This is a genomic window from Sandarakinorhabdus sp. DWP1-3-1 (genome assembly GCF_049896705.1).
Classification (GTDB): Bacteria; Pseudomonadota; Alphaproteobacteria; order Sphingomonadales; family Sphingomonadaceae; genus Sandarakinorhabdus.
This window is the reverse complement of sequence record NZ_JAFCUV010000001.1, coordinates 57,672-173,014: the sequence shown is the minus strand read 5'-3', so window position 1 is coordinate 173,014 and position 115,343 is coordinate 57,672. Positions and strand designations below refer to the sequence as shown.

Here is a 115,343-nt window from a genome sequence, read left to right as displayed (position 1 = left end):
GCCGCCGGCAAGGCGCTGTTCGCCGCCGATTGCCTCAGCTGCCACAAGAAGGACCCGGGCGAATTCCAGAAGGCGGCGATGATCCCGCTGAAACCCGGCGTCAACGCCACCGACCCCTGGATGGCCTGCAACGCCATCACCTACAAATCCGCCACCGGCAACCTGCAGGGCACCACCAAGGGTTATATCGGCAGCGGTGAAAAATTCGGCGCCGAGGCTCCCGTCGCCGAAATGCTCGAAACCACCGTCAAGGGCGCGCTGATCGGCAAGAAGGGCCAGATCATCGGCCAGACCGCCAAGGTGTTCTTCGGCGGCGGGGGCGCGCCGCGCGTCGTCACCGAGGAAGCGCCCGACATGCGGCCGCTGGTCCTCGACGCCTGCTACAAGTCGGGCAGCCCGCATATGGCGTACAAGGCGCGGCCATTGGACGGCATCTGGGCGACGGCGCCCTTCCTCCACAACGGCTCGGTGCCGACGCTGTACGACCTGCTGCTGCCGGCGGCGCAGCGGCCCAAGGCGTTCATGATGGGCACGCGCGAATATGACCCGGTCAAGGTCGGCTATCGGACCGAGGCGGCGTCACCGGGCAACAGTTTTCGCTATGCGACCGTCGCCGCCGACGGCTTCCCGATTCCCGGCAACGGCAGCGAAGGCCATGACTATGGCGTCGGCAAGCTGACCGAGCCGCAGCGCCAGGCGCTGCTCGAATATCTGAAATCGCTCTAGGCGCTGCGGGGGCAGGACATGACAGGCTATCTCGAACGGCTCGACGCGACGCCGGCCGCCCAGCGCTGGCCGCTGGTGCGCGGCTGGATGCAGCAGGAGGCGCACCCCTTCTTTGCCGAGGTGCGCGAGCAGCGGCCGGTGATCGTGCTGCCGGAGCTGACGCTTGTCTTCCGCCACGCCGACTGCGCGCTGGTGCTGCGCCGCCACGGCGATTTCGGCGTCGATCTCTACAAGCCCAAGCAGGGCGATTACTTCATGGCGCAGGACGATACCGCCGCCCATTGGCGCGAGAAGTCGATCATGAAGGCGGTGCTCGATTTCGAACAGATCCCCGAAATCCGCAGCTGGGTCGCCGACCGCGCCGCCAACCTGCTGATGGAGGCCAACGGCCGCATCGACCTGCCGGTGAAGCTGACCCGCCAGGTGCCGGTCGACATGGTCCAGCAGTTCTTCGGGCTGGATGGCCAGGACCCCGCCGACCTCATCGAATGGTCCTACTGGAACCAGCAGGACGCGTTCCACAACCAGCCGTTCGATGGCCAGAGCGCGGCGCGATCGGCGGAAATCACCGCCGGGCGCGAACGCAGCAGCATCCGGCTCGGCCTGTTCATCGGCCGGCTGGTGCTGCGGCGCTCGATCGCGGTGAAGCTCGGCCTGGGCGGCGACGACCCGATCACGCGACTGTTGCAGATCTCGTTTTCCGACGGCGTCAAGTTCGGCGTCAAGAAGGTGCTGTTCAACGCCGGCGGGCTGCTCATCGGCGCCGTCGAGACCACCAATCACTGCGTCAACAATGTCATGGCGGAGCTCTTCTCCCGGCCCGAAATGCTGGCCGAGGCGCAGCGCCTGGCGCGCAACAGCCCACCCGAAACCATCGACGGCGTCGCGCTGGAGGCGCTGCGCTTTCGCCCGGCCTTCCCCTATTTCTTCCGCACCTGCCACCGCGCCACCGAAATCGCCGGCGGCACACCGCATGCGCAGGTGATCCAGCCCGGCACCACCGTGCTGGCGATGACCCACAGCGCCATGTCGGACCCGGCGAGCTTTCCCGATCCGACCCGTTTCGACCCGCACCGCGCCCAGGGCGACAATTTCACCTTCGGCCAGGGCATCCACGAATGCCTCGGGCGTGCCATCGCCAAGCCGATGCTGGGCGAAATCGTCCGCCAGCTGCTGCTGCTGCCCGGGCTGCACGAGGTCGCGCCGGTCGAATTCCGCAGTGGCGTGCCGGAACATTACCAACTCGCCTGGAATGGCTGACGGGCGATGTGGGATGCCGCCGAAATCGCCGCGGCCATCGATGCCCACCCCGACATCGCCGCCGATGCGCTGGGTGCCGTCATGCTCGACGCGACCGGGCCCCGGCTGGAAGCGGCCGGGCTGACCGCGGCGGCGCAGATGTTCGGGCGCGCGCCGGGTGATTTCTGGGTCGAGCAGCTGGCGGCCCGCAGCCTCGCCGAATCCTTTGCCCGGGCGCTCAGCGTGCGCGGCGTCGCCATCGACTTCGGCACCGCCGAGTTCGAAGCCGTCGACATCACCGCATCGAATCTCGATCCCGCCAAGGCCGCCGCCTTCCTCGCCCGCGCCGCCGCCTTTCGCTGCCGCATCCTGCGCGACGGCGTCGTCATGGGCTCGGGCATCCTCGTCGGCCCGACGACGGTGCTCACCGCCTTCCACGTCCTCGCCGCAACGCCGACGTCGGTGGCGGAGCCCTGGTCGAAGGTCACCGTGCTGTTGTCCGACGGCCGCTCGATCGACGCGGTGATGCCGCCGGTGATCGCATCGCCGACCACCGCCGATGAAGCCGCCAGCCGGCTGCCGCGCGACGATACCGCGGTCAATGGCGACGATTATGCCATCATCCGGCTGGCCCGGCCGGCCGGCGCGCTGATGGGGTCGGCGCCGCTGCCGGCCCAGCCCGGCGCCTATAGCCGGCGCGCCGCGGTCATCGTCGTCCATTACCCCGAAGGCCAGGACAAGGGCATCGGCTTCGGCAGCCTCGGCAAAATCCCGCGCCTGACGAGCCGCTGGGGCCACAGTGTCGAAACCCGCGGCGGCTCGTCGGGCGGCGGCTGTTTCGATGCGACGCTGACGCTCGCCGGCATCCACCAGGGCAAGGGCTGGCGCGACGGCGGCCGGCTGGTGCCGACGGCGCGCTTCCTCGGCAAGATCCGCCCGCTCGTCGATGCCGACCAGGCGCCGTCGCGGATGTGGTCGCTCGACGGCACGCCCGACGGCGAATTCGTCATCGGCCGCCAGGCCTTTTTCGAAGCCTATGCGCTGGCCCGCGGCAACAGCCGGGTGCGCGGCATCCGCGTCAAGCGCGCCGATGCGGCGGGCGATCTCGCCGGCCTCGCCTTTTCCTTCGCCATGCTCGACCGCATGACGGCGCGCAGCCCCGACACGCGCCAGTGCCGCATCAGCTTCGAAACCTTGATCCCCGATCTCGCCAACGACATCCTTCGCCGCGCCGGCGCCGTCGGCTTTGCCTGCACACCGATCGAGGATCGCCAGGGCGTCGCCGCCGAACAAAGCGCCCCCGAAGCCGTCGGCGCCGATCGCGGCCGCCGCGCCGCCGCCGCGCTCGATGCGACGGCCGCGGCGCTCGGCCGCCAGCTCTGGCTCTTCATCGACCACCCGGCGATCGCCTTCGGCGACGCGATGCGCGCCGAACTGGAAGGCTTCATCGACCAGGCGCTGAAGCTGCCCCACCTCCGCCTCGTCGTCGCCGGCTTCGAGGCGGTCGCCGTCCCCGGCCTCGAATTCCAGGCGATGCCCAACCCGCCCGACATCGGCGCGCCGGGGCTGATGACCGACTACATCACCGGCTTCGGTGAAAGCGACGTGCGGCTGTTCCTTGCCGATGCGGCGGCAGCGGCCGGCACGACGCTGTCGGCGGAACGCGTTGCCGAACTGGTGCAGCAGGGCCTTGCCGGCCTCGCCGACGTCAACGGCATCTATGATCCCTGGCAGGCCCGCCAGGTCGCGGAGCGGTTGCGCCCCGCCGTCCGCGCGATGTTCGCGGCATGAGCGGGCCGCCCGACCCCGACGCCGCGCCCTTCGTCGCCCGCGCCAAGCGCTATGCGGCGCTGTCGGGCCCCTTCGAGCCGATCGCCGCGCTGCGCGCCGCCGCGGTCACCGATGCCGGGCTGACGACGCTCGTCGCCTCGGCGCTCGCCGCCGCCTGCGATACCGATCTCGAAAACGGCAGCCGCTGGCTGATCCGCAGCGGGGAGCGCCGCTTCATCCTCGACCGCACACTGAAGGACCGCGCCGACCTCCTCGCCGCCGTGGCGGAGCGCCGGGCCCAGGATCCCGACCAGGCCGCCGCAGACCTGCTCGCGGCGCTGGCCGGCGACGGTGCCTTCACCGACACCGCCGTCGCCGATGCGCTGTCAGCGCCGACGCCCGATCGCCCGCTGATCGAACGCATCGTCGCCGCGCTCGATCGCGCCGGCCTGGCGGCGCCGGCCGGCGGCCGCATCGTCGATGCCCGCCAGGCGCTGTCCCGCCATGACCGGCAGGCGCGGCGCAGCGGTTTCGAGGCGCGCGGCTTCTTCGGGCGCGAAAGCGAGACGGCGGCGCTGATCGCCTGGCTCGAAAAGCCGCTGGTCGCGCCGCCGGTGCGCGCGGCGTACATTGCCGGCAACCCCGGCATCGGCAAATCGGCGCTGCTGGAGGAAGTCACCGGCCGCGCCGGCGATGCCCGCGGCGGCATCGTCGTGCGCCTCGATTTCGATCGCGCCGGCCTCGACGTCAACGACCTGCTCGGGCTGACGATGGAGCTGGCGCGCCAGATCGCCGATCGACTCGGCGACGCCGGCAAGCCGATCCTCGAGGCCCGGCTGCGCGCCGCCAGCGTCACCCGCGGTGAAGAAAGCTATGGCAACAGCAGCCGCGGCAGCGTGCCGCCCGAGCTGGCGGCGGTGGTCGGCGCCGCGGTGCGCACCTCGGGCCGCCCGGTGCTGCTGGTCCTCGATACCGTGGAGGTGCTGCGCGCCCGCGGCGAGGAACACCCCGAGCGGCTGTTCCGCTGGCTCGACACGCTGCTTGCGGCGGGGCTGCGGCCGCTCGCCGTGCTGGCCGCCGGGCGCGGCAATGCCCTCGACAGCGCCCCCGGCCGCGTCGGGCTGGCGGTGCCGCTCGATGGCCTCGATGGCCCGGCAACCGATGCGCTGCTGGTCCGGCTCGCGGTGCCGCCCGAAGCCCGCGCGGCGATCACCGACCTGGCCAACGGCAACCCGCTGGTGCTGCGCCTCGCCGCCACCGTCGTCCGCGAGCATGGTGTCGGCGAACTGCCGCAGGGGATGCTCGACAAGGATGTGGCGGCGGCGTTCCTCTACCGCATCCTGCTGTCCCGCATCGACGATCCGGAGCTGCGCCGGCTGGCCCACCCCGGCCTGCTCGCGCGCCGGATCAGCGCCGCCTTCCTCGGCGAGGTGCTGGCGCCGGCGCTCGGGCTGCCGCCGCTGGCGCCGGGCCGCGCCGAAACGTTGTTCAACGCGCTCGCCGGCCAGCTGTGGCTTGTCCAGCGCGATCCCGTAGCGCGCGATTTCGTCATCCATCGCAGCGACATGCGCGCCATCCTGTTGCCCCTGCTCTACCGCGACCAGCCGAAATTGTGCGAAAAGGTCGATGCCGCCGCCGCCGCCTGGTTCGCGCGGCAAAACGATGCCCAGGCCGATGTCGACGCCGCCTATCATCGCCTGCAGCTGATGCGTTTTCGCGACCGCCGCCCGGCGATCACCACGGCCGTGGCGCAGCGCTTCGACCCGGCGACGCTCGCCGAGCTGCCGCCCGAAGCGCGCGATCTCGTCGCCGGTCTCGCCGGGCGCCGGTCGTCGCAGTTGCGAAAGGGCGGCGAAGCCCCGACCGCCGCGGCGCCCATCGTCGACGACGCCGCGCTCGCCGCCGAAGTCCTCAACCTCATCGACCGCGAGGACTGGGCCGAAGGCCAGTTCGTCGTCGACCAGATGGCCACCGCCGGCGGCCTTGATCCGCGCCGGCCGGCGGCGATGGCGATCCGCGCCTTCTACTGGCGCTCGGGCCGCTGGCAGCGCGCCCGCCGCATGTTCGCCGAACGTGACCGGATGGTCCGCGACGATACCGAGATCTTTGCCCTGCCGCTGCCGCTCGCCATCGCGCGGTTCGAAATCCGTGCCGAATTCACCCGGCCCCGGCTACGGCGGATGCTCGCCCTGCCCGGCATCGACGCGCTGATCGCACAGGCGATGCGCAGCGCCGGGCCGCTCGCCCGCCAGGGTGCGCTGGCCTTCGTCCTCGCCGCCAACGGCCATCGCCAGGAACCATTGTGGTCGTCGAAGGACGGCGACGCGGTGGCCGCCGCGCTCGACAGCTGGATTCCCGCCCCCGACGGCCGCCGCGGCCAGGCTCCGGCGACCGCCCATGCCTATGGCGTCGTCCGCGAGCGGCTGGGCGCCCGCGGCCTGGTGTCGGCGGCCGCGATCGAATGGAACGACCTGCAGATGCTGGTGGCGCTGTCGCCCTATCCGGTGGTCGCCGCCAATCTTGCGGTGATGCGCGGCAACGACCGGCTGATCGATGCCGCCCGCGCCGCCGATGCCCGGCTGTCCCAGGCCGGCGGGCTGTTGTCGGGCTCGCCGCTCGGCCTCGGCCCCGTCGCCGCCAATCCCATCGCCGGCATCGCGGGCCTGGGGCTGTTCGCCGAATGGGCGGGGGCGGAGGCCTGGCGCCGCCGCGACCCCGATCTCGGCACGCTCGCCGCCGCCGCCGAACGCTGGCGCCGCACCATCGCCGGCCGCTGGTCCTATGACACGCCGCCACCGGGCTGGCAGGGGGAGGCCGGCGCCGACATCATCATCCGCCGCCGCGTGCAGAAACTCGCGAATTTCGACGATCCTGCCGATTGGGCCCTGCGCCAGCTGGCGCTCTGGGACCCTGCCGATGACGGCCCCGGGCTGCTGGCGCGGCTGCGGCGGCGCCATGGCGGCGTCCTCGCCGCCGTCGCCGCGCTGCCCGATCCCGTCGCCCGCGCCGGGCTGCTGCTCGACCACGACATCCCCTCGGCCTTCGTGCCGCCGCTCGCCATCCTGACCGGAGACTTGCCTCATGACTGACACCGCCGAACGCCGCGAAACCCTGCGCGGCCTGCTGACGCCCAGGATGATCGAGGCGGTCAACGCCCGGCTCGCCGCCGGCAATTTGCCGCCCGCGATCGCCGCGGAGCTGCCCGCCGAGATCGACATCGCCACCGGGCGCGACGCCGCCCAGCTCGAAAGCCTGCTGCCGCTGCCGACGCTGGAAGCCATCGTGCGGCTGACCGGGCGGCCGCCGCTGCTGGTCCGCAACGACAAGGTGGTGCTGGAACCGCTGCCCGACCTGCCCGGCGCCGATGCGAAGATCATCGCCGTGCAGAAATACGTGCCCTCGGTCGGCCGGGTCGAATTCGTCAATTCGACCATGCGCTGGGGCGGCACCGGCTGGGTCATCGATCGCCGCGCCACCGGCGACATCATCATCACCAACCGCCATGTCGCCAAGCTGGTGGCGCAGCGCGCCGCCAACGGCAGCGGCGTGTTCCTGCGCAGCCCCGGCGGCGCCCGCCAGGGCATCAACGTCGATTTCCGCGAGGAAGACGGCAGCGGCGCCGGTGACGCCAGCCGCACCGTGCAGGTCGTCGCCGTCGAATATCTCGCCGACGACCTCGCCGCCGATTGCGCGCTGCTGCGCGTCGCGACGACGGCCCCCGTAAAGCCGTCGCCGCTGCCGCTGGCCGACAAGGAAGCCGCCATGGACGAGCTGGTGACGCTGATCGGTTATCCGGCGCGCGACGCCCGCAACGATGCCGACGCGCAGGAAAAATACTTCCGCGAGCTCTACGACGTGAAGCGGCTGGCGCCCGGCCGCGTCACCCAGGCGCTGACCGGCCAGACGCTGCTGATGCACGACTGCACCAGCCTCGGCGGCAATTCGGGTTCGCCGCTGATCAGCCTCGAATCGGGCAAGGTCGTCGGGCTGCATTTCGCCGGCGTCTTCGGCCAGGGCAACAGCGCCGTCGGCGTCGAGACGCTCAAAAGCCTGCTCAAGGGCAATCTCGTCGCCGTGCCGGGCGGCGGCGCCACCAGCGAAGCGACCTTCGGCGACGGTGTCCATGCCGCCGATTTCTTCAAGGGCCGCAAGGGGTTCTCGACGAAATTCCTCGGCAAGGGCAAGGTCGCGACGCCGTGGCCGAAACTGGCGCCGGCGGCGGCCGCGGGCCTCGCCAAGCCATCGGACAAGCCCAAGGAAGCGGGCGAACTGCGCTACACCCATTTCGGCGTCAAATATTCGGCCGCCGACAAGGTGCCGCTGATGACCGCAGTCAACATCGACGGCCAGAAGACCGTGCGCATCAAGCGCGGCCGCGACCAGTGGTTTGCCGACCTGCGCATCCCCGCCGCCGTCCAGCTCGGATCCGCCAACTATGCCGATGCCGAGATCGACCGCGGCCATCTGGTGCGGCGCGAAGACCCCAATTGGGGCGGCTCGGCGCAGCTCGCCAACGACGATACCTTCCACTACGTCAACGCGGCGCCGCAGCATTCGCAGCTCAACCAGGGCAAGCTGTTGTGGCAGGGGCTGGAAAACTACATTCTCGACAATGCCCGCACCGGCGGCTTCCTCGCCTCGGTCTTCACCGGCCCCATCATCGGCCCCGACGACCCGGTCATCGATGGCGCCCGCGTGCCGCTCGAATATTGGAAGCTGGTGGCGACGCTCGACGAGACCGGCACCAAATTGCGCGCCACCGCCTATCTGCTGAGCCAGGGACAGCTGATCCGCGACCTTCTCGAACGGCGCAGCCGCACCGAGGCGATGGAGGGCATCGTCCTCGGCGAATATCGCACCTTCCAGATCGCGGTCGCCGACCTCGCCGACGCCACCGGCCATGACTTTTCGGCCTATGTCGCCGCCGACCCGCTGTTCCGCCCCCAGGAAGGCGCCGAACCCGCGGCGCCGCGCTTCATCCCGCTCGACAGCCTGGAGGCGATGCAGCTGTAACACCCTGCCGCCCCGGCGCAGGCCGGGGCCCATGAACCACGATCGCCGCCGCAAAAGCCCGACGCGCGCCCCGCCCGACAATGTCGCCCGCGCCGGCACGCCGCCAGCCCCCGCCCGTCCCGGCGCTCCCGTCGCCGGACGGCATGGCGTGTCGCCGGGTCCGGCGAACCGTCAATAAAACACGCGCCTGTCGTTCGCCTCGACACGGCGCCACGATCAACCACAGCACAATGCCGGACGCGCCTTCGACAATAGCGACAGATGTCGTCGGTTCGTTTCTGAGCCGAATATGATCGTCACTAGCCACGATTTTTACACCGTAACAAACAGCACTATAATATTACGCATCCAACATCGGATGTCGTGGTTCGTTTCGCCGGAGCAATTGTTGCATTGCCGCCATGAATACTGTGACTTGTGCGCAACATGCCCCGTCATATTTCGCCGGAACTGAATCGGGACTTTACTTCGTGGCCGTTGCGCAGAATTTTGCGCCCAGCTTCATGGCCTGGTTCGACGCACCCGCGTCGGCCCTTTCGTCGCCTGCAGCGTCGCGTTTCGGTTTGCTTTGCAAAGGATATTGCCAGTGCTCGCGTACTCTTCCCCTCTCCGTTCGACGCTGAAGTGCAGCGCCGCGACGCTCGCGCTGGCGCTGCTCGCCGGCCCCGCCTTTGCCCAGGGCGCCCCGCAGGAAAACGTGCCGGCCAGCTCCGGTGCCCAGCCGACCACCGCCGCCGCCGTCGGCGCCACCGATGACGAAGGCACCATCGTCGTCACCGGCTCGCTGATCCGCAATCCCAACCTCGTGTCGTCGCAGCCGGTCACGGTCACGACCGCCGAAACCATCCAGCTGCGCGCGTCGAACGTCGCCGAAGAAGTCCTGCGCGACATCCCGGGCGTCGTCCCCAGCATCGGTTCGGCGGTCAACAACGGCAACGGCGGCGCCTCGTTCGTCGATCTTCGCGGCATCGGCACCAACCGCAACCTCGTGCTGCTCGACGGCAACCGCATCACCCCGGCCGGCCTCGGCGGCGTCGTCGATCTCAACAACATCCCGCTGGCGCTGATCCAGCGCGTCGACGCGCTGACCGGTGCCGCCGTGACGACCTATGGCGCCGACGCCATTTCGGGCGTCGTCAACTTCATCACCCGCCAGGATTTCACCGGCGCCGAGCTGCAGCTGTCGAACGGCCTCACCGAAGCCGGCGACGGCCAGAGCTTCCGCGCCGACCTGACGATCGGTGCCAATTTCGAGGACGGCAAGGGCAATGCCACGCTGTCGGTCGGCTATCAGAAGACCGACGCGGTCTTCCAGGGCGCCCGCAGCTTCAGCGCCGAAAACCTTGACAGCTATGCCGGCGTCACCGGCGGCTCGGGCACCGCGATCCCGTCGCGCTTCACCGGCACCCGCCCGATCGACCCGGCCACCGGCCTGCCGTCCACCGATCCCACCGTCGCCAACGGCAATCTGCAGATCGACCCGGCGACCGGCCTCGCCCGCGGCCTGTTCTCGCCGTTCAACTTCAACCCGTTCAACGTCTTCCAGACCCCGTTCGAACGCTTCAACATGTTCGGTCAGGCTCGCTATGAAATCAGCGACGCCGTCGAGGTCTACAGCCGCGGCCTGTTCTCCCGGAACACCGTGTCGACGATCATCGCCCCGTCGGGCGTCTTCGGCTCCGACGTGACGATCCCGCTGTCGAACCCGTTCCTGCCCGCCGGCCTGCGCAGCCAGCTGTGCGCCCGCAACGTCGGCGCCGCCGGCACTTACGCGCCGCTGTTCACCCCGGCCGAATGCACCGCCGCAGCCGGTGCCGTCGATCCGAACGATCCCAACTACCGCACCGTCACCACCGGCCTCGCCCGCCGCACCACCGAACTCGGTAATCGGCAGAGCGACTATCGCACCACCGTCTTCGATTTCCGCGCCGGCCTGCGTGGCAATATCACCGACACGATCAACTGGGATGTGTCGGGCAGCTATGGCCAGAGCGAGAATACCCAGACGATCAGCGGCTATGCGCTGACCTCGCGCGCCCGCCAGTCGCTGCTGTCGACCGATCCGACGACCTGCCTCGACCCCAGCAATGGCTGCGTGCCGATCGACTTCTTCGGCCCCGGCGGCTCGATCTCGCCCGAAGCGGCGAATTTCCTGACTGCACAGAGCACCTCGACGGTCCGCACCAGCCTCGCCCAGGTCCGCGCACTGGTCAGCGGCGACCTCGGCTTTGCGCTGCCGACCGCGTCCGACGCCATCGGCTTCGCGCTGGGCGGCGAGTATCGCAAGTACACCGCCGAACAGAGCTCCGACGTGCTTTCGCAAACGCCGGGCGAACTCGGCGGTGCCGGCGGCGCCGCGCCCAACATCACCGGCGCCTACAACGTCAAGGAAGTCTATGGCGAAATCATCGCGCCGCTGCTGCAGGACCGGCCGTTCTTCGAGAATTTGACCCTCGAAGCCGGCGCCCGTTACTCGCAGTACGATGTCGACGCGCCGGGCAACCCCAGCTTCGACGCCTTCACCTGGAAGGCCGGCGGCAGCTGGCAGATCGGCGCTGGCATCAAGGTGCGCGGCAACTACAGCCGGGCCGTGCGGGCGCCGAACATCGGTGAACTGTTCACGCCGGCCACCGTCGGCCTGACCAACCTCGGCATCGACCCCTGCGCCGGTGCCGGCCCGGCTTCGAACGCCGTCCTCGGCGCCGTCTGCGTGGCGCAAGGTGCGCCGGTGTCGAGCATCGGCGGCATCGAGAACCCGACCGCCGCCCAGGCCAATGCCGTGTTCAGCGGCAACACCAACCTGCGCCCGGAAAAGGCCGACACCTGGACCGCCGGCATCGTCTGGCAGCCCAGCTTCGTGCCCGGCCTCGCCATCACGGCCGATTACTACGACATCCGGGTCAACGACGCGATCACCTCGGCACTGCCGGGCGACGTCATCGGCGCCTGCTTCAACAACCTCAGCGCCGCCAGCGTCACCAATCCAGCGTGCCTTGCCATCCAGCGCAACCCGGCGACGGGCGGCCTCGACGGCCCGCCGGACACCACCCCGGGCCTGCCGCTGCCGACCACCAACGCCGGCCGCATCTTCACCCGCGGCATCGACGGCTCGATCGCCTATTCGACCAGCATCGGCTTTGCCAAGCTGTCGGTCATCGGCAACGCCAACCTGACCCTCGATTCGGCGTTCAAGGCATCGCCGACCGCGCTCAACCGCGACTGCGTCGGCTACTATTCGCCGAACTGCTCGTTCACCGGCTCGATCCAGCCCAAGTTCCAGTCGTCGCTGCGCACCACCTTCGGGTTCGACAGCTTCGATCTCTCGGTGCTGTGGCGCTACATCGATCCGGTGCGCTTCGAACCGACGCAGTTCAACGAGGACGTTGCCGCCGCCGTCGACGCCGGTTGCGGCGATCCGACGGGCGCCGATCCTGATGGTTGCGTGGTCGACTCGCGCTTCCGCCGCATCAAGGCCTATCACTATTTCGACCTGACGGGCCGGGTGAACGTTCTCGAGAACCTGACGCTGATCGCCACCGTCAACAACCTGTTCGACCGCAAGCCGCCGATCGTCGGCGCGTCGGTGGGCAGCACCACCTTCAACAGCGGCAACACCTTCCCGTCGACCTATGACGCGCTGGGTCGTCGCTACACGGTGCAGGCCATCATGCGCTTCTGATCCTGTTGCCCGGGCACGACCTGTCGTGCCCGGGTACCATGTCGGCCTGATGCCGGCTGCCCTTACCGGCAGCCGGCATTTGCGCGTTTGCGGGCACCGGCATCTGCCGCTAGTCGCTGGTGCAACAGACGGGAGACTGGCGAATGCTGCGACGTGATTTCCTGGGGGTGGCCGGCCTCCTCGGCGGCGGCCTTGTCGTCCCCGCCGCCTTCGGCAAGGTCATCGCCGCCGAGGCGCTGCAATCGACCATCGACGTCGCCGTCAAGAAACGCCTCGCCGACGCCGCGCTGACGGCAGCCACCGGCGCCGGCGCCAGCTATTGCGACGTCCGCATCGGGCGCTACCTGCGCCAGTTCGTCGTCACCCGCGAGGCCAATGTCGAAAACGTCGTCAACACCGAATCGACGGGCGTCGGCGTCCGCGTCATCGCCGATGGCGCCTGGGGTTTCGCCGCCACCAACGACATGAGCGTCGATGGCGTCGCCACCGCCGCGCGCCAGGCCACCGCCATCGCCCGCGCCAACGCCGGCAGCCAGACCGCGCCGGTGCAACTCGCCCCGCAAAAAGGCGTCGGCGAAGTCGCCTGGCAGACCCCGATCGTGAAGAACGGCATGGCGGTCCCGATCAAGGACAAGGTCGAGATGCTGCTGCAGGTCAACGCCGCGGCGATGGCCGCCGGCGCCGACTTCATCAACTCGACGCTGTTCCTCATCAACGAGCAGAAATATTTCGCCAGCACCGACGGCTCGTACATCGACCAGGACATCCACCGCATCTGGGCGCCGTTCACCGCCACCGCCGTCGACAAGGCCAGCGGCAAGTTCCGCACCAGGAACAGCCTCGGCGCGCCGATGGGCATGGGCTATGAATTTCTCGATGGCGCCGCCGCCGGCCGCCACGAAATGCCCAACGGCGTCGTCGCCTATGGCACCAGCTACGACATGAAGGCCGACGCCATCGCCGCGGCGAAACAGGCGCGCGCCAAGCTGACCGCGCCTTCCGTCAAGCCAGGGAAATACGACCTGGTGCTTGACCCGTCGCACACCTTCCTGACCATCCATGAATCGGTCGGCCACGCCCTCGAGCTCGATCGCGTGCTGGGTTACGAGGCCAATTACGCCGGCACCAGCTTTGCCACCATCGACAAGCGCGACGCCGGTTTCCAGTACGGCAGCGCCAGGGTCAATTTCACCGCCGACAAGACCGAAGCCCATAGCCTCGGCAATGTCGCCTATGACGACGAGGGCGTGAAGACCAAGAAGTGGGACCTCATCCGCAACGGCAAGCTGGTCGACTATCAGTCGGTCCGCGACCAGGCCCATATCCTCGGCAAGACCGCGTCCGACGGCTGCTGCTATGCCGACAGCTGGTCGAGCGTGCAGTTCCAGCGCATGGCCAACGTCAGCCTCGAACCCGGCACGGCGAAACTCGACGTCGCCGACATGATCGCCGGCGTCGACAACGGCATCTACATGCTCGGCCGCGGCTCCTATTCGATCGACCAGCAGCGCTACAATTCGCAGTTCGGCGGGCAGCTGTTCTACGAGATCAAGAACGGCAAATTGGGCGCCCAGATCGAGGATGTCGCCTACCAGATCCGCACGCCCGAATTCTGGAACGCCTGCAGCGCCATCTGCGACGCCAGCGACTATCGGCTCGGCGGCACCTTTTCCGACGGCAAGGGCCAGCCGTCGCAATCCTCGGCGGTCAGCCACGGCTCCGCCACGGCGCGCTTCGACGGCATCAACGTCATCAATACAGCACGTTCGCTCGGCTAGGCGTTGACGCGGTCGGATCGGTCGGCGATGACTGTCGCCAGCAACGAATGTCGACATCGGCCCGTGCCGCCGTTGGCTTCGCTTGCCTGCAATCATTGGGGAGCCGGGCCCGCCCAAGGGCTCGCGCTGGTGGAGAAATGCCTTGTTGAGACGTGATTTCCTGGCAATCACCGGCCTCGTCGGCGGCGGGCTTGTCGTTCCCGCCGCGTTCGGCAAGGTCATCGCCGCCGAGGCGCTGCAGTCGACGATGGATGTCGCCATCAAGAAGCGGCTGGCCGATGCCGCCCTTTCTGCCGCCACCGGCGCCGGCGCCAGCTATTGCGACGTCCGCATCGGGCGCTACCTGCGCCAGTTCGTCATCACCCGCGAAGCCAATGTGCAGAATGTGGTGAACACCGAATCGATGGGTGTCGGCGTCCGCGTCGTCGCCAATGGCGCCTGGGGCTTTGCCGCCACCAACGACATGAGCAACGACGGCGTTGCCGCCGCCGCCCGCCAGGCCACCGCCATCGCCAAGGCCAATGCCGGCAGCCAGACCGCGCCGGTGCAGCTCGCCCCGGTCAAGGGCGTCGGCGAAGTCTCGTGGAAGACGCCGATCGTCAAGAATTCGATGGATGTGCCGATCAAGGACAAGGTCGACATGCTGCTGCAGGTCAACGCCGCAGCGATGGCCGCCGGCGCCGACTTCATCAATTCGATCCTGTTCCTCGTCAACGAGCAGAAATATTTCGCCAGCACCGACGGCTCGTACATCGACCAGGATGTCCACCGCATCTGGACCCCGATGACGGTGACCGCGATCGACAAGGCCAGCGGCAAGTTCCGCACCCGCGCCGAGCTGTCGGCGCCGATGGGCCGCGGCTTCGAATATCTCGATGGCAAGCCCGCCGACCGCTTCGTGTCGCCGAACGGTGTCGTCAACTACGGCAACAGCTATGACATGAAGGCCGATGCCATCGCCGCCGCCAAGCAGGCGCGCGCCAAGCTGACGGCGCCGTCGGTCAAGCCCGGCAAGTACGACCTCGTCCTCGATCCCTCGCACACCTGGCTGACCATCCATGAATCGGTCGGCCACCCGCTCGAACTCGATCGCGTGCTGGGCTATGAAGCCAACTACGCCGGCACCAGCTTCGCGACGCTCGACAAGCGCACCGCGAATTTCCAGTACGGCAGCGACAAGGTCAACATCGTCGCCGACAAGACCCAGGTCGGCAGCCTCGGCTATGTCGGTTACGACGACGAAGGCGTGAAGACCAAGCGCTGGGACCTCATCAAGGACGGCAAGCTCGTCGACTACCAGTCGATCCGCGACCAGGCCCATATCCTCGGCAAGACCGAATCCGACGGCTGCTGCTATGCCGACAACTGGGCCGCGGTGCAGTTCCAGCGCATGGCCAATGTCTCGCTGCTGCCCGGCAAGGCCAAGCTGAGCGTCGCCGACATGATCGCCAATGTCGAAAACGGCATCTACATCGTCGGTGACGGCTCCTTCTCGATCGACCAGCAGCGCTACAATGCCCAGTTTGGCGGGCAGCTGTTCTACGAGATCAAGAACGGCAAATTGGGCGCCCAGATCGAGGATGTCGCCTACCAGATCCGCACCCCCGAATTCTGGAACGCCTGCAGCGCCGTCTGCGACGAAAGCGATTACCGCCTCGGCGGCTCGTTCTTCGACGGCAAGGGCCAGCCCGCGCAGTCGTCGGCGGTCAGCCACGGCTCGTCGACCGCCCGTTTCGACGGCATCAACGTCATCAACACCGCCCGCTCGCTCGGCTGATTGCGGCGCAGGAGAACACACCCATGAGCTTTCCCACCGAAGCCGAGCTGAAGGCGATCCTGCTGAAGGTCGTCGCCATGTCCAAGGCCGACGAATGCACGGCGACGATCACCGGCACCACCACCGGCAACATCCGCTTTGCCCTCAACAACGTGTCGACGAGCGGCATCGTCACCGATACCGAGCTTGCCGTGCAGGTCGCCTATGGCAAGCGCGTCGGCACGGCGACGATCAACGCCTTCGATGATGCCGCGCTGGAACGCGTCGTCCGCCGCGCCGAGGACCTGGCCAAGCTGGCCCCGGAAAACCCGGAATTCGTCCCCGCCGTCGGCAAGCAGACCTATCGGCCCAGCGCGACCTTCAGCGCCGCCACCGCCGCCATCACCCCCGAATATCGCGCCAGAATGGCCAGCGCCTCGATCGCGCCGTGCAAGGCGCAAAAGCTGGTCGCCGCCGGCTTCCTCAGCGATACCAACCGCTTCGTCGCCTTTGCCAACAGCCGCGGCAACTATGGCTACCAGACCGGCACCGCGCTCGATTACACCTGCACCGTCCGCACCGCCGATGGCCGCGGCTCGGGCTGGGTGGCGCGCAACCTGCAGGATGCCGCCAGTTTCAGCGCCGCCGATGAAATCCAGACCGCGATGCGCAAGGCCAGCGCCTCCGCCGACGCCCGCGCGCTCGAGCCCGGCAAATACACCGTCGTCCTCGAACCCGCCGCGGCCGCCGGGCTGATCTCGTTCATGATGCGCTTCTTCGATGCCCGCCAGGCCGATGAAGGCCGCAGCTTCCTGTCGAAAAAGGGCGGCGGCAACAAGATCGGTGAGCAGGTCTATGATCCGCGCGTCAGCTTCAGCACCGATCCCTGGGCTCCCGGCGCCGAAGTCATGCCCTGGGACGAGGACGGCCTGCCGCGCGAAAAGATGGCGCTGGTCGACGGCGGCAAGATCGCCAACCTCAACTATTCACGCTTCTGGGCCCAGAAACAGGGCAAGCGCGCCGTCGGCCAGCCGGGCAACCTGCTGATGGCGGGCGGCACCCGCTCCACCGCCGACCTGGTCCGCAGCACGCAGCGCGGCATCCTCGTCACCCGCACCTGGTACATCCGCATGGTCGATCCGCAGACCGTGCTGCTGACCGGGCTGACCCGCGATGGCACCTTCTTCATCGAAAACGGCCAGATCAAATATCCGCTGAAGAACTTCCGCTTCAACGAATCCCCGGTGATCATGCTCAACAACATCGATGAGCTCGGCAAGCCGGTCCGCGTCGGCGACGACGAGGAGGAAATGGTGATGATGATCCCGCCGATGAAGCTGCGCGACTTCACCTTCACGTCGCTGTCGGACGCGGTCTGAGGAACCCCGGGCGCGGTGATGATCTCCCGCGCCCGCTTCCTGCGTCTTGGTGCGGCCGCCGTCGCCGCGGCGCTGCTGCCCGCGGCGGCGCCGGCGCTGCCCTACGACTTCCGCTTCACCCGGCTGCGCTACAACAGCGGCGACTGGGATGTCGACCAGCGCATGCCGTCGAACGTCATGACCGCGCTGATCGACTATACCAATTTGCGCGTCGACCCGCGCGAGCATGTCGTGTCCCTGTCGGACCCGGCCGTGCTGACCGCGCCCTTCTGCTATCTCGCCGGCCACAAGCTCGTCGAATTCGACCCCGTCGAGCGCCGCAATTTCGAACGCTATGTCAGGAACGGCGGCTTCGTCCTCGTCGACGACTGCAACCACGACATCGACGGCCTGTTCGCCAAGTCGTTCGAGGCCGAGATGGCGCGCATCTTCGGCGCCGGCGCGCTGAAGAAACTGCCGCCGGCGCACCCGCTGCTGCGCAGCTTCTTCAAGTTCGACGCCCCGCCCGCCACCGGTTTTGAATTGAACGGCTGGGGCGACGACCTCGTCCATGATTACTTGAAGGGCATCACCATCGATGGCCGCCTGGGCGTGCTCTACAGCAACAAGGACTACGGCTGCGAATGGGATTACGACTGGCGCAACAAGCGCTTCCTCGCCGAAGACAATACGAAATTCGCCGTCAACATCGTCATGTACGCCCTGAATAGTTGAGCCTGGAGCCCCGATGCCCGACGCCGTCACCGAATCCCAGATCCAGGCCCGGCTTGCCCGGCTCGACGACCTGCGCGCCGCCATCGCACAGGCCATCGTCGGCCAGGAGGATGTCGTCGAACAATTGCTCATCGGCCTCCTCGCCGGCGGGCATTGTTTGCTCGAAGGCGTCCCCGGCCTCGGCAAGACGCTCCTCGTCCGCTCGCTCGGCCAGGCGCTGGAGCTGGAATTCCGCCGCGTCCAGTTCACCCCCGATCTGATGCCCAGCGACATCCTCGGCACCGAACTGCTGGAGGAGGACCATGGCACCGGCAAGCGCCATTTCCGCTTCCAGCCCGGCCCGGTGTTCACCAACCTGCTGCTCGCCGACGAGCTCAACCGCACCCCGCCCAAGACCCAGGCGGCGCTGCTCGAGGCCATGCAGGAAAAGACCGTCAGCTATGGCGGCGTCACCCATGTGCTGCCCAAGCCCTTCTTCGTGCTGGCGACGCAGAATCCGCTCGAACAGGCCGGCACCTATCCGCTGCCCGAGGCGCAGCTCGATCGTTTCCTGCTGCTGATCCGCGTCGAATATCCGACCGAAGCCGAGGAACACGACATCCTCGCGCAAACGACCGGCAACCGCGCCGCCGTGGTGCCGCAGGTCATGCATGCCGAGGATGTGCTGGCCCTGCAGGGCTGGGTCCGCGACGTGCATCTGGGGGAGGACCTGCTCGGCTGGATCACGCGCCTCGTCCGCGCCAGCCGGCCGGGCCCGGGTGCGCCCGAGGTCGTCAATTCCTATGTCCGCTGGGGCGCCGGGCCCCGCGCCGGCCAGTCGCTGGTGCTCGCCGCCAAGGCGCGGGCCCTGCTCCAGGGCCGCCTCGCCGCCACCCGCGACGACATCATGGCACTCGCCGCCCCGGTCATGCGCCACCGCCTGCTGCTGTCCTTCGCCGCCGAGGCCGAGAACAAGTCCGCCGACGACGTCATCGCCGCGCTGCTGCGCAGCGTACCGCACCCTGCGGCCTGACCGCCCGCCGCCCGGTGTCGCCCGACCTCATCCCCCCTGCCGTCCGCAACCGCCTCAAATCCCTCCGCATCACCGCGCGGCGGGCGGTCGACCTGCAGGGCATCGGCCTCCACCACAGTCGCAGCCGCGGTGCCGGCCTCGAATTCGCGCAATACCGCGCCTATGAACGCGGCGACGAACCGCGCGCCATCGACTGGAAACTCTACGCCCGCTCCGATCGCTTCTTCGTGCGCGAATCCGAACGCGAAAGCCCGCTGGCGCTGTGGCTGCTGGTCGATGCCAGCGCCTCCATGGCCCAGGCCGACCCCGGCCGCCCGGATTGGTCGCGCCTCGCCGCCGCGCGCGGCCTCGCCGCCGCGATCGCCGAACTCGCCATGCAGCAGGGCGACCGCTTCGGCCTCATCGGGCTCTCGCACGCCGGACTGTCGCTCCTCGCCGCCGGCACCGGCGTCCGCCAGCGCGACCGGCTGGCGCTGGAACTGCGCCGTCTCGACGCCGGCCGCGGCTTTCCGGCGCTCGGGCAACTCGCCCCGCTCTGGGATCGCGTCGGCGCCCATGATCTCGTCGTCATGATCAGCGATTTCTTCGATCCCGCCACGCTCGATCTCGCTGGCCGCCTCGCCGCCGCCCGCCGCGAAGTCCTCGCCATCGAGGTGCTGACCGTCACCGAACGCGACTTCCCCTATCGCGGTGGCTATCGCTTCAGGGATCCCGAAACCGGCGAGGAACTGCTCGGCGACGGCGTCGCGTTGCGCGACGACTTCCTCGCCCGCTTCGGCGCCGCGCGTGCGGAACGCCACGCCCGGCTCGACAGCCTCGGCATCCGCCACGCCGCGCTGTTCCTCGACGAAGAACTCGACGTGCCGCTGCGCCGCCTGTTCGGCAGCCAGGCCGCGGCGGAATATCGCTGATGCCGGCGCTGTTGCTGCCGGCGGCGCTCGCCGCCCTGCTGGCGCTGCTGATCCCGCTCGCCATCCACCTGGCGCGGCGCAGCGAAGCCCTGCCGACCGATTTCGCCGCGCTGCAATGGCTGCGGCAGAAGCCCCGGCCAAGGTCGCGCATCCGCTTCGACGAATGGCTGCTGCTGGCGGCGCGGCTGCTGCTGCTGGCGCTGGTCGCCCTCTGGCTGGCGCGACCGGTCCTGCCCGGCAGCGCCGACCGCACGCCCGTCGTGGCGGTCCTGCCCGGCCTGACCGCAACCACGGCTGAAGGCGCCCGTACCGTCTGGCTTGCCCCCGGCTTCCCCGCCGTGGCCGTCCCGGCGCCCGCCACCACCACCAGCGTCACCAGCCTCATCCGCCAGCTCGACGCCGAGCTCGCCCCCGGCGTGCCGCTGCGCGTCATCGTCCCCGCCGTGCTGCAAGGCGTCGACGCCGAGCGCCCCCGCCTGTCCCGCCCCGTCGACTGGCAGGTCGTCCCCGGCGCCATGCCGGCCCGCGCCGCCACCCCCGCCGCACCGCCCGCACTCAGCCTGCGCCAGCCCCCCGGCCCCGATCGCGGCCTGCGCTACCTCCGCGCCGCCGCCGCAGCCTGGACCCCGCCCGGCCAGCCCCCCGCCTACGACACCGCCGCCCCCGACGCGCCGCTGCCGACCCCGCCGCGCATTCTCGCCTGGCTCGCCCCCGGTCCGCTGCCCGCCGGCGTCCGCAGCTGGATCGAAGCCGGCGGCACGGCGCTCGTCAGCCACGACAGCGAAGCCGCCAGCGACGCCGACACCACGGCCTGGCGCGACGCCAACGGCGCCGCCGTCGCCACCGCCCGTCCGCTCGGCAAGGGCCGCCTCCTCCGCTTCACCCGCCCGCTCGACGCCGGTGCCCTGCCGCTGCTGCTCGAACCCGATTTCCCGCGCCAGCTCGCCGCCCTGCTCGACGACACCCCGCCGCTGCCATCCCGCGTCGCCGCCCGCGACCTCCGGCCCACCCCCGGCACTGACGCCTGGCCGCAGCCGGCGCGCGACCTGCAACCCTGGCTGGCCCTGCTCGTCGCCACGCTGTTCCTCGCCGAACGCTGGCTCGCGACGCGCCGTGCCCGGGCCCCCGCGCCATGAAAACGTTGCCATGACAACAGCGTTCGATATTGGCCAGCTCGCCGCCCCGGCCCGCCGACGCAGCCTTGCCAACACGCTCGCCATCGCCGCGCCGCTGGTCGCTGCCGCCGCTGCCCTTGCCTGGCGCTGGCAGGGCGTGCCCGCCGCGCTCGCCGTGCTCGCCCTCGGCCTCGCACTCGCCGTTGCCATCGCCCGCCACCGCGCCCGCCGCTTCGACGCCCGCTGGGTCGCACGCCGCCTCGATGCCGGCCGCACCGACATGGAGGACAGCACCGACCTGCTGCTCGCCGCCCCCGACGCGCTCGGCCCGTTGCAGCAGCTCCAGCGCGCGCGATTGCAGGCCCGCCTCGCCGACGAAACCGGCGCGGCGCTCGCCGCCGAATGGCACCGCGGCGCCATCGCCGTCGCCTGGGCCGCCGGCCTCGCCATCACCGCCGCCGCATTCCTGTGGCCGGTCTCGCGCCCCGGCGACACGACCCGGCCCGGCGCCGCCGCAGCGCCCGGCGGCCCGCCGCAGCTTGTGTCCCAGCAACTCCGTATCGTGCCCCCGGCGTACACCGGCCTGCCGGCGCGCACCGTCGACGGCCTCGATGCCCGCGCCCCGCAGGGCTCGCGACTTGAATGGTCGATCAAGTACAAACCCGCGCCAACCGCACTCGAATTGACGCTTCTCAATGGGCAAATGCGCCCCTTCACCCCCCGTGGCGACACCTTCACCCTCACCCAAACCCTCGATCGATCAATGCTTTACCGCATCGACGCAGGGGAAAAGGGTACCGCGCTGCCGCCGCTGCACCGCATCGACGCCATCCGCGACACGCCGCCGACGCTCCGCGTCCTCGATCCCGAACGAACCCTCACGCAAATGACCCGCGGCCAGCGCCGCTGGAACCTGAATTTCGAGGCCAGCGACGATCATGGCGTGTCGCAAACCGCGCGTTTGCGGATAATCGTGACCAAGGGGGAGGGCGAAAACATCACTTTTCAGGAGCGGACCACCACGCTCACCGGCAGCGGCCCCGCCCGCAAGCGCCGCTTTTCCGCCAGCCTCGACATCGCCGCGCTCGGCCTGACCACCGGCAACGACCTCGTCGCGCAGCTCACCATCACCGACAATCGCAGCCCCGGCCCGCAAAGCGCGCGCGGCCCCAGCCTGATCCTGCGCTGGCCGCCCGACCAGGGCGTACAGGGCAGCGGCCTCGACGGCATGGTCCGCACCGTGCTCCCCGCCTATTTCCGCAGCCAGCGCCAGATCATCATCGATGCCGAGGCCCTGCAAAAGGCTCGCCGCAGCCTGCCGCCGGCGCGCTTTTCCGAACGGTCCAACGCGCTGGGCATCGACCAGGCCATCCTGCGGCAGCGCTATGGCCGCTTTCTCGGCGACGAAGTCAGCGAGGAACCGGCGTTGCCGACCAACGACGCAGCCGAAAAACCCGCCACCCCCGCACCGAAACCCGATGCCGACACCCCGGCACCGCTGCCCAGCGGCCATGCTGCCGACGACGGCCACGACCATGCGCCGTCGAAGTCTGCAACTTTCGGCGACGCCAGCAACGTACTCGCCGAATACGGCCATGCCCATGAGGAGGGCGACGCCACGCTGATCGACCCCGAATCGCGCACGCTGCTGCGCCAGGCGCTCGACGCCATGTTCGAATCGGAACGCAACCTGCGCCAGAGCGCTCCCGACCAGGCGCTGCCCCCTGCCTATGTCGCGCTGCGCCTTATCAAGAAGGTGCAGGAGGCGACCCGCATCTACCTGTCGCGCACCGGCCCAGACCTGCCGCCGATCGACCCGGCCCGCCGCCTGACCGGCGATCGCAAGGCCCTCGCCGCCCCGCGCCTGGCCCCGCCGCCGCGCCTCGCCGGCGATGTCGATGCCGTGCCGGCCGCCGCCTGGCGGACGCTGGCGGGTCCGGATGACGTCGATCTCGGCGCGCTGCAGCGCTGGATCGATGGTGCCGGGTCCCGCGTCGGCGACCCGCTGGCCCTCGCCGCCGCCATCGACACCGTCGCCCGCGACCCCCGCTGCCGCCCCTGCCGCGACCGTTTGCGCGGGCTTTTGTGGCAGGCGCTGGCGGTGCCGCCCGCACAGGTGACCCGCCGCGCCACCGGCGATGCCGCCGGCCGCCGCTATCTCGATGCGCTGCGATGACGGCGACACCCCCGCCGCTGCTGCTCGCCGGGCTGCTGGCGCTCGCCGTCGTGCTGGCCTGGGTCCGCCTCGCCCTCTGGCAGGCCCGCGCGGCCGCCGCAGAGCGCGCGCCGGCATGGCGGCTGGTGCTGCTGGTGGCGCTGCAACCCCTCGCCGCGGCCCTGCTCTACCTCACGCTGCAGCCGCCGCGCCTGCCCGGCAGCGCCGGCACCCTTGTCATCGCCACCGCCGATGCCCCCCGCCTCGACGCGCTGGCCGCCGGCGATGCGCTGGTCGCCCTGCCCGAAGCTCCCGCCCTGCCCGGCGCCGAGCGCGTCCCCGACCTCGGCACCGCGCTGCGCCGCCACCCCGGCACCGCCCGGCTGCGCATCATCGGCCAGGGCCTGCGCCCGCGCGACCGCGACGCCGCCGCCGGCTTGCCGCTCGAATTCGTTCCCGCGCCGCTGCCGCCCGGCCTCCACGCGCTGGCGCTGCCCCCCGCCACGGCCCCCGGCGCGGCATTCCGGGTCGGCGGCAACGTCGGCGGCGTGCCGGGCGGCAGCGTGGCGCTCCACGATCCCGCCGGCGCCGTCGTCGCCACGGCAGTGCTGCCGGCATCGGGAGACTTCGATCTTGCCGGCATTGCCCGCGTCGCCGGCCCCGCGGACTTCACGCTGCGCATCAGCGATACCGCAAAGCGCCTCGTCGAAGCCACGACAATCCCCGTCGTCGCCGCCGTGGCGCCGCCGCCGCGCGTGCTCGTCGTCGCCGGCGCCGCCGGGCCCGACCTCAAATATCTGCGCCGCTGGGCCAGCGATGCCGGGCTGAACCTCACCGCCAGCATCGCCGCCGGCGCCGGGCTCGACATCGGCGACGCCCCGGCGCGGCTCGACGCCGGCACGCTGGCCCGCACCGACCTGCTGGTGCTCGACGAGCGCAGTTGGGGCACCCTGTCGGGCGGCCAGCGCGGCAGCGTGCTGGCGGCGGTGCGCGGCGGCATGGGCCTCGTGCTGCGCGTCACCGGGCCGGTGCCCGACGCCACGCGCCGGCAATGGGCGGCGCTCGGCCTGCCACTCGGCCAGGCCGTGGTGCCGGTCCGCCTGGCCGGCGGCGAGGCGACACCCGCCGCGGCGTTGCAGCTCGGCGCCCTGCCCCCCGACACGATCGCGCTCGGCCGCGACCCCGCCGGCGCACCCATGGGGGCCTGGCGCGGCAGCGGCCGCGGCCGCATCGGCCTGTGGCCGGTGACCGATCTCTACACCCTCGCCCTGTCCGGCGCCGCCGACCGCCATGCCGCGCTGTGGAGCCAGCTGTTCGCCACCCTCGCCCGCCCCGGCGCCGGCAGCCCGCCGCGGGTCATCGGCCCGCCCGGTGGGCGAATCGCGCTATGCGACCTCGGCTTTCCGGCGACAGTCACCGATCCCGCCGGCGCCACGACGACGCTGCTTGCCGACCCGGCCGCCCCCGGCTGCGCCGCCTATTGGCCTTCCGCAGCCGGCTGGCACAGCGTCACCAGCGCCGGCAAAGCCTGGCCTTTCCCCATCGTCCCTCCGAATGCGGCACGCGCCGCCGCCGAAACCCGCGCCGCCACGCTGCAACTGGCGTCCCGGCCGCCATCCCGCCGCATCGCAGTCCCCGACGACGGCGCGCGCGGGCCATCCTGGCCCTGGTTCGCCGCCTGGCTGCTGGTCTCGGCACTGCTCTGGTGGCTCGAACGCCGACGCGCCCTTGGGTCGGCCGCAGCGGACGGGCCCGCGGATATCTGAACGTCGTCGCGCGACCGGTGGAGCTGTGCCGAGCGGCATCGGCCCCTTGGCCGCCGCGCCCCTCCCCACCGTGCCGCCTGCGGCGGTGGGGGGAGGCAGGCGACGTCACGCGCGGCCCGCGGCCACCCGCCGATACGCGCCATAAACGAGGCCCGCGAACACGACTTCGACGGCTCCGACCCACAGCGCCGCGTTCAACGGCAACGCCAGCGGCCGCAGCAGAAACGCCGTGCCGACCAGCATGATCGCCCCACCCAGCGCCCAGTACCGCCGATCGCCGTACAGCGTCGCAAAGGCGAAATAGCGCCCGCCCATGACGACGGCAAATGCCGGCAGCGCCGCCGCCGGGGCGAGCCGCAGTAATAGCCAGGCGATCAATATGCCGGCGAACAGCAGCACCGTCGTTTCCAGTGCCAGCCGTTCCAGCGGGTTGCCGCGCGTCACCGGCCCGGCGCGGAACACCAGCCGCGACACGGCGACCGCCGCCGGCTGGATCAGCATGCCGCCGAAGAACAGCGCCAGGAACGCCCTGTCGACCGAGCTTGTGGCCAGCACCCCGCCGGCGACCAGCCACACCACTCCCGACGCCAGCACGCCGGGCGCGCCGCCGACATAGGCGCGGCCGAGGTCGCGCTGTGCCGCTTCGATGTCCATCGTCCGTTCCCCCCATCTGCCACGGCCCGGACGCCATCATGCAACGGCACGGCCCATCGGTAAATTGCCATGTCGCCAACGCCCCAGCCGCCGGCCGCCGGCCGCACCACCCGATCGCGCTGCGGAACCCGTTGACAAGGCTGCTGCAACATCGGCAAGTTGCGGACAGCGAACATTCGCGGGGGGTCGAACGTGAAGTCATTGTTGCCAGCGGTGATTGCCGTCGCCTTCGCCACCCCGGCGGCTGCCACGGTGATCGATTTCGAAAGCCAGCCGTCACCGATCGGCACGCTGTTTGTCGAGGGCGACTACCGCTTCGTGGCGAATGTGTCGGCGGGGATCCTGACCAGCAGCGGCAGCAAGGCGCTGTTTGCGCCCAACCCGTTCATGCCGCCTTTTGCCAATTCGATCGCGCTGAGCCGGATCGACGGCGGCAGCTTCAGCCTGACCGGGCTGGATGTCTTTGCCGCCGACAGCAACGGCCTGGGCGTGCCGCTGACCTTCATCGGCACATTGGCTGCCGGCGGCACGACGTCGTTCACGGTCAACCTGCCGGAATTCGGCCCCGGGGCAGCAATCCCGTCGACCCGTGTCGCCGTCGATTTCGGCAGCAGCTTTGCAGCCGTGACTGAGGTCCGCTGGTCGAACGGGGCGGAGTTTCACCAGGTCGACAACCTGGTCGTCGCCGTCGCCACGGCCGCCGTTCCCGAGCCGGCGAGCTGGGCGTTGCTCATCGCCGGTTTCGGCATGACCGGTGCCGCGCTGCGGCGACGCAGGCCGGTGCCGTCGCCGGGCTGACCAGCGCCGGATCGCTATTGCGCCGGCACGCCCTGCTCCGCCGGCACGCGGCGCAGCCACAGCATGACCGCCAGCACCAGGCCAACACCCGCCACCGCGGTCATCGCCAGATAGCCCGGCGCCCCCAGCCGGTCATACAGCGGCCCGGAAATCAGCACCGCCGCGGCATAGGTCGGCGCGTTCGCCAGCCCCATGTAGATCATCTGCGCGGTCGGCGCGCGATCGTCGCCGTGAATGGTCTGGATGAAGCGCATGCCACCGAGGAACGTCGCGGCAAAGCTCAGACTGTGCAGCAGCTGCAGCGGCACGATCACCCAGAACGGTGGCAGCGCGGCCAGCGCCGTCCAGCGGATGACGGCGCCGATGCCGCCGGCGACGATCAGCGTTTCGGGCTTGAAGCGCGCCGACCAGTTGCCAAGGAACATCAGAAAGCCGACTTCGGCCAGGGTGCCGACGTTCCACAGCATCGAGATTTCCTTCGACGACATGCCCTGCTGGTTGGCCCAGACCAGCGAGCCCGACGTATACAGGAAACCAGCGCTCGCCTGGATCAGCCCGGCGGCAAAGATGAACAGCGTGAAATTGGGATTGCGCAGCATGCCAAGGCCGGCCGACAGCCGCTCCCCGAACGGCTGGGCGATCTCCGCCCGGGCCAGCACCGGTTCCTTCGGCATCCAGGCGCTGCCGGCGATCATCAGTGCCGAAATCAGCAGCATGAAGCCCCAGATCGGCCAGAATGCCCCCGACCAGTCGTTGAGCACGCCGACAACGGTGGTGCCGACGACAAACGCCGCCGACGCCAGCCCGCGCGCCACGCCATAGGTCGGCTTGCCGGTGCGGGTCAGCCGCAGCAGCGCCGTCTCGACGACCGGCAGCAGCCCCCAATAGGCGATGTCGAGGATGAGGATGACGGCGAACACCGCGACGAAACTGTCGAGGAAATACAGCACCGCAAAGCCGACGGTCAGCAATATGGTGAACATGAACAGCGGCGCGCGCCGGTCGCTGCGGCCATCGGCCCAGGCGGCGGTCAGCGGCCCGGCCAGCGCCCGGCTGAACCCCGCGATCGCCAGCACCACGCCGATTTCGGCACCGGTGAAGCCATGCTCCTTTTCCAGCCACAACGGCAGGAACGGGATCAGGCATCCGAAGCCTGCAAAGAACAGGCAAGACAGGAACGTCGACCGGACGGCGGGTGAAAAATTCAAGTCGGGCCTTTCGGGGCCGCTGGCTTGCCCCCTCCCCTGCCCTTCGCCTACGAGGGCATTAAAATCAAGGGAGGTTACCGATGGCACTACCGGCACTGTTCGACCTGAGCGGCCAGACCGCGCTGATCACCGGATCGTCGAAGGGCATCGGCAAGGCCATCGCCCATCGCATGGCCGAACACGGCGCCAATGTCATCGTGTCGAGCCGCAAGGCCGATGTCTGCGATGCCGCGGTCGCCGAGATCAACGAAGCCGTTGGAAGGGAAGCGGCCTATGCCATCCCCGCCAACATCGCCGACAAGGCCAGCCTGCAGGCGCTGGTCGACAAGACCGTCGAACGCCATGGCAAGATCGACCATCTCGTCTGCAACGCCGCGTCCAACCCCTATTTCGGCCCCCAGGCCGGCATCAGCGACGACCAGTTCCTGAAGATCCTGCAGAACAACATCGTGTCGAACCACTGGCTGATCGCCATGGTCGCCCCGGCGATGCGGGCGCGGAAAGACGGCAACATCACCGTCATCTCGTCGGTCGGCGGCCTGAAGGCCTCCACCGTCATCGGCGCCTATTGCATCTCCAAGGCCGCCGACATGCAGCTGGCGCGCAACCTCGCCGCCGAATTCGGGCCCGACAATGTCCGCGTCAACTGCATCGCGCCGGGCCTCATCAAGACCGATTTCGCCAAGGCGCTGTGGGACAATCCCGAAATCCTGAAGGTGTCGACCAGCACCGCCCCGCTGCGCCGAATCGGCGTGCCCGACGAAATCGCCGGCATGGCGGTGCTGCTGGCGGGCAAGGCGGGCGGTTTCGCCACGGGGCAATGTTTCGTCATCGACGGCGGCGCGACGATCGCCTGAGCCGTCGCCGTCGGCGCCATGCCGCCGTCGGGGGCTTCGTCATCGACGGCGGCGCGACGATCGCCTGATCCTGCCGGCCGCCACGAAAAAGGGCCCGGGGTCGCCCCGGGCCCTTCGTCATTCCAGGCGCTGCGCTCAGGCGGCGACAGGCCGGCCGCGGCGGCGCTGGGCATAGCCGACCAGGCCGAGGCCGGCGATCAGCATCGCCCAGCTGGCAGGTTCCGGCACCGCGGTCAGCGTCGTGATCGCGACATTGTCGATCGCCGCGCCATACGCGGTGTCGACGCCGCTGGTGAAGGTCAGCGTCGTCGTCGCCGACGTGGCGGTGAAGTTGAAGGTGAACGGCGTCCATACGATGTCCGGCGAGCTGAACGTCGAGGCGTCGATGGTGAATTCCTCGCTGGCGGCGCCGGCCGACGCGACCAGCGTCTTCAGGCCCGGCGCGCCGTCGGGGTTGCCCGACATGAAGAAGGTGACGGCATAGCTGCTGCCGATGTCGGTCGCCAGGTCCTGCGAAATCGAGCCGGCGCCGAGCGCCGACAGGTCGAGGCTGCGCGTGCCGTCCTGGGCAATCCAGTAGGTGCCGATATAGTCGATACCGCCGCCCCCGATCGTCCAATTGTCGACATTACCGCTGCCCGCCGGCAGCGTGGCAAAGGCCCCCGGATCGGGCACACCGGCCTCGAAGCTGCCGTTGAGGATGGTCGCCGCCTGGGCGCTACCCGCCAGGGCAACCGCCGCGACCGCCGCAAGCATCGACCGCCTGAAAGTGAAACCCATTGTTAACTCCTTGTTTGCGAACCCGTTTATGAATGCTGCCATGCAACATTCGGGCCAGATGCAAAAAGCGAGGAATTGCAGCGTCGAAAGCTGATCAAAGGGTTTACGCTGTAAATCAGGCCGACACCGTCACTCGAGTTCGAACACCATCGTGACGTTGACGGTGAGTGCGACTTCGCCCGGCTCGACCGGCGGCGCCGCGTCGGCGGCCTTGGCACGCATCGTCGTCATCATCGGCCGCGGCTCGACGGGCTCGCCGGCGACTTCGGAAATGCGCGCGATCCGACCGATCTTGAGCCCGGCGGCGCGGGCATAGAGCTCGGCCCGCTTGCGCGCCGTCGCCACCGCCTGGACACGCGCCTCGTCGAGCGCCGCGCTGCTGTCGTCGACGCGGAACTCCGGGCCGTTCAGCTGGTTGGCGCCGACGCTGACCAGGGTATCGAGCAGACGCCCGGCATCGGCGATCTTGCGCAGCCGCAGCTTCACCGTGTTGCTGGCCTGGTAGCCGGTCAGGATCGGCGCCTGGTTGTTCTCGTAGCGGTATTGCGCCTGCAGGTTGAGGCCGCTGGTCTGGATGTCGCGATCGGCGACCCCGGCCCTGCGGACCGCGGCGACCACCGCCGTCATGCGGGTGGCGTTTTCCGACATCGCCGCCGCCGCCGTCGCCGCCGTGGTGACGACGCCGCCCGACACTTCGGCGACATCGGGGGCGCGGGTGACCCGGCCCTCCGCCACGACGGTCAGCGTCGTCGGCCCGGGCGCGGCGACAAGTGTCTGGGCGCCCGCCGGGGCGCCGGCGGCGATGCCGGCAGCGATGGCGGCGGTAAGGGCGGAACGGCTGATGGTCATCGAAAGGGCATCCCTGGTTGCGGATCGGCGATGGCGGCCGTTTCGGCCATGGCGTCTTTCCGAACCCTGAACGGCCTCAGCGCCGGTTGCGCACCAGGCGGTACAACCACAGCAGCAGGGCGGCACCCAGCACCGACATGATCCAGCCCGGCGTGTCGCCGTCGCGATACCAGCCGAAGACCTCGCTGCCGATGTATTTGGCGATGAAGGCGCCCGCGATGCCGATCAGGATGGTGACGATGCAGCCGTCGGGCTTGGGCCCCGGCGACAGCCATTTGGCGATGGCGCCGACGATGAGGCCGACGATTGCCGTGCCGATGATGCCGAACAGTCCCATGTCTCGCTCCCGTATCGCGGTCCCGCCGCACTTCGTGCTGCAAATTCCGCACAGGTCAATGTTTCCGATGCGATATGAATACGCGGTTCAGGAAATTGCCTTCGCATCGCCACAGTGATCGGCTAGAAGCGCTGCTTGCAGGCGGTGGGGTATTCAAGTAATACAGTCCTCGCCATAGGACTATCAGAGCATGAACATGCACAACAAGCTGCCCGACCCGCAAGCGGCAGACCTCTACAGCTTCCCCGCACCGGCCGCCACGACGCGCCGGCCGCGCTGGTTGGTACCGGTCGCGATCGCGCTGGTGATCGTTGCCGCCGTCTTTGCGTATCGCACCTTCTTCGCCCCCGCCCCGGCCGCGGCGCCGGCGCCGGTCGCCGCGCAGGTGACGGTCGTCGTCCCCGGCACGCGCAGCGTCACCGATGCCGTCACCGCCACCGGCTCGATCGCGGCGCGCCGCGACTCGGCGATCGGCGTGCAGGGTGAAGGCGGCCGCGTCATCGCGGTGCTGGTCGAACCGGGCCAGTCGGTCGCCGCCGGCCAGGTGCTGGCGCGCATCGATCGCGCCGTGCCGGTGCAGACCTCGGCGCAGCTGCGCGCCTCCATCCGCTCGGCCGAGGCCGATGCCCGCCTTGCCGATGCCGATCTGAAGCGCGCCCAGGCGCTGGTCGCCAAGGGCTTCATTTCCAAGGCCGACATCGACCGCCGCACCGCCACCCGCGACGGCGCCCTGGCGCGTACCGAACTGGCGCGCGCCCAGCTTGCCGCCAACGAGGCGCTGATCGCCCGGCTCGACGTCCGTGCCCCGGCCGCCGGCCTTGTCCTGTCGCGCGCGGTCGAAACCGGCCAGATCGTCAATTCGGGCTCGGCGATGTTCCGCATCGCCGAAGGCGGCATCCTCGAGATGCGCGCGCTCGTTGCCGAACAGGACATGGCGCGGCTGAAGCCCGGCATGCCGGCGCGGGTGACGCCGATCGGCTCGACGACATCGTACCCGGGCAAGATCTGGCTGCTCGACCCCGTCATCGACGCGGTCAGCCGCCAGGGCGTCGCGCGCATCGCCGTGCCCTATGCGCCCGGCCTGCGCGTCGGCGCCTTTGCCAAGACGGCGATCGACGCCGGTGAAGCGATGCGCCCGGTGCTGCCGCAATCGGCGATCCAGGCCGATGACAAGGGCAACTTCGTCATGGTCGTCGGCGCGGACAACAAGGTCCAGCGCCGCGCCGTCACCGTCGGCACGGTCAGCAACGACGGCGTCAGCATCAATGCCGGCATCACCGGCACCGAAAAGGTCGTCGCCAACGCCGGCGCCTTCCTGCGGCCGGGCGAAAAGGTCGCCCCCATCCTCGCCCGTACCCCCGGCTAAGGCCAGCACATGCGCAACATTTCCGCCTGGTCGATCAGAAATCCCATCCCGCCGCTGGTGCTGTTCGCGATGCTGGTGCTCGCCGGTATCGTCAGCTTCATCAAGATGGACATCAACAACAACCCGGACATCGATTTTCCGGCGGCCCAGGTCATCGTCAGCCAGCCCGGCGCTGCGCCGACCGAGCTCGAAACCCAGGTCACCCAGCGCGTCGAGGCGGCGGTGCGCGGCATCAACGGCGTCGACGAAATCACCTCCTATGTGTCCGAAGGCCAGTCGCGCACCAGCGTGCAGTTCGCCATCGGCACGCCCGTCGATCGCGGCGTCAACGACGTTCGCGACGCCATCGCCAACATCCGCAGCGACCTGCCGCAGGGCATCCTGCAGCCGCAGGTCCAGCGCATGGACGTGTCGGGCGGCCCCATCGCCTATGTCGCGGTCGAAGCGACCGACATGACGCTCGAACAGCTGAGCTGGTTCGTCGACGACACTGTCGCGAAAAAGCTGCTCGCCATCCCCGGCATGGCCCAGGTCCGCCGTTCGGGCGGAGTCAGCCGCGAAATCCGCGTCATCCTCGATCCGGCGCGCATGCAATCCTATGGGTTGACCGCGAGCCAGGTCAACGACCAGCTCCGTCTCGTCAACCTGAACGCTGCCGGCGGCCGCGCCGAAATCGCCGGTTCGGAACAGTCGGTGCGCGTCATCGGCAATGCCCAGAATGCCGTGGCGCTGGGCGAAACCCAGATTTCGGTGCCCGGCGGCCGCGTCGTCCGCCTGTCCGACATCGCCGAGGTCAAGGACAGCTATGCCGAACAGCGCAGCCTGTCCAAGAAGAACGGGCGCCAGGTGCTCAACTTTTCGGTCGCCAAGTCCAAGGGCTCGTCCGACGTAACCGTCTACGACGAGACGCAAAAGGTGCTGGCGCAGCTGAAGAAGGACAATCCCCAGGTCACCTTCACGGAACTGTACACCAGCGTCGATTTCACCAAGAAACAGTATGAATCGTCGATTTCGGCGATGATCGAGGGCGCGCTGCTCGCCATCGTCGTCGTCTTCGTCTTCCTGCGCGACTGGCGCGCCACCGTGATCGCCGCCCTCGCCATCCCGCTGTCGGCAATCCCGGCCTTCTGGTTCATGGACCTGCTCGGCTTCTCGCTGAACGTGCTCAGCCTGCTGGCGCTCAGCCTCGTTGCCGGCGTGCTCGTCGACGATGCCATCGTGGAGATCGAGAACATCGTCCGCCACATGCGCATGGGCAAATCCGCCTACCAGGCCTCGATGGACGCCGCCGACGAGATCGGGCTGGCGGTGGTCGCCACCACCTTCGCCATCGTCGCGGTGTTCCTGCCGGTCGGCCTGATGCCCGGCATCTCGGGGCAGTTCTTCAAGAACTTCGGCTTCACCGTCGTCGTCTCGGTGCTGCTCAGCCTGGCCGTCGCCCGCATGATCACGCCGATGCTCGCCGCATTCTTCCTGAAAAGCCATGGCGAGGCCGACCATGGCGATCGGCCCTGGGTGCGCGGCTATATCCGCATCCTGCGCTGGTGCCTGAACAACCGCTGGTGGACGATGGGCATCGGCCTCGTCGCGCTGGTGCTGACGGTGGTCAGCTTCGCGACGCTGCCGGTCACGTTCCAGCCCGCCGAGGACAGCGACTACAGCCAGATTTCGATCGCGCTGCCGCCGGGCGCCACGCTGGCGCAGACGGCCGCCGTCGCCGACGAGGTCAGCCGGATCGTCCAGGCCTCGCCGATCGTCGCCGAAGCGTTTTCGGATATCGAGGTCGGCTCGGCCAGCGTGTTCCTGACGCTGAACAAGGACCGCCCGGTCACCAGCGTCGAGTTCGAACGCGCGATGGCGCCCAAGCTGCAGGTCGTCCCCGATGCCCGCGTCGGCTTCCAGTCGCAGAATGGCGGCTTCAACGGCCGCGACCTCTCGGTGGTGCTGTCGGGCAGCGATCCGGCCCTGCTCGAGGCATCGGCCGCAAAGATCGTCGACGAGATGCGCAACCTGCCCGAGGTGCGCCTGCCGCGCGTCGAGGGTGAACTTCGCCGGCCCGAAATCACCATCCAGCCGCGCTTCGACGTCGCCGCCGACATGGGCGTGACGACCGCGGCGCTGTCGGAGACGATCCGCATCGCGACGCTGGGCGACATCGACCAGAATGTCGCCAAATTCTCGCTGTCCGATCGCCAGATTCCGATCCGGGTGGCGCTCGCCGAGGATTCGCGGCGCAGCATCGAAACGCTGGAAAACCTGCCGGTGCCGACGACACGCGGCGGCTCGGTGCCGCTGAAGGTCGTCGCCAACGTCAGCTTCGGCACCGGCCCCACCGAATTGCGGCGCTACAACCAGGCGCGCCGCGTGATGATCGGCGCCGATCTGGCGCCCGGCCTCGTCAGCGGCGATGCCATGCCCAAGATCCTGGCGCTGCCGGCCGTCAAGAACCTGCCGCAGGGCGTCGAGCGCGTCACGCTGGGCCAGGACAAGTGGCAGGCCGAACTGATGATCAACTTCGTCATCGCCGTCGTTGCCGGCGTGCTGCTGGTCTTTGCCGTCCTCGTCCTCCTCTACAAACGGGTGCTGCCGCCCTTCGTCAACATGGGTTCGCTGCTCCTCGCCCCGCTCGGCGGCGGGCTGGCGCTGCACCTGACCGGCACCGTCATCTCGATGCCGGTGTTCATCGGGCTGCTGATGCTGCTCGGCATCGTCGCCAAGAACTCGATCCTGCTCGTCGACATGGCGATCGAGGAAATGAAGCATGGCGCCGAACGCACCGCGGCCATCCTCGAGGCCGGCCACAAGCGCGTGCAGCCGATCATCATGACGACGGTCGCCATGGTCGCCGGCATGCTGCCCGTGTCGCTGTCGCTGGGCGGCGACGGCAGCTTCCGCGCGCCGATGGGCATCGTCGTCATCGGCGGGCTGATCGTGTCGACGGCGCTCACCCTCGTCATCGTGCCGGCGGCGTTCAGCCTCGCGGTCGGTGCCGAAGAATGGCTGGCACCGCGCATGAAGCGCTGGTTCACCAACAACGAAGCGGCTACAAACCGCGAAGGGCCGGCACCGCAACCGGCGGAGTGAAGAGTATCGCCACCTGAAACTGCTGCGGCCCTTCGAACTGCCGGTTACGCCGTTCCACCGGATGCGGCTGGCGGCGACGCTGCTGCTGTTCGCGATGGCGCTGGTCTTCGCCGCCTCGCTGTATTTCCGCGATGTCCATCCGGCGCTGCCCTGGATCCAGGCCTTTGCCGAGGCGGCGATGGTCGGCGGCCTCGCCGACTGGTTCGCCGTCACCGCGCTGTTCCGCCACCCGCTCGGCCTGCCGATCCCGCACACCGCGATCATCCCGGCCAACAAGGACCGCATCGGCGACAGCCTGGCGGTGTTCCTGCGCGACAATTTCCTCACCCCCGCCATCGTCGCCCGGCGGCTGGAGGAGGTCGACATCGCCGGCGCCGCGGCGCGCTGGCTGCTCGCCGACCGCACCCCCGCACCGGGCCGCAAGCGCGGCTGGGGGCCGCTGATCGCCCGGCTGATCGAGGCGCTCGACCAGCGCGTTATCGGCGACCTGGTGCGCGAGGCGGCGACCGAAAAACTGCGCGGCGTGCAGCTGTCGCCGATCGTCGCCGACGCCATCGACACGACGATCGACAAGCGCCGCCACGAACCGCTGATCGACAGCGCCATCGCCTGGGGCGCCGGCATGCTCGACGACCAGGAATCGACCATCCGCGGCATGGTCGCCGAGCGCACCAACTGGTTCCTGAAACTCGTCGCCGTCGATGAACAGGTGTCGTCATCGCTGATCAAGGGCGTGCGCAAGCTGCTGGTCGAAATGGCGTCCGATCCGCAACACCCGCTGCGCCTGCGCATCACCGAGGGCCTGCGCACCTATGCCTTCGACCTCAGGCATTTCCCCGACAGCCAGTCGCGCATCGAAGGCTTCAAGGAAGACCTGATCGGCAACCCGGCGATGGCGCACTGGCTGGAGGGGCTGTGGGACAGCGCCCGCACCGGCCTGGTCGCCAGCCTGACCAACCCCGACGCCATCGCGCCGGGCAAGCTCGCCGTCGCCATGAAGGCGCTGGGCACCAGGCTGGAGGCCGACGCACCGCTACGCGCCGCCATCAACCTCCACCTGCGCCGCGCCGCGGTCGGCCTCGTCAACGATTACGGCGACGAGATCGTGTCGCTGGTCAGCACCACGGTGCGCGGCTGGGACGCCTCGACCGTCACCGAAAAGCTCGAGACCGCCGTCGGCCGCGACCTGCAGTTCATCCGCATCAACGGCACCGTCATCGGCGGCCTTGTCGGCCTCGCCATCCACGCGGCGACCGTGCTGCTGTGACATTGCCGGAACGCTGCCGGTTCATTACCGTGGCGGCGTGACAGCAGTCCCGCCCCGTCGCAATGGCTTCCTCCGCATCGCCCTTGCGACACTGGCGGCCGGTCTTCTTGCCGTCGTCGCCGTCACCGCCTGGACCTGGCAGCGCAGCGAGGCGCACCTTGCGGGCTTCGCATTACCGCAGCCCTTCACCGCCGCCATCCCGACCGACGCCGCCAGCCTCGCCACCGGCCGCCGCCTGGCGCTGACCCGCGGCTGCATCGGCTGCCACGGCGAGCGCCTGCAGGGCGAGGTCTTCGGCGACGACTTCCAGACCGGCCGCGTCGTCGCCGCCAACCTGACGAAACACGTCCACGACCATCCACCGGCCGTCTTCGAACGCGCGCTGCGCCACGGCATCGGCCACGACGGCCGCGCGCTTTATTCGATGCCGTCGTACAATTTCATGCGGTTGCGCGATGGCGATGTCGCGGCGCTCTATGCCTATATCCGCAGCCTGCCGCGGGTCGAGACGCCGCTGCCGCAACCGCACCTCGGCCTGCCGGTACGCTGGGCCATCGCCCGTGGCGAGGATGCGGCGGTACCGGCGTTCCTGCCCCGCGTGCCGCCGCTGGCATGGCAGGCGCACCCCGATCCCGCCGTCCGTCGCGGCGAATATCTCGCCATGACGAGCTGCAACGAATGCCATGGCTTCGGCCTGCGCGGCGACGATCCCTTTGCCCCGCCCGGCGGCGCCCCGCCCGACCTCGCCATCGTCGCCGGCTATGGCAAGGACGCCTTTGTCCGCCTGATGCGCACCGGCAGGCCGCCCGGAGGCCGCGACCTCGGCCTGATGACCCGCGTCGCCCGCGGCTGCTTCGCGCATTGGACCGCGGGCGAAGTCGACGACCTGCATGCCTTCCTCAGCGCGATGGGGACCGCGGCGACGCAGTAAGGCCACCCGTCATCCCGGCACCACACCAAACCGCAACCGACGCCCTATCTCGCGAACGCCCGGTCCACGATGAAATCGATGGTCTTCTTCCCGTCCGCCGTGCTCGGCGTCACCACGCCGAAATGGTCATCGCTGCCTTCGATAACCTCGACCGTATCGCCCGCCGCCTTGGCCGCCGCGGCATAGGGCGCCATGAACGGCTTGAACGCCGCCATCACCAGATACTGCCTGACCCCCAGCGGCAGGTGATCGGCGGGCGATGCCAGCGCATAGGCGTCGGCCGCCTTGTCGGGCGTGCCGCCCATCAGCGGCACGATCACCGGCTGGCCGCAGACCTTGGCATCGATGCCGACGAACGGTGCCAGCGCCCCCGGGCCGTCGATCGCCACCACCGCCGCCGGCTTCACCGCCGGCGCAAAGCGCGGCCCCAGCCGGCCGCGCGACGCGCCCCACAGTGCCAGATGCGCGCCCGACGAATGGCCGATGAGGGCGACCCGCGACAGGTCGATCGGCTGGGTTTTCGCCAGCACCGCCAGATGATCGATGCCGGCGCCGATATCCTCGAAGGTGCCGGGCCAGCCGGCGCCGGGGTCGCCCATGCGGCGATATTCGATGTTCCAGGTCGCGATGCCGCGTTTCGTCAGCGCATCGGCGACGCCGGCGATACCGGCCCTTGTGTCATAGCTCGCCGTCCAGCAGCCGCCGTGGATGACCACTGCGACCGGAAACGGCCCCTTGCCCGGCGGCAGCCGCAGTTCGCCGCTGCGCAGGTCGTCGGCGCCATAGCGGGCGACCAGCGCCGGCGGCGCCGCCGTCTTCGCTTCCGCCTTGTAGCGCAGCTCCGAACTATCCTGGGCGATCACCGGCGCCGCAAGGCAGAGCAACAGGGCAAGCGACAGGCCGAACCGCATCATCGTCATCTCCGCATCCAGGGCACCAACCGCCCACATCATGCCGAATTCCGCCCCCGTTACAATCGCTGCTAAAGCCGCACGCAATCGTTCCGCGCCGGCGCCCCGGCAAAGCGCGCCGCCAGCCAGTCGACCGCCACGCCGGCGCTGCGCTTGCCGGCCGTCACATGGTCGCCGGCGTCGGTGACATAGCGCAGCGTCGCCCCGGCCCGGCAGGCACGGAGCACGAAATCCCGCGTCACCGCCGGCGCGACGATCTCGTCCTTCGACCCTTGCGCCACCAGCAGCGGCACCGGAAAGCCCGTCGCCGGCACCGAATTTTCGCGCAGCAGCCGGTCCCAGGGGCTGACCTTGCCGAGGTCGACGCCGCGCAACATGCCCCCCAGCCGCACCAGCCCGACCTTGGTCCGCAGCTTGAAGCCATCGAGGCTGATGCAGTTCGTCGCCAGCCGCCGGATCAGGTCCGCCCCCACCGGGCCGGTGAACGCCCTGAGCGGCGCGCCATAGACCTGCGCCCAGCTCTGCCCGGCATAGGCGGTCAGCATCGCCCGCACCACGGCGTTGCTGCCGCCGGTCAGGTTGGCGGTCAGGTCGGTCGGCGGGGCCGCGGCGGCCACGCCCACCAGCGTCAGCTCGGGCGCCTGCCGCGCCGCCGCCTGCGCCGCCCATAGCGCCGCATGCCCGCCCTGCGATTCGCCCCAGACGGCAAAGCGCCCCCGCTGCCTGCCGCCCTGCCGCACCGCCGCCCGCGCCGCATCGATCACGACCTGCGCCGTCGCGGTGCCGACGAGATACGGGTGCGGCCCGGGGTTGCCGAGGCCCTGGTAATCGGGGATCACCACCACCAGCCCGCGCGCCAGCAGCGCGTCGAGCCCGGCGACATTGGCAAAGCGCTGCGGCCCCGTCGACAGCGCGCACGCTTCCGCCACGCCCGTCGTGCCATGCGCCCAGACGACGACATCGCGGCCGCGCGGCGGCGCCCGGCCCTCCGGCACCACCAACGATCCGGTGACGACAATCGGCCGCCCGGCAGTATCGGTGGAAGCATAGCGGATCAGATAGCCGCTGCTGCCCCGCGGCGCCCCGGCCTGCGGCACCGCCGAAACCAGGCTGCCCGGCACCGCCGGCCGCGCCAGCGCGGGTGCCGCCACCAGGCCAAGAAGCGCCAGCCCGATCATCGCTCGCATCACCGCATCCCCCGCAAGTTACCACGCCATAAGCCCGCAACGGCCGGGATTTTACAAGCGTCGGCGCCTATCCGGCGGTCGCCGCCTTGGCGCGCAGATAGGCATGGATGGCGGCGATCTCGCGATCCTCCAGCCGGAACAGCCGATCGCGGGAATATTCGGCCATGCCGCTTTCGCTGCCGTCGGGCCGCCGGCCGGTCCGCAGCAGCCGCGCCAGGTCCGCCGGGCCATAAGCCGATGTCACCACTAGGTCAGGCGGCGCTCCCTTGCCTTCATAGCCCTTCAGATCGGCGCCATGGCAGTCGCCGCAGATCATCAGCGCCAGCCGCCGCCCCTCGACATGGCGCGGCCCCACCGCCGGCGGCGCCCGCGCGATATCCGCGGCCAGGAACCCCGCCGGCGATTTCGCCCGGCCCGACGCGATCGCCGCCAGCGCCCGCGGCCCGAATACCGCCGGCGGATGCACGTCGCCCGACGGCGGCACGGAGCGCAGGAACGCGACCAGCGCCCGCATCTCCGTCGCATTGATCAGCCGGAAGCTGTGGACCGGCATCACCCAGATGTCGCTCCCATCGGGCCGCTTGCCGGCGCGCAGCGCCCGGGCGATATCGGCATCGCGCCAGCGTGGCAGCAGCCGCGACAGGTTGGTGCTCCAAACGTAAAGCCGCTCGCGATCCTCTTCGACCAGATGCCCGGTCATGTCACGATCGTGGCAACTGATGCAGCCGAGCGTATAGGCCAGCCGCTCACCCTCCGCGACGGCGCGCGATGGCGGAGGCGCCGCCCCCGCCACCAGGACGGCCAGCGCCGCGACCAGCCAGGACGCCGCCCGCGCCATCGCTACTTCAAATTGCCGACCGCGCGCTGGATGCGCGTGCAGGCATCGAGCAGCACCGCATCCGACGTTGCATAGCTGATGCGGAACGCCGGCGAGCCGCCGAACGCCGCGCCGTGCACCACCGCGACGCCCTCGCTGTCGAGCAGATAGGCCGCCACCGCCTCGTCATCGGCCAGAACCTTGCCGTCGGGCGTCGTCCTGCCGATCAGCCCGGCACAGTCGGGATAGACATAAAACGCCCCCTCCGGCCGCGGGCAGCGCAGCCCCGGCGTCTGGTTGAGCATCGAGACAACCAGGTCGCGCCGCTTCACGAACGCCGCATTGCGATCCTGCAGGAACGACTGGTCGCCGTTCAGCGCCGCCACCGTCGCCGCCATGCTCACCGAACAGGGATTCGACGTCGATTGCGATTGCAGCTTGGCCATCGCCTTGATCAGCCAGGCCGGCCCGCCGGCGAAACCGATGCGCCAGCCGGTCATCGCATAGGCCTTGGACGCGCCATTGACGGTCAGCGTGCGGTCGAACAGTCCGGGTTCTACCTCGGCCATCGTCGTGAATTCGAAGCCGTCATAGACGATATGCTCGTACATGTCGTCGGCGAGCACCATGACATGCGGATGCTTCATCAGCACTGCCGTCAACGCCTGTAATTCGGCGCGCGAATAGGCGGCGCCGGTCGGGTTCGACGGTGAATTGAAGATCAGCCATTTGGTCGCCGGCGTGATCGCGGCATCGAGCTTTTCGGGCGTCAACTTGAAACCGTCGTCGATCGTGCAATTGACGATCACCGGCGTCGCCCCGGTGTAGTTGACGATATCGGGATAGCTCACCCAATAGGGCGCCGGGATGACGACCTCGTCGCCCGGATCGAGCGTCGCCAGCATCGCGTTGAAGATGGTCTGCTTGCCGCCGACGTTCACGGTGATCTGGTCGAGACCATAATCGAGGTTGTTGTCGCGGCGGAACTTGGCCTGGATGGCCTTTTTCAGCTCGGGCGTGCCGTCGACGGCGGTGTATTTGGTCTGGCCGCCGCGGATCGCCGCGATCGCCGCATCCTTGACGAAATCCGGCGTATCGAAATCCGGCTCGCCGGCGCCCAGCCCGATGATATCGCGACCTTCCGCCTTCAGCACCGCCGCCTTGTTGGTGACAGCGATCGTCGGCGACGGCTGGATACGCTGGATGGCGGCGGAAAGCTTCGACATCGGCTGAGACATGGGGGCAGGTTCCTTCGTTGCCGCGGTGTAGCGAAAGCCGACCCGGGAAGGCAACCGGCGCGTCACGGTGTAAAAGTTTTTTACACTGTCATGACAGGCAATCGCGCCCGGCGCCGACATATTCCTGCAAATTCACGGTTCTATTCGGTCCGTTAACATTGGCACGTTTCGTGCACCAAACGACATGACGGCGGGCACTGGGGCTCCGTCGCTGCACAACGGGGTATGTTCGATGAAGATCAACCTGCTCGCGGCCGTCGCCGCCATGGCCATCGCCGCACCGGCACTGGCCGCCAACGTCGTCACCAACGGCAGCTTCGAAACAGGCGATTTCTCGGGCTGGACCCAGTTCGGCAACACCGACTTTACCTTCGTCACGCCGGATCCCTTCCTCGGCGGGCCGACCGATGGCACCTTCCACGCCGCCTTCGGCCCGGTCGGCAGTGCCGGCGGCATCAGCCAGACCTTTGCCAGCGCCGGCAACTACACCGTGTCGTTCGACCTCGGCAACGAAAGCGGCGGCTTCAACTCGGTCGATTTCGGCGGCATCACCTTGCTGTCGAGCGTCGCCAGCGGCGTTTACGCCAGCTACAGCTTCAACGTTACGGTCGGTGCCAATTCGACACTGTCCTTCTCGTTCCAGAACGATCCTTCTTTCTATGTGCTCGACAATGTCGTGGTCGATTTCGGCGGCGCGGTTCCCGAGCCCGCCAGCTGGGCAATGCTGATCGCCGGCTTCGGCCTGACCGGCGCCGCCATGCGCCGCCGCCGGGTTGCGCGCGCCGCCTGAAGCTGTCCATGTTTGCAAAAGGGCGGCCCTGCCGGGTCGCCCCTTTTCACGCCAGCCGCGCCGCCATCAGCCCGCGCAGCGCATTGCCGATATAGAAGCCGCCGGCCAGGTCGGCGACGGTCACCATACCCTCCACCGCCAGCCCCTCGGCGATCAACCGGGCGCGGAACACCCCGGGCAACAGCCCCAGCGCCAGCGGCGGCGTCACCAGCACATCGTCGCGCTCGACAAAGATGCTGGTGAAGCTGCCCTCGGTCACCCAGCCGTCGGCACGCACCAGCGCGACCTCGAACGTGCCCGCCGCCCGCCGCGCGTCGTCATAGAATGCCCGGTCGCCGGTTTTGTGGCGCAGCCGCCAATCGGCCGGATCGACCGGCAGCCGCGCCAGCGCGACCGCCACCTCCCCCGCCAGCGGCGCCGGCAGCGGCGACACCTGCACGGCGGTCGCGCCAGTTGAGCAGGCAATCAAGCGAATTCGCCCCGAAATCCCGTCCGAAACCGCCGCCAGCACCCGGTCCCGCGCCGCTTCAACATCCAGATTCCAGCCGAAAAACCCCGCGCTTGCCGCCATTCGGGCCAAATGCCGCTCCAGATCGGGCAGCAAACCAGCCTCGCAGCGCATGGTCTCGATGAGATCGGGGGGTCCGCGCCGCTGCAAAAACGCCGATTTTGCAAGGCATTCCGCCCATTCGTCCCCCGCATCGCTGTCGGCGACGATACCGCTGCCCAGCCCCAGCCGCGCCGCGTCGGCCCCGGGCGCCATCACCAGCGTGCGAATGGCAACACTGAACACCGCGTCGCCGCCCGTCGAAATCGCCCCGATGCTGCCCGTATAGGCGCCGCGCGGTCCCGCCTCGACCTCGGCGATCACCTCCATCGCGCGGATTTTCGGCGCACCCGTCACCGAACCGCAGGGAAACAGCCGCGCCAGGACGTCCGCCGCCACCACGCCGGGGTGCGCCACCGCCGTCACCGTCGATGTCATCTGCAGCACGGTCGGATAGGTTTCGATGGCAAACAGCGCCGGCACCCGCACGTCGCTGCCCACCCGCGACAGGTCGTTGCGCAGCAGGTCGGTGATCATCAGGTTCTCGGCGCGGTTCTTGGGGTCGGCCTGCAACGCCGCCGCCCGCGCCGCATCGTCCGCCGCATCATGCCCCCGCGCCGCCGTGCCCTTCATCGGCCGCGCCGTCAGTGCCTGACCGTCCAGCCGAAAGAACAATTCGGGCGAAAAACTCAGCAGCCACAGCGCCCCGGTGAACACCAACGCCCCGTACGGCGCCCGGCTGCCGGCCCGCAGCCGCGCATACAGCGCCAGCGGATGGCCCCCGACGGCCACCGCCGCGCCGAATGTCAGGTTCGCCTGGTAGATGTCGCCGGCCGCGATCAGCGCCAGGATCCGCGCCAGCTGTGCATCATGATCGCCGCGCGCCACCCCCGGCGCCACCGCGCCGACCGTCGCCGGCCCGCCCGGCAGCAGCGTTTCGGCCGCCGCGGGCCGGTCGTCGGCAAAGCGCCCGAACCACAGCAGCGGCTCGCCGGCCGGCGGCGCCCGCGGCACCAGCCGCGGTTCCAGCGCATAACCCGCCTCGAACCCCATGAAGCCCGCCCAGGGACCCGGTGCGCGCAGCCGCTCGAGGCCCGGCAGCACCGCGTCGGGCGTCTCCGCCACCACCGTCTCGACCAGGCCGCTGAACAGCCGCGCCGTCCCCGCCGCAACATCGTCGAGCAGCACAAAGGGGCGCGCGGGGTCGAACACGCGGGCTTCCTATGTCGTCACCGGCTGAAAGTCATGCACCACCGCGCCGCAGCCGCCCCGGAGCAGCCCGCCAGGCTGCGGCGTTGATGATCGAACCCGCAGCGAAAGGACCCCGGCCCGTGACGTATGTCGATGGTTTCATCGTCCCCGTGCGCCACGACCAGCGCGACGCCTATACCAGGGTCGCAAGCGATGCGGCCCGGATCTTCCGCGATCTCGGTGCGCTCGCCGTCGTCGAATGCTGGGGTGACCACATTCCGGACGGAAAGATCACCGATTTCCGCCGCGCCGTCGCTGCCGAGGCCGACGGAGCGGTGGTCTTTTCCTGAATCGTCTGGCCCTCGCGCGCGGTTCGCGACGCCGGCAACGCCAGGATGATGCCCTTCGATGGCAAGCGCATGGTGTACGGCGGCTTCACCACGATCGTCGATACCGGCCCGGACTGACCCGCGGGGGGCTCGTGCTGCGCGCGCCTTGCCGGGTGCGCGGCACCGTGGCTATGCTGCGCCTGCACTTTGCCGGAGCCTCGATGCGCCATTTCCTGCTTGCCGCCACCCTGCTCGCCGCGCCGGCGCTGGCCCAGAGCGTCCCCATCCCCGCCGCCGTCACCGCCGATGGCGTGCCGGCCATCCCGCTCGCCCTCGCCGATGCGGTGCGGCCCTATCTCGAAAACCGCAGCGCGTCATTCCAGGGCTGGGATCCCGTCGGCAAGGGCATGCTGATCGGCACGCGCTTCGGCAATGCCCAGCAACTGCACACCGTCGCCGCCCCCGGGGCCGCCCGCACGCAGATCAGTTTCGAGGCCGAACCGGTGCCCGGCGGCACTCTGTCGCCCGACGGCAGGACGCTGCTCGTCGGCAAGGATATCGGCGGCAATGAATTCTACCAGCTCTACACCCTGGCGAACGGCCGGCTGACGCTGCTCACCGACGGCAAGAGCCGCAACACCGGGCCGGTCTGGGCGCGTGATTCCCGGCTGGTCGGCTATGCCTCCAACCGCCGCAACGGGGTCGACAGTGACCTGTACCTCATCGATCCCGCCACCCCGGGCAGCGATCGCAAGCTCGCCGAGGTTCAGGGCGGCGGCTGGTCGTTCAGCGACTTCGCACCATCGGGCAAGACCGCGCTGGTCAACCGTTATGTGTCCGTCGCGGAATCCGACCTGTTCGAGGTTGATCTCGCGAGCGGCAAGCTGACGCGGCTCAACCGGCCCGGCCCCAAGGCCGCCTATTCCGGCGCCAAATACGGCCCCGACGGGACCATCTACCTCACCTCCGACGTCGGCAGCGACTTCCAGCGGCTCGGCACCATCAACGCCCGCGACGGTTTTCGCCCGCTCGTCGCCGGCCCGGCGGTCTGGGACATCGACGAATTCGACATCGCCGAGGACGGCAGCGTCATCGCCGCGGTCGCCAATGTCGACGGCGCCGCCCGCCTGCGCCTCATCGACCCGCGCAACGGCGCCCTGATCGGCGAACCGAACCTGCCGCCGGGCGTGCTCGGCGGCGTCGAGATCGCGCCCTGGGGTGCCATCGGCTTCACCATGACCAGCGCGATCGCGCCGCCCGACGCCTGGAGCCTCGACCCCAAGACGCTGGTCGCGACGCGCTGGACCATGTCGGAAACCGGCGGGCTAGACGCTGGAAAGAACCGCCTGCCCGAGCTGGTGACGGTCAAATCCTTCGACGGCCTCGCGGTTTCGGGCTTCCTGACCACCCCCGACCCGGTAAAGTTCCCCGGCAAGCGGCCGCTGATCGTCGATATCCACGGCGGGCCGGAGGGCCAGTCGCGCCCGGATTACGCCGGCCGCGACAATTACCTGATCAACGAACTCGGCCTTGCGGTGTTCACGCCCAATGTTCGCGGCTCCACCGGCTATGGCAAGCGCTTCGTCGGGCTCGACAATGGCCCCGACAAGCGCGAAAATTCGGTCAGGGACATCGGCGCCTTCCTCGATACCCTCGCCGCCCGGCCCGATATCGACCCCGCCCGCATTGCCGTCGCCGGGGGCAGCTATGGCGGCTACATGTGCTACGCCAGCGCGATCTTCTATGGCGACCGGCTCAAGGCAGCCCAATGCACCGTCGCCATCTCGAACTTCGTCACCTTCCTGGAGAACACGCAAGGCTATCGCCGCGACCTGCGACGGGTCGAATATGGCGACGAACGGGTACCGTCACAGCGCCGCAAGCTGCTCGAAATCTCGCCGATGACGCGATCGAAGGAGCTGAAAATCCCGCTGCTCGTCGTCACCGGCGGCAACGACCCGCGCGTGCCGGCGTCGGAAGCCAGTCAGATCGTGGCGGCGGTGCGCGGCAATGGCGGCCAGGCGTGGCACATCCTCGCCGCCAACGAGGGCCATGGTTACCGGAAAAAGGAAAACCAGGACTATAACTTCCTGGCCAATGTCACCTTCTGGCAGCAGACCCTGCTGAAATAGGCGGCCTCGGCAGCACGGGCCCCACCAGCTGGCCCGCCAGTGTCGCCGGCTGGGCATCGACCGTGCCATAGGCATCGGGCAGGTGCGCCGGCAGGTAATGGGTGCCGAACAGCCGGTCGAGCCATGGGAAAGTCGCGGCAAAGTTGCGGTCGATATGGTCGGTGCGGCTGTGGTGCCAATGGTGGAACGCCGGCGTCGCTACCAGCGCCTCGATGAAGCCCAGCCGCCAGCGCAGGTTGGCGTGGATGAAAAAGCCCGCAAAGGTGCCGATCAGCGTGATGACGATCGGCAACAGGCTGCCCGACGACCCCGCCGAGCCCAACCCGAGCACATAGAGCGGCACCAGCCCCGACAGCCGCGTGACCACCATGTCGACGGGATGCGCCCGGGTATTGACGAGGAAATCCATATGCTCGGCGCTGTGGTGCACCGCATGGAACCGCCACATCAGCGGTGACGCATGCATCAGCCGATGGCCCCAATAGGACCCGATGTCGGCGACGACGAGCCCCAGCGGGATCGACAGCCACAACGGCAGGGCATGGACGGCGGCATGGAAACCGCCCGGCAGCACCCGCTGCACCAGCGTCGCCACCAGCGCCATGGGCAACGCGATCAGCGCCGCGGGCACCAGGCTGTTGAGGAAATAATAGCCGAGATCGATGCCGATCTCGCGCCGCCACACCGGCGACGGCACGCGCGCGAACAATCGTTCCAGCGGCACGAACACCGCCGTCAGCACGACCAGCCAGACGCACAGCCTGGCAACGTCGACGGCAAGGCCGGAAAGGGACATCATCGCAGTGTTTCTAGACCGAAAAGGGTGGCCGGAGATACCCCGGCCACCCCCTTATCCGATCGTCAGGCGGCAACGACGCGGGCACGCCGGCGCGCGGCGGCACCGACGAGGCCGAAGCCGGCAACCAGCATCAGCCAGGTCGACGGCTCCGGCACGGCAGCCGCGGTCAGCGACACGCCATCGAGCAGCGCGAACGGTGGTACGCCGCCCGGGCCGCCATCGGCCCAGAACCGCAGCGTCTGCGCCGTCTCGGTGGCGATGAAGCTGAACGTCTCGGTCCGCCAGGGCTGGAAGCCGCCCTGCGGGTTAGTGACAGTCGCGGTGCTGTAATCGGCAGTGACGACGTTGTTCGAATCGAGCAGGCTGACCTGCCACGACTCGAACGTCGCGCCGGTGTAATTGAGCTGCTGGCCGGCCGCCCATTCGAACGAAACATCGTACTTCTTGCCGACTTCCAGGCCGGAAACCAGCTGGGTGATCGGCGCGCCATAACCACGGTCGGCATCCGAGGCGACATAGTTGCCGCCCTGGAGGCTGGTCGTCAGGCCGTTGTTGTTGCCATTGGCCGGACCGTAGAGCTCGAAACCGTTGTAGCGGCCGACAGCGGTATGATCGCCGGGCACGAAGACAAAGGCGAGGCCGGTCGTCCGCCAGCCCTGCAGCTGGCCGTTGCCGGGCGCATAGTTGGTCGAGAACTCGTCCGAACCGCTGAGACCCCAGGTCTCGAAGCCGCCGTTGACGACGAGATTGGTCGACGCCTGTGCGCCGGTCGTGATTGCGCCGGCCGCCAGGCCGAGCGCGAGGAAGCGCACCAACTGGTGCTTGATCGATGTCATGTGGACCCCGTTATGGTTGAAGATTACGAGCACGCGGCCAAATTGCCGCCGCGACCGAAACCCGAACCGGGCGGCACATCGCATCGACAGGATGAAAGGAGGCTCACCACCCACACTGCAATTACCATGCCAACTCGCGCTTCAAATAGTTAACAGCGGCATCAAGCCTTTTCAGATTGTTAGCGTGTCGGTCAGGCGTGAAATCGACCAAAAGTTAACATGCCCCCACGGAAAACTGTCGGCCAGGTTTACAACTTGAGTAGGGCGCCGGGCGATAAGGCAGCCCGCCGGCCCGCACGCGCGGCTTGCCTTGGCGTGCGACTGCCGCCAAATCTTGCGCCCATGACAGCCAGGCCTCCCTTGCAAGCCGTGATCGTCCCGGTGACGGCGTTGCAGCAGAATTGCACCCTGCTCTGGTGTACGGCGACAATGCGCGGCGCCTTCACCGATCCCGGCGGCGACCTCGACCGGCTGCTGGCCGTGGCCAGGCAACATGGCGTGACCATCGAGAAGCTGCTGATTACCCATGGCCACATCGACCATTGCGGCCTTGCCGGGGTGCTTGCGCAGCGGCTGGGCGTGCCGATCGAGGGACCGCATCCCGACGACAAGTTCTGGATCGACCAGGCCCCCGACGCCGGCGCCAAATACGGCATCGAGGGCGCCGCCGCCTTCACACCGGATCGCTGGCTGTTCGATGGCGACAAGGTCACCGTCGGCGACCTGACGCTCGACGTCTATCACTGCCCCGGCCACACCCCGGGCCATGTCGTTTTCCACCATGCCCCGTCGGATCTTGCCATCGTCGGCGACGTGCTGTTCCAAGGCAGCATCGGCCGCACCGATTTCCCGCGCGGCAACCATGGCGACCTGATCCGCTCCATCACCAGCCGGCTATGGCCGCTGGGCGGCCAGACGGCCTTCGTGCCCGGCCACGGCCCGATGTCGACCTTCGCCGCGGAGCGTCGCAGCAACCACTTCGTCGCCGACGCCGTGCTTGCCGACTAGTAGGTAACCGCCCGCACCATCGCCCAGAACGACAGCCCGACCAGCGTCGTCCAGGTCGCGACCGTCCCGGCCAGCCGCCAGCGATTGGCGCCGCCGCGCTCCATGCCCACAGCGTGCGCGACCCGGGCGACCACCAGCCCGATGCCGGCGGCATACAGCCCCGGTGGCGACACGCTGTCGGACAATTCGATCACCGCGATCAGCACCAGGCAGATCGGCACATATTCGGCAAAATTGGCATGGGCGCGGATGCGCGACAGCAGCAGTTCGTCACCGCCATCGCCGATCAGCACCTGCGCCGAGCGCCGTACCTCGACCACGCGGAACGACAGCCAGAAATACAACAGGCCGCAAAGCCCCGCCGTCATCAATGTTACGACCATGTCAGCCCCCAGGCGCCCCGCATGAACCCTATGACATGCAACCTGTTACGGTCCAATTCGTTTCAATCAACGACGCAATCACAAAGGAGAGCCATCATGGACAAGGATCGCATCGACGGTATGGCCAATCAGGCCGGCGGCAAGATCAAAGAAGGCGTCGGCAAGCTGGTCGGCGACAAGAAGATGGAGACCGAAGGCCAGGCCCAGCAGGTCAAGGGCAAGGTCGAGAACGCCGCTGGCGGCGTCAAGGACGCAGTCCGCGACGCCGGCCGCTAAAACCGTCCAACCCAGAAACGGCCCTGTTGCGCAGCCGCGCAGCGGGGCCGTTCCGCGTTCAGGCCCCGGCAGCCACCGCCATCTGGCCCGGTGCCTTTTTGGCCATCAGTGCATAGCTGCGCTGGTACCATTTCGAGCCGGGATAATTGCTGCCGAGCACCGCGGCGGCCTTGCGGGCTTCCTCGGGGATGCCCAGCGCCAGATAGCATTCGACCAGCCGATGCAGCGCCTCGGGCGTGTGGCTGGTGGTGTCATAGCGTTCGACTTCGGTGCGGAACCGGGCGAGCGCTGCCAGGTACAGGCCCTGCCGCTGGTAGAAGCGCCCGACCTCCATTTCCTTGCCGGCAAGGTGATCGCGTGCCAGATCGACCTTCAAACGCGCGTCGGCGGCATAATCGGTGTTGGGATAACGACGGATCAGTTCGCCGAGCGAATCGAGCGCCTGCTGGGTGATACGCTGGTCGCGATCGACGCCGGTGATCTGCTCGTAATAGCTGATCGCGATCATGTAGTAGGCATAGGGTGCCTCGCGGCTGCCCGGGTGCAACGACAGGAAACGCTGCGCCGAGCTGACGCTTTCGTTGAAGTCGCCGGCGACATAATAGGAAAAGGCACTCATCAGCTGGGCACGCCGGGCCCAGACCGAATAGGGGTGCTGGCGCTCCACCTCGTCGAACTGCGCGGCGGCGAGCTTGTACTGGCGCTTTTCCAGTGTTTGGCGCGCGACGAGATACAACGTCTCGACATCGCGCGCGACATAGCTCTGGTCCTTGCGGCCCTTGTTGGTAGCGCAACCGGCCAGCGCCAGCGTGGCGGCAAGGGCGACGAGAACCGGACGGAACGCGGGTGAGGATTTCATGGCGCCTGCCTTAGCTGATGCGACCGCCACCGCCAAGCGGGGAGCGGCGCGGTATGCTGCCTTGTGCCGCTGCCGCTTAACGCCCCCTGAAGGCCACCTGGCCCAGCGCTTCCCACGGGCCGTCGAGATAGCGCCAGATGGCAATGGCGACGGCACGGGTGGCGAACGGCACGAACGTCGCTTCCAGCGCTGCCAGCGTTCCCTTGGCCGCGGCCGATGTCACCTTGTTCTGCACCGTCATGTGCGGGCGATAGCCGGCGCGATCCTGCGGGATCAGCAGCGTATTCCAGCCCGCCGCCAGCTCGGCGCGAACATCCTCCAGCGCCGGCGACTGCAACTTCAGCGCCACCCCGCCGCCGAGCGAGCGCAGGCCGTTAACGGCGATCTCGGGCGGCGGCACCTGGGCGCAAACCGCCTTCAGCCGGCGCTTCACCGCGTCCAGCTCGCGTCCCGGCAGGTGATGGAACATCGAGATATGTGCCGGCACGCGGTTCAGCGCCGTCGGATAATGGGCGCGCCGCAGCGCCTCGAAACGCGCCTGGACGGCCGGCTCCACCAGCGCCGTGAGGATGAGCGGCCGCGGATCGACGGCACCGCGTTCTGAAAGGCTTTCGGTCATCGGCGGACCTTGCGGTCAATGCCGCGCGTTTCCAAGCCGGACCATGTCAATTCCGCGATACTTTTCCGTCCTGGCACTCGCCGGCTGGCTCGCCCTGATGGTGCTGCTGCAGCCGATCAACCATGACGAAGACCAATATGTCGCGGCCGCTGCCCTGGCCGGACAGGGGCTGCTGCCGTTCCGCGACTTCCTGTACCTGCAGACACCATTGCAGCCCTATGTCCTCGGGCCATTGGCGGCGATCACCCCCGGCTGGACCCTGCTCGCGCTGCGGCTGGCGAACGCCGCATTCGGGCTGGCGACGATCATCGGCGTCTATGGCGCATTGCGGCGCCACGGGGCCGGGGACCGCACGGCGGCCTGGGCCGGCGGCCTGCTCGCCTTCTCGGTCCCCTTCGCCTATGGCGCGCGGGTCGCTCGTAACGATGCACTGCCGACGGCGCTGATGGCGCTGGCGCTTTGGGCCCTGGCCGGCTCGCCGGGGCGGACACGGCTGTTACTCGCCGGCCTTGCCCTGGGCCTTGCCACCAGCGCCAAGATCAGCCTGGCGCCGCCGCTTGCCGCCGTCGGTCTGTGGCTGGCTTGGCAGGCACTGTCGCAGCGCTCCCGGGCTGGTTGGGCCGCGGTCTTCGCCTATGGCAGCGGCGGCGTCCTCGGCCTGCTGCCCAGCCTTGCCGCCCGCGCCGCCAACCCGGGCGTCTTCGACTATGGCGTGCTGCGCTTCGCCGTCGAGGCGGCGCCGGCCTGGTATCTCGGCAATGGCCTCGACGCCCGGCTGACGCTCGCCGGCAAGCTGTTCGACAGCATCGTCGCCCTCGCGCAGGGCCCGGCGCTGCCGGCGCTGGTGCTGGTGGCCGTCGTCGCCATGCAGCGCCGGCGGTTCGGGCTGCTCGAGGCCCTGCTGCTCGGCGCCATCATCGGCGCCCTGTTGCCGACCCCGACCTGGCCGCAATATTTCATGCCGATGCTGCCGCCGCTGTTCGTTTTGCTCGGCCGCGACATCGACCGGATGCCGCGACTGGCCCGACCGGCGTTGACGTCGGTCGCCGCCGTCACCGGCGTCGTCCTGCTCGCCATCGGCGGCGTCGCCTGGCAGCGCGCCGGCGTCCCGGCAGCGCTGGCGGTGAATGCCGATGCCCGCTGGATGGGCGCGCAAATCATTGGCCCAGGCGCGATTGCCAGCCTGTCGGTCGCCCGTGTGGTCGATTCCGGCCGCCGTTTCGACCCGCGTTTCGCCGGCGGGGCAGCGTTTTATCGGACCGCCGGCGATCGCAGCACCGCCGAATTGCGACGCTGGCGGATGACCGCGCCGCAGACGCTGGCTGCCGATCTCGACCGGCACCCGCCGGCGGCGCTGCTCACCGGCTATGAAGGTGCCAGTGGCGTCAACCGCCGACGCCAGCCCGACGCGAGATTGGCCGCTTGGGCGCGGTCGCGCGGCTATCGCCGGGTGCCGACGCCCGACGGGGTGGGCACATTATGGCTGCCGTCGCGCGCGGCGGTGGTGCAGTACCGCGCCATCGCCGCTACAGGTCCTGCGGCCGCCGCCGGATGACCATGTTGCGGATCTCGGTCATGTCCTCCATCGCAAAGCGCACGCCTTCGCGACCCAGCCCCGAATCCTTGACGCCGCCATAGGGCATGTTGTCGACGCGGTAGCTCGGCACGTCGTTGATGATGACGCCGCCGACCTCCAGCCGGTCCCAGGCCTTCAGCATGTGGAACAGGTCGCGGGTGAAGACACCGGCCTGCAGCCCGAAACGGCTGTCGTTGACCTCCGCCAGCGCTGCGTCGATATCGCTGAAGCGCGAGAAGATGGCGACGGGGCCAAAGGCTTCCTCGCGATAGAGCTTCGCCGATGCCGGCACCGCCTCGAGGAGCGTCGCCTCCAGCATGGCCCCGTCGCGCGTGCCGCCGCACAGCAGCGTGGCGCCAGCGGCGACGGCTTCGTTGATCCAGTCGTCCAGGCGCGCCGCTTCCTTCACGTCGATCATCGGCCCGATGAAGACATTTTCGTCGAGCGGATTGCCGCAGACGAGCTTCTCCGCCTTGCCGACCAGAAGCGCCTTGAAGGCATCATAGACCGCGTCATGGACGATGATACGCTGGACACCGACGCACGACTGGCCCGATTGGTAGAAGGCCCCGAACACGACGCGCTCGGCGGCGTCCTCCAGGTCGGCATCCTTGTCGATGATGACAGCGGCATTGCCGCCGAGTTCGAGGATGACCTTCTTCTTGCCCGCCCGGGCCTTCAGGTCCCAGCCGACATCGGGAGAACCGGTGAACGACAACAACTTCAGCCGGTCATCGGTGGTGAACAGGTCGGCGCCCTCGCGGCGCGCCGGCAGGATCGAGAAAGCGCCCGGCGGCAGGTCGGTTTCCGCCAGCACCTCGCCGATGATCAGCGCCCCCAGCGGCGTGCGCGACGCTGGTTTCATCACGAACGGACAGCCGACCGCCAGCGCCGGCGCGATCTTGTGGGCGGCGAGATTGAGCGGGAAATTGAACGGCGAGACGAAACTGCACGGCCCGATCGGCACGCGCTTCCACATGCCCTGATAGCCCTTGGCGCGCGCCGAAATGTCGAGCGGCTGGACCTCTCCGGTCATCCGCACGCTCTCTTCGGCGGCGATGTGGAAGGTATCGATCAGGCGCCCCGCCTCGCCGCGCGAATCCTTGATCGGCTTGCCCGCCTCGATGCACAGCGCATGGGCGAGCTCTTCCTGCCGCTCGGTGAAGCGCTTGACGCAGTGCATGAGCACCGCCTGGCGCTCATAGGCCGCCATTGCCGCCATCGGCGCCGCCGCCTCCACCGCCGCGGCGATACCCCGATCGATCGTGGCAGCGTCGGCCATCGCGACGCGAGTCGCGACCTGGCCGGTGAACTTGTCGGTCACTGCGAGGTCGGTGTTGGGCTGCTCCGCCTTGTTGGCGAGATACAGCGGGTAAACGTCACGCAACGTCATATGGCAGCCTTAAACGTCGAGAACGACCTTGCCGGTCGCCTTGCGGTCCATCATCCAGCGGATCGCCGCCGGGCCTTCGTCGAGCGTGAAATGCTTCGAGACATGCGGCTTCAACTTGCCTTCGTTGTACCAGGCGAGCAGCTCGGCCATGTTCTCGCGGTGCAGCGCCGGCTCGGCCTGGGTGAAGGCGCCCCAGAACACGCCGACGATGCTGGCACCCTTGATCAGCGGCAGGTTGAGTGGCAGCGACGGGATGGCGCCCCCGGCAAATCCGACGACGAGGTAGCGACCGTTCCAGGCGATGCCGCGGAACGCCGGCTCGGCATAACGGTCGCCAACCGGATCATAGACGACATCGACGCCCTTGCCGCCGGTCAGCGCCTTGATGCGATCCTTCAGGTCCTCGGTGGCATAGTTGATGGTCTCGTCGGCGCCATATTGGCGGCAAAGCGCCAGTTTCTCGTCGGACGAGGCGGCCGCGATGACCTTCGCGCCCATGACCTTGCCGAGCTCGACAGCGGTCAGCCCGACCCCTCCGGCGGCGCCGAGCACCAGCAGCGTCTCGCCCGGCTGCAGGCGGGCGCGCTGCTTCAGCGCATGGTGCGAGGTGCCGTACGTCATCGTGAAACCGCTGGCGATGTCGAACGGCATTTCGCCGGGGATCGGCACCAGCTGGGCGCGATTGGCGATAACCTGTTCGGCAAAACAGCCGTTGCCGGTCATCGCAACGACGCGATCGCCGATTTTCAGGTCGGTGATGCCCTCACCCACGGCATCGATGACGCCGGCGGCTTCACCCCCCGGCGAGAACGGCAGCGCCGGTTTGAACTGGTACAGGTTCTGGATGATCAGCGTGTCGGGAAAATTCACGCCGGCTGCATGCACACGCACCCGCGCCTGGCCCTTGCCCGGCTCCGGCGTCGCGATGTCCTGGACCACCAGCTTCTCCGGCGGCCCATGTTCGACGCACAATACAGCCTTCATCCAACACTCTCCCCATGATTTGCGGGCACCATAGCCGGGGCGTCCGGCCTGTCCACCGCGCCGTCCATCGCCGCCTGCAACACCGCGCCGAGCAGCCGGAATTCCGCGGCGCGCGGGCTGCCCTGGCGCCAGACCAGCGCCACCGTGCGCGCCGCACCGCCGGCCAGCGGCCGCGCGATCAGGCCGGTGCCATCGATGATGCCGGCATCGAGCGCCAGTTTCGGCAGCAGCGTCTGCCCCAGCCGGCCGGCGACCATCTGCACCAGCGTCACCAGCGACGTGCCGCGCGCCGTCGGATCGGCGCGCAGTTCCGGCCGCCCGCACACCGCCAGCGCCTGGTCCTTCAGGCAATGGCCGTCCTCCAACAGCAGCAGGTGCGAATCGTCGATGGAGTCCGGCGCCACCGTCGGCGGCGGATCGATCATGTCGCCGGGGTGAAAGACCAGGAAGAACGGATCGGTAAACAATTCCATCATGTCGACGGCGCCGCAGTCCCAGGGCAGCGCCAGCAGCACCACGTCGAGCGTGCCGCGCGCCAGCGCTTCACAGGCAGCCTGGCTCATGTCCTCGCGCAGGTACAGCTTCAGCTCTGGATAGGCGGCGCGCACCGCGGGCAGCGCGCGGGGCAGCAGATAGGGCGCGATCGTCGGGATGACGCCCAGCCGCAGCGGCCCGGCGAGCGGCGTGCCCGCGGCGCGGGTCAGGCTGGCGAGCGCATCGGCCTCGCGCAGCACCTCATAGGCCTTGGCGACCACCTGCTCGCCCAGCGGCGAGAAGCGGACAACACGGCGGTTGCGTTCGACAAGCTGTACCCCGAGCAGGCTCTCAAGCTCGCGCAGGCCGGCGGACAGCGTCGATTGCGTGACGAAACAGGCATCGGCGGCACGCCCGAAATGGCCGTGGATGTGTAGCGCGGTCAGATATTGCAGTTGCTTCAGCGTCGGCAGGAATGTCATCCGCCACTTATCGGCTCACTCGATTTGTAACGTCAAGATTATCGATTGGCTTTCTGCAACCTGCGTCGCCATGTGACGGTCTCGCAGTTCTGCGTTCCGCTTTTTTCAAACCACTGGAGCATAAAATGGCCCTCACCGTCGGTGATACCGTCCCCTCGTTCACCCTGCCCGTCCAGCAGGGTGTCGGCGCCCTGCCCAACGGCGAAACGCTCGACATTACCACCGCCTATCCCGGCAAGTGGAAGATCCTGTTTTACTGGCCCAAGGATTTCACCTTCGTCTGCCCGACCGAAATTATCGGCTACGGCGACCTCAAGGGTGACTTCGAAGATCGTGACGCGGTCCTGATCGGCGCCTCGACCGACACCGATTTCGTCCACTTCGCCTGGCGCAAGTCGGACGAGCGCCTCGCCGCCGCCGATTTCCCCTGGCTGGCCGACAACTCCAAGCTGCTTGCCGATGCCCTCGGCATCGTCGTGAAGGACGCTGGCGTCGCCCTGCGCGCGACCTTCATCATCGATCCGGACAACATCATCCAGCACGTGACGATCAACGGCCTCAACGTCGGCCGCAACCCGCAGGAGACGTTGCGCATCCTCGACGCGCTGCAGACCGACGAGCTGTGCCCGTGCAATTGGGTCGAAGGCGGCGAGACGCTCCGGCCGGCAGCCTGACCTGGGTCCTCCCCCTCAGGGGGGAGGCGACTCGCCACTGAGGCGAGCGGGTGGGGGTCTCACGCCAGCGGCAGCGACCCCCTTCCACCGCAGAAACAACTTTTTTAAAACCCGCGGCATCCGCGGCAAGGAACCGCCATGCTCTTTTCAGAACTTGCCAAGACGCTGCCCGACTATGCCAAGGACCAGCGCCTCAACGTCTCCAGCCTGGTTTCGGAGCAGTTGCTTACTGACCAGCAGAAGTGGGGCACCTTCGTCGCGGTCGCCCATGCCTGTGCCTACAAGCCGGTGATCGATGCGATCGAAGCCGAGGCTGCCGACAAGCTGACACCCGAGGCGATGAACGCCGCCAAGGCCGCCGCCTCGGTGATGGCGATGAACAACGTCTATTATCGCTTCATCCATCTCGCCTCGCGCCCCGACTACAAGACGATGCCGGCAAAGCTGCGCATGAACGTCATCGGCGCCCCGGGCATCGACAAGGCCGACTTCGAGCTCTTCAGCCTCGCCGTCTCGGCGATCAACGGCTGTGGCATGTGCATCGATGCCCATGACAAGGTGCTGGCCCAGCACAATATCGGCGCCGACAAGATCCAGGCTGCCGTCCGTATCGCTGCCGTCGTCCACGCCGTTTCGCGGACGCTCCAGGCCGTCTGATCGCGCTCCCTTCGGGTCGAAGGAGCGCGGCTCGCCGAACCGGTCGCCAAGTCCCGGCCGGCGAGCAGGAGGGGGAGGCTCAGTCCTCTCCCTCCACCAATCCCCCATCATCGGCCAACCCGCGGCGCCGGTCGGACCCGGCGCGGTCGTGGGCTTCCTCGGTGCCCGGCGGCCGCGCTGCGGCCCAGCGATCGCGGTCTTCCCGCGGCCCCGTCTCGGCGGCACGCCGCGCTGCACCCGCGTCACCCGCTTCGGCGTGCTCGCCTGGGCCCTTGCCGTCCTGCGATTCCGCCATCATCCTGTCTCCATTGATCTTGCCTGGTGAATGGAACGCCGGCCATCGTTACGCCGTTCCGTCCCGGCTGGCGTCGTCTCGCGAAACCGGGTAAGACTCAGATAGTGATGCGGAACGCCGAATGGCGACCGCGGGAGACCGACCATGGCCCTGCTCGCCTACCTCGATTCGATCAAATCCCGCGACCCGGCGCCGCGGTCGCGATGGGAGATCCTGACCTATCCGGGGGTCCTGGCGCTCGGCCTGCATCGCGTCGCCCATGGCCTGTTCCAGGCCCGGCTGTTCTTCGTTGCGCGAGTCGTCAATCACCTCTCGCGCTTCCTGACCGCGATCGACATCCACCCCGGCGCCACCATCGGCCGCAATTTCTTCATCGACCACGGCTTTGTGGTGATCGGCGAAACTGCGGTGATCGGCGAAAATGTCACCATCTACCAATGCGTGACGCTGGGCGGCACCGACCCCGCCAACGGCATCGCCGGCAAGCGCCACCCGACGCTGGAAGATGGCGTGATCGTCGGTTCTGGCGCGCAGGTGCTGGGGCCGATCACGGTCGGCAAGCGCGCCAGGGTGGGCGCCAACGCCGTCGTCACCCGCGACGTGCCGGAAGGCGCCACGATGGTCGGCATCCCTGCCAGGCCGGTGCCGGTCGATGCCGGGGACTATGCCAAGCCGTTCATGCCCTATGGCACACCGTGCAGCCAGAAGTACGACCCCGAGACCCAGAAGCTCGAACTGTTGCGCTGTGAGGTCGAAAACCTGCGCGCGAGGCTTAATGCGCTCACCGACGATGACAAGCAGCGTTCGGCGTAAGCCCGCGGGGACAATGACCCTTGGATAACGTCTCGCCGCTGCCGGCGCGGGCCACGCAGGTCGCCTTCACCCGCCTCGAACTCGATCGCATCCTGTCGCTTTATGGCCGCATGGTCGCCGCCGGCCACTGGCGCGACTATGCCATCGACCTGGGCGCCAAGACGGCAAGTTTCTCGGCGTTTCGCCGCGCCGCCGAAAACCCCGAGGTACGCGTCGTCAAGGACCCGGCCCTGCGACTGAAACAGGGTGAATGGATCCTGTTTGGCGAAGGCGGCGTCGTGCTGAAGCGCGGCCAGGACCTCGCCAATGTGCTGGCGCCGATCGAACGGCGGCTGGTCAAGCTGGTCGAGGCGTAGCGCTGCCGTCCCCGCCCGATTGCAGGAGGGGAGCGAAGCTACCGACCGCCCAGCGCGACTGCGCCCTGCGCTGCGCCGGTATCGGGCACCATTTCGCCGGTCCGGTCGCTGATCTCGGCGAAGCGCGCGGCGATGGTCTCGGCGGTCATGTCCTCGGGCGCGACATGAATGCCCTTGGTCAGCGTCACATAGCTGCGCTCGAAGCCGCCGCCGCCGGCGTTGATGACGGCGTTGGTCGGCGCGTCCTCGCTGACCAGGTAGACGGCGGCCGGTACCACCGTTTCCGGGCCCATTTTCGCAAGCAGTTCCGGCGGCATCAGATCCTCGGTCATCCGCGTTGCTGCCAGCGGCGCGACGGTGTTGACCTTGACGTTGTACTTGGCGCCTTCCAGCACGAGCGTCTTCATCAACCCGACCAGGCCAAGCTTGGCGGCACCGTAATTGGCCTGGCCGAAGTTGCCATAGAGCCCCGTCGACGACGTCGTCATCAGGATGCGGCCATAGGCCTGTTCGCGCATGATCTCCCACACCGCCTTGGTGCAGATGACGCTGCCCATCAGATGGACATCGACGACCTGGCGGAAGTCGTCATGGCTCATCTTGACGAACGTCTTGTCGCGCAGGATGCCGGCATTGTTGATCAGGATGTCGATGCGGCCCCAGCGTTCCTTGACGAAGGTGACCATCTTTTCGACGGCGGCTTCGTCGGTCACGCTGGCGCCATTGGCCATGGCTTCGCCGCCGGCCGCGGTGATCTCGTCGACCACCGACTGCGCCGCCGACAGCGAGGAGCCGGAGCCGTCACGGGCGCCGCCGAGATCGTTGACGACGACCTTGGCACCGCGACGCGCCAGTTCGAGCGCATAGGCCCGGCCCAGGCCACCGCCGGCCCCCGTCACGATCGCAACGCGATTGTCGAAACGCAGTGTCATGAAAATAATGCCCCTGAGTGTGTCGCGCAGGCTCTAGCCGACGCATCGGCAAACGCAAATAGCGCGACTCGGGAGCCTTAGCGTGCCGACCCGGGATCGGCATCGAGCGCATAGCCGGCGGAGCGAACGGTGCGGATGACATCGGGGAGTTCGCCGCCGCTGCTGGTCCCGTTCACCGCCTTGCGCAGCCGGCGAATATGCACGTCGACGGTGCGCTGTTCGACATAGACATCGCGGCCCCAGACGGCGTCGAGCAGCTGTTCGCGGCTGAACACCCGGCCGGGGTGCTCGAGGAAATGCCGCAGCAGGCGGAACTCCGTCGGCCCCAACTGCACCATGGCGCCGTCGCGTGTCACCTTGTGGGCCGATGTGTCCATCATGATGCCGGCATAATCGAGGTTGCCGCCCGACAGCGCCGGTCGCAGGCGGCGGAGCACGGCACGCACCCGGGCGACGAGTTCGCGCGGCGAAAACGGCTTGGTGATGTAATCGTCGGCGCCCGTTTCCAGCCCGCGGATGCGATCGGCCTCCTCCGCCCGCGCGGTCAGCATGACGATCGGCAGATTGGCAGTCAGCGGCGCGCGGCGCAGGCGGCGGCAGACCTCGATCCCCGACAGGTTGGCGATCATCCAGTCGAGGATGACGAGGTCAGGCTTGTCTTCCTGCGCCAGCACCAGGGCTTCCTCGCCGTCGCCGGTGCGGATAACGTCGAAGCCTTCTTTCTCAAGGTTGTAGCTGACCAGCTCGACCAGGTTGGCGTCGTCCTCGACAAGCAGGATCTTGGGTCGCATGGTCATTCCCCACTATCAGAAATCGGTCGCCAGCGTGGCGGTATCATCGGATTTGGTGCGTTCCGACGGACGCTCTCCGGTCACTGCAAAGATCACCATCTCGGCAACCGACGTGACATGGTCCCCGATGCGTTCGAGGTTCTTCGCGACGAACAGCAGGTGCGTCGACGGCGTGATGAACTGCGGGTTCTCGATCATGAAGGTCAGCAGCGATCGGAAAAGGCTGTTGTAGAAATCGTCGACCCGGCGATCGCGATCGCTGACCCGCTGCGCCAGCGCGACATCGCGGTCGACATAGGCATCGAGGACGTCCTTGATCATCGAGATGACCACCCGTCCCATTTCGGGAACGATGACGATCGGCTCGACCGGTGGGCTTTGCGCCAGGGCGCCGGCCCGCTTGGCGATGTTCTTGGCATAATCGCCGATCCGTTCGAGCACGCCGGCGATCTTCAGCGCCGCAACGATCTCGCGCAGGTCGTCGGCGAGCGGCGCGCGCAAGGCGATGATCCGTACCGCGAGCGCCTCGGCTTCGGATTCCAGCGCATCGATCCGGGCATCGTCGGCGACAACCACCGCCGCTGCATCGACGTTGCGTGTCGTCAACGCCCCGACGGCCGCAGCGATCTGGGTTTCGCACAGACCGCCCATGCGACTGATCAGCGAACGCAACTGCGCCATGTCATCGTCGAAGGCCTTGACGGTATGGGCGATGATGTCAGCCATGTGCACACTGCCTTTTGCCAAGCGCTTGTCGCTGGCCGGTGGCGCGGCTGTCGCCGCGGTTGCCATGATGGCGATCATCTGCTGCAGGACGCTCCGCGCGCCGGGATTCGATGATCGGAAGCAACCACATGATGCGCGGTAACGCTGCCTGATGTGGGCTTTATGACACTTATATTGCGCTTTCGTGACATTGCCCGCTGCGCCTGCAACGCCGCTCGCCGTCAACGCTACGCCTGCGGCAGCGTGAACGACACGGTCGTCCCCTCCCCGGCCCGGCTTTCGATCTCCAGCCGGCCACGATGTCGCTCGACGATGTGCTTGACGATGGCGAGCCCGAGGCCCGTCCCCCCCATCTTTCGCGAACGCTGCGAATCGATCCGATAGAAGCGCTCGGTCAGCCGCGGCAGATGCTCGGGCGCAATGCCTTCACTGATGTCGGTGACGGAAATGCGGACAACCGCGGGCCGCGCCGCACTGGCCGCCTCGGCCTCGACAACGACGGTGATGGGCGTGCCGTTGCGGCCATATTTCAGCGCGTTGGAAACAAGATTGTGCAGGACCTGCAGGATCTGGTCACGGTCGGCGACCACGGGCGGCAACGGCAGCCGCTCCTCGATGACCAGTTGGCGCTCGTCCCCGTCGAGCCGCATCGCCAGCGTCTTGCCGACATCGGCCACGATGCCTGCCACCTGCAGCTGCGCCACTGGACGGACATGCTTGTCGAGCTCGATCCGCGACAACGAAAGCAGGTCGTCGATCAGCCGCGACATGCGCGCCGCCTCCCGCGCCATGATATCGAGGAAGCGATGTCGCGCCGGCTCGTCCTCGGCGGCCGGGCCCTGCAGCGTCTCGACAAAGCCGGAAAGCGTCGCCAGCGGCGTGCGCAATTCATGGCTGGCATTGGCGACGAAATCGACCCGCATCCGCTCGGTCAGCCGGGCCTGGGTAATGTCGTCGAACAGCAGCAATTGCCGACCATCACCGGTATCGACAACACGCAGGCGATAGACGGCATTACCGTTACCGAGCCCCGACAGCTCGCGTTCGATGCTGCTGCTGCTGGCCCGCGCCTCGGCGATCGCGTCGAGGATGATCGGGTTGCGCACCGTCAGCCGCAGGTCGCCGCCATCGACACGATCGCCGAACAGCCGGCGCGCCTCGGCATTGGCGGCGACGGCGATATCGCCATCGACGATCAGCGCCGGGTCGCCGAGTGCTTCGACGCTGATACGATCGGCCGGCACGGCTTCGGGAACTGGAGGCGGAGATGGTTCTGGTTCAGCCAGCTCCTGCCGCCGCACCGACAATCGGCCGCCGACGAACGCTGCCACTGCGACGAGCGCCAGCCACAGCCACGCGAGGCCGGTCACCGCCGCAATCGCCGCAGCGCCGGCAGCAAGGCATCGTAATGATCGATCACGAGGTCGGCGCCGAGCTCGGTCGCCGGCCGATCCGAAAAGCCGAAGCTGACGGCGACGACCGGGATGGCCGCGGCGCGGGCGGTATTGGTATCGGTGATCGAATCGCCGACGAAGATGGTGTCGCCCCGGTCACCGCCGGCGGCGGCGATGGTGGCGAACAGATGGTCGGGATGGGGCTTTGGCGCCGGCACCGAATCAAAGCCCAAGTTGGCGACGAAGCGGCTTTCCCAACCCAGCGCCGTGACCAGCGCGGCCGACAGCCTGACGGGCTTGTTGGTACAGATCGCCAGCCGGCAACCCGCATCTGCCAGTGCATCGAGCGCCGCCTCGACGCCGTCGAAAGGCCGCGAGCCGTCGGCGATATGCGCCGCGTAGTAAGCGAGGAACGCCGGCATCCCCGCCTCGACCAGGTCCGGATTCGTCTCGCCGCTCGCCGCCAGGCCGCGCTCGAGCAGCTTGCGCGCGCCATGGCCGACCATGTGGCGCACATCCTCGGCCGGCACGCCGGGCCGACCCAGCACGCCGAGCGCATGGTTCAGCGAGGCGCACAGGTCGGGCGCCGTATCGACAAGCGTCCCGTCGAGATCGAAGACGATGGTGGCCGGCAGGCCGTGGAGCGCGGGCGATGTCACCCCTGCCCCATGCGTCGGCAATGCTTCCCAACGCAAGGGCGATATGGCAGGGCGGATGCGTGACCGACGCCGCATCATCCTCCCGCCCGCTTGCCGCCGTCATCCTCGCCGCCGGCCAGGGGACGCGCATGAAATCGTCGTTGCACAAGGTTCTGCATCCCATCGCTGGTAAGCCCATGGTGTTGCATTTATTGGACAGCCTGGCCGCGCTGGCGCCGAAACAGACGGTTGTCGTCGTCGGCTCGCTGCGCGAACAGGTGGAGGCGACGGTCGCCAGCCGCGGCGTGACCGTCGCGGTCCAGTCGCCCCAGCACGGCACCGGCCATGCGGTGCAGCAGGCCGAAGGCGCGCTCGCCGATTTCGACGGCGATGTGCTGATCATGTACGGCGACGCCCCGATGGTCACCACCGCGACCATGCAGCGGCTGCGCGATGCGCTGTCGGGCGATGTCGCCGCGGTCGTGCTCGGCTTCCGGCCCGCCGATCCAGGCGCCTATGGCCGCATCATCGCCGACGGCGACCGCATCGTGAAGATGGTCGAGTATAAGGACGCCAGCCCCGCCGAGCGCGCCGTCACCCTGTGCAATTCCGGCCTGATGGCGGTGCGCGCCGCCGAGCTATGGCCGCTGCTGGCCCGCGTCGGCAATGACAACGCCGCGGGCGAATATTATCTGCCCGACATCATCGGTCTCGCTATCGCCGACGGCCGCACCGCCCGCGTCATCGAAACCGGTGCCGACGAAGTCGCCGGCGTCAACAGCCGCGCCGAACTGGCGGCGCTGGAGGCGCGCTGGCAGGACGCCCGCCGCGCCACCGCGATGGCCGATGGCGTCACCCTCATCGACCCCGGCAGCGTGTTCTTCGCCCATGACACGGCGATCGACCGCGACGTCACCATCGAACCGTTCGTGGTTTTCGGCCCCGGCGTCCGCATCGCCAGCGGCGCCACCATCCGCGCCCACAGCCACATCGAAGGCGCCACCATTGCCGGCGGCTGCGACATCGGGCCGTTCGCACGGCTGCGCCACGGCACGGTGCTCGGCGACGGCGTCAAGATCGGCAATTTCGTCGAAACCAAGAAGGCGTTGTTCGGCGCCGGTGCCAAGGCCAATCACCTGTCGTATATCGGCGATGCCAGCATCGGCGCCCGCGCCAACATCGGCGCCGGCACCATTACCTGCAACTACGACGGCTTTTTCAAATACACGACAACCATCGGCGTCGGTGCCTTCATCGGCTCCAATTCGGCATTGGTCGCCCCGGTGACGATCGGCGATGGCGCCATTGTCGCGGCCGGCAGCACGGTCACCACCGACGTTGCCGCCGACGCCCTGGCGCTGGTGCGGCCGCCCCAGATTGAAAAGCCCGGCTGGGCGGCCGATTTTCGAGCGGCCGCCCTGGCAAGGAAGTCAGGATAGCTCCCCTCCCTGCAAGGGAGGGGCCGGGGAAGGGTGAGTACGCCCAAGCCCAAAGAAGCCCCACCCCCGACCCCTCCATTCCAGGGAGGGGAGAAGAAGGTCCTACATAGATGTGCGGCATCATCGGTATTCTTTCCCACCAGCCGGTCAGCGGGCGGTTGATCGACGGCCTCCGCCGGCTCGAATATCGCGGATATGATTCCTCGGGCATCGCCACCATCCACGATGGCCGCATCGATCGCCGCCGCGCCCCCGGCAAGCTCGACAATCTCGTCGCCGTTCTCGCCGCCGATCCCCTGCCGGGCACCAGCGGCATCGCCCATACCCGCTGGGCCACCCATGGCGCGCCGACAACCGACAACGCCCATCCCCATGCCACCGAACAGGTCGCGCTGGTCCACAACGGCATTATCGAGAACTTCAAGCAGCTGCGCGCCGAAGCGCTCGCCGCCGGGCGCACGCTGACGTCGGAAACCGATACCGAGGTCGTCGCCCATCTGCTGACCATGGCGATAGATGCCGGCGCCACGCCCGACCAGGCCGTTGCCGATACGCTCAAGCGCCTGCATGGCGCCTTCAGCTTCGCGATCCTGTTCCGCAGCCACCCCGATGTGATGTACGGCGCCCGCCGCGGCTCACCGCTGGTGCTTGGCTATGGCGAGACGGAAATGTTCCTCGGTTCGGACGCGCTCGGCCTTGCGCCGTTTACCAGCCGCGTCGCCTATCTCGAAGAAGGCGATTGGGTGCGGCTCACGCGCGAGACTGCCCAGGTCTTCGACGCCGATGACCGGCCCGTCGAGCGCCCGGTCATCACCTCCTCGGCATCCGCCGCTATCATCGAAAAGGGCAACTACCGGCACTTCATGGAAAAGGAGATCCACGAGCAGCCGATCGTCGTCGCCCAGACGCTCGGTGCCTATGTCGATCCGCTCGCCGAAACCATCAAGCTGCCCGCTCTGCCCTTCGACCTCGCCGGCATCAAGCGGGTCCAGATTGTCGCCTGCGGCACGGCCCTGCTCGCGGGCCAGGTCGCGACCTATTGGCTGGAAAGCCTCGCCCGCGTGCCCGTCAGCATCGAGAACGCCAGTGAATTCCGCTATCGCGACCCCGTCTACGAACCCGGCGGCCTGGCGCTGTTCATCTCGCAATCGGGCGAAACCGCCGACACGCTGGCGGCGCTGCGCCACGCCAAGGCCGGCGGCCAGCACATTGCCGCCGTCGTCAACGTTGCGTCCTCGACGATGGCGCGCGAGGCCGACCTGCTGCTGCCGACCCATGCCGGCCCCGAAGTCGGCGTCGCCAGCACCAAGGCCTTCACCTGCCAGCTCGCGGTCCTCGCCGCCTTCGCCATTGCGCTCGGCAAGGCCAAGGGCCGCGTCGACGCCGCCGAGGAGGCGCGACTGGTACATCTGCTGACCGAGGTGCCGGCCGCGATGAACACAGCACTGAAGGTCGAGGACACCATTCACGCCCTGGCGCTGCCGTTGTCGAAAGCCCGCGACATCCTTTATATCGGCCGCGGTCCGGATTATCCGATGGCGCTTGAAGGCGCATTGAAGCTGAAGGAAATCAGCTACATCCACGCCGAAGGCTATGCCGCCGGCGAGCTGAAGCACGGCCCGATCGCGCTGATCGACGAAAACGTGCCCGTCGTCGTCATCGCGCCGTCGGGCCCAAGGTTCGAAAAGACCGTCTCGAACATGCAGGAGGTGATGGCCCGCGGCGGCCTCGTCTACTTGTTGTCGGACGCCGACGGACTTTCCGAGCATGGCAGCGGCGCCACCGCGACGATCGCCATGCCCACCGTCGACCCGTTCATCAGCCCGCTCGTCACTGCCGTCCCCATCCAGCTGCTCGCCTACCACGTCGCCCTCGCCAAAGGCACCGACGTCGACCAACCGCGCAATCTGGCAAAAAGCGTGACGGTCGAGTAGCGTCGCCGGCTGGACGCTGCGAGTTGCAGGATGACAATGAGAACGTCAGAGTGACAATAAAAATTTCGATCGACGAATCACGCTGCCAGTATGGATTTCCGTTTACGGGCCGGCGGAAGGGCTTGATCCCGGATTTCACAAACCAGAACTTGAATCCTCGATTCACGATATCGCCGTAATCGGGGCCCTGAGCCTGGCTCTGCTGTGGGTTGCTGGCTCGACCTCACGACACCCGACCAACCGCGCCGTTTCAACTATGACCCAATGGCCACCAGACGCTGCGCCTGCTAGTAATTAGCAAAGGGCGACGGGCAACACTCAGGGCACTGATGTCGCGCAATCGATTCACAACTGGAAATCCCTGCTTTCGTACCTCGCCCTGAACTCCGGTCATTCGTTCAGCTGCCACTGGAATCTGTCCTCACCCCGGGCGATCTGGCTGGCACGCCGCTAAGCGTTGATGACCGGCTGGTCAGGTCGCGGTTACACGAGCGTCCAGCGCGACAAGCCATGACGCCAGTTCGCGCGTTAAGGTGGTAATGTGCCGCATCATCCAACTCGTAGCCCTCCTGCCAATCCTGTTGGCGGCAGTGCCGGGACCTGTGCCGTTGCCGGGGCTGTGGGAGCATACCGTGGTCTATGTTGTCGACGAGGTAAACGGCTCCTCGCTAATCGCCGACCAGGCGCAGAGCATGTTGCCGTCACCACCGCCATATCGGGCGTGCTACTCGGTTTCGGACCTGGCGGACCCACAGAGCTTCCTGCTTTCGCGCAACGCCAACCAGTGCCACTTTTCCCGTTATGCGATGGAAAACGGGAAAATCACCGCAACGGGCGAGTGCGAGGACAGTCGCTACCCTGCCCTCCGCGTCGAGGGCTCGGGCACCTATGGCGCGAACGGCTACGACTTCAGCTTCTCGGGCAGGGCGCAGTCCGGTGAGGTGACCATCACTTTCCGGGGTCGCGACAGCGGCCGCCGCATCGGCTCATGTCCGGCGCGGTAGCATGCTTCGCTGAGCATGTGGGACAACGCGCGGTATCGACTGCCACCGGCCGCAACTGCGCGGAGCCAGGACGTCAACGCAGATTCAATAGACGTCGATAATGCTCACGCAGTTGTCGGCACGGTGTTCGCGGCCAAAAGCGACAACAGCCAGTGACGTGATGCTCTCCCCTTTCACAGCGTCCGGCATCCCACGCTTCGAAGCAGTGACCATGCTGAACGGCAGCCGAGTATCGCGCCATTCGGACGTGACATCGAAGCCGGCACGGTAAAATGCTGTCGGCGTCGACTTCCCCGCACGGCGCAGGTGGATGAAATAGCGTTGGTCGTTGCCGCGGGCGACGAGCCGCTACCCACTAAGCCCATTCGGCAGCGGCAGTTCAGGCGCCGCTGCATTTGAATGAAAGCGCCGCTGTTAGCAGTGCTGACCGTTCCCGTCATTCGGGCCCAATCGCGATCATTGTTGTGTTCGAATTGCACTTGCCCGAACGAGACGATCACCGGGTCGGCTCCCCTTCGACCACTGGCGCGGAGGCAGCACAGGACCGCTGCACCCTCACGACACCAGCTTGCGCGCTGCAGACTTGAACTCTTCGATCATCGCCGGCGTGGCGCCGCGGATCGGGCCGATGGTCTTCATGCGGGTGACTTTCAAGCCGACGAAATCGAGGATCTGCCGGCGCAGCACATTCAGCCAGCCGTTGCGATAGCCGAACCACAGATACCAGCCGGGCGTGTCGGTTGTGATCAGCACCCGCGATGTTCGGCCATCGAAAAGCTTCTTGGGAAAATGCCCGTCGCCTTCATAGGCGAAAGCGATGCCGGGCAGGAAGACCCGGTCGATCAGGCCCTTGAGCTTGGCAGGGGCGGCACCCCACCACATCGGGTGAACGAGGATCAGCGTATCGCACCAGCGCACGGCATCGAGGAACATCACAAGGTCGGGTTCATGATCCTGCCGCTTCTTGTAGCCACCGGCGAGATTGGGATCGAAGACCAGCGCAGACAGGTGCAGGGTCCTCACCGCGGCGCCGCGCGCCTCGGCCGCTTCGGCGGCGATCAACGCCAGCGAGCCGCACAGCGATTCCGCATCCGGGTGCCCATCGAGGACGAGCACGCGAGAAGCGCTGGAAATTGTCATGGTGAAGTTCTCCCAGCCTCGTGATTGCTCGTCGGTTATGAAATTTGGCGGCAAGGGGATACGTGAATGCTGACCAGTGCGACCTTGCGGCCCAAGGGTGTGGAGGCTCCTAGTTCAGCAGCACCACCACCTTCTCCAACGTCCGGATGATGCCCCAGGCAATGGGAGCAAGAACGGCGGCCCAGCACACCACGATGAGTGTCGTCCTCCGGCCGCTCGGCGCCGGCGCGGTATCGCCTGCGACTGCAGCCGTCGAAGCGGACGCCGGGTCCGGCGTCTCTTTGCTGTTGTGAAACCGCTTGTCGACAGGCCGGATCATCAGATTGGCGACAAAGGCGACCAGCAAGAGCCCTGCCAGCACCTGATAGATCGGGGGATAGACCAGGTCGCGCGCCGTGCCGGCGGCAATGGCGGTGTCGCGCATGCTGCTGACGATGAAGGGGCCGACGATCCCGGCCAGGGACCAGGCGCTCAACAGGCGACCATGGATGGCTCCGACATAGCGCGTGCCGAACAGGTCGGCGAGATAGGCCGGCACGGTGGCAAAGCCGCCACCATACATCGATGCAAGGGCGCAGAAGACCAGCACGAAAAGGCCAAGGCTGGCCCCGGTCAAGGTCGGCGCGACAATGCCATATAGAAGGGCACCGAATGCGGTCATGATTGCAAAGGTCCGCTTTCGCCCCAGCCGGTCCGATGCCGACGACCAGAGCGGCCGGCCACCGATGTTGAACAGGCTGATCAGCCCGACAAAGCCCGCGCCGACGGCGGCCGCGGCGGCCTTTTGCTCGGCGTCGAAGGCGGTGAAGGCGACATCGGCACCGATCAGTCGACCGCCGAAGATCTCCTGCAGCATCGGGGAGGCGACGCCGATGATGCCGATGGAAGCCGAGACATTGAGCAGCAGCACGAGCCACATCAGCCAGAACTGCGGCGTGCGGTGTGCGTCGCGCAGATGCACGTCGAAGTCCGTCCCGACGCCCGCGCGAGGACCGGGTGGTGTCCAGCCGGCTGGGGTCCAACCCGGGCGTGGCACGCGGTACCCGAATGCCCCTGCCATCATGAAGACGAAATAGATCGCAGCCAGGCTGAGCATGGTCTGCCCGACGCCGACCTGAGTCTCGTCGGCGAAATGCCGCATCAACAGGTCGGCGAGCGGGCTGCCGACCATGGCGCCGCCGCCGAAACCCATGATCGCCATGCCCGTCGCCAGGCCGCGACGGTCGGGAAACCATTTGATCAGCGTCGATACCGGCGAGATATAGCCGATGCCGAGGCCGATGCCGCCGATCAGCCCGGTGCCTAGCCAGATCAACCAGAGCTGATGGATCGCGACGCCGTATGCGCCGATGGACATGCCGCCGCACCAGCAGAATGCAGCGACCACCCCGGCACGGCGGGGGCCGACGCGTTCCAGCCAGCCGCCCCAGAGCGCCGCGGCGGCGCCGAGGACGACGAAGAAGATCGAGTATGTCCAGACGAGATCGCTGACGCGCCAGTCGCAAGACGTCGTTGTCAGTGCATCGGCCAGGGTCATGCCGGCGCAGACGACCGGGTCGCTGATGCCAATTGCGCGGGCAAGTGGCAGCCAGAAGACGCTGAAGCCATAGGCCATGCCGATGCACAGATGGATCGCCAGCGCGCAGGGCGGCACAAGCCAGCGGTTGAAGCCTGGCGGAGCCACGGCGCAGGCCGCGTCGAGCAATTTCAAGTCGCCTGGCGAGGCGCGTCCGAGGGCCTCGGTCATTGTGTAACCCATCTAACGGCGACCACCGTCAGAGGTTGGCCTTGCTGCTGTTTTAGCGACAGCCATGCGGGGTGAGCAAGCAGCGTCCGCGAGGCAGCGTTCCGACCCTGTTCCGATCGTTCATGGTTCCTTGGCGCTCGCGAACACCGGACGTTCGTTCATAGCAATTCCACGAAGGAGCTGACCTCAGGGCAGGCCGGTCAAACGGCCTAGCGTAGCTTGCGTAAGCCCCTGTCACGGGAGAGGATGCCGGCGACAGCGGGGCATGTGGATCGGACCTGAGTGATGCGGTACTGGATGATGTTGCCGGTGCTCGCGGCACCACCGGCCGCGGCGTGGGAGCCGGTGGCGCTGCCCGCCGCGGTACGCGCCGCGCTGCCGTTGGGTCACGTGGCGCGGGTGGTGACTTGCAGCCGCACCCTGGATCCGCCTCGGGCAATCTGCGTCGTTGTCGCCGCCCGTCTGGATGAAGGAAACCGGAACTCGACAAACGAGGCGCCGCAGCGTCCGCTGCTCGTCTATCGGTTGAACGGCATCACCGCTACGCTGATCGCCCGCAACGACAAGGTCGTGCTGCGCCGTGACGAGGGCGGGCAGTGCGACCCAGTTGAGGACGCGGGCGCGCTCACCGTCAAAGAGCGGTTCTTCACGCTGGAACAGGGCGTCGCCTGCGGTCAGCACTGGACCGACTACACGACCTTCCGCTTCGATCCCCGAACGCAGAGCTTCGTGTGGCAAAACCGGATCTACGAGTCCTGGCGGATGAACGACGACACCCGGCCTGACGCCGAAGCGCTTGTCAGCGACGGTCGGCGAGTGTGGCGCGCTAATCTGCAGCGGCCGGTCACACTCGCGAATTACGCGCCACGGTAAGGCCGCTTCAGATGCTGGCTGTTGTCATGACCCAATTGCGGTCACTCAGCCCCAACATCGACGCACCAAATCTGACACTCGTTCATCCGGCGGAACTACAGTTCTCTGGTGGGCCGCGCTAGGCAAACGGCACGAGGGACTTCCCAAGGCGCAGGCAGCAGTTTGATTGACGCGGTTGTGCGAGCGACTGAAGCTATTAAGAGGATTGTCGCCTCGCGTGACGACGTCGCCAAGGTCGGCGGACAGCGCCCGCTTGCCGCGACAGGAGCCGCGGTCACATTAGCTTTTTTGCCGTTTCTTGCGCGCCGGTGACGCGCGAGCGATGTCTCGGGACCGTCAGGGAACCGCTCATTCCACGCGGCGTGCTGAATGTCGATCCAACATAGGCCCTCTCAACTCGTAGGGATCATAACTTCCACGCGGCGGTTCTTGGCCCGGCCTTGCGGGTCGTCGGCTCCCGCCGCCGTTTTGTTGGATGCGATTGGAGCGCTTTCACCCTTGCCGATGGCCGTAAGGGTTCGCTGCCGCACTCCGACCTGCTGGCCGAACCACTCGCCGACCGTTTGCGCCCGGGCTTCGGACAGCTTCTGGTTGTACGCGGCGTCGCCGTCGCTGTCGGTGTGACCAATCACCGTGATCGAGCCGCCAGGGCTGCGGCGGATCAACTCGGCAGCCTTGCGTAGCTCCGTCTCCGCGGCTGGCGTCAGTGTCGCCTGGTCGTAATCGAAGAGCGCGTCGGCGGGCAGGTCGATGATGGTGCCGAGATCGGTGACACGAACCTTGAGGTCGCTCCTGTCAGCCGAAAGGTCGCTGACGGGTGCGGTCAAGCCACCGGGCGATGCGGGCAGCGTTGATACGCGGGGAGCAGAAGCACCAGCCGACGGCGCTGCGACGCGCGGCGTGACATCCCGGGGCGCTGCGTCCGTGTCCTCGCCGCCCGAACACGCCGCGAGCAGTGGCAGCACGCACCAACCAACCGCACGCCTCACCGCGTCACCGGCACGCCGTCGAACGGGGCCACCTCCGGAAAATTGATCGACACGGTCTTCGACGTGAGCGGCGGAGCCGGGAACTTCGCCCAGATCACGCCCGGCTTCTGCTCGCATTGCGCGCTCATATAGTCGTATTTCGGCTGCGGGCCCTTGCTGAATTTGGAAACCAGCGCGTTGCCTGCGTTGTCCTTCAGCACACCGAGGCGCTGCGAGGTGGTGTCATCGATGACGCTGATATCGGCAATGCGGAACATTTCGGTGTTGTGGCGATCCTCACTCGAGCAGCGCATCGTCACCGTAAGGATGTCGCCCGTCACGGCCACCTTGAGCAGGTCGACCTGCGACCCGTCCGGCCCCGGCTGACTCTGCAGCGCCACTTGCGCCGGCATCGGTCGCACGGCGGGTTCCGCGGGCTGGGAGGGGGCAACTTCGGCGCGGGTCACGCCCCCGGTCGCCGCGACCGTGTCCTCTGTTATCGGCGCTCCCTGCTTCCCCTCGTTTCCAGAGCCTGAGCACGCCGCCAGCGATAAGACGGCCGTGAAGAGCGAAGCCCTAGGATGATGCAATCTCGTCATTTTTACGCCCTTTTACAAAGTGGATATCACTTAGGCCTGACCCAGTTGGACCGGCAAGCCGGCAATATCTGGAGAGCAGGGCTTGCTAGCGATCGGATGCTCCCTGACCACCGCGTCCTGGTTAGTGCACGGCCGCTGGACAAAGCCCGCCGAACCGCTGCGGGCAGGTTCAGGTCAGGTGATGGCGCCAGACCGATGTCCGCTCCTGTCAGGCATCCGGTTCATCCGGAAAAGCCGATATCGAACCATCGGCAGTGTGCGCCGCCGTGCCATCATCGATAGCCGGCAGCCTGGAGTTCGAACAAATCCGCATAGCGCCCGCCCGCTGCGAGCAGCGCATCGTGCGTGCCTGATGCCTCCACGCGACCATTGTTCAGCACCAGGATGCGATCGGCCATGCGGACGCTCGAGAAGCGGTGCGAGATCAGCACCGCGGAGCGCCCGGCGCTCAACTCGCGGAACCGCTGGAACACCTCGAATTCCGCACGGGCGTCGAGCGCGGCCGTAGGCTCGTCCAGGATCAGCACCTCGGCGTCGCGCATATAGGCACGGGCAATCGCCATCTTCTGCCATTCGCCCCCTGACAGGTCGACGCCGTTGCGGAAGCGCTTGCCGATCATCTGGTCATAGCCATCGGGCAGCTTGGCGACGACGCTATCGGCGAGCGAGGCAACGGCAGCGGCCTCGATCCTTTCGCGGTCGTCTCGCGCCTCGATGCGGCCAACTGCGATATTGTCGGCGGCGGCAAGATTGTAGCGCACGAAATCCTGAAAAATCACACCGATGGCTGCGCGCAGCGCGTCGAGGTCGTAGTCGCGAAGATCGTGCCCGTCGAGCAGGACGCGCCCCTCGACGGGGTCGTAGAGCCGGGCCAGAAGCTTCACCAGCGTGGTCTTTCCGGCACCGTTTTCGCCGACCAGGGCCAGCACCTCGCCGGGTGCCAGCGTGAAGGACAGATGGCGCACCGCCCACCGTTCGGCGCCCGGATAGCGGAAGCCCACGTTTTCGAAGACAAAACCTTGCTGGATCGGAGAGGGAAAGGGCAGCGCGTTCTCCGGAGACCGGATGCCGGGCACGGTCCTGAAGAAGGAAAACAGGTCGTCGATATAAAGCGCTTGTCCTGCCGTCGCCGAAAAGCCGGTCAACAGGCCCTGCAAAAGCCCGCGCAATCGCAGGAACGAAGCCGCCAGGAAGGTCAGGTCGCCGATCGACAGGGAGCCGGTGAGCGCGCGCCAGGCAATGTACGCATAGGCGGCGTAATAGGCGATCGTTCCCAGGCCGGCGAAGCCCGCGCCCCAGATTGCGCGACGCAGCGCGAGCCGGCGGGTGGCATCGTAGGTGTCGAGCGCGATCGTGCGGTAGCGATCGATCAGAAACCGGCTGAGGCCAAAGATCTTGACCTCCTTGGCCGTGTCCGCGCTCGCGGCCACCTGCCGGACATAGTCCAGCTCGCGGCGCTGCGGCGTCCGGACATAGCTGAGCGCATAGCTCAGCGCACTGAAATGCGTCTCGCCCAGGAACGATGGCACGAGGGCGACGGCGAGCAACACGATCAACCAGGGTGCATAGACCACAAGACCGGCGGCGAAGCTGATCACCGTGACGATGTCCTGCGCCTGCCCGAACAACTGGCCGATCAACGCCATGCGCCCGCTGGTCTGCATGCGGGCGCGATCCATCCGATCCTGAAAAGCCGCATCCTCGAAATCGGCGAGGTCGAGGGTCGCGGCGTGCTCCATCAGCCGGATGCTGGCGTCGTTGCTGACTTTATCGGACAGCAGGCCGTCGACCAGCGCAACGAGCCAGCCGAGGAGATCAGCGACAACCGCCAGGGCCAGCTCGGCAAGTAACAGCACCTGCAGGCGGCCGAGCAGACCCGAGTCGAACCATTCGACGACGCCCGCCGGCCGCGCCGGCAGGTTCGTCAGGGAAATCACCTCGTCGATGATCAGCTTGCCCACGAACAGCGTCGCTATCGGCAGCAGCGCCCGCACCAGGCGCATGACGATGGTCACGGCGGTGAGCAGCCGGCTGGTCCGCCATACCATGGCAAGGAACGGCGGCAGGTTCCGAAGCGCACCTAGCCGCTCGCGCCAGCTGGTGGGCTGGGGCGGCACGCCGCCTCGACCGGGTCGTGCGGTAACCGTCATTCAGGGCCGCACAAGCGACGGGATCACCTGCCACCGATGTCGGGGAGTCGAAAGCGAGAAAGTTGTGAACATGCCTTCGCCATTACTCGGGGACGGCGGGAGAGCGTAGCTGTTTGCCAATACCCGCAAATGGCACCGTACGTGCTCGAGTTGAACGGTCGCTTAAGGCTGCGCGCTGATCAGCACAGTTTCAGCACGCTGATGACGATATGGATCAGGTTGGGCCGGCAGCCTTTGGTTGACGACCGCACCGACACGAACAAGCGTCTGCTTCCGCAAAAAGTCCCACCGCGCCTGACCGTCCCGGCTTGGGTCTTCACCGCGGGGTACTCATGTACGCCGCTTAGGCTTTCGCGGCCTCCGTGTCGGCAGCTCGCCCGCTGTGACGCGCAGCAACTCGCTGAGCCATTCGGCATCCGCCCACCGATCGGCCTCGATCAGCAGTTGCGGTTTGGCGCCCGGGTACGGCGGCGCCTCCGACACCGGTTCGGCCTGGACCCGGCCTGATGCCGTCGGCTTCACATAGAGCTGATCGTCGCAGACCGACCCGATCATCTTGCCGTCGACGTACACGCCGTACTCCCCGAACATCGGTTTGGCCGACACCGTGCCTGCGGCGGTCGCCTGTTGGATCAGGTAATCGATCGTGCGTTGCTGGGTTGCCATGCGCCAGCGTAACAGATGCGCGTCGCCCCCTACAACCAACCGTCCACCGTCTGTGTCGCCAGTCGCAGTTAACCGACGGCCGCTTTCCGCATGGGTCCAGGTTCTGGTGAATAGCCGCGTTCTGAGTCAAGCGCGCGAGTGGCCACCGTCCACCCAGTCGATGCCCGAAGCACGGAACGCGTCTGCATGAGCCGCTCCCAGGTTCAGCCGAGTATCGCTTTCTCGACCGCGGCGCGCAAGCGGGTCTCGTCGTACGGCTTTTCCAGTATCACTCAGGACGCGGGCCATGATGCCGTGTCGGGAACACGACCCGAGGCTATGACAAGCCGAAGGCCTGGATTCCGCAATCTTGCGTCGATCGCAAGTTCGATTCCAGAACCGTCCGGCAAGGACACATCTGTCACCAGGACATCGAAGTTTGCTGCCGCCAACTGCGCCTTGGCTTCGGCGATGGTCCCCGCCTCGGTCACGCTGTACCCCATGTCAGACAACATTTCCGACAATATTATCTGGATGAGCACCTCGTCCTCGACCGCAAGCACAGCCAACTTTCTTGGCGGCAACTTTGCCTGGGGTGACTGCGCGGCAGCTTCGACCGCCGGCCGGCGCTCCAGAACCTGCCGTATCTTGCGTGCCAGATTGTCCCGGCCATAGGGTTTGCTCAACAGCTCGACGCCCTCGTCGAGCCGGCCGGCGTGAACAATGGCATTTTGGGTGTAGCCGGACGTAAACAACACCCCAGCACTCGGGTGCGCCGCGATCGTCAGGCGCGCGAGATCCGTGCTGCGCAGATTGCCGGGCATCACGACATCGGTGAAGAGAAGATCGATCGCAACCCCGCTCTCGACGATCGCAAGTGCGCTGTCGGCGTTGGACGCCGTCAGCACCCGGTATCCAAGATCGGTCAGCAGTTCCACGGCCGTGGCTCGAACCGACTCGTCATCTTCGACGACCAGAATCGTTTCCGCGCCGCCTTGCGAGGTAAGTGCGGGCAGTTCCGCCGCGGCCTCCTCCAGCAGACGGGTTCGCGGTAGGTACAGCCGGACCGTGGTACCGACGCCGACCTCGCTATACAGCTTCACATGGCCGCCGGACTGTCTGACAAAGCCATAGACCATGCTGAGGCCCAGCCCGGTACCTTCACCCTCCGGCTTGGTACTGAAAAATGGCTCGAACACTTTGGCAAGCGTCTCGGGTGTCATGCCGCATCCCGTATCGGTGACCGCCAGCATCACATATTGTCCCGCGGTCACGTCGGCATGATCCGATGCATAGTGATCGTCGAGAACCGCATTGCTGACCTCCAGAGTCAGCTTTCCCCGGTTCTCCATCGCGTCACGGGCGTTGATCGCCAGGTTGAGGATCGCATTCTCGATCTGGGCGCGGTCGATGTTGCAGTTCCACAACCCGCCGCTGCTGACGATCTCGATTTCCACAGCCTCGCCGAGCGTGCGGCGCAGCATGTCGTCCAGTCCGTGGAGGAGGCGGCCGAGATGCAGCGCGGATGGCTCGAGGGGCTGGCGCCGGGCAAATGCCAGCAGTTGCGAAGTGAGTTTTGCGCCCCGCGACACGCCGGCCATCGCATGCTGTATCCGGCGCTCCGCAGTTTCGTTGCCAACCACGTTGCGCGTCAGCAAGTCCAGATTGCCCTTCACGACTTGAAGGATGTTGTTGAAATCATGAGCCACCCCGCCCGTAAGGTTGCCGATTGCCTCCATCTTTTGGGCTTGGAACAGCTGCACTTCGGCTTGCTTGCGTTGCGTGACCGCCACTTCGATCTCGCGCTTCAGCGTCTCGTTGTAGTCGCGCATGGTTTCCCGGGCGCGGATTTCGTCGGCGATCAACCTTGCCTCGATAACGGTGCCTATCGAGTCGCCAGCGTCGTTGCGTAATGGTGAAGCCGTAAACCCCACCGGGTAGAAGCTGCCGTCCTTGTGAACGAACACCTCTTCGCCACTTTGCTGGTTGTTCTCCGGAAAGGCACGGTCGATGGCGCAGTCGGCCAGCGGAAAAGGGCGCCCATCCGGGTGGGTGTGGTGGATGACATCGTGCAGTACCCGGCCCTGCGTTTCGGCAAAGCTGAAACCCGTCATCTCCTCCGCTGCCGCGTTCATGAAGATGCAGCGCTGGCGATCGTCCATCATGAACAGTGCCATGCGCGTGTTGTTGACGATGGCATCGAGCCGGTCGCTGGTCTGACGAAGCTGCTCCTCTGCGCGCCTTTGCGCTGTGATGTCCTCGATTGCTGCGAAGAATACGGCATCGTCTTCAGACCGAAGCAACTGCAGCCGCACGCTTACATCATACTGTGAACCATCCTTGCGCTGATGCACGGTCTCGAACGCCAAAAGCGAATGTTCCCCGGACACAAGCGGCGCAATCATGTCGCGAAACTGCCGCTCGGGGATTCGAGGCTTGATGTGCCAGGGGGTCATCCGGCTCACTTCCGCGGCATCATATCCAAGATTCTGCCGCGCTTGCCGGTTGACGAGCTTGAACTGGAAAGTCGTTGCATCGAAGACATAGGATTCACCGATCCCGTCCTCGACGATCCGAGCCCACCAGTTGCTGCCAAGCATGTACAACCCCTCTTGAAGCTAGTTTGGAATGCCACAAGCGCGAGCACTCCAATAACGTTGTTCTGCCTTGGGCTTTCTCAGCGCGAAGTCATGATGGGCTGGCAGCCTTGCGAGCGAAGAAGATGCTGACACGCATTCCGTCCCCCGGTGCCGACTGTACGTCGATCGTGGCCATTGCATTTTGTTGCAGCGATCGGACGATAACCGCGCTGAGCTTGCCCGGCTCGGGCCAGGTTGCTCCGGGTGGCAGGCCGATCCCGTCATCGGCAATGATCACTTGGCACCCTGTGTCCTCGACAAGGCTGGAGACCGTGATGAGGCCACCATCACGATCCTTGAAGGCATGCTTGAGCGCGTTCGTCATGACTTCGTTGACGACCAGGCCCGTCGGCATGGCGACATTCAACGAAACCGGCCACGTGTCGACCTTGAGTTCCAGTCGCACGCCCTCCGGCGCATGCGCCTGCATCACGGACGACGCAATCTGGCTGAGATATACGCCGAGATCGACTGCATCTCCGGCGCCTTGGCCGGAGAGCAGGTCGTAAAGGATCGAGAGCGAGTTGATCCGGCCCGCCAGATTGTCGAACCGCGACCCCGCGTCGGTGTTTCCCAGATTGCGTGCCTCCATTCTGATCAGCGCCATGATCATTTGAAGATTGTTCTTCACACGGTGCTGAAGCTCCAGAAGAAGTTCATCCTTCGAGCGCAGCAGCAGCTCCTGCTCATCGGCGTCGGACCGCCCGGCCAGCCCGGTGACGGCCAGAGCCACCAGACGGAAGACCGGCGTGCCATCCTCCTTCTCGATCGTGTTCGACCAGGCATCGACAGCGAGGCGCTCGCCCCCTCGCTCGATGGTGAAGGTCCCCAGATATTCTTCCCCGCATTGAACGGCGTCACCCAGGCGCGTGTCATCATGAGACGGCGTGGCCACTCCAGGCAGTCTGGACCAGCTGCTCCCGTCGATCTGGGCTGCGGTCAATCCGGTAAGGCGCTCGAATTCCAGGTTGCAATAGGTGATCGCCTCCGAAGGTCGCAGCTCGGAGACCGCGATCGCAACCGGCACGTGGTCCAGAAACTGCCGGAAGCGATCGCTTTCCAGCGCATCGGCCAAAGCGGGGGTGGACAGCAGTTCCTCGATCGTCTCGCCTTCTATGTCACCAGCCATTCCGCTACTGCCCCCTTTCTATCCATGCCTTGGCGCTGCTGCGAACACGCCCGCAGTCAAATTATTGACCCTGTTGTTGACGACGTCCTGAAATGCCGAAGCGGGAGGTGTGAGAAACACATCAAACCGTGATTTGACAATGGCGTAACATTCACAGGCGGCCTTTTCCAGACCGAGGCGGTCTTCGATCTGCATCAAGCCACGACGGTACTTGATCAGTCCGGCGTTCTGTAGCGATTGCGCGGCCAGCGTGATGGACGTACGGTTTACGCCCATGATACGGGCCAGAAACTCATGGGTGTAGGTCAGTTGTTCGCCCTCGGCCCGGTCGTGCATCATGAGGAGCCAGCGGCACAGGCGCTCTTCGACCAGGTGAAGGGCGTTGCAGGCAACGGTCTGCATTACCTGTGACAGCAGAGTCTCGGAGAAACTGACGAACAAATTTTGCAGTTCGGCACTAGCCCGGAATTCGTCTCGCAGCGGCTCGATTGCGCATCGCAGAATGGGTCCCTGCAACTGGACAGTGCACCGATTGTACGACACGCCACTATACATGGCCGCAAACAACCCGAATGCGCCTTCCCGGCCGATATTGGCACATTCGATCTCTGAGCCATCCGCCAGGACCGTGAGCAGGGACAAGACGCCGCCTTGCGGAAAATAGGCATGTGTCAGAAGTCCACCCGCCTCGCAAACGGTATCACCGAGACTAAAGTCCACAGGGTGCAGATGGTCTTCGATCCGCAGACGCACGTCAGCCGGAAATGCGCCGAGCAGCTGGTTCTTGTGCGTCGCAGTGTCGACTTGTGGCGCTATCACAGGAGCTATCTTTCGGGACCGGCGCCGAACTGACCCCGGTGAGATGTCCATCGGACAAATTTTTCGGCGCGTCTGTCGGAGGGACAACAGACGGCCGCAATTCTTTCTGCAACGCTAGCGTTCGAACATCTGCATAGCATTGATTTGTCGGGGATGCGCGCAGTCATGTATCAGGTGAACATGACGGATCGGCTTGAGCGCTCGCCAGGCGATGGCGACCATGCTGTCGCTCGGCCGACCCATGGGAGCCACAGTGCGGCCCGCGAGCATGAGCTCGCTATCTTGCGCGAGCATTTTTTCGTGGTGCTCGCCCATGATTTGAAGAACCCGCTTGCATCGATCGCAGCGGCGACGCGACTGCTCACGCGCAACCCCGATGGCGTCATCGAGATGAGCGCTCATATCGATCGCAGCATTGCCCGCATCGTCGAGTTGATCGACAACATCTTCGACTTTGCGAGAGGCAAGTCGGGGGTCGGCTTCGGCGCCCGTATCGATAAAGATCAGCCCTTGGAATCGACGCTCGTTCAGGTGATCGACGAAATCAGGATAGTGCACCCGACGCGCACTGTTATCGTCGATCTCCGGATATCCGACGCCGTGCAATGCGATGCAATGCGGATCGGACAGCTGCTCTCAAATCTGCTCAGCAACGCGATGGTGTACGGTGACCCTGCCGCGCCGGTTCGGATCCATGGCCGAACCCACGATGGCGCGCTTGAACTCTCCGTCGCAAACGCCGGCCCGACTATCGAGGCTTTCGAAATCGAGCGCCTGTTTCGGCCGTTCGTCCGCGGCGAGGCCACCGGCGACCGCAACAGCCTGGGCCTCGGACTCTACATCTGCTCCGAGATCGCGAAGGCCCACGAAGGCACCATCAGCGTCACATCGCGAAACGGCACAACGTGCTTTACCTTGAGGATACCGTGCACAACTGGAACGGCTGAGCGGCAAGAGTGCCGCGTCGTCTCGACAAGCGCGTCATGAACCGTTTGTCTCCTCTGACGCATGTCCATCCAGTAGCTGACGCACAAGCGCAAGGAGCGGTCCTTCCCGGTACGGCTTCCCCAGATACGCGTCATAGCTGCCGCCGTCGCCTTTCCGGAGGCTTTCCTCGGATATCGACGTTGCAATGATGATCGGCACCGTAACGCCACGACGACGCAGTTCGTCGATCATCGCCAAGCCGTTCATGCGCGGCATCATCATGTCCGTCATGATCAGATCAGGTTCGACCTTGAGGGCTTGATCGAGACCTGCCTGCCCATCGGGAGCGACATGAACCGTGTAGCCGGCATCCTCCAGCATCATGCTGGTGCCGAGCGCGATCACGATCTCGTCTTCCACGAGGAGTATCGTTTCCACCTCAGGCGCCTTCACTGACGCCACTTGCCCCATCAGGACGCTGCTCGGCTGCCGTCGCACGGCCGAAGCGAATACCTTCACTCGAGATGTGGAACACTTCCGGGAAGGTGTCGAAAGAACTGTCCCGCACCTTGAGGATCAAAAGCTCCCGATCAACGACGCGCAAGTGTCGCCCACCTTCATGTCGTGTGGCAGGCCGCGTATAGTAACTTATGACGATGTTATCTGCCATCGTAGACAGTTCATCATTCAACAGACGGTCCGGCATGAACAATGTCGGAAGCTCGAGCGTATAGATTATGGTTGTCTCGGCTCTGCGCAATTTGTTGTTGATCGCATTGATGAATAAAGCAAGCCTTTCGGGAAAGACGAAGGTGTAACGCAAGGCGCCGATGCCGTCGAACAATACCCGCCGGACCTTTTTCCGCTCGACAGCTTCCAGCAACTTATGACCGATTTCGTCAGCCAGGTTCTCCGCCGGTGAATGCCAGATGATCTCGAGCGCCCCTGACGCCAACAGTCCATCGATATCGATGCCGACGCTTCGCGCCTTGGTACGAATCCGCGCCGGCGTCTCGTAGAAGCCGAATAGCAACCCTGGCTCCTCAGGTGTTGACTGCGCCAGGAACTGCAGACCGACCGTCGTCTTTCCGACCCCCGAGGGACCCGCCATGATCGTCGCCGAGCCGGATGGGTAGCCACCCCCGATCATCAGATCGAAACCCTCGATCCCGCCCGGAATTCGATTTGTCAGTTCCGATTCCGCCGGGCTCCGATCAAGGGCCGCTTCAAGCCGCGGGAAGATCCTGATGCCTTCGTCAGTAATCCGGAACTGGTGACGACCCCGAAGGTGGCTCCCGCCGCGCTGCTTCTTCACGATAATCGTGCGGACCGATCTGGCGCCGTACATCTCATCGAGCAACTCGATGCCGCCGTCCACCATGGTATGCTCCGGCGCGCCGACGCTGTGTCCGAGGTTGGTAAGTGCGAACAAGACCGAGCCGGACAACGCAGCCGCCCCCTGCAACTCGTGCACGAAGGCCCGAAATTCATTCTCGTCCTCTGAGGCATCATGCGCAACAAACAGCCCGTCCAGCACGAGCAGCGACGCTTCGTGGCGCCGAAGCTCGGCGTGAACCAGACGAAGCAGGCCCGGCAACCCTTCAGCAGACAAAGTAGAAAACGCGCTGATGTAGGAGATGGCATCGGGAACTGCCATTCGGTCGTAGAACCCCATGCCACTCATGTGGGCAAGCATCCGGTCGTGCGATTCGGACAACAACGACACATAAAGTGTCCGATGGCCGGCCCGCGCCAAATTGAAACCGAGCTGGTTTGCAAGCACGGTCTTGCCAGCGCCTGGAGGCCCTTGAACGATGTAAGCGCAGCCGCGAACCAAGCCACCGCCAAGGATCACGTCGAGGCCTTCGATGCCGGTGATCAAGCGCTCTCCGGAACCAGCATTCATCGCAGAGTCGTATCCAAAGCCGAGCTCCCGAAGCCACTCAATAAGCCTGTCGCGTCAGATGCCTGCGCTCGCCTATCTCGCCGGCTCAACGCTTGCACAACCTGATTGCAAGGAAAACAGGGGGGACGAGATGAGGTTCCTTCGACGTTGAAAATGAGGCCTTGTGGAGTCGCGTAGTGCTTCCCCAGCCTCCCCGCGCGGACGCTACGACGCCGCTCGGCGATCTCACAGCTTAGGTGAGCAGCCTGCAATTGTCGGCCACTCCTTTCGCTGGCGAACCGAGGCTGGGAGGGTGCAGAGCGAAACCGCTGCACCTTGGCCGAGCAGCTCATGCCTCAACATTATGGGAACGATCGCAACATCGCGCTGCAGCCTGCGCTGCGTCGTTGTCGATCAAGTGGTTTGCATCGCGTGTCGATCGACCTGAAGTTCCAGATGTTTGAACGCATCGCGGACCATCGATGGGTTCTCGATCCAGGGGAAATGCCCGCCGCCGATGATCGGCACGGCGTTTGGTGTGTGGGATCGCGGGTCTTCCCAGCCATGCTGGCTGACGATCCTGTCATCAGTTCCGGCCAGCACGAGTACCGGCATCGCTTCGCGCTACCGGGCCGCCTTGTAGACATGGTCGAAATGCGCGTCCGACCATTCGATGGCGGCGCTGTTGTAGGGCATGCGTGAAAGCAGCTCGCGTCCGGCCACCAGGCCTTGCGGCGTGAAGTTCCATTCGGCCGATGCGACGGCGATCGCCGCGATGCTCGCGTCGCACTTGTCTGCTGCATAGATTGCCGCCGCAGCGTCCACCGCCGGCAACGGGTGCCGCAGGGTCACTTCGACGAAATGTGCATGCCAGCTGGCATTGGGGGCTGTATCGATCAGAACCAGTCCGACCAGATGCCGTTCGAGTTCAGGGGTGGCGAGCAGATACATGCCCCCGGTCGAATGACCGGCAAGAACGACATTGGGCAGCATGCGGGCTGCATCCACGACGACGTGAGGCCAGTTGGCGAAGGGCGCGGTTCCGGCCGGCGCCGGATTGGAGCCGTCTCCCGGCAGGACGACAAGCCATAGGGATCCCGCGACCGTGAGGCAGTCGGCCAGTTCCTGAAGGCTTTCGGAACCGATGCCGGGGCCACCCGGCAGGAGAAGCCAGTTGCGATCGCCGTCACGGCTCGAGTGCTGGCGCAGGCGGACAACCGGCGCTACCATCAGGTCCTTGCCGACCGCCGTTGCCTTGAAGTCGTACAAATGGCTGTTGTCGGCCATCTTGAGCGCCGGATCGAGCGTCGTTGAACCGGTCGCCGAAGCAATCTTGATCGGCGCATTGCGAATGGTGCGAGCGTTGACCGTTACCGTATCGCCCACCACGGCATCGCCGTCGATCGCCAGTCGATCGGATGCGCCGCCGACGAAATCGGCATCGATCAACAGCTTGCCGCTGCCGCGGTAATTGCCGGCAATGCTCGTGGTGCCGGAAAGATTGATCGTGCCGCTGTTGTCGACCCCGCAGGTGCCCACGGTGACGCTTTTACCAGGCGAAAACGAGCCGGTGTTGGTAAAGCAGCCGCTGCCACCGCCATTAAGCAGGTAAATGTCGCCGGTCATCGCGCCGTTGTTGAACACCGACATATAACCGCCCGTGCTGTAAACCGCCGTGCCATTCACCCCCGCCAGCGTCGCAACAGCGACATGCCCGTTGCGAACATGGGACGAGCCGGTCATATTCGAAAGGGTGGTGAGCGTGATCACCCCGCCGTCGCCGCCATTGCCTGGAGTTGCTGCTGGACATAGAGCTGCTCGCGCGATGCCGCGATGGCCGCCTTCAGGTCGGATACCGTCCGGGCATGCTCAGGCACCTGCGCTGGCGTTCTCAGCGCTACCCGGTCCTCCCGAGCCGGCTGTGACATCCCGGGTCGTCTTCGCGTGGCTGCACATCAACGGGCAGCCAGCAGGTCGAATTCCAAAGCGTCGTGCGCACAGATGATGCGAACGCTGTCGCCGTGCGCGGCGGCGAGCTGGCGGAGGCGGGCCTGGTTGCCGAGGCGGGCAGCGCGGTCGACCTCCATGAGCGCCTGGTAGCCACGCAGGCCCGGCGGGCAATGATAGGTGCCGCCGATCTCGCCGCGGAAGAAATAGGCGTCGCCGGCATGGAGCAGCCAGTCGCCGTCGCCCTGCCGGATCGCAACGCCGGTGTGGCCCCAGGTGTGACCGGCAAGGGGGACGAGCAGGATTTCGGGTGGCAAGCCGTCAAGGTCGCGGACGGTGTCGAAGCCGTGCCAGGGTTCGCCACCGCCGAACGGGTAAAGGCGCCAGTTTTCGAGACCGTCCCATTGTGCGGGGCGATACCGGCGGGTGCCGACAAGCACGTTGCCGCGGCGCTGGTCGGCGACCTCGCGTTCACGGGCAGTGACGTGAATGGCGGCGTTCGGAAAGTCCTCGAGGCCGCCGGCGTGATCGAAATCGAGATGGGTGATGATGATGTGTCGGACGTCGGCGGGGTCGAAACCGAGGGCGCGGACTTGAGCAATGGCGGTTTCTTCCGTGCGGAACTGGGGGTTGCAGAGGGCGACCATGGCAGGGGACAGCCGAGGCAGCGGATGGGCGATTTCGCGAGTGCCATATCCGGTATCAACAAGGACAAGGCCGGCTTCGGTTTCGACGAGCAGGCAATGGCAGACAAGTCGGCCGGTGGCACCGTCAGTTGTGCCATCGAACAGGCGTCCGCCGGCGGGGCAGCAGGTGCCGCAGTTGAGATGGTGGATCTTCATCGCGCACCCGCAGGGCGAAGGCGAGCTGCGGTGCGGGCGTCGAGCTCAGGTTGAAGACTGCGAGCGTAGAGCCAGTAGGCAACCATGGTGAAGGCGAGCGGAAGCAGCAGTGTCGGAGTGCGCAGCGCAGGTACGGACATGGGGCGGGGCCTTGTAGGGGTCGTGGGAAAAATGTCCGGGGCGTGAGAGAGTTCCGGCGTTGCTTTTAATCGAATGGCGTGCCGAGGAATCCCTGGACGGGAGTGTCGTGCTCGCACCGATGCCTGCGAAGTAGCCTTTGGTGCGTTCTTGGGCCGAGGCGCAGTCGCGTGCCTGTTTTCCCTTGCGCAGAGTTACCTATGGCCAGCATTTCCGATCTTCTCGACCCGCAGCCGCAGCTGGCGCGCGATTTCGACATCGTTCTGGTATTGAGCGGCGGCAATGCGCTCGGAGCCTTCGAGGCCGGGGTATATGAAGCGCTGCATGATGGCGGCCTGCACCCCAACTGGATCATCGGTGCGTCCATCGGCGCGATAAACGGCGCCTTGATCGCCGGGGCGGCGCCCGATCGCCGCGTGAATGTACTCAGGGCCTTCTGGCGACCCGACGAGGCGCGTGTAGCCGGCACCGCCGGCACCTGGCTGCTCGAAGCTGCCGACGTCGGTCGACGGACCGCGGCCGCGAGCTGGACCATGATGGCAGGGCGGCCGGGGATCTTCGGCCCGATGCTGTCGACCATGCTCCCTTTCACCGGGCAGCAGCATTCGCTTTTCGAAACCGATCAACTCGAGCGGACTCTCGACCGAATGGTCGATTTCAGTCGCCTGAACAGTGGCGACTGTCGGTTCACCGCCACGGCGGTGGACCTCGAAACGGGAGAGGACGTCTTCTACGATACCGCGGACCGGGCTATTGAAGCCAGGCACATCCGCGCCAGCGCCGCCTTGCCGGTCACGTTTCCGCCCGTCGAGATCGACGGGCGCTGGCTGGTCGACGGTGGCCTGTCGGCAAATCTGCCGCTCGACCCCCTGCTGGCCGACCCGCCGTCGCGGCCGGTACTATGTATTGCCGTCGACCTTCTGCCGCTGTCGGGTACGTTGCCGGCGACGCTTGGCGAGGCGGCAAGCCGTATGCAGGATCTTGTCTTCGCCGCACAATCTCGCCGTACAATCGCGCGCTGGCGAGAGAGCTATGGCTCCCGCGACGACGTTAGCATCACTTTGCTGCGGATTGCGTACACCGATCAGTCGAACGAGGTTGCCGGCAAGGCGATGGACTTTTCGCGCCTCACGATCCGACAGCGATGGAAGTCCGGCCAAGCCGCAGTCGGGTCCGTCATCGAGGCTGCAGTGGCACAAGCCGCGAACGGCGTGCCCGGCTTGTGCATCATCGGATAGCCTTTGCGACGGCCCCGCACCGATCCGGTAACGTACCGACATTATTAGTATTTCGGCGGAACTTGTCATGGCCTGACATGGTTGTTGAGCGACAATTCAGGAGATGCCCGATGTTCATGCACAACAAGCGTCTGCAATATACGGTACGTGTTGCCGAGCCCAATCCGCGCCTGGCCACGATGATGCTCGAGCAGTTCGGCGGAGCCGATGGCGAACTCGCCGCCGCGATGCGCTATTTCACGCAAGGCCTCGGTGAAGACGATGCTGGCCGCAAGGACCTGCTCATGGACATCGCCACCGAAGAGCTGAGCCACCTCGAGGTGATCGGCTCGATTGTCGCGATGCTCAACAAGGGTGTGAAGGCGCAGCTTGCCGAGGGCGTGATGGAAGAGGCGGAACTTTACCGCACAATCGGGGCCAGTGGCGTGAGCGCTAAGGAGGCACTGCTATTTGGCGGCGGGCCTTCGCTGATGGACTCCGCAGGGGTGCCGTGGACCGCGGCCTATGTCGACAGCCGGTCGGAGCCTACGGCGGACTTGCGATCCAACATCGCGGCGGAAAGCCGCGCCAAGATCGTCTATGAGAGGTTGATCAACGTCACCGACGACCCCGGCATCAAGGAAGCGCTCGGATTCTTGATGACGCGCGAGATCGCGCACCAGAAATCGTTCGAGAAAGCGCTATATGCGATCGAAGACAATTTCCCGTCCGGTAAACTGCCCGGCGTCGAGAAATACGCCAACATCTATGTGAACACCTCGCAGGGTGAAGGCGACGTGCAGGGCTCGTGGAACTCCGGGCCGCAATGGGATCGGATTGACGACCTGACTGAGACCATGCCGATCGACGGTGGCGACGGCACCGCCAGCGTCGCGCTGCAGGCTGGCGATGCCAAGGTACTGGAGAAAATGTCGGCACGGACCCAATCTGATACCAGCGTGGATCCCTTGACCGGGGTTGACCTTGGTGCCGGTCCTGGGGCCGGGCGCACGACGGACGGCGATCAAGCCGGTGCGCCCAATATCGAGGCAGCGCCGGCCATGGCTGAAGCGGCCGCCAAGCGTTAACGATAAGGCATGGCAGCCGATCGTTGGGCTACCGGCCTGCTTTAAGTATCACGTTGTCGATGTGTCCACCGCTTCCCAAGCGGGCGCGGTGGACCACGCGCGGCCAAGTGAGACAGCACTCAAGCAACAAGTTCTGTACGGCGCGCCCGGCCATCCGGCCTGACGAACGATAGCCGACCCACGGTCCGACCCATCCAGTGGGCAGCATGTTCTGCAACATGCCCACCACCTTGCAGAGCTCGAGAGCGACTTGTCCGCCTGCGCACCCGCCAGGGCATGGCGGTCGTCAAGACCAAGCGCAAGCCGAAGGGCGAGCAGCCCAGGCTCTCGCCGATGCAGTGCGCCGCATGTACGATATCGGCGACTATTCGATCAACGACCTGTCAGACTTGTTCGAGGTGCCTCGCCCTACGATCTGCCGCGCTTTGGCCCCGCAACCAGCAGTTGCGACATTGGCAACCGGCAAGCCCGACGCCTCCAACTGACCCGCACGACTGCGCAGCGCCTTGCTGCGGCAGTCCTGCACTTTGCAACCGCTCACCCCGAGCTCGTCGCCTAGAGCGTCCTACTCCGACAGACCGGCGTCATAGCCCATGATGCGTGCGCTGTTGATATTGACTCGCAACAATCATGTGCATACTCGAGGCCGCGACTGATTATCAAGAGCAGCAAGTGGGCGATCTATGATGACACTGCGATACGTGGCTGCAGCACTCGCGCTCATCGGTCCCGCGACCCCAGCATCCGCGAACGATACTGCGGCCGACGATGCCTCCGTCATCATCGTTACCGGAGAACGCGAGCGGGGCTATCGGGCCGAGGCCCAATCCGTCGCACTGTTCGGTGCGCGCCCCGTCCTCGACACGCCGTTTTCGGTGTCGTCATTCTCGATCGAACTGCTGCAGGACCAGCAGGTGCGCACGCTGTTCGATGTCGCCAAGAACGACCCCTCGGTGGTCGCAACCGATGCCGCTACGGGCTTCTACGACAGCGTGGCGATCCGCGGCTTCACCCTCAGCAACTCGTCGGGCTATTACCGCGAAGGCTTGCTGTACCAGAACCAGGCGCAGTCGCCGTTCGAGAACAAGGCCGCCGTCGAAATACTGAAGGGCGTCGCGGGGCTTCGCTTCGGCTTTGCGTCGCCGGGAGGCATCGTCAACTATGTGATGAAGCGCCCGACATCGGCACCGTACCGGTTCGTCGATGTGTTCGGCGACAGCAATGGCGGCATCGGCGCCCATGTCGACATCGGCGGCCCCATCGGCGATACGCTCGGCTTTCGCTTCAACGGCGTCCTGGCACGCGATGCCCTGTTCGTCGACGATGTCGCCGGCCCCCGCCGCATGGCGAGCCTGTTCCTCGCCTGGCAAGCCGCACCCAACCTGACGGTCGAGCTGGAGGGCGAATACCAGTTCCGCGAACTCGAGCAGAACGCCACCATCAGCCTCGATTCATTCCAGCCCGGCCTGACCCGGGACCAGATCCGCGGCCTGCTCGATCGCTATGACCGCCGGACCTACCTCGGCCAGTCGTGGACGACCTATCCGACCAGCAATCTGATCGGCTCGGCGCGGGTGAAATGGCAGTTCGCGCCCGACTGGTCGCTGCGCGCCGGCATCCAGAAAATGAACCTGGTGCGCGACCAGAACGCGACCTACATCGCCTTCCAGTCGATCGACGCCGCCGGCAACTTCGATTCGGAGCTCTACTACCAGCCCGACCAGCGCCGCGACCCGCTGACTGCCGAACTCGCCATCGAAGGCAAGTTCGCAACCGGGCCGATCAACCACGACGTCGTCATCGGTGCCTATCACCTCGCCAACCGGCTCACCTTCCCGCAATTCGGCTTCTACGATGTCATCGGCCGGTCGAACCTGTTCAACCCGGTCCGCATCGCCGACCCTATGGTGACCTCCGACCCCAGCTTCACCGGTGTCCGCGAGCGGCAATGGTCGCTCTACGCCACTGATTTCGTCGCGCTCACCGATCGCCTGACGGTGCTGGTCGGCGGGCGCTATACGCGCCCCAAATTCGAAACCTTCTTCAACCCGGATCAATCCCGCGACTCGCTTTATGAAAAGGACGTCTTCACCCCCGTCGGCGCGGTGATCTACAAGCCCGCCCCGTCGGTGTCGATCTACGCCACCTATGCCGAAGGCTTCGAACAGGGTGGCACGGCGCCGCTCGGAACGGCCAACGCCAACCAGCAGCTGCCGCCGATCACCTCGCGCCAGTATGAAATCGGCGCCAAGGCCGAATTGTTCGCCGGCGCCACCCTTGCGGCCGCGGTCTTCGACATCGATCGCAGCCTCGAACGCATCGACGATTCGAACCGCTATGTGCAGGACGGGCGCCAGCGCCACCGCGGCTTCGAGCTGACTCTCGCAGGGCAGCTGACGCGCGACCTGCGGGTCGTCGGCGGGCTCCAGTATCTCGACGCGCGCATCCGCGAAACCGACAATCTCGCCCTGCTCGGCAAGCGGCCCAGCAACGTCCCCGAATGGCAGGGCAATGTCTTCGTCGATTATCGCCTGCCGCTGCAGGCCGACCTGGCGGTCAACGGCGGCGTCTACCTCTCCAGCTCCAAGTTCGCCGACGAGATCAACAGCTTCGCGGTGGATGGTTTTGCGCGTCTCGATCTCGGCGCGCGCTACGCCTTCGACATCGGCAACGCGCGGGCCACGCTTCGCCTCGTCGTGGAAAACGTCTTCGACAGCAACTACTTCACTGGTGTCGGCTTCGGCGCCTTCCAGTTCGCTGCGCCGCGCACGGCGCGCCTGTCGCTCAGCACCGTGCTCTAGCCGTGTCCGACGCCCGCCGCTTCTGGGCGCTCGTCCATCGCTGGGCGGGCCTGGCGCTGGCCTTCTTCCTCGTCATCGTCGGCACAACCGGCGCCTTGCTGCCGTTCCACGAGCCGCTCGACCGCCTGCTGGCGCCGGCATTCCACAGCGCCTCCGCCGGCTCTGCCCGCGACCCGCTGCAGCTGCGCGCCGATGCCGAGCGCGCCAGCGGCGGCCTTGTCCCGCACCTCAGATTGCATCTCGATCCGGGCGCTGCCGTCGTCTTTCCGGTGCAGTCTCGCCCCGGCGGCCCCGTCCTCGATTTCGATGAGATCGCGATCGATCCCGCGACCGGCCAGGAGACGGGCCGCCGCCGCTGGGGCGACCTGTCGGAGGGCCGGGTCAACCTCATGCCCTTCCTCTATCGCCTGCACTATTCGCTGGCGCTCGACAGCTGGGGCACAACCATCCTCGGGATCGCGGCGCTGGTCTGGACGCTCGACTGTTTCGTCGGCTTCTACCTGACCCTGCCGATCGCCCGCCGTGGCTGGTTTCGCCGCTGGCGCCATGCCTGGTCGGTGCGGACCAGCAGCCCAGCGAAACGCGAGTTCGACTTGCACCGGGCCGGCGGCCTCTGGCTTTGGCCGATCCTGCTGCTGTTCGCCTGGTCGAGCGTTGGCTTCAATCTCAATCCCGTGTTCTCGCCGGTGATGACCGCGCTGCTCGGCGAGGGCCGCGGCGGCCTTGTCCCCCAGCCCTCCCTTCCGGCTCCGCGCCTGTCCCCCCGACTCGATTGGCAGCAGGCGATCACGACGGCGCGGAACCGAGCCGCAGAAACGGCGCAGCGACGCCATTTCGTCATGACCCAGGAGATGTTCCTCAACTACGACGCCGCGACCGGCATATACATCTATGGCTTCCGCTCCGACCGCGACGTCTATGAAAAGTTCGCCGGCGCCCGTCTTGCGTTCGACGGCGATACTGGCGCCTTGCGATACCTGACGCTGCCAACCGGCGAACACCGTCGCGCCACCGTGGAAACCTGGCTGTCAGGCCTTCACATGGCCGCAATCGGCGGCCTGCCGGTGCGCATCGCGGTGAGCGTGGTTGGTCTGGGCGTTACCGGCCTTTCGGTAACAGGCATCCTCATCTGGCTGCGGCGTCGCCAGGCGCGCCTCTGGCACGCCGGCATCTGGGGATCGCGAAGGTCCAACCCGGCGGCGTCCAAGACGTGAAGCAGGCAGGGCCAATTGGACGCCTGTTGTAACCGCATTTGCGTGTCCACACGAAAAGTCAGCGCCTGGCAGAGCGTCGGAACCTTCTGCTCGAGCAAGCAGGATTGTTGCGCGACGCGGCGATCTCGGCGTAGGAGCCCGCGCCAGCGATACGCTTGTGTTCGAGCTGACCGGAGTTGCGTGATTGGAAGCCGATGGCCTCGAGGCGGTGCTGCTCGCCAACCGCGCGCGCTTGCTTCGGTTCCTCCAGGCGCATGGTGCGGGCGACGCCGCCGAGGACCTGCTGCAGGAATTGTGGCTCAAGTTGTCGCGCAGCGACATCGGGCCGATCGCCCAGCCGCTGTCCTATATCTACCGCGCCGCCAACAACCTGATGCTCGATCGCCATCGCAGCCAACGGCAGGCCCAACGGCGCGAGCATGATTGGGCCGAGTCCAGCGACACTGCGGCGCCGGGCGCGGCGGAGGCGCCATCGGGCGAGCGCGGTCTGATCGCGCGCGAACAACTGGCGGCGGTCGAGGATACGCTGGCGGCGCTCGGCGATCGCGCTGCGACGATCTTCCGTCGCCACCGGCTGGACGGCGTCGGCCAGCGCGACATCGCCGCCGAAATGGGGGTCAGCCTCAGCACGGTCGAAAGCGACCTGCGGCGGGCCTATCGTGCGATGATCGAGCTGCAGGGGCGCTTCGATGAGGCTTGAACGCATCGTCTCCGTCTTGATGTCGAGGGTGCCATGACACAAGACATGAACAACGACGCGGCGCTCGACTGGGTGATCCGCCTTCGCGATCCGGATTTCGAGGGCTGGGAGGCGTTCGAGGCCTGGCTGGCCGCCGATCCCGCCAACGCCGACGCCTATCAGGCGATGGCCGTCGCCGATGCCGACATCGCCCGCGTCGTGGCGGCGGTCCCGCGCCCAGCTGCGCCCGCTCGGGCAAGGCCGCTCGCCAGCATCATGCCGCCACGCCGACCGGTGTCGCGGCGCTGGTTTGGCGCGGCGATCGCGGCCTCGGTCGCAGCCGCCGCAGGCTTTGCCGTGCTGCAATCGCGACCCGAGCCCTATGTCATCAAGACGCCCGCCGGCATGCCGCGCTCCATCGTCCTCGCCGACGGCACGCGGGCCGATCTCAACGGCGGCACGCGTTTGCTGTTCGACCGGCGCGAACCGCGCCGCGCGGAGCTCGCGCAAGGCGAGGTGGTGTTCACCGTCGTCCACGACGCGGCCCAGCCGTTCCGCGTGGTTGTCGGCGAAGCGACATTGCTCGATGTCGGCACGGTCTTCAACGTCGCGCGGTCGGGCCCGCTGACAACCGTTGCCGTATCGGAAGGCGCGGTCGTCTTCAACCCCGACCGCGACGCCGTACAGCTGCCGGCCGGGCGCACCCTGCGTGCCGTCGACGGCGCCGGCACGGTCACGGTCGCCGAGGCGCCGACGGCGACGATGGGCAGCTGGCGGCAGGGCCGGCTGTTCTATGACGGCGCACCCCTGTCCGAAGTCGCCGCCGACCTGTCGCGCAACCTGGGGCTCGTCATCACCGCCGACCCAGCCATCGCCGGCCGGCCGTTCCGCGGTGTCATTGCCCTGGGCAACCGCCAGGCTGCGCCGCCGCCGGGCCTCGGGCCGCTGCTCGGCGTGCGGGTGGTGCAGGATGGCAAGACATGGCGGCTCGCTGCCGCGACGCCGTGAGGGGCATCGCCGCCGCCCTCGCCGCCCTCCTTGCCGCACCGGCAGCCGCCGGTGCGATCGACGTGCCGCGCGGCACGCTGGCCGAGGCGGTGGCGGTGCTGGGCGCCAATGCCGGCGCCAGCATCAGCGTCGTCGATGCCCGGCTGTGGCAGCGGCAGGTCCCGGCGGTACAGGGCGCACGATCGGTGGGGGAGGCGCTGCGCCGGCTGCTCGGCCCCGATGTTCAGATCACCGCGCTGGGCGGCCAGGCGTGGCGGATCGCGGCAGCACCGGCTGCGGCACGGGCGGCGCCGGTGCGGGCCGCGATGGTCGCCGCACCCGTCGAGGATGCCCCGATCGTCGTCACCGCCAGCAAGCGCGACGTGCCGCTCACCCGCTTCCAGGGTGCCGCGACCGTGCTGTCGGGCGTCGACCTGACCTTTGGCGGTGAGCGCGGCACCGATGCGATCCTGTCGCGCCTCGCCACCGTTTCGTCGACGCATCTCGGCGCCGGGCGCAACAAGCTGTTCATCCGCGGCATCGCCGATTCGAGCTTCACCGGCCCGACCCAGGCCACTGTCGGCCAATATTTCGGTGACATCCGGCTGAGCTACAATGCCCCCGACCCCGACCTTCGCCTGTACGACATCGCCTCGGTCGAGGTGCTGGAAGGCCCGCAGGCGACGCTGTACGGCGCCGGCTCGCTGGGTGGCATCATCCGGATCGTGCGCAACCCGGCACGACCGGGCGTGACGGAGGCCAGCCTGTCGGCCGGCGTCTCCGCCACCACCCATGGCGACCCCGGCGTCGACATCGGCGGCATGGTCAATCTGCGGATCGGCGCGACGGCCGCGCTGCGCATCGTCGGCTATGGCATCAGCGACGGCGGCTATATCGACGACCCTCGCCGCGGGCTCGACGACATCAATCGCACCCGCATCCATGGCGGCCGCGCCACGCTGCGCCTCGAAAACGACGATGGCGGCACCATCGATTTCGGCGTCACCGCCCAGTCGATCGCCGGCGCCGACAGCCAGTATGCCGATCGCGGGGGCCCCCCGCTCAGCCATGAAAGCCGCTTCGCCCAGGGCTTCGACGCGCGCTACGGCCTCGCAGATGTCGTCGTCGCGAGGGAATGGGACGATCTGCGCCTGCTATCGTCGACCGGTATCGCCGGCCAGCGGCTGACCGAGGCCTTCGACGCCAGCCGCGAGGACGGCCCGGATCGCATCTTCACCCAAGCCAACCACACGCTGCTCATCGCCAATGAAACCCGGCTCTGGCGGCCGCTGGCGGATGGCTTCGGCTGGGTGGCAGGCGCCAGCCTGCTCTACAACCGCACCCGGCTCACCCGCGCGCTCGGGCCGCCGGGGGCGCCACTGCCGGTCACCGGCGTGACCAACAGCATCGGCGAGGCGACGCTCTTCGGCGAGGCGAGTTTCGAGCCGTTGCAGGGCCTGACCGTCACCGGTGGCGGCCGCCTAACCCACGCCCGCCTGTCGGGCACCGGGGAGGACATCGCGCCGGCGATCGCCGCGGCACGGGCCGGGATCACCGCCGACCGCACCGAGACGCGGCTGCTGCCGTCCTTCGCCGTGTCCTCGACGGCGGTGCCTGGCATCATCCTGTACGGCCGTATGCAGCAGGGCTTCCGCCCCGGCGGCCTCGCCATCGACGGCGATTTCGTGCGGCGGTTCCGCAACGACCGCGTCACCACGCTGGAGATCGGCGCCCGCCACGGCACCGCCGGCCGCGACCGGTTCGACTTGGCGGTCAGCCTGTCGGCGACGCGCTGGCGCGATATCCAGGCCGATTTCGTCGATGCCGGCGGCCTGCCGACCACCGCCAACATCGGCGACGGCCAGATCTATTCGCTGGCGGTCAGTGGCGGCTGGCGCCCGGTCGAGGGCCTGCACCTCGATTTCGGACTGACGGTCAACGACAGCCGCGTCACCGACCCGGCGCCGCAGTTCGTCACCGTCTTCGCCACCGGCCGCATGTCGCAGATCCCCAATGTCGCGCGCTATGCCGCCCGCGCCGGCATCGATTACCGCGCCCCCCTGTCCGACCGGATCGACCTGCATGTCGCCGCCAACGGCCAGTATATCGGCAGCTCGCGGCTCGGCATCGGCCCCGTCCTCGGCGCGGCGCAGGGCGACTATTTCGACAGTTCGCTGACCGCCCGCCTCGGCTGGACCGGGTTCGGCGTCACCTTCGGCATCACCAATCTCGCCGACACCATCGGCAACCGCTTCGCGCTCGGCACGCCGTTTGTCGACAGCGGCGACGGCCAGATCACGCCGCTGCGCCCGCGCACCTTCCGGATCGGCATCGACACGCGTTTCTGACGCTGTCGTTTGAAGTCGGCACCGGCCCGCTCCCCCGCCGGACCCACAGCGTAAACTGGAATTGGGTGGCCGGGCGGGGGAGCGGGCCGGTGCTGTCTCCACTTGAAGCGATCAAACGCCAAGGCTGGCGCCGATCGGCTCCGTCTCGTCCATGTCCCCGCAATCGGCCGCCTCCCGCGCCGCCTGCCGGGCGACGCGGAGTATCCTTCCTTGCGTATCCTGTTCGCGACGACCTGCCTGACCCCCCTTGCCCTGCTCGCGCTGTCGGCTCCGGCCCGCACCGAGACGCTGATCGAGACAAAGCGCACCGATGCCGTGACCACTGCGACGATCAAAGCCGGCGCTCCCGACGACATCCGCATCACCGCCGCCGGCGGGCTCGCGCCGACCAGCGGCACCGCCGTCACGATCAACAGCAACAACAAGGTCAGCAACCAGGGCGCCATCCAGATTACCGGCGCCAATAACGCCAACGGAATCCTCGCTCTCGCCGGCACCAGCGGCGCCATCGCCAGCAGCGGCAGCATCACCATCGACGAGACCTACGTTGCCGTCGACACCGACAAGGACGGCGACCTCGACGGCAGCTTTGCCACCGGCACCCGCCGTGCCGGCATCCGCACCGCCGGCGCCTTCACCGGCAGCATTGCCAGCACCGGCACCATCACCGTCGAGGGCAATGATTCCGCCGGCATCGCGCTCGGCGGGCCGCTGACCGGCTCGCTAGAGACCGGCGGCGCCATCACCGTCACCGGCGACCGCAGCGTCGGCGTCAGCGCCGGCGCCGTCAGCGGCAATGTCCGCCTGGCCGGCGCGATCACCGCCCAAGGCCTCGGCGCGACCGGCGCGGCGCTCAATGGCGACATCGGCGGCGCGCTCGTCGTCCAGGGCAGCATCGTCGCCACCGGCTATCGCTCGGTCACCGCGCCCGCCGATGTCAGCAAGCTCGACGGCGACGACCTGCTGCAGGGCGGCCCGGCCTTGAGCATCGCCGGCAATGTCGCCGGCGGCGTCATCCTCGCCGTGCCGCCGCGCGACCTCGACCCCAAGGAAGCCGATGAGGACAAGGACGGCATTCCCGACGCCAGCGAAGGCTCGGCCGCCATCACCTCCCATGGCGCCGCCGCCGCCGTCCAGATCGGCGCCACCGATCGCGCCATCACCATCGGGCCGGTCGCCGCCTCCACCTTCGGCTTCGTCATCGACGGCAATGTCGCCGGCAGCGGCGTCTACAAGGGGGTCGATGCCCGCGGCCTGGTCATCGGCGGGCTGGGCGGCGCGGTGACCATCGCCGGCGGTATCGCGGTCAACGGCAATGTGAAGGCCGTCTCGCTCGATTCAAACGCGACCGCCGTCCGCATCGGTAGCGGCGCGACCGCGCCCGAAGTCCGGGTCGCCGGTACCATCGAGGCCAGCGGTGGCGGCAAGGCGGGGGCGACCAGCACCGCCATCGCCGTCGACAGCGGCGCCACCGTCACCACCATCCGCAACAGTGGCATGATAAAGGCCGGCGCGAGCGCTGCCGAGGGCGCCGCAACGGCGATCGTCGACCGCTCTGGCAACCTCGCGCTCGTCGAGAACAGCGGCGTGATCGGTGCCACCGGAGCCGCCGCCGGCCGCAACATCGCCATCGACCTGCGCGCCAACACCACCGGCGCCATCGTCCGCCAGATCGCCGGCGCCACAGGGGCCGCAGCGCCATCGATCACCGGCGACATCTATTTCGGCAGCGGCGCCGACACGCTGGCGCTGGGCGGCAAGTCGAGCTTCACCGGCAACGCCGATTTCGGCGGCGGCGCCGACCAGCTGAACCTCACCGGCGGCAGCCGCTTCACCGGCAGCCTCGCCGGTGCCCAGGGCCTCGCCGTCTCGGTCGGCAGCGGCACACTGGCGCTGACCGGCAAGTCGAGCGTCGCCATCGCCTCACTCGCCGTCGGCAGCGAGGGCGTCATCGGCGTCAACATCGATCCGGCCGGCAAGACCAATACCCGCTTCGACGTTGCCGGCACCGCCAGCTTCGACAAGGGCGCGCAGGTCGCCGTTACCCTCGCCAATGTCAGCAACGCCGAAGGCAAATATGTCATCGTCCGCGCCGGGGCACTCTCGGGCGCGGCCAATCTCGGCACCTCCGCCACGCTACTGCCGTTCATGTTCAAGAGCAGCATCGCCGCCGGCGCGCCCGGCGAGGTCGTGCTCGACCTGGCACGCAAGTCGGCGACCGAGCTCAAGCTCAATCGCTCGCAGGCGTCGGCCTATGAAGCCGTCGTCAAGGCGCTCGACAGCGATGCCAAGGTTGCCGGCGCCTTCCTCGACATCGCCGATGCCGACCGCTTCGGCAAGACGCTGCGCCAGATGCTGCCCGACCATGCCGGCGGAACCTTCGAGACGGTGACCCAGGCCTCCCGCGCCACCGCGCGCATGGTCGCCGACCCCAACATCCTCACCGCCGGCGGCGAAAAGCTGCGCTTCTTCGTCCAGCAGGTGGCCTGGGGCACATCCAATGATCTGACCGCCACCTCGGGCTACGACGTCAGCGGCTGGGGCCTCGGCGGCGGTATCGAGGCCGCCACGCCCGCCGGCAATTTCGGCGTTTCGGCCGGGTTGCTGTTCGGATCGGACGCCGACAGCGGCGCCGATAACAGCGTGCACAGCAACCAGTATGAGCTCGCCGCCTATTGGCGCGGCGACTGGAACGGCTTCCAGGCCAATGCCCGCGTCTCGGGCGCGCATGTCGATTTCGAGGGCAAGCGCCAGTTCGACGGCGCCATCGGCCGCGAGGCGGTGCAGCGCCAGACGACCGGCAACTGGAACGGCCAGCTGTGGTCGGCATCGGGCGGCGTCGCCTATGAAGCCCGCTTCGGCCGGCTGTCGCTGCGCCCCATCGCGGCGATCGATTACTACCGGCTCTCCGAGAGCGGCTACACCGAAACCGGCGGCGGCAAGGCCTTTGACCTGACCGTCAAAGCCCGGACGAGCGACGAGCTCGCGGCATCCGCGACGCTGGCGGCCGGTCTCGACTTTGGCAGCAATGAAGCAGACAGCTGGTTCCGTGCCGAGATCGAAGGCGGCCGGCGCCAACTGATCGGCGGCAGTCTCGGCGCCACCACGGCGCATTTCGGCGGCAGCCAGGACTTCACGCTCACCCCCGAGGATCGAACCAACGGCTGGGTCGGAAAAATCCGCGCCATCGGCGGCAATGCGATGTTCCGGGTCGCCGGTGAATTCAGCGCGGAGGAACAGCAGGGCCGCGCCGCGATCGCCGGCCGGGTCAGCCTGATCCTGGGGCTTTGAACATGGCCGCGGGCCACATCGGTCGCGCCGTCGCGATCGCCGGGATCAGCCTCATGCTCTGGCTGATCCCGGCGACGGCCGACACTTCCGCAGGCACACGTTCGCCGCCGCCGCACGTCGACCAGCGCCTCTTCAGCGACGCGGTGCTGGTCCGCGGTGATCACATCGTCGCAGGCGCATTGTCCGATGGGGCACCACAATGGTCACCGGCCTGTCGTGACGTCGGCCAGCATCAAGCGCCTTGCTCGAGAGGTTGAGCAGCTGGTCGATGCCGGCCGGCGCCAAAGGCCGGCGAGGACCTGATCGACGCCGGCCAGCATCGACCCGGACCTCCGTGCAAGGCGATGCGTTACGCCAAACGACGTTCGACAGTGTACGCACCGGAGCCAACATGAAAACGGTGAAATCGGCTGGCGGAAAAGTCGTCCCGGCGCTTGGCCAGGGCCGATGGCCGATGGCCGAGCGTGGCGAGCGGCAAGCTGCCGACCGTGGCGAGCGGCAAGCTGCCGAGCGTGGCGAGCGGCAAGCTGCCGACCGTGGCGAGCAGCAAGCTGCCGACCGGGCGGCGCTCCGCGCCGGGGGCGCATGACCGCCCGCGCCTGTCCAGAGACGCCTGACGGGCGCTATTTCGTGGTCCGCGGCCGGCTGTGGCGACGGTCCGATCCGTCGCTGCCGGACGAGCGACGGAGCGCTCTCGTGGCTGAGTTGATGGCAGCGCGACGGGCTGTGGGCGTTGCATTGCGCCACAAGCATCCCGCAGCCCTCGCCGCGGCACGCGCGGCGGTCGACCGCGCCAAGACGGCGCTTGGCGAGCGCGGCCCGGTGTGGTGGAAGGACGGTGCCCCCGACCTTACCCGCCGGATGGCAAAGAACACCGTCTACGCCGAATGGTTTGCGCAACTGGGGCAACAGGCATGACCGACGATCAGCTGCCCGAACTGCCGGCGGGTGCCTTTGCCAAGCAGGATGGTAGCGACGACCTCGCCTTCTATGCGCCGCCGCGACTGGTCAGCCACATCGATGATCGGGCAGTCGCCGCACTCACGGGCTTCTATCGCGACATGCTGCCGACAGGCCGCATTCTGGACCTGATGTCGAGCTGGGTGAGCCATCTGCCCGAGGGCCGTCGGTTCGAAACGGTGATCGGTCACGGCATGAATGCCGCGGAACTGAGTGCCAATCCGCAGCTCGATCGCTGGTTTGTCCAGGATCTCAATCGACAACCCATGCTGGAGCTCGAGGACGGATCGTTCGATGCCGCCCTTTGCTGCGTCGGCGTGCAATATCTGCAGCGGCCCGTCGCCGTGTTTGCCGAGGTCCGCCGCACCCTTGCCCCCGGCGCACCGTTCATCGTCAGCTTTTCGAACCGCTGCTTTCCGACCAAGGCCGTGGCGATCTGGCAGGCTCTCGACACCAGCGGTCACGCAGCTCTTGTCCAGCTTTACCTTGACCGAGCCGGATTCGGGGCAACCACCATCGATGTCCTGGCCGATGGTCGGACCAGCGACCCGCTCGTCGTAGTGACCGGACGCGCCTGAGATTTGCGACGGCCTGCCAGATCGGCGGAGATGGCGGCACAGATCGCTCGCAGACACTGCCCAACATTAACGGCGCGGCGTTTACGTCGATCCGTTCAACGCATCGCACGCTTCAGCAAAGCGGTCAGTTCCGCCAGCTTCTCAGCCTGCGCCGCCGTGTCGCCGGCGGTGCTGGCCGCGGCGACGCAGGCGTTGGCATGATCTTCCAGCACGGCACGCTCGATGCTGGCCAACGCCGCGCGCGCTGCTTGCAGCTGCGTCAGGATGTCGACGCAATATCGACCCTGTTCGATCATCTGGGCAATGCCGCGGACCTGGCCCTCGACCCTGCGAACACGGGCAAGCTGGCGAGAGTGATCTGTTCCGGCGGCCCTGCTTCTCATGCGACCATTATACCCCTGCGGGGTATGTTTACAAGCGTTCCACTGCGGCCTAGACCGACCAGCATGCAGCAGCTCGCAACGACCCGCCCCGATAACAGCGCGCCGATGCAGCCTGTCGCGATGGTCGGCATGGCGCTGTGGATACCGGCGCGGGGAGGCATGCATTGAGGCCGGGAATCAATTTGCGGCGACGCAACGTGTTGCAGGCGAGTGTGGCAGGCGCCGCGACGCTCGGCCTGTCCAGCCTGTTCCCGGCCTGGGCGCAAACCGGCTCGCCCGGCGTCGCGCCGGTGCTGAGCGGCGCAGATATCCGCCTCAAGGTCGGCCATTCGATGTTTTCGGTCGGCGGCCGCCAGGGTCATGCCATCACCATCAACGGCGTGCTGCCAGCGCCGCTGATCCGGCTGAAGGAGGGTCAGACCGTCCGCCTCCATGTCGAGAACACGCTCGACGAGGACACCTCGATCCACTGGCACGGCCTCATCCTGCCGTTCCACATGGACGGCGTGCCGGGCATCAGCTTTCCGGGCATCTTTCCCGGCCAGACCTTCACCTACGAATTCCCGGTCAAGCAGTCCGGCACTTACTGGTATCACTCGCATTCGGGGCTGCAGGAACAGATGGGGCATTACGGCCCGCTGGTCATCGACCCCGCGGGCGCGGAGCCCGCGCCCTATGACCGCGAACATGTCATCGTGCTGTCGGACTGGACGTTCAACCACCCGCACCAGCTGCTCGACAAGGCCAAGAAGGAAGGCGGCTATTTTAACCGTCAGAAGCAGGCACTGTTCGGCCGCGGCACCGAGAACGGGATGGCGCCCGCCGAGCGAGTCGCCTGGGGCCGGATGCGAATGGACCCGACCGACATCGCCGACATGACGGCACGGACCTACAGCTATCTCGTCAACGGCCATGGCACCGCGGAGAACTGGACCGGGCTGTTCCGCCCCGGCGAGCGCGTGCGGCTGCGCATCATCAACGCGTCGGCAATGTCGATCTTCAACGTCCGCATTCCCGGCCTGCCGATGACGATCGTCGCCGCCGACGGCAATCCGGTGCGGCCGGTCGAAACCGATGAATTCCAGATTTCGGTCGCCGAAACCTATGATGCGATCGTCACCCCCCGCGAAGACCGCGCATTTGCGCTGGTGGCGGAATCGATCGACCGTTCGGGCCTGGTCCGCGCCACGTTGGCGCCGCGTCCGGGAATGGTCGCGGCGCTGCCGCTGCTGCGCCCGCGCCCAACGCTGAGCATGCGCGACATGGGTATGGGCGGGATGGATCATGGCGCGATGGGGCATGGCCCGGCAGCCGCCGATGCGGCGTGCCCACCCGAGCATGCCGCCATGGGACACTGCACGCCAGGAGCCCCCGCCGCGCCGATGAAGCACGTCATGCGCGACGAGTCGCTGGTGCCGCCGACCGTCAAGGTCGGGGTCGGGGTCGACATGATCGCGGCGATGCCGGTCGACCGCACCGGCGACCGGCCGCTGGGCCTCGAGTCCGAACCGCACCGGGTGCTGACCTACCACGACCTGGCGCCGCTGGTGCCCTTCCATGACACAAGGGCCCCGACGCGCAGCGTGGATATCCACCTGACCGGTAACATGGAACGCTTCATGTGGGGCTTCGATGGCCGCAAGCTCAACGAAGGGCTCGAACCCATCCGCTTCGAACGCAACGAAAGAGTGCGGGTCAACCTGATCAACAATTCGATGATGAACCACCCGATCCATATCCACGGGCACTTCTTCGAGCTGGTGACGGGCAAGGACCACGGCCACCCGGTCAAGCACACCGTCAACGTCATGCCTGGCGGCAAGGCAAGCTTTGACCTGACTGCAGATGCCCCCGGCGACTGGGCCTTCCACTGCCATCTTCTCTACCACATGCACGCCGGCATGATGAATATCGTCAAGGTCCGCCCGATGGACGCGCCGGGCGAAAAGGGTTGACGCCCATCCCGATCGTCGGCGCGTTGCTGTCGCTGGCGGCGCCTGTCGCTGCGCAGCATGCCGGCCACGCGGCACCCGCGGTGGCCCCTGCCGGCCCGGCGACAGCCGACCCCGATTGCCCGCCCGAGTATGCGGAAATGGGACATTGTACGCCCAGGACCAACCTGCCGTCGGCAACCGCCGCACCACCTGTGGCGCCGCCGCCGGCCGCCGCCCTTGCCGGTCCCGAGCATGCTGCCGACACTGTTTTCGACCCGGCCTTGATGGCGCAGAAACGTGCCACGCGGCTCATCGGCGAGCACGGCGGCTATCGTGGCACGATGCTGCTGCTCGACCGCTCCGAACTCCGCATTGTCGATGGCCGCGACGGCTATGCCTGGGACTGGGAAGGATGGTACGGCGGCGATTACAACCGCTTGTGGATCAAGACCGAAGGCGAAGGAGCGTTCGGCGCAAACCTGCACGCAGCAGAAGTCCAGGCGTTGTTCAGCCGCGCCATCGGTCCGTGGTGGAACCTCCAGACGGGGGTTCGCCACGAGGCCGGCCGGCGCCCGGACCGCACTCAGCTCGTCGTCGGCGTGCAGGGGCTGGCGCCTTACTGGTTCGAGGTGGACGCTGCCGCCTTTCTTTCCAGCAAGGGCGAGCTGACGGCGCGCGTCGAGGCTGAATATGATCAGCGCCTGACCAACTGGCTGATCCTGCAACCGCGTGTCGAGATCGACCTCAGCGCCCAGGACATCCCCGAACGCGGAACGGGAGCCGGCCTGTCGACGGTCGAGGCGGGAGTGCGCCTGCGCTACGAGATCAAGCGCGAGTTCGCGCCGTACATCGGCGTGCAATATGAAAGCGCCATTGGCGGGACCGCCCGCTTCTCGCGAGAGGCCGGAGACGACGTCGCCGGCTGGAGCATCCTGATTGGACTGCGCTCATGGTTTTGATCGTGCAGCCGGCGGCGGTGCTGCCGGTCGTCTGCGGCGCCCGTTTCATGGTCTCCAGCCATGGCTCACCATCGCGCCAGCTTCACGAACATCGCGGTGCCAAGGCCCATGACCGTCATGGCGATCGCAGACAGCGCGAATATCGCCCACAGCGGCCCGTGCATTTGCAGGACGGCCAAGCCACCGACGATGACGATGACCAGGCGGACCGCCTGTGCCGCGATCGCTCCGCCGACACGGCCGGCACCTTGGGACGCGAAATAAAGGCATAGCCCCAATCCGAAGAAGCCGAACGCAAATCCCGCGATGCGCAGATAGTCATAGGCCGCCGCGCGTACGCCCGGGTCGCTGGTCAACATGTCGACCCAGACACCGGGCGCGATGACGCTGACCAGCCCGATGGCTGCCAATGCCGCAAATGCGAGGCCACCGGCGACCCAGGCGATATGGCGCGCGCGCACGATGTTGCCGGCACCGATCGCGGTCCCGACCATCGGCACGCTGGCGACCCCCACCGAGAAGGCGATCGGTATGAGCAGAAACTCGAGCCGGACACCGATGCCATAGCCGGCGAGCGCCTCCGGGCCGAACGCCGCCACCAGCGCGGTCAGTGTGAGAATGGTCGAGACCGACAACACAGGCGACAGCATGGCGACGGCCCCGACCCGCATGATCTCACGCACGTGCCTCAGGCCAAGCAGCCCGGGCTGCCACTGCAGGCGCAGCGGCGACCGTGCAGAACGAAGATAAAGAAACAGGACAAGCGCCGCCCCGGAAAAGGCGACGAGTTGGCCGACGGCAACACCCGCCATGCCAAGTCGCGGGAACGGCCCCAGGCCCAATCCGAAGGCGCCGCCGATCACGACCTGCACGACGCCGGCGGCCAGCTGGATGCACGCCGGGACGACCATATTACCCGCACCACGCGCTATCGACGCGAGCATGTTGGTCAGCCAGATCCCGGCGATGGCAAGCGCCGCCACCTCGGAATAGGCGACCGCCTCGTCCAGCACCTGGCCTGCCCCACCAAGCCCACGATAAGCTGACGGACCAAGCGCAAGGACCGCCAAGGTGAAGCACAGGCCCAGCGCCAGCCCGATCGCCAGGGAGCACAACGCCAGCGCCAGTGCATGATCGCGATCGCCTCGCCCCAACGCGCGACTGAGCGCACCCGAGACGGTACCGCCCATCGCGCCGGCGGACAGCATCTGCATGAGCATGAAGATCGGAAAGGCGAGCGCGATCCCGCTGAGCGATGCCACGCCCAGCGATCCGACATAAGCTGTCTCTGCAATCGATACGATCGTCGCCGAACACAGCGCGATCAGGTTCGGCAGGGCAAAGCGCACGAGTGTCGGCAGGACCGGCCCGTCGCGCAGCATCGCCGCACGCACCTGTGCCGGCGACAGCGGGGCCTGAACTTCGCCCGATGACAACGTCACCGGCTTGCCCGGCCGCTGGCAATGGCGCGCGTGTTGCGCACCGGATCGAACCAATCGCCAATCGATAATGACAAGTTGGCCTGGGCTGTCGCTATGGCCTTCATCGCTGATCCCCCGGCCGGCAAATAGTCACTCCTGAAATCCCGGCGCGAGGCTCCAGGTCGAAAGGCAAGCCCAGCCCGGATCAATCGGACGATATATAGCAGTCCGGCGATCGACAGCATCAATTTTGAACAGCCCCAAGTCGCCAGGGTCGCCGCTGCTGAAACCGCGATCACCGGCTTGGCTGGCGCCGAAGCCCCAAACGAAAACGGCCGCCCGAAGGCGGCCGTTCGCAGATACCGAGCCTGGCAGGTCAGGCGGCGACCGTTGCCCGGCGACGGCGACGTGCAGCCACGCCGGCGAGGCCGAAGCCGACGATCAGCTGGGCCCAGATGCCCGGCTCGGGAACGCCCGGGTTGACGACCACGCCGCCGACACCATCGAACCCGAAGATGAAGGTCGAGCCATTGCCGCCGGTCCGGTCGTTCGACGCCTGGCCGAACGAATAGATCTGCCCGCCGACGGCACCAAGCGATGACAGCGCCGCTGCTTCGGTCGGTGCCGCACCGTAGTAGATGTTGAAGCTGTAGCTGCCACCGGCTGCCAGCGCGCCGAAATCGAAGCCGAACACGGCGCCGTGGTCGGTCGGGCCGGCGTCGATGAAGTCACCCGAAAAGCTGCCCGAGCAGCCCGCGAGCGGGTTGCTGCTGCAGAAGCCATTGTCGTTGGCGAGGATCACGTTGGCCGCCAGGGCGGTGCCCTGGATCGTCGAGTATTCGTTGAATGCGGTCGGTTCGATGTCCCAGTCGAACGCCCGGCGGTAAAGCAGGTTCGTCGTCGCTTCGCCGCTGATGTTCTCGATGTTGACGTTGACCTGGAACAGGTTGGAGTTAACCGAAGGCGTGAAGGTGTGGGTGATGCGCAGCGCGCCGCCCAGCGTGGTCACCGACGTGGCGTTGGAACCAGCCGAAAAGGGCGATGTCCCGGTGCCGCCGAAGCTGAAGCTCGACAGCGACAACGCACCGAACGGGCTGCCGTCGGTCGAATTGTTGGCACCGCCGGAAAGACCGTTGACCGAAACGCCCCAGCCTTCGCACTGGCAACCATGCGAGGTAGCTTCATAGCCGGTGCGCAGGTCGCGCAGGCCGACCGCGGTGGTGCCTTCGACCGGGCTTGACGGACCGCCCGACACGTTGAGCTGGCCGTAGTCGCCGACACCGATCATGATCGTGCCGTTGTCGAGGATCGCTGCGGCCTGCGCGGCGGAAGCGGCCCCAAGCATCAGAGCAGCCGTCAAGAACTTCTTCATTATGTGTTTCCCCCTGTGTGAATGCAATATCTTGCAAGTATGCAAAAAGCGGGCCAAGTGCTAACACACTGATAAAATTTGTTTCGGCAGCGAGTTTGTCAGTGAAGTGTAAACCATACCGACACTTTTCGGCATCGACACCGCGTTGCCATGGGATTCCGCAGCATCCAGGCGTTCCATTTCGATCGGCAGATGTCGGACAGCGGTGACGCAGGGCGCCGATGGTGCGGCGGGTACGCCGTCGACAGCAATGATGCCCGGCCCCGCAACCGCGCGCCGACCACCTCGCCAGCATGTTCGTTGCCGCAATGCCGTCCGCAGGCCGACGCCCCGATGCGACAATTGCCGTTGACGACGCGGTCCAAATCGGCGCCTTCGGTCACGTCACCAAGGAAACTCCAGCATGATCGACCGCCGTTCCCTGCTCGCCCGCGCTGGCGTGGCTGCCTTCGCGGCGGCCGCAGGCCCGGTCGTCGCGGCAACCGGCGCCGATGACCGGCTGGCGGTCCTTTTGCAGCGCCAGGCCGATGACCTGCAACAGCGCTACCCCGATACCGACAGCGACGACAGCGGCCGGCTGGGCAATCGCTCGCTGGCGAGGATGGCCACCGCTCGCGCCGCGGCACGACAGGCGCTGGCGGGGCTGGCAACCTTTGATCGCAATGCCTTGTCGGCGCGGTCGCGCGATGATCTCGACGTCGCGCATTTCGTCCATGCAACGCTCGACGACATGCTCGGCCGCTATGGCTTTGTCGACATCGACCTGCGGCCCAGCCCCTATGTCGTCAACCAGATGAACGGCGCTTATTACTGGCTGCCCGACGGTATCGGCGGCCGCCGGACGGTGAACACGCCTGCCGGCCGCGACGCCTATTTCGCCAGCCTGGCAAATCTTGCCACCGCGCTCGACCAGGAAACGGCACACATCGTCCATGATGCCGGCATCGGCGTGGTCCCGCCCGAGTTCGTCATCGCTCGCACGACCGCCCAGATCGCCGCCGTGCGAGACGCCGACCCGGCGGCATCGGCGCTGATCGCGCCGGCCGTGCAGCGTGGCGGGGCGAACTTTCCGGCGGATCGTGCTATCGAGGCATTCCGCCGGCAGGTGGCGCCGGCGCTGTCCCGTCAGATCGCCGCGCTCCAGGCCCTGCGGCCGCGTGCGGTCGATACCGCGGGTGCGTGGCGGCTGCCGGATGGCGAGGCCTATTACGCGGCGGCGGTGCGCGCCAACACGACGACCGACCTGACCCCGGCGGAACTGCACCGCATCGGCCTGGCGCAGGTCGCCGACTATACCGCCGCGCTCGATACCAGCCTCAGGGCCCAGGGCCATGCATCGGGATCGGTCGGCGCCCGCATCGCCGCGCTGAATGACGACAAGCGCTTCCAGAAGCCCGATGACGACGCCGGCCGCGCCGCCATCCTCGCCGATCTCAGGACCATCCTCGACGACACCCGCGGCCGGCTGCCGCGCATGTTCAGCGCCATCCCGGTCGCCCCGCTCGGCGTCAAGCGCATGGGCGTCGCGGTCGAGGCCGGCTCCCCCGGCGCCTTCTACAGCGGCGGCGGCAAGGGCGAAGGCGGCAATTTCGTCATCAACCTGCGCTCGACTGCCGAACAGCCGGACTGGCGCCTGCCGACACTGGCCCACCACGAGGGGATCCCGGGCCATCACTTCCAGGCCGGCGCGGTCGATTCCGCCGGCGAGCTGTCGTCATTCCGGCGGCTGGTGCGCTTTTCGGCCTATACCGAAGGCTGGGCGCTCTATGCCGAGCAGCTCGCCGACGAGATGGGCTGCTACGACACCGATCCCGTCGGCCGCATCGGTTACCTGCAATCGATGCTGTTTCGCGCCGCGCGCATCGTCGTCGACACCGGCATCCACTACAAACGCTGGACCCGGGCCGAAGCCGTCGCATGGATGGTCGCCAACGCCGGCGAAAGCCCGATCCCGGCGCAGCGCGAGATCGATCGTTATTGTGTCTATCCGGGCCAGGCGTGCAGCTTCAAGGTCGGGCAGACGCAGATCGTCGCCAGCCGCGAAGCGGCCCGCAAGCGCATGGGCAGCCGCTTCGACATTCGCGGCTTTCATGATGTCGTACTGCTCGGCGGCCCGATGCCGATGCAGACCCTGGTCGGCGCCGTCGATCGCTGGGCCGCCGGCGCATGAGGGTTTCGCGCCGCACCACACTGGGCCTGCTGGCCGCGGGCACCGCGATGCCGGCGATCGGCGCCGAAACCGATCCGGCCGTCCGGCTGCGCACCCTGCTCGACGCCAGCGCCGCCGCCGATGCGGCGCTCGACCCGACCGGGGAGCCGGGCACGGCGCGTCCCGCCGGCAGCCCGGCGTTCGTCGATCCGACCAGCGACCTTTATGCGGCAAGGCTGCTGGCCAACAAGCGCCGTGAGCTCGCCACACTGGAAAGCATCGACCGTGCCCGGCTGAATCCGGCCGACACCATCGCCTGGGACGTCTTCGCCTACCAGACCCGGCAGACGCTGGCCTATATCGACGGCGGCCTGTTCGCCATCGCCGGCAAGGCGCCGCTCAACCCGTCGTTCGGACTGCAGGTGGAGTTTCCCGATTTCGTCGCGGGTGGCGGCGCGGCGTTCGTGACGCCGGACGACTACCGCGCCGGCCTGGAGCGGCTGGAGGGCTTTGCCGGCTATCTCGACAACAGTATCGCGCGGCTGCGCCAGGGCCGCGCCGCGGGCATCCTGCAGCCGCGCATCATCGTCGAGAACGTCCTCAAGCAGGTCGATGCCGTGATCGCCCAGCCGCTCGATGCCAGCCCCTTCCTTGCCGCCATCCGGCAGCTGCCCGCCGGCTTCAGCGCCGCCGACAAGGCGCGACTGAGCGCCGCCTATCGCAAGGTCGTCGAAACCCGGGTCCTGCCCGGCTATCGGCACTGGCAGGCCTATCTGCGCGACGATTACCTGCCGGTGGCGCTTGCCGATCCCGGCCGCTGGGCGATGAAACATGGTGATGCGCTCTATGCCGCCGAACTTGCCCGGCACACGACGACGACCATGACCGCCGATGCCATCCACGCGCTCGGCGTGTCGGAAGTCGCCCGCATCCGCGCCGAAATGGAGACGGTACGAACGCAACTCAGCTTCGCCGGCGACCTGAAGGCGCTGTTCGGCCATGTCCGCGACGACCCCAAATTCTACTGCAAGACGCCTGCCGAACTGCTCGAACGCTTTGCGGCCATCGAGGCGCGCATCTGGCAGGGCATGCCGCGCCTGTTCCACGACCGGCCCAGGGCGCCATTCCGGGTGGCGCCGCTGCCGGCGCTCGGCGACCAGCGCGGCACCGGCTATTACCGGCCTGGTCCCGCTGACGGCGTGACGCCCGGCACGCTCTATTTCAACATGTCGATGCTCGGCACCCGGCCGATCCCGACGCTGGAGACGCTGACCCTGCACGAGGGCATCCCCGGCCATCATTACCAGATCACGCTGGTCCGCGAAAATGCCGCGCTGCCGCCGCTGCTGCGTTATGGCTCCAACACCGCCTATGCCGAAGGCTGGGGGCTTTACGCCGAATCGCTGGGCCGCGAGCTCGGCATGTTCACCGACCCCTGGCAGTGGTTCGGCCATCTCGACATGGAGATGCTGCGCGCCGTGCGGCTCGTCGTCGATACCGGCATCCACGCGCTGCGCTGGAGCCGTGAACGCGCCATCGCCTATATGCTCGACAACACGTCGATGGCGCCGCGCGATGTCGCCGTGGAGATCGACCGCTACATCAGCTATCCCGGCCAGGCCTGCGCCTACAAGATCGGCGAGCTGACCTTGCAGCGCTTGCGGCAATCCGCGGCGAAAACGCTGGGGCCGCGCTTCGACATCCGGGATTTCCATCGCGTCGTGCTCGATACCGGCGCCCTGCCGCTGCAGGTGCTCGAGGCCAAGATCACGGCCTGGGCGACGGCGGTAGCTCCGGAGCGGGCCTAGTCGCGCCCCTCGCCGGCCCGGCCGGCGCCGAACAGCCCGATCGACCCCGCTTTGCACAGCGGCGCCGTTTGTTCGATCAGTTCCAGCACGTCGCCGATGAGCCGGTGCATCGCGGTGCGGGCGGCGGCGCTGTCGTTCGCGACAATGGCATCATAAACCGCCCGATGGTCGTCGATGCTGGCGGACCGGCCCTTGATGCGGTTGGTGAAATGGATCGAGGTGCGCAGCGCCGTCGCCACCATGTCACGGAATTGCTTGTAGAATACATTGCCCGATGCCTCCAGCACGGCGACGTGGAAGGCGATATCGGCATCGAGCGGTTCGTCGTTGCCGGCCTCCGCGGCGACCATGCGGTCAAGGCCGGCGCCGATGGCGGCAATCTCGGCCGCGCTGGCGCCGGTCGCGGCAAGCGCCGCCGCTTCGGGTTCGATGGCAACACGCAACTGGTTGAATTGGCGCAACAACTCGATCGAGAATTTGCGTTCCAGCAGCCAGCGCAGCACGTCCGGATCGAACAAATTCCACATCGCCGGCGGCTGGATGATGGTACCCTGCCGTGGCCGGGCGCTGAGCAGGCCTTTGGCCGTCAGCATCTTGACGGCCTCGCGCGTCACCGATCGGCTGACGCCGTGCTGGCGGGTCAATTCGGCTTCCACCGGAAAGCCCTTGCCGTCGTAATGGCCGACGACGATCGCCCTGCCGATCGCATCGAGCAACCCGTGCGTCAGGTTGCGACCCAGCGCGCTTCGCGCCTTAGACGGATCGGCGGCCCAGTCGGTATCGTCGACGATGTCGCTGCCCTCCCTGCTGCGCCCCTTGGTGAAATGCTCTACGACGGCGATGGTTCAAACTCAAACCGCCGGATATCGGCCGGGCCGGCGCACCGGCACGGGCTCCAGAATGCGCCGGCGCGCCGGGGTCAGCCGGTCGAGCAGCTCGGGCGAATAGCGAAAACCATAGCGCGTCGACCCCCAGCCGGGGCCATAGCGATAGATGACGACGCGGCGGTCGCCGGGGTTGATCCGCCGCGTTGCGCCATGGGCGATGGCGTCGACGAACAGCAGCGCGTCGCCGGCCTTCAGCGTCACCTCGATGGACCCTTCGATGATTTCGTCCTCGGCGTCGCGGCGCTCGTCGAAGGATCGGTTGAAAATGGGGTGGGCGATATTGCTCTTGTGGCTGCCGGGGATGACGCGGGTGCCGCCGTCGCCGGGGTTTATGTCGGTCAGCGCGACCAGGATGTTGACCTGGGCGCAGCGGAAGGCGCCGTTCACAAAGCGGAACTGGTTGCGGACGACACCGTCCTGGCCGCCCGAATGCATCGGGAAAAAGCCGCCGCTGCGCCGGATCGAGGCGAAGCATTCGTCGATGAACAGGCCTTCCGCATAGGTCCCGGCCTCCCCGCAATAGCGGCGGACACGGTCGATCCAGGCGGGATGGTCGATCAGTGCCTCGAACGCCGGCCCGGCCTCGACGATATTGTGCAGTTCGGTGCCCGCCGCGCCGGCATTGTCGAGGCGCTGGACATTGCCCCACCAGTCGCCGCTGTCGAGCGCCGGAAAGCCATCGAAGGCGCGGTTGAGGTCGGCAAGGAGGTCGGGACCGATGGCGCCGGGCAGCACCAGATAGCCGTTGAGGTCGAACAGGAAGTCCTGGGTGTCGAAGGTGTCGGTTTTCATGGCGGCTCCGTCAGGCGGCAAGGTCGAAGGCGGCGCGGATCAGCCGCGCGGCATAGGGGGTTTGCGGGTTGGCGAGGATGTCGGCGGCGGGTCCGGCCTCGACGATGCGGCCGCCCTGCATGACGATGATGCGCTGGCAAAGCGCACGGACGACCTTCAGGTCGTGCGAAATGAACAGATAGGAGAGCCCGCGTTCGCGCTGCAAGCGCTGCAACAGCGCCAGAATCTGCGCCTGCACCGACAGGTCGAGCGCCGAGGTCGGCTCGTCGAGCAGCAGGAATTCGGGTTCGACCGCCAGCGCGCGGGCGATCGACAGGCGCTGGCGCTGGCCGCCGGAGAATTCGTGCGGGAAACGGGACAGGATATCGCCCATTACTTCGTCGCCCAGGCCGGCATCGGACAGCGCCGCGCGCACCCGGACGAGCCGGTCGGCGGCACCGCTGCCGATATTGTTGACGATCAGCCCCTCCTCGACGACCTGGCGGACCGACAGGCGCGGGTTCAACGAGGCGAATGGGTCCTGCAGCACGATCTGCATGCGGCGGCGGAAGGGCAGCATGGCGCGGCGATCGAGGCCATCGAGGCGGGCGCCATCGAAGCTGATGCTGCCTTCCGATGCGATCAGCCGCATCAGCGCGAGGCCAAGGCTGGTCTTTCCCGAGCCGGATTCGCCGACGATACCGACGGCTTCGCCGCGGCGGACGGTAAATTCGGCGCCGGCGACAGCGGGAATGGCCTGCGCCGGGCGGCGGCGCCAGCCGGTGGTGCGGGCGGCGTAGCGGATATCGAGGTCATGGACCGCGACCAAAGTGTCGCCGATGGCGCCGGCGTCGGCAGCGGCAGCGGGTTCGGCGGCGAGCAGCATGCGGGTATAGGCGTGCTGCGGCCGGGCAAAGACCGTCGCCGTGTCGCCGGCCTCCACGATGCGGCCGTTCTGCATGACATGGACGCGGTCGGCGTGGCGGCGGACGACGGTCAGATCATGGCTGATCAGCAGCACCGCCATGTCGTGGCGGCCCTGCAGGTCCTTCAGCAGCGCCAGGATCTGCGCCTGGACGATGACATCGAGTGCCGTCGTCGGCTCATCGGCGATCAGCAGGTCGGGACGATTGGACAGCGCCATGGCGATCATCACGCGCTGGCGCTGGCCGCCCGACAGTTCATGGGGGTATTTGCCGAGCGTGGCGACGGGTTCGGGCAGGCCGACCTCCTCCAATAACGCCACGGCGCGGGTGCGCGCCGCGGCGGCCGTGATGCGCTGATGGGCCCGCATCGCCTCCACCAGCTGCGCGCCGATGCTGTAGAGCGGGTTGAGCGAGCTCATCGGTTCCTGGAAAACCATCGCCATGCGGCGGCCGCGCAGGCGGCGCAGCGCCGGTTCGGGCAGGCCGGCGATGGCATCGCCGCCGAGGTCGATGCGGCTGCCGGGGGTGATGGCGGCACCACGCGGCAGCAGCCCCATGATGGCGCGCGCCGTCAGCGACTTGCCGGAGCCCGATTCCCCGACCAGCGCCACCATCTCGCCGCGCGCGATGCGCAGGGAAACATCGGCGACGACGCTCGTCGCGCCGAAGCCGATGCCGAGCCCGGCGACATCGAGCACGGGGTCAATAGGGGTCGATGGCGTCACGCAGGGCGTCCCCCACGGCGTTGAAGGCGAAGACGGTGACGAAGACAAAGCCCACCGGCGCCAGAATCCACGGGTAGGAACCGATGGCGGCGAAGTTGCCGGCATCCTGCAGCATCAGCCCCCAGGAGATCAGCGGAGGTTTCACGGCGAGGCCGAGGAAGCCGAGGAAGCTTTCGAGCAGCACGATGGCGGGCAAGGTGAGGGTGAAGCTGACCAGCACGTGCGACATCAGATTGGGGGCGATGTGGCGATGGACGATGCGCCAGTCGCTGGCACCGAGCGCGACGGCGGCGCGGACATAGTCCATGCGCGCCAGCACCATGGTCTTGCCGCGGATTTCGCGGGCCAGCCCGGCCCAGCCGAGCAGCGCCATGATGCCGACGAGCAGCAGCAGGAACTGGCCCGAGCCGATGGTGATGGGGATCAGCGCGCCCAGCGCGAGGTAGAGCGGCAGTTGCGGGAAGGCGAGGACGAAGTCGATCAACCGCCCCAGCCAGCGGTCGATGGCGCCGCCGCGATAGCCGGCCGTGGCGCCAAGCAGCAGGCCAGTGAGGGTCGTCAGCGTCACGACGATGGTGGCGAGGCCGAGCGAGATGCGCGCCGCGACCAGGCCACGCGAGAGGATATCGCGGCCGAAGCGGTCGGTGCCGAGGACATGGACGGCGTCGGCGGGGGATGCCGGGCCGATCAGGTGGCGATCGACGGGTATCAGTCCGAGCAGCCACCAGCGCGCGCCGGGGGCGAACAGGCGCAGCGGCACGGGCGGCGC

General features: G+C 67.3%; 97 protein-coding genes (2 of these 97 cut by a window edge). 51 read left to right on the top strand and 46 right to left on the bottom strand.

Annotated features, from left to right (window positions below; translation table 11 throughout):
- The 15 genes from ACP7AI_RS00670 to ACP7AI_RS00600 form a co-directional block, all read left to right on the top strand.
- Window positions 1-726 carry the 3' end of a di-heme-cytochrome C peroxidase gene (locus tag ACP7AI_RS00670; RefSeq protein ID WP_426162951.1) on the top strand. It extends 1,071 nt beyond the left edge of the window, so 726 of the gene's 1,797 nt are visible here — the last part of the coding sequence; its start codon lies off the left edge, out of view; the stop codon is at window positions 724-726.
- A gap of 18 nt (window positions 727-744) precedes the next feature.
- A complete protein-coding gene (locus tag ACP7AI_RS00665; RefSeq protein ID WP_426162949.1) occupies window positions 745-1,986 on the top strand; it encodes a cytochrome P450 in 1,242 nt (413 codons plus the stop codon).
- A 6-nt stretch (window positions 1,987-1,992) separates the two neighbouring features.
- The gene (locus tag ACP7AI_RS00660; RefSeq protein WP_426162947.1) at window positions 1,993-3,756 is read left to right on the top strand and encodes a trypsin-like serine peptidase; all 1,764 of its coding nucleotides are present in this window, start codon (window positions 1,993-1,995) and stop codon (window positions 3,754-3,756) included.
- Window positions 3,753-6,824, top strand: coding sequence for an AAA family ATPase (locus tag ACP7AI_RS00655; protein ID WP_426162945.1), 3,072 nt, complete (start codon window positions 3,753-3,755; stop codon window positions 6,822-6,824). Before ACP7AI_RS00660 ends, ACP7AI_RS00655 begins: the two co-directional genes overlap by 4 nt.
- On the top strand, window positions 6,817-8,748 hold the full coding sequence (locus tag ACP7AI_RS00650) for a DNA/RNA non-specific endonuclease (RefSeq protein WP_426162943.1): 1,932 nt from the start codon (window positions 6,817-6,819) through the stop codon (window positions 8,746-8,748). Before ACP7AI_RS00655 ends, ACP7AI_RS00650 begins: the two co-directional genes overlap by 8 nt.
- A gap of 586 nt (window positions 8,749-9,334) precedes the next feature.
- Window positions 9,335-12,427 (top strand): TonB-dependent receptor domain-containing protein, encoded by a 3,093-nt coding sequence (locus ACP7AI_RS00645; RefSeq protein WP_426162940.1) that lies wholly within the window; start codon window positions 9,335-9,337, stop codon window positions 12,425-12,427.
- 143 nt (window positions 12,428-12,570) lie between these two features.
- Window positions 12,571-14,205 carry a TldD/PmbA family protein gene (locus ACP7AI_RS00640; protein ID WP_426162938.1) on the top strand — a complete coding sequence of 545 codons (1,635 nt, stop codon included), beginning with the start codon at window positions 12,571-12,573 and terminating at the stop codon, window positions 14,203-14,205.
- Between the two features lie 142 nt (window positions 14,206-14,347).
- Window positions 14,348-15,982, top strand: a complete 1,635-nt coding sequence (locus ACP7AI_RS00635; RefSeq protein WP_426162936.1) for a TldD/PmbA family protein — start codon at window positions 14,348-14,350, stop codon at window positions 15,980-15,982.
- Between the two features lie 23 nt (window positions 15,983-16,005).
- Window positions 16,006-17,340, top strand: a complete 1,335-nt coding sequence (locus ACP7AI_RS00630) for a TldD/PmbA family protein (protein ID WP_426162934.1) — start codon at window positions 16,006-16,008, stop codon at window positions 17,338-17,340.
- Window positions 17,341-17,358: 18 nt separating this feature from the next.
- Entirely contained in the window at window positions 17,359-18,054 is a 696-nt protein-coding gene (locus ACP7AI_RS00625) for a DUF4159 domain-containing protein (RefSeq protein ID WP_426162933.1), read from the top strand.
- A gap of 13 nt (window positions 18,055-18,067) precedes the next feature.
- A complete protein-coding gene (locus ACP7AI_RS00620) occupies window positions 18,068-19,066 on the top strand; it encodes an AAA family ATPase (protein ID WP_426162931.1) in 999 nt (332 codons plus the stop codon).
- 14 nt (window positions 19,067-19,080) lie between these two features.
- A complete protein-coding gene (locus tag ACP7AI_RS00615) occupies window positions 19,081-19,977 on the top strand; it encodes a DUF58 domain-containing protein (protein WP_426162930.1) in 897 nt (298 codons plus the stop codon).
- Window positions 19,977-21,113, top strand: a complete 1,137-nt coding sequence (locus tag ACP7AI_RS00610; RefSeq protein WP_426162928.1) for a BatA domain-containing protein — start codon at window positions 19,977-19,979, stop codon at window positions 21,111-21,113. The genes ACP7AI_RS00615 and ACP7AI_RS00610 overlap by 1 nt, the downstream gene beginning before the upstream one ends.
- Window positions 21,114-21,123: 10 nt before the next feature.
- Entirely contained in the window at window positions 21,124-23,268 is a 2,145-nt protein-coding gene (locus ACP7AI_RS00605) for a DUF4175 domain-containing protein (RefSeq protein ID WP_426162926.1), read from the top strand.
- The gene (locus ACP7AI_RS00600; protein ID WP_426162924.1) at window positions 23,265-25,013 is read left to right on the top strand and encodes a carboxypeptidase regulatory-like domain-containing protein; all 1,749 of its coding nucleotides are present in this window, start codon (window positions 23,265-23,267) and stop codon (window positions 25,011-25,013) included. Before ACP7AI_RS00605 ends, ACP7AI_RS00600 begins: the two co-directional genes overlap by 4 nt.
- A 105-nt stretch (window positions 25,014-25,118) precedes the next feature.
- Here the strand turns inward: ACP7AI_RS00600 and ACP7AI_RS00595 are convergent, their stop codons facing one another.
- The gene (locus tag ACP7AI_RS00595) at window positions 25,119-25,667 is read right to left on the bottom strand and encodes a DUF7010 family protein (protein WP_426162922.1); all 549 of its coding nucleotides are present in this window, start codon (window positions 25,665-25,667) and stop codon (window positions 25,119-25,121) included.
- Between the two features lie 192 nt (window positions 25,668-25,859).
- Here ACP7AI_RS00595 and ACP7AI_RS00590 point away from each other — a divergent pair, with 192 nt between their 5' ends.
- Window positions 25,860-26,465 (top strand): PEPxxWA-CTERM sorting domain-containing protein, encoded by a 606-nt coding sequence (locus ACP7AI_RS00590; protein WP_426162920.1) that lies wholly within the window; start codon window positions 25,860-25,862, stop codon window positions 26,463-26,465.
- 14 nt (window positions 26,466-26,479) lie between these two features.
- Here the strand turns inward: ACP7AI_RS00590 and ACP7AI_RS00585 are convergent, their stop codons facing one another.
- Window positions 26,480-27,673, bottom strand: coding sequence for an MFS transporter (locus ACP7AI_RS00585; protein ID WP_426162917.1), 1,194 nt, complete (start codon window positions 27,671-27,673; stop codon window positions 26,480-26,482).
- Between the two features lie 80 nt (window positions 27,674-27,753).
- Between ACP7AI_RS00585 and ACP7AI_RS00580 the strand changes: the two genes are divergently transcribed.
- Window positions 27,754-28,530: an SDR family NAD(P)-dependent oxidoreductase gene (locus tag ACP7AI_RS00580; RefSeq protein ID WP_426162915.1), complete on the top strand. Its 777-nt coding sequence runs from the start codon at window positions 27,754-27,756 to the stop codon at window positions 28,528-28,530.
- Between the two features lie 135 nt (window positions 28,531-28,665).
- Here ACP7AI_RS00580 and ACP7AI_RS00575 read toward each other — a convergent pair whose 3' ends face one another.
- The 3 genes from ACP7AI_RS00575 to ACP7AI_RS00565 all read right to left on the bottom strand — a co-directional run bounded on the left by ACP7AI_RS00575 (window position 28,666) and on the right by ACP7AI_RS00565 (window position 30,496).
- Window positions 28,666-29,310 carry a choice-of-anchor C family protein gene (locus ACP7AI_RS00575; RefSeq protein ID WP_426162912.1) on the bottom strand — a complete coding sequence of 215 codons (645 nt, stop codon included), beginning with the start codon at window positions 29,308-29,310 and terminating at the stop codon, window positions 28,666-28,668.
- Window positions 29,311-29,439: 129 nt separating this feature from the next.
- Window positions 29,440-30,159: an SIMPL domain-containing protein gene (locus ACP7AI_RS00570; protein ID WP_426162910.1), complete on the bottom strand. Its 720-nt coding sequence runs from the start codon at window positions 30,157-30,159 to the stop codon at window positions 29,440-29,442.
- A gap of 76 nt (window positions 30,160-30,235) precedes the next feature.
- A complete protein-coding gene (locus ACP7AI_RS00565) occupies window positions 30,236-30,496 on the bottom strand; it encodes a GlsB/YeaQ/YmgE family stress response membrane protein (protein WP_426162908.1) in 261 nt (86 codons plus the stop codon).
- A gap of 190 nt (window positions 30,497-30,686) precedes the next feature.
- Here ACP7AI_RS00565 and ACP7AI_RS00560 point away from each other — a divergent pair, with 190 nt between their 5' ends.
- The 4 genes from ACP7AI_RS00560 to ACP7AI_RS00545 all read left to right on the top strand — a co-directional run bounded on the left by ACP7AI_RS00560 (window position 30,687) and on the right by ACP7AI_RS00545 (window position 37,144).
- Window positions 30,687-31,862: an efflux RND transporter periplasmic adaptor subunit gene (locus ACP7AI_RS00560; RefSeq protein WP_426162906.1), complete on the top strand. Its 1,176-nt coding sequence runs from the start codon at window positions 30,687-30,689 to the stop codon at window positions 31,860-31,862.
- A 9-nt stretch (window positions 31,863-31,871) separates the two neighbouring features.
- Window positions 31,872-34,946: an efflux RND transporter permease subunit gene (locus tag ACP7AI_RS00555; RefSeq protein ID WP_426162904.1), complete on the top strand. Its 3,075-nt coding sequence runs from the start codon at window positions 31,872-31,874 to the stop codon at window positions 34,944-34,946.
- Between the two features lie 61 nt (window positions 34,947-35,007).
- Entirely contained in the window at window positions 35,008-36,213 is a 1,206-nt protein-coding gene (locus ACP7AI_RS00550; RefSeq protein WP_426162902.1) for a DUF445 domain-containing protein, read from the top strand.
- A 37-nt stretch (window positions 36,214-36,250) separates the two neighbouring features.
- Complete coding sequence (locus ACP7AI_RS00545; RefSeq protein ID WP_426162900.1) at window positions 36,251-37,144, top strand: c-type cytochrome; 894 nt, start codon at window positions 36,251-36,253, stop codon at window positions 37,142-37,144.
- Window positions 37,145-37,188: 44 nt separating this feature from the next.
- Here the strand turns inward: ACP7AI_RS00545 and ACP7AI_RS00540 are convergent, their stop codons facing one another.
- From ACP7AI_RS00540 to ACP7AI_RS00525, 4 genes are all read right to left on the bottom strand, one after another.
- The gene (locus tag ACP7AI_RS00540) at window positions 37,189-38,097 is read right to left on the bottom strand and encodes an alpha/beta hydrolase fold domain-containing protein (protein WP_426162898.1); all 909 of its coding nucleotides are present in this window, start codon (window positions 38,095-38,097) and stop codon (window positions 37,189-37,191) included.
- A 29-nt stretch (window positions 38,098-38,126) separates the two neighbouring features.
- A complete protein-coding gene (locus ACP7AI_RS00535; RefSeq protein ID WP_426162896.1) occupies window positions 38,127-39,242 on the bottom strand; it encodes an alpha/beta fold hydrolase in 1,116 nt (371 codons plus the stop codon).
- A gap of 67 nt (window positions 39,243-39,309) precedes the next feature.
- The gene (locus ACP7AI_RS00530) at window positions 39,310-40,080 is read right to left on the bottom strand and encodes a c-type cytochrome (protein ID WP_426162894.1); all 771 of its coding nucleotides are present in this window, start codon (window positions 40,078-40,080) and stop codon (window positions 39,310-39,312) included.
- 2 nt (window positions 40,081-40,082) lie between these two features.
- On the bottom strand, window positions 40,083-41,285 hold the full coding sequence (locus ACP7AI_RS00525) for a pyridoxal phosphate-dependent aminotransferase (protein ID WP_426162891.1): 1,203 nt from the start codon (window positions 41,283-41,285) through the stop codon (window positions 40,083-40,085).
- Between the two features lie 244 nt (window positions 41,286-41,529).
- Between ACP7AI_RS00525 and ACP7AI_RS00520 the strand changes: the two genes are divergently transcribed.
- Window positions 41,530-42,087 (top strand): PEPxxWA-CTERM sorting domain-containing protein, encoded by a 558-nt coding sequence (locus tag ACP7AI_RS00520; protein ID WP_426162889.1) that lies wholly within the window; start codon window positions 41,530-41,532, stop codon window positions 42,085-42,087.
- A 46-nt stretch (window positions 42,088-42,133) separates the two neighbouring features.
- Here the strand turns inward: ACP7AI_RS00520 and pabB are convergent, their stop codons facing one another.
- Complete coding sequence (gene pabB, locus ACP7AI_RS00515; protein ID WP_426162887.1) at window positions 42,134-43,846, bottom strand: aminodeoxychorismate synthase component I; 1,713 nt, start codon at window positions 43,844-43,846, stop codon at window positions 42,134-42,136.
- 86 nt (window positions 43,847-43,932) lie between these two features.
- Between pabB and ACP7AI_RS00510 the strand changes: the two genes are divergently transcribed.
- Both ACP7AI_RS00510 and ACP7AI_RS00505 read left to right on the top strand, forming a co-directional pair.
- Window positions 43,933-44,175, top strand: coding sequence for a DUF1428 domain-containing protein (locus ACP7AI_RS00510; protein ID WP_426162885.1), 243 nt, complete (start codon window positions 43,933-43,935; stop codon window positions 44,173-44,175).
- A 200-nt stretch (window positions 44,176-44,375) separates the two neighbouring features.
- Window positions 44,376-46,286 carry a prolyl oligopeptidase family serine peptidase gene (locus ACP7AI_RS00505; protein WP_426162883.1) on the top strand — a complete coding sequence of 637 codons (1,911 nt, stop codon included), beginning with the start codon at window positions 44,376-44,378 and terminating at the stop codon, window positions 46,284-46,286.
- Here the strand turns inward: ACP7AI_RS00505 and ACP7AI_RS00500 are convergent.
- Both ACP7AI_RS00500 and ACP7AI_RS00495 read right to left on the bottom strand, forming a co-directional pair.
- On the bottom strand, window positions 46,255-47,085 hold the full coding sequence (locus ACP7AI_RS00500) for a sterol desaturase family protein (protein ID WP_426162881.1): 831 nt from the start codon (window positions 47,083-47,085) through the stop codon (window positions 46,255-46,257). The genes ACP7AI_RS00505 and ACP7AI_RS00500 overlap by 32 nt on opposite strands.
- Window positions 47,086-47,147: 62 nt before the next feature.
- Complete coding sequence (locus ACP7AI_RS00495; protein WP_426162879.1) at window positions 47,148-47,921, bottom strand: PEPxxWA-CTERM sorting domain-containing protein; 774 nt, start codon at window positions 47,919-47,921, stop codon at window positions 47,148-47,150.
- A gap of 342 nt (window positions 47,922-48,263) precedes the next feature.
- On the opposite strand from ACP7AI_RS00495, the gene ACP7AI_RS00490 reads away from it, so the two are divergent.
- Entirely contained in the window at window positions 48,264-48,929 is a 666-nt protein-coding gene (locus ACP7AI_RS00490; RefSeq protein WP_426162877.1) for an MBL fold metallo-hydrolase, read from the top strand.
- Here the strand turns inward: ACP7AI_RS00490 and ACP7AI_RS00485 are convergent.
- Window positions 48,926-49,312, bottom strand: a complete 387-nt coding sequence (locus ACP7AI_RS00485) for an MAPEG family protein (protein WP_426162875.1) — start codon at window positions 49,310-49,312, stop codon at window positions 48,926-48,928. The genes ACP7AI_RS00490 and ACP7AI_RS00485 overlap by 4 nt on opposite strands.
- Before the next feature lie 96 nt (window positions 49,313-49,408).
- Here ACP7AI_RS00485 and ACP7AI_RS00480 point away from each other — a divergent pair, with 96 nt between their 5' ends.
- On the top strand, window positions 49,409-49,588 hold the full coding sequence (locus ACP7AI_RS00480; RefSeq protein ID WP_426162873.1) for a CsbD family protein: 180 nt from the start codon (window positions 49,409-49,411) through the stop codon (window positions 49,586-49,588).
- A gap of 58 nt (window positions 49,589-49,646) precedes the next feature.
- On the opposite strand, the gene ACP7AI_RS00475 is transcribed toward ACP7AI_RS00480, so the two are convergent.
- Both ACP7AI_RS00475 and ACP7AI_RS00470 read right to left on the bottom strand, forming a co-directional pair.
- The gene (locus ACP7AI_RS00475) at window positions 49,647-50,447 is read right to left on the bottom strand and encodes an outer membrane protein assembly factor BamD (protein WP_426162871.1); all 801 of its coding nucleotides are present in this window, start codon (window positions 50,445-50,447) and stop codon (window positions 49,647-49,649) included.
- A 76-nt stretch (window positions 50,448-50,523) separates the two neighbouring features.
- A complete protein-coding gene (locus ACP7AI_RS00470) occupies window positions 50,524-51,066 on the bottom strand; it encodes a 2'-5' RNA ligase family protein (RefSeq protein WP_426162869.1) in 543 nt (180 codons plus the stop codon).
- Window positions 51,067-51,109: 43 nt separating this feature from the next.
- Between ACP7AI_RS00470 and ACP7AI_RS00465 the strand changes: the two genes are divergently transcribed.
- On the top strand, window positions 51,110-52,621 hold the full coding sequence (locus ACP7AI_RS00465; protein ID WP_426162867.1) for a glycosyltransferase family 39 protein: 1,512 nt from the start codon (window positions 51,110-51,112) through the stop codon (window positions 52,619-52,621).
- Here ACP7AI_RS00465 and ACP7AI_RS00460 read toward each other — a convergent pair.
- From ACP7AI_RS00460 to ACP7AI_RS00450, 3 genes are read right to left on the bottom strand one after another with little or no spacing between them, the layout of a single operon-like run.
- Complete coding sequence (locus tag ACP7AI_RS00460) at window positions 52,593-54,035, bottom strand: aldehyde dehydrogenase family protein (protein WP_426162865.1); 1,443 nt, start codon at window positions 54,033-54,035, stop codon at window positions 52,593-52,595. The genes ACP7AI_RS00465 and ACP7AI_RS00460 overlap by 29 nt on opposite strands.
- Window positions 54,036-54,044: 9 nt before the next feature.
- Entirely contained in the window at window positions 54,045-55,019 is a 975-nt protein-coding gene (locus tag ACP7AI_RS00455; RefSeq protein WP_426162863.1) for an NADPH:quinone oxidoreductase family protein, read from the bottom strand.
- Entirely contained in the window at window positions 55,016-55,975 is a 960-nt protein-coding gene (locus ACP7AI_RS00450) for a hydrogen peroxide-inducible genes activator (RefSeq protein ID WP_426162861.1), read from the bottom strand. The genes ACP7AI_RS00455 and ACP7AI_RS00450 overlap by 4 nt, the downstream gene beginning before the upstream one ends.
- Window positions 55,976-56,100: 125 nt before the next feature.
- On the opposite strand from ACP7AI_RS00450, the gene ACP7AI_RS00445 reads away from it, so the two are divergent.
- The 4 genes from ACP7AI_RS00445 (at window position 56,101) to ACP7AI_RS00430 (ending at window position 58,770) form a co-directional block, all read left to right on the top strand.
- Window positions 56,101-56,649 carry a peroxiredoxin gene (locus ACP7AI_RS00445; protein WP_426162859.1) on the top strand — a complete coding sequence of 183 codons (549 nt, stop codon included), beginning with the start codon at window positions 56,101-56,103 and terminating at the stop codon, window positions 56,647-56,649.
- A 138-nt stretch (window positions 56,650-56,787) separates the two neighbouring features.
- On the top strand, window positions 56,788-57,306 hold the full coding sequence (locus tag ACP7AI_RS00440; RefSeq protein WP_426162857.1) for a carboxymuconolactone decarboxylase family protein: 519 nt from the start codon (window positions 56,788-56,790) through the stop codon (window positions 57,304-57,306).
- Window positions 57,307-57,745: 439 nt separating this feature from the next.
- Window positions 57,746-58,414 carry a serine O-acetyltransferase EpsC gene (gene epsC / locus ACP7AI_RS00435; protein WP_426162855.1) on the top strand — a complete coding sequence of 223 codons (669 nt, stop codon included), beginning with the start codon at window positions 57,746-57,748 and terminating at the stop codon, window positions 58,412-58,414.
- 20 nt (window positions 58,415-58,434) lie between these two features.
- Entirely contained in the window at window positions 58,435-58,770 is a 336-nt protein-coding gene (locus tag ACP7AI_RS00430) for a DUF2794 domain-containing protein (RefSeq protein WP_426162853.1), read from the top strand.
- A gap of 38 nt (window positions 58,771-58,808) precedes the next feature.
- Here ACP7AI_RS00430 and ACP7AI_RS00425 read toward each other — a convergent pair whose 3' ends face one another.
- The 5 genes from ACP7AI_RS00425 to gph all read right to left on the bottom strand — a co-directional run bounded on the left by ACP7AI_RS00425 (window position 58,809) and on the right by gph (window position 63,272).
- The gene (locus ACP7AI_RS00425) at window positions 58,809-59,702 is read right to left on the bottom strand and encodes an SDR family oxidoreductase (RefSeq protein WP_426162851.1); all 894 of its coding nucleotides are present in this window, start codon (window positions 59,700-59,702) and stop codon (window positions 58,809-58,811) included.
- 77 nt (window positions 59,703-59,779) lie between these two features.
- Window positions 59,780-60,493, bottom strand: coding sequence for a phosphate regulon transcriptional regulator PhoB (gene phoB, locus ACP7AI_RS00420; RefSeq protein ID WP_426162849.1), 714 nt, complete (start codon window positions 60,491-60,493; stop codon window positions 59,780-59,782).
- Between the two features lie 15 nt (window positions 60,494-60,508).
- Window positions 60,509-61,219, bottom strand: coding sequence for a phosphate signaling complex protein PhoU (gene phoU, locus ACP7AI_RS00415; protein WP_426162847.1), 711 nt, complete (start codon window positions 61,217-61,219; stop codon window positions 60,509-60,511).
- A 227-nt stretch (window positions 61,220-61,446) separates the two neighbouring features.
- The gene (locus tag ACP7AI_RS00410; RefSeq protein WP_426162845.1) at window positions 61,447-62,589 is read right to left on the bottom strand and encodes an ATP-binding protein; all 1,143 of its coding nucleotides are present in this window, start codon (window positions 62,587-62,589) and stop codon (window positions 61,447-61,449) included.
- Window positions 62,586-63,272, bottom strand: coding sequence for a phosphoglycolate phosphatase (gene gph / locus ACP7AI_RS00405; protein ID WP_426162843.1), 687 nt, complete (start codon window positions 63,270-63,272; stop codon window positions 62,586-62,588). Before gph ends, ACP7AI_RS00410 begins: the two co-directional genes overlap by 4 nt.
- A 128-nt stretch (window positions 63,273-63,400) precedes the next feature.
- Here gph and glmU point away from each other — a divergent pair, with 128 nt between their 5' ends.
- From glmU to ACP7AI_RS00390, 3 genes are all read left to right on the top strand, one after another.
- The gene (gene glmU, locus ACP7AI_RS00400) at window positions 63,401-64,690 is read left to right on the top strand and encodes a bifunctional UDP-N-acetylglucosamine diphosphorylase/glucosamine-1-phosphate N-acetyltransferase GlmU (protein ID WP_426166522.1); all 1,290 of its coding nucleotides are present in this window, start codon (window positions 63,401-63,403) and stop codon (window positions 64,688-64,690) included.
- Between the two features lie 110 nt (window positions 64,691-64,800).
- Window positions 64,801-66,624 carry a glutamine--fructose-6-phosphate transaminase (isomerizing) gene (gene glmS / locus ACP7AI_RS00395; protein WP_426162841.1) on the top strand — a complete coding sequence of 608 codons (1,824 nt, stop codon included), beginning with the start codon at window positions 64,801-64,803 and terminating at the stop codon, window positions 66,622-66,624.
- Between the two features lie 539 nt (window positions 66,625-67,163).
- The gene (locus ACP7AI_RS00390; protein ID WP_426162839.1) at window positions 67,164-67,628 is read left to right on the top strand and encodes a DUF3617 domain-containing protein; all 465 of its coding nucleotides are present in this window, start codon (window positions 67,164-67,166) and stop codon (window positions 67,626-67,628) included.
- Window positions 67,629-68,183: 555 nt separating this feature from the next.
- Here ACP7AI_RS00390 and ACP7AI_RS00385 read toward each other — a convergent pair.
- Together ACP7AI_RS00385 and ACP7AI_RS00380 are read right to left on the bottom strand one after the other, a co-directional pair.
- Window positions 68,184-68,768, bottom strand: a complete 585-nt coding sequence (locus ACP7AI_RS00385) for an NAD(P)H-dependent oxidoreductase (protein ID WP_426162837.1) — start codon at window positions 68,766-68,768, stop codon at window positions 68,184-68,186.
- A 109-nt stretch (window positions 68,769-68,877) separates the two neighbouring features.
- A complete protein-coding gene (locus tag ACP7AI_RS00380; protein ID WP_426162835.1) occupies window positions 68,878-70,515 on the bottom strand; it encodes an OFA family MFS transporter in 1,638 nt (545 codons plus the stop codon).
- A 285-nt stretch (window positions 70,516-70,800) separates the two neighbouring features.
- On the opposite strand from ACP7AI_RS00380, the gene ACP7AI_RS00375 reads away from it, so the two are divergent.
- On the top strand, window positions 70,801-71,388 hold the full coding sequence (locus ACP7AI_RS00375) for a hypothetical protein (RefSeq protein ID WP_426162833.1): 588 nt from the start codon (window positions 70,801-70,803) through the stop codon (window positions 71,386-71,388).
- Window positions 71,389-71,780: 392 nt separating this feature from the next.
- On the opposite strand, the gene ACP7AI_RS00370 is transcribed toward ACP7AI_RS00375, so the two are convergent.
- From ACP7AI_RS00370 to ACP7AI_RS00340, 7 genes are all read right to left on the bottom strand, one after another.
- Window positions 71,781-72,215, bottom strand: a complete 435-nt coding sequence (locus tag ACP7AI_RS00370; protein ID WP_426162831.1) for an OmpA family protein — start codon at window positions 72,213-72,215, stop codon at window positions 71,781-71,783.
- Window positions 72,216-72,373: 158 nt separating this feature from the next.
- Window positions 72,374-72,823 (bottom strand): hypothetical protein, encoded by a 450-nt coding sequence (locus ACP7AI_RS00365; RefSeq protein WP_426162829.1) that lies wholly within the window; start codon window positions 72,821-72,823, stop codon window positions 72,374-72,376.
- 404 nt (window positions 72,824-73,227) lie between these two features.
- The gene (locus tag ACP7AI_RS00360) at window positions 73,228-75,105 is read right to left on the bottom strand and encodes an ABC transporter ATP-binding protein (protein ID WP_426162827.1); all 1,878 of its coding nucleotides are present in this window, start codon (window positions 75,103-75,105) and stop codon (window positions 73,228-73,230) included.
- A 330-nt stretch (window positions 75,106-75,435) separates the two neighbouring features.
- Window positions 75,436-75,771 (bottom strand): TfoX/Sxy family protein, encoded by a 336-nt coding sequence (locus tag ACP7AI_RS00355; protein ID WP_426162825.1) that lies wholly within the window; start codon window positions 75,769-75,771, stop codon window positions 75,436-75,438.
- Window positions 75,772-76,043: 272 nt separating this feature from the next.
- Window positions 76,044-78,350 (bottom strand): PAS domain S-box protein, encoded by a 2,307-nt coding sequence (locus ACP7AI_RS00350; protein WP_426162822.1) that lies wholly within the window; start codon window positions 78,348-78,350, stop codon window positions 76,044-76,046.
- An 88-nt stretch (window positions 78,351-78,438) separates the two neighbouring features.
- A complete protein-coding gene (locus ACP7AI_RS00345; RefSeq protein ID WP_426162820.1) occupies window positions 78,439-79,518 on the bottom strand; it encodes a sensor histidine kinase in 1,080 nt (359 codons plus the stop codon).
- Window positions 79,519-79,536: 18 nt separating this feature from the next.
- Window positions 79,537-80,388 carry a Crp/Fnr family transcriptional regulator gene (locus tag ACP7AI_RS00340; protein WP_426162817.1) on the bottom strand — a complete coding sequence of 284 codons (852 nt, stop codon included), beginning with the start codon at window positions 80,386-80,388 and terminating at the stop codon, window positions 79,537-79,539.
- 102 nt (window positions 80,389-80,490) lie between these two features.
- Here ACP7AI_RS00340 and ACP7AI_RS00335 point away from each other — a divergent pair, with 102 nt between their 5' ends.
- Window positions 80,491-81,324, top strand: a complete 834-nt coding sequence (locus ACP7AI_RS00335) for a sensor histidine kinase (protein ID WP_426162815.1) — start codon at window positions 80,491-80,493, stop codon at window positions 81,322-81,324.
- Here the strand turns inward: ACP7AI_RS00335 and ACP7AI_RS00330 are convergent.
- The 5 genes from ACP7AI_RS00330 to ACP7AI_RS00310 all read right to left on the bottom strand — a co-directional run bounded on the left by ACP7AI_RS00330 (window position 81,319) and on the right by ACP7AI_RS00310 (window position 85,938).
- Entirely contained in the window at window positions 81,319-81,702 is a 384-nt protein-coding gene (locus ACP7AI_RS00330; protein WP_426162813.1) for a response regulator transcription factor, read from the bottom strand. The genes ACP7AI_RS00335 and ACP7AI_RS00330 overlap by 6 nt on opposite strands.
- 1 nt (window position 81,703) lies before the next feature.
- A complete protein-coding gene (locus ACP7AI_RS00325; RefSeq protein WP_426162811.1) occupies window positions 81,704-83,146 on the bottom strand; it encodes an RAD55 family ATPase in 1,443 nt (480 codons plus the stop codon).
- A 417-nt stretch (window positions 83,147-83,563) separates the two neighbouring features.
- The gene (locus tag ACP7AI_RS00320; protein WP_426162809.1) at window positions 83,564-83,764 is read right to left on the bottom strand and encodes an alpha/beta fold hydrolase; all 201 of its coding nucleotides are present in this window, start codon (window positions 83,762-83,764) and stop codon (window positions 83,564-83,566) included.
- Window positions 83,765-83,773: 9 nt separating this feature from the next.
- Entirely contained in the window at window positions 83,774-84,919 is a 1,146-nt protein-coding gene (locus ACP7AI_RS00315) for a hypothetical protein (RefSeq protein ID WP_426162807.1), read from the bottom strand.
- Between the two features lie 185 nt (window positions 84,920-85,104).
- Entirely contained in the window at window positions 85,105-85,938 is an 834-nt protein-coding gene (locus ACP7AI_RS00310) for an MBL fold metallo-hydrolase (protein ID WP_426162805.1), read from the bottom strand.
- A gap of 338 nt (window positions 85,939-86,276) precedes the next feature.
- Between ACP7AI_RS00310 and ACP7AI_RS00305 the strand changes: the two genes are divergently transcribed.
- From ACP7AI_RS00305 to ACP7AI_RS00265, 9 genes are all read left to right on the top strand, one after another.
- The gene (locus ACP7AI_RS00305; RefSeq protein WP_426162803.1) at window positions 86,277-87,314 is read left to right on the top strand and encodes a patatin-like phospholipase family protein; all 1,038 of its coding nucleotides are present in this window, start codon (window positions 86,277-86,279) and stop codon (window positions 87,312-87,314) included.
- Between the two features lie 110 nt (window positions 87,315-87,424).
- Window positions 87,425-88,381, top strand: a complete 957-nt coding sequence (locus tag ACP7AI_RS00300; protein ID WP_426162800.1) for a manganese catalase family protein — start codon at window positions 87,425-87,427, stop codon at window positions 88,379-88,381.
- A gap of 347 nt (window positions 88,382-88,728) precedes the next feature.
- On the top strand, window positions 88,729-88,866 hold the full coding sequence (locus ACP7AI_RS00295) for a hypothetical protein (RefSeq protein ID WP_426162798.1): 138 nt from the start codon (window positions 88,729-88,731) through the stop codon (window positions 88,864-88,866).
- A gap of 201 nt (window positions 88,867-89,067) precedes the next feature.
- Entirely contained in the window at window positions 89,068-91,182 is a 2,115-nt protein-coding gene (locus ACP7AI_RS00290) for a TonB-dependent siderophore receptor (RefSeq protein WP_426162796.1), read from the top strand.
- A gap of 2 nt (window positions 91,183-91,184) precedes the next feature.
- Complete coding sequence (locus ACP7AI_RS00285; protein WP_426162794.1) at window positions 91,185-92,396, top strand: PepSY-associated TM helix domain-containing protein; 1,212 nt, start codon at window positions 91,185-91,187, stop codon at window positions 92,394-92,396.
- A 184-nt stretch (window positions 92,397-92,580) separates the two neighbouring features.
- A complete protein-coding gene (locus tag ACP7AI_RS00280) occupies window positions 92,581-93,096 on the top strand; it encodes an RNA polymerase sigma factor (protein ID WP_426162792.1) in 516 nt (171 codons plus the stop codon).
- A gap of 33 nt (window positions 93,097-93,129) precedes the next feature.
- Window positions 93,130-94,083: a FecR family protein gene (locus ACP7AI_RS00275; RefSeq protein ID WP_426162789.1), complete on the top strand. Its 954-nt coding sequence runs from the start codon at window positions 93,130-93,132 to the stop codon at window positions 94,081-94,083.
- Window positions 94,056-96,410, top strand: a complete 2,355-nt coding sequence (locus tag ACP7AI_RS00270) for a TonB-dependent receptor (protein WP_426162787.1) — start codon at window positions 94,056-94,058, stop codon at window positions 96,408-96,410. The genes ACP7AI_RS00275 and ACP7AI_RS00270 overlap by 28 nt, the downstream gene beginning before the upstream one ends.
- Before the next feature lie 210 nt (window positions 96,411-96,620).
- Window positions 96,621-99,701: an autotransporter outer membrane beta-barrel domain-containing protein gene (locus ACP7AI_RS00265; protein WP_426162784.1), complete on the top strand. Its 3,081-nt coding sequence runs from the start codon at window positions 96,621-96,623 to the stop codon at window positions 99,699-99,701.
- A 349-nt stretch (window positions 99,702-100,050) separates the two neighbouring features.
- Here ACP7AI_RS00265 and ACP7AI_RS00260 read toward each other — a convergent pair whose 3' ends face one another.
- Complete coding sequence (locus ACP7AI_RS00260; protein WP_426162782.1) at window positions 100,051-100,251, bottom strand: hypothetical protein; 201 nt, start codon at window positions 100,249-100,251, stop codon at window positions 100,051-100,053.
- A gap of 35 nt (window positions 100,252-100,286) precedes the next feature.
- Here ACP7AI_RS00260 and ACP7AI_RS00255 point away from each other — a divergent pair, with 35 nt between their 5' ends.
- Both ACP7AI_RS00255 and ACP7AI_RS00250 read left to right on the top strand, forming a co-directional pair.
- A complete protein-coding gene (locus ACP7AI_RS00255; protein ID WP_426162780.1) occupies window positions 100,287-100,619 on the top strand; it encodes a hypothetical protein in 333 nt (110 codons plus the stop codon).
- Window positions 100,616-101,239, top strand: a complete 624-nt coding sequence (locus ACP7AI_RS00250; RefSeq protein WP_426162778.1) for a class I SAM-dependent methyltransferase — start codon at window positions 100,616-100,618, stop codon at window positions 101,237-101,239. Before ACP7AI_RS00255 ends, ACP7AI_RS00250 begins: the two co-directional genes overlap by 4 nt.
- Window positions 101,240-101,334: 95 nt before the next feature.
- Here ACP7AI_RS00250 and ACP7AI_RS00245 read toward each other — a convergent pair whose 3' ends face one another.
- Window positions 101,335-101,622 carry a metal-sensitive transcriptional regulator gene (locus tag ACP7AI_RS00245; protein ID WP_426162775.1) on the bottom strand — a complete coding sequence of 96 codons (288 nt, stop codon included), beginning with the start codon at window positions 101,620-101,622 and terminating at the stop codon, window positions 101,335-101,337.
- A gap of 164 nt (window positions 101,623-101,786) precedes the next feature.
- Between ACP7AI_RS00245 and ACP7AI_RS00240 the strand changes: the two genes are divergently transcribed.
- A complete protein-coding gene (locus ACP7AI_RS00240; protein WP_426162772.1) occupies window positions 101,787-103,577 on the top strand; it encodes a copper resistance system multicopper oxidase in 1,791 nt (596 codons plus the stop codon).
- 191 nt (window positions 103,578-103,768) lie between these two features.
- Window positions 103,769-104,515 carry a copper resistance protein B gene (locus ACP7AI_RS00235; protein WP_426162771.1) on the top strand — a complete coding sequence of 249 codons (747 nt, stop codon included), beginning with the start codon at window positions 103,769-103,771 and terminating at the stop codon, window positions 104,513-104,515.
- Between the two features lie 65 nt (window positions 104,516-104,580).
- Here the strand turns inward: ACP7AI_RS00235 and ACP7AI_RS00230 are convergent, their stop codons facing one another.
- From ACP7AI_RS00230 to ACP7AI_RS00220, 3 genes are all read right to left on the bottom strand, one after another.
- Complete coding sequence (locus tag ACP7AI_RS00230) at window positions 104,581-105,957, bottom strand: MATE family efflux transporter (protein ID WP_426162769.1); 1,377 nt, start codon at window positions 105,955-105,957, stop codon at window positions 104,581-104,583.
- Complete coding sequence (locus ACP7AI_RS00225) at window positions 105,954-106,181, bottom strand: hypothetical protein (protein ID WP_426162766.1); 228 nt, start codon at window positions 106,179-106,181, stop codon at window positions 105,954-105,956. Before ACP7AI_RS00225 ends, ACP7AI_RS00230 begins: the two co-directional genes overlap by 4 nt.
- 131 nt (window positions 106,182-106,312) lie before the next feature.
- A complete protein-coding gene (locus ACP7AI_RS00220) occupies window positions 106,313-107,308 on the bottom strand; it encodes a PEPxxWA-CTERM sorting domain-containing protein (RefSeq protein ID WP_426162765.1) in 996 nt (331 codons plus the stop codon).
- Window positions 107,309-107,711: 403 nt separating this feature from the next.
- Between ACP7AI_RS00220 and ACP7AI_RS00215 the strand changes: the two genes are divergently transcribed.
- Window positions 107,712-109,478 (top strand): DUF885 domain-containing protein, encoded by a 1,767-nt coding sequence (locus ACP7AI_RS00215; protein WP_426162763.1) that lies wholly within the window; start codon window positions 107,712-107,714, stop codon window positions 109,476-109,478.
- The gene (locus ACP7AI_RS00210) at window positions 109,475-111,265 is read left to right on the top strand and encodes a DUF885 domain-containing protein (RefSeq protein WP_426162761.1); all 1,791 of its coding nucleotides are present in this window, start codon (window positions 109,475-109,477) and stop codon (window positions 111,263-111,265) included. The genes ACP7AI_RS00215 and ACP7AI_RS00210 overlap by 4 nt, the downstream gene beginning before the upstream one ends.
- On the opposite strand, the gene ACP7AI_RS00205 is transcribed toward ACP7AI_RS00210, so the two are convergent.
- The 4 genes in view from ACP7AI_RS00205 to ACP7AI_RS00190 are tightly spaced (at most 60 nt apart) and all read right to left on the bottom strand, a layout consistent with a single transcriptional unit that may run on beyond the window.
- Window positions 111,262-112,056 (bottom strand): FadR/GntR family transcriptional regulator, encoded by a 795-nt coding sequence (locus tag ACP7AI_RS00205; RefSeq protein ID WP_426166520.1) that lies wholly within the window; start codon window positions 112,054-112,056, stop codon window positions 111,262-111,264. The genes ACP7AI_RS00210 and ACP7AI_RS00205 overlap by 4 nt on opposite strands.
- 60 nt (window positions 112,057-112,116) lie before the next feature.
- Complete coding sequence (locus ACP7AI_RS00200; RefSeq protein WP_426162759.1) at window positions 112,117-112,944, bottom strand: phytanoyl-CoA dioxygenase family protein; 828 nt, start codon at window positions 112,942-112,944, stop codon at window positions 112,117-112,119.
- A 10-nt stretch (window positions 112,945-112,954) separates the two neighbouring features.
- On the bottom strand, window positions 112,955-114,574 hold the full coding sequence (locus ACP7AI_RS00195; protein WP_426162757.1) for an ABC transporter ATP-binding protein: 1,620 nt from the start codon (window positions 114,572-114,574) through the stop codon (window positions 112,955-112,957).
- Window positions 114,552-115,343: the 3' portion of an ABC transporter permease gene (locus ACP7AI_RS00190; RefSeq protein ID WP_426162755.1), read on the bottom strand. It continues 270 nt past the right edge of the window; only the last 792 of its 1,062 coding nucleotides appear in the window; the start codon falls outside the window, past its right edge; the stop codon is at window positions 114,552-114,554. The genes ACP7AI_RS00195 and ACP7AI_RS00190 overlap by 23 nt, the downstream gene beginning before the upstream one ends.

What these genes read in the sequence shown, in the direction of transcription:
- epsC (WP_426162855.1), top strand. Translation starts at nt 57,746, where the DNA reads ATGGCCCTGCTCGCCTACCTCGATTCGATCAAATCCCGCGACCCGGCG.
- ACP7AI_RS00540 (WP_426162898.1), bottom strand. Translation starts at nt 38,097, where the DNA reads ATGATGTGGGCGGTTGGTGCCCTGGATGCGGAGATGACGATGATGCGG.
- ACP7AI_RS00250 (WP_426162778.1), top strand. Translation starts at nt 100,616, where the DNA reads ATGACCGACGATCAGCTGCCCGAACTGCCGGCGGGTGCCTTTGCCAAG.
- ACP7AI_RS00450 (WP_426162861.1), bottom strand. Translation starts at nt 55,975, where the DNA reads ATGACATTCCTGCCGACGCTGAAGCAACTGCAATATCTGACCGCGCTA.
- ACP7AI_RS00320 (WP_426162809.1), bottom strand. Translation starts at nt 83,764, where the DNA reads ATGCCGGTACTCGTGCTGGCCGGAACTGATGACAGGATCGTCAGCCAG.
- ACP7AI_RS00335 (WP_426162815.1), top strand. Translation starts at nt 80,491, where the DNA reads ATGCGCGCAGTCATGTATCAGGTGAACATGACGGATCGGCTTGAGCGC.
- ACP7AI_RS00350 (WP_426162822.1), bottom strand. Translation starts at nt 78,350, where the DNA reads ATGCTTGGCAGCAACTGGTGGGCTCGGATCGTCGAGGACGGGATCGGT.
- ACP7AI_RS00565 (WP_426162908.1), bottom strand. Translation starts at nt 30,496, where the DNA reads ATGGGACTGTTCGGCATCATCGGCACGGCAATCGTCGGCCTCATCGTC.
- ACP7AI_RS00255 (WP_426162780.1), top strand. Translation starts at nt 100,287, where the DNA reads ATGACCGCCCGCGCCTGTCCAGAGACGCCTGACGGGCGCTATTTCGTG.
- ACP7AI_RS00445 (WP_426162859.1), top strand. Translation starts at nt 56,101, where the DNA reads ATGGCCCTCACCGTCGGTGATACCGTCCCCTCGTTCACCCTGCCCGTC.
- ACP7AI_RS00345 (WP_426162820.1), bottom strand. Translation starts at nt 79,518, where the DNA reads ATGGCTGGTGACATAGAAGGCGAGACGATCGAGGAACTGCTGTCCACC.
- ACP7AI_RS00630 (WP_426162934.1), top strand. Translation starts at nt 16,006, where the DNA reads ATGAGCTTTCCCACCGAAGCCGAGCTGAAGGCGATCCTGCTGAAGGTC.
- ACP7AI_RS00425 (WP_426162851.1), bottom strand. Translation starts at nt 59,702, where the DNA reads ATGACACTGCGTTTCGACAATCGCGTTGCGATCGTGACGGGGGCCGGC.
- ACP7AI_RS00440 (WP_426162857.1), top strand. Translation starts at nt 56,788, where the DNA reads ATGCTCTTTTCAGAACTTGCCAAGACGCTGCCCGACTATGCCAAGGAC.
- ACP7AI_RS00455 (WP_426162863.1), bottom strand. Translation starts at nt 55,019, where the DNA reads ATGAAGGCTGTATTGTGCGTCGAACATGGGCCGCCGGAGAAGCTGGTG.
- ACP7AI_RS00200 (WP_426162759.1), bottom strand. Translation starts at nt 112,944, where the DNA reads ATGAAAACCGACACCTTCGACACCCAGGACTTCCTGTTCGACCTCAAC.
- ACP7AI_RS00290 (WP_426162796.1), top strand. Translation starts at nt 89,068, where the DNA reads ATGACACTGCGATACGTGGCTGCAGCACTCGCGCTCATCGGTCCCGCG.
- ACP7AI_RS00570 (WP_426162910.1), bottom strand. Translation starts at nt 30,159, where the DNA reads ATGACCATCAGCCGTTCCGCCCTTACCGCCGCCATCGCTGCCGGCATC.
- ACP7AI_RS00605 (WP_426162926.1), top strand. Translation starts at nt 21,124, where the DNA reads ATGACAACAGCGTTCGATATTGGCCAGCTCGCCGCCCCGGCCCGCCGA.
- ACP7AI_RS00225 (WP_426162766.1), bottom strand. Translation starts at nt 106,181, where the DNA reads ATGCTGTCGATCGCCGGACTGCTATATATCGTCCGATTGATCCGGGCT.
- ACP7AI_RS00465 (WP_426162867.1), top strand. Translation starts at nt 51,110, where the DNA reads ATGTCAATTCCGCGATACTTTTCCGTCCTGGCACTCGCCGGCTGGCTC.
- ACP7AI_RS00560 (WP_426162906.1), top strand. Translation starts at nt 30,687, where the DNA reads ATGAACATGCACAACAAGCTGCCCGACCCGCAAGCGGCAGACCTCTAC.
- ACP7AI_RS00660 (WP_426162947.1), top strand. Translation starts at nt 1,993, where the DNA reads ATGTGGGATGCCGCCGAAATCGCCGCGGCCATCGATGCCCACCCCGAC.
- ACP7AI_RS00580 (WP_426162915.1), top strand. Translation starts at nt 27,754, where the DNA reads ATGGCACTACCGGCACTGTTCGACCTGAGCGGCCAGACCGCGCTGATC.
- ACP7AI_RS00470 (WP_426162869.1), bottom strand. Translation starts at nt 51,066, where the DNA reads ATGACCGAAAGCCTTTCAGAACGCGGTGCCGTCGATCCGCGGCCGCTC.
- ACP7AI_RS00245 (WP_426162775.1), bottom strand. Translation starts at nt 101,622, where the DNA reads ATGAGAAGCAGGGCCGCCGGAACAGATCACTCTCGCCAGCTTGCCCGT.
- ACP7AI_RS00505 (WP_426162883.1), top strand. Translation starts at nt 44,376, where the DNA reads ATGCGCCATTTCCTGCTTGCCGCCACCCTGCTCGCCGCGCCGGCGCTG.
- ACP7AI_RS00305 (WP_426162803.1), top strand. Translation starts at nt 86,277, where the DNA reads ATGGCCAGCATTTCCGATCTTCTCGACCCGCAGCCGCAGCTGGCGCGC.
- phoB (WP_426162849.1), bottom strand. Translation starts at nt 60,493, where the DNA reads ATGCGACCCAAGATCCTGCTTGTCGAGGACGACGCCAACCTGGTCGAG.
- ACP7AI_RS00310 (WP_426162805.1), bottom strand. Translation starts at nt 85,938, where the DNA reads ATGAAGATCCACCATCTCAACTGCGGCACCTGCTGCCCCGCCGGCGGA.
- ACP7AI_RS00355 (WP_426162825.1), bottom strand. Translation starts at nt 75,771, where the DNA reads ATGGCAACCCAGCAACGCACGATCGATTACCTGATCCAACAGGCGACC.
- ACP7AI_RS00360 (WP_426162827.1), bottom strand. Translation starts at nt 75,105, where the DNA reads ATGACGGTTACCGCACGACCCGGTCGAGGCGGCGTGCCGCCCCAGCCC.
- ACP7AI_RS00375 (WP_426162833.1), top strand. Translation starts at nt 70,801, where the DNA reads ATGCGGTACTGGATGATGTTGCCGGTGCTCGCGGCACCACCGGCCGCG.
- ACP7AI_RS00530 (WP_426162894.1), bottom strand. Translation starts at nt 40,080, where the DNA reads ATGGCGCGGGCGGCGTCCTGGCTGGTCGCGGCGCTGGCCGTCCTGGTG.
- ACP7AI_RS00220 (WP_426162765.1), bottom strand. Translation starts at nt 107,308, where the DNA reads ATGAAGAAGTTCTTGACGGCTGCTCTGATGCTTGGGGCCGCTTCCGCC.
- ACP7AI_RS00555 (WP_426162904.1), top strand. Translation starts at nt 31,872, where the DNA reads ATGCGCAACATTTCCGCCTGGTCGATCAGAAATCCCATCCCGCCGCTG.
- ACP7AI_RS00490 (WP_426162877.1), top strand. Translation starts at nt 48,264, where the DNA reads ATGACAGCCAGGCCTCCCTTGCAAGCCGTGATCGTCCCGGTGACGGCG.
- ACP7AI_RS00460 (WP_426162865.1), bottom strand. Translation starts at nt 54,035, where the DNA reads ATGACGTTGCGTGACGTTTACCCGCTGTATCTCGCCAACAAGGCGGAG.
- ACP7AI_RS00595 (WP_426162922.1), bottom strand. Translation starts at nt 25,667, where the DNA reads ATGGACATCGAAGCGGCACAGCGCGACCTCGGCCGCGCCTATGTCGGC.
- ACP7AI_RS00480 (WP_426162873.1), top strand. Translation starts at nt 49,409, where the DNA reads ATGGACAAGGATCGCATCGACGGTATGGCCAATCAGGCCGGCGGCAAG.
- ACP7AI_RS00340 (WP_426162817.1), bottom strand. Translation starts at nt 80,388, where the DNA reads ATGGACATCTCACCGGGGTCAGTTCGGCGCCGGTCCCGAAAGATAGCT.
- ACP7AI_RS00500 (WP_426162881.1), bottom strand. Translation starts at nt 47,085, where the DNA reads ATGATGTCCCTTTCCGGCCTTGCCGTCGACGTTGCCAGGCTGTGCGTC.
- ACP7AI_RS00495 (WP_426162879.1), bottom strand. Translation starts at nt 47,921, where the DNA reads ATGACATCGATCAAGCACCAGTTGGTGCGCTTCCTCGCGCTCGGCCTG.
- ACP7AI_RS00380 (WP_426162835.1), bottom strand. Translation starts at nt 70,515, where the DNA reads ATGACCGAGGCCCTCGGACGCGCCTCGCCAGGCGACTTGAAATTGCTC.
- ACP7AI_RS00510 (WP_426162885.1), top strand. Translation starts at nt 43,933, where the DNA reads ATGATCGAACCCGCAGCGAAAGGACCCCGGCCCGTGACGTATGTCGAT.
- phoU (WP_426162847.1), bottom strand. Translation starts at nt 61,219, where the DNA reads ATGGCTGACATCATCGCCCATACCGTCAAGGCCTTCGACGATGACATG.
- ACP7AI_RS00655 (WP_426162945.1), top strand. Translation starts at nt 3,753, where the DNA reads ATGAGCGGGCCGCCCGACCCCGACGCCGCGCCCTTCGTCGCCCGCGCC.
- ACP7AI_RS00475 (WP_426162871.1), bottom strand. Translation starts at nt 50,447, where the DNA reads ATGAAATCCTCACCCGCGTTCCGTCCGGTTCTCGTCGCCCTTGCCGCC.
- ACP7AI_RS00525 (WP_426162891.1), bottom strand. Translation starts at nt 41,285, where the DNA reads ATGTCGAAGCTTTCCGCCGCCATCCAGCGTATCCAGCCGTCGCCGACG.
- ACP7AI_RS00215 (WP_426162763.1), top strand. Translation starts at nt 107,712, where the DNA reads ATGATCGACCGCCGTTCCCTGCTCGCCCGCGCTGGCGTGGCTGCCTTC.
- ACP7AI_RS00210 (WP_426162761.1), top strand. Translation starts at nt 109,475, where the DNA reads ATGAGGGTTTCGCGCCGCACCACACTGGGCCTGCTGGCCGCGGGCACC.
- ACP7AI_RS00270 (WP_426162787.1), top strand. Translation starts at nt 94,056, where the DNA reads ATGGCGGCTCGCTGCCGCGACGCCGTGAGGGGCATCGCCGCCGCCCTC.
- ACP7AI_RS00300 (WP_426162800.1), top strand. Translation starts at nt 87,425, where the DNA reads ATGTTCATGCACAACAAGCGTCTGCAATATACGGTACGTGTTGCCGAG.
- ACP7AI_RS00485 (WP_426162875.1), bottom strand. Translation starts at nt 49,312, where the DNA reads ATGGTCGTAACATTGATGACGGCGGGGCTTTGCGGCCTGTTGTATTTC.
- ACP7AI_RS00390 (WP_426162839.1), top strand. Translation starts at nt 67,164, where the DNA reads ATGTGCCGCATCATCCAACTCGTAGCCCTCCTGCCAATCCTGTTGGCG.
- ACP7AI_RS00520 (WP_426162889.1), top strand. Translation starts at nt 41,530, where the DNA reads ATGAAGATCAACCTGCTCGCGGCCGTCGCCGCCATGGCCATCGCCGCA.
- ACP7AI_RS00535 (WP_426162896.1), bottom strand. Translation starts at nt 39,242, where the DNA reads ATGCGAGCGATGATCGGGCTGGCGCTTCTTGGCCTGGTGGCGGCACCC.
- ACP7AI_RS00650 (WP_426162943.1), top strand. Translation starts at nt 6,817, where the DNA reads ATGACTGACACCGCCGAACGCCGCGAAACCCTGCGCGGCCTGCTGACG.
- ACP7AI_RS00275 (WP_426162789.1), top strand. Translation starts at nt 93,130, where the DNA reads ATGACACAAGACATGAACAACGACGCGGCGCTCGACTGGGTGATCCGC.
- glmU (WP_426166522.1), top strand. Translation starts at nt 63,401, where the DNA reads ATGAAATCGTCGTTGCACAAGGTTCTGCATCCCATCGCTGGTAAGCCC.
- ACP7AI_RS00640 (WP_426162938.1), top strand. Translation starts at nt 12,571, where the DNA reads ATGCTGCGACGTGATTTCCTGGGGGTGGCCGGCCTCCTCGGCGGCGGC.
- ACP7AI_RS00575 (WP_426162912.1), bottom strand. Translation starts at nt 29,310, where the DNA reads ATGGGTTTCACTTTCAGGCGGTCGATGCTTGCGGCGGTCGCGGCGGTT.
- ACP7AI_RS00600 (WP_426162924.1), top strand. Translation starts at nt 23,265, where the DNA reads ATGACGGCGACACCCCCGCCGCTGCTGCTCGCCGGGCTGCTGGCGCTC.
- ACP7AI_RS00665 (WP_426162949.1), top strand. Translation starts at nt 745, where the DNA reads ATGACAGGCTATCTCGAACGGCTCGACGCGACGCCGGCCGCCCAGCGC.
- ACP7AI_RS00550 (WP_426162902.1), top strand. Translation starts at nt 35,008, where the DNA reads ATGCGGCTGGCGGCGACGCTGCTGCTGTTCGCGATGGCGCTGGTCTTC.
- ACP7AI_RS00620 (WP_426162931.1), top strand. Translation starts at nt 18,068, where the DNA reads ATGCCCGACGCCGTCACCGAATCCCAGATCCAGGCCCGGCTTGCCCGG.
- glmS (WP_426162841.1), top strand. Translation starts at nt 64,801, where the DNA reads ATGTGCGGCATCATCGGTATTCTTTCCCACCAGCCGGTCAGCGGGCGG.
- ACP7AI_RS00385 (WP_426162837.1), bottom strand. Translation starts at nt 68,768, where the DNA reads ATGACAATTTCCAGCGCTTCTCGCGTGCTCGTCCTCGATGGGCACCCG.
- ACP7AI_RS00610 (WP_426162928.1), top strand. Translation starts at nt 19,977, where the DNA reads ATGCCGGCGCTGTTGCTGCCGGCGGCGCTCGCCGCCCTGCTGGCGCTG.
- ACP7AI_RS00295 (WP_426162798.1), top strand. Translation starts at nt 88,729, where the DNA reads ATGTACGATATCGGCGACTATTCGATCAACGACCTGTCAGACTTGTTC.
- ACP7AI_RS00625 (WP_426162933.1), top strand. Translation starts at nt 17,359, where the DNA reads ATGATCTCCCGCGCCCGCTTCCTGCGTCTTGGTGCGGCCGCCGTCGCC.